Genomic DNA, 113,754 nt, shown 5'->3' with positions numbered 1-113,754 from the left:
TTTCAGTCATGGAAACCGAGGGCGATCAGGACGAATCTCTCCCCTCAGTCCGCCATGCGGCGGACAGCTCGTCCTGCAAGAACGGACGACCTTACGGTCGCGTTATATCCGCTCGCCTGTCGGCTCGCCCGGGCCCTACAAACGCCGCCGGCGTTTGATTTACGGGCCCAGCCTCCCACGGAGGGGAGCCACCGCCATACCTTCGGCTCTCTGCATTTTCCTTCCCCTCAGGCTGAGTCCGTAAAGCAAACGCCGGAGGCGTTTGTAGGACTCAGACGAGCCGACAGGCGAGCAGAAATACGCCGGACGCAGTCCGTCAATTCCTGCCGAAGAAGGTGGCAGCCGAAGGCTGACGGATGAGGCGACCAAAGAAAAGCGCGGCCAAATACCCGCGGCTCCCCTCTCTGAGGGGAGCTGTCGGCGCTAGCCGACTGAGGGGAGCCGCTACATCAGGCAGCGCGTCAAGCTTCGAAGTAGCCGGAGGCGCCCAAGCGGGCGTCGGGGTTGAGGAGCATGGCCTTCTCGACCTCGTGGCCGTTGTAGCGGCCGCCGTTGGCGAGACGCGTGCCGTCCTCGCGGAAGCGGCGGTTGTCGATCGGCTCGTAGAGCGGAGCGCGACCCATCATGCCGTTTTCGAGGCGACGCTGGCCGGCGGCCAGTCGGGCGTTGGCGCGCTTGCGCCATTCCTCGAGCGCCTTCTCGCCGGCGGTGTGGGCCACGGCGGCCTCGAACGCGCCCGGGTTCACGATCGCGGCGAAACCGCTCACGTGACCGAAGCCGAGCGACGTGGCCAGACCGGCCTTGACCGCACCCGCACCCACGGTGAGCGGCGAGCGCAGCCACACCATGTGGTCGTCGCGGCGCAGCTTCGGGTCCACGCAGTCGAGCGACGCGTTGGCCGGGATCACGCCGGAGTTGAACAGCTGCGTCAGTCCGTTGACCTGGAAGATGCAGGCACCGCCCTTGGCGTGGCCGGTGAGCGTCTTCTGCGAGATCACGAACAGCGGGTTGCCGTCGGTGCGGCCGATGGCGTGCGCCAGCGTGTTGTGCAGTTCGGACTCGTTCGGGTCGTTCGCGTTGGTGGACGTGTCGTGCTTGGAGACCACGGCGATGTCGTCGGGCGCGACGCCCAGCTTGGCGAGATCGTGCACGAGCTTCGAATCGCGTCCGCCGAGTCCAGCCGCCAGTGCGCCGAGGCCGGGGGCCGGGATCGACGTGTGCGCGCCGTCCGCGTAGCTGTGGATGAAGCCGATCACGCCAGCGACCGGCAGGCCAAGGCGCAGCGCGATGTCGCCGCGGGTGAGCAGGATCGTGCCGCCGCCCTGGGATTCCAGGAAGCCACCGCGGCGACGGTCGTTCGCGCGGCTGAAGAAGCGCGCGTCGATGCCCTTGCCGTACATCTCCGCGGAGTTGGCGGTGGCGTTCATGTTGCCGAAGCCGATCACCGATTCCACGCCGATGTCGTCGATCGCGCCGGTGACCACGAAGTCGGCCTTGCCGAGCGCGATCTTGTCGGCGCCTTCCTCGAGGGAGACGGCGGCGGTGGCGCAGGCGGACACGGGCTGGATCATGTTGCCGTAGCCGCCGATGTACGACTGCATCACGTGTGCGGCCACCACGTTCGGCAGCGCCTCCTGCAGGATGTCGGTCGGGATCTCGTGGTTGAGGAACCGGTCGAGGTACAGCTTGCGCATGGAGCGCATGCCGCCGAAGCCGGTGCCCTGCGTGCTGGCCACGAGCGATGGATGGATGGACTGCAGGATCTCGGTGGGCGTGAAGCCGGCGGACAGGTAGGCGTCCACGGTGGTCACGATGTTCCACAGCGCGATCTCGTCCACATCGCCGACCATGGAGGCGGGGATGCCCCACTTGACCGGGTCGAAGCCCTTCGGGAACTGGCCGCCGACCGTGCGCGTCATGGTGGCGCGGCGCGGCACGCGGATCATGGAGCCGGCGTGGCGGGTCACGGTCCATTCGCCGGACTCCTCGTCCTTGGCGATGCTCGTGTGGGCCTCGTCGAGCTTCACGTATTCGCGGGCGACGTCCTCGCTGGGCACGGAGAAGGCGACGTCGTGGTCGAGGTAGACCTCGGCCTCCTCCTCGTCGGCGCCGTCCTTGTAGTCGGCGCCCATGCCCTCCTCGAACGGGCGGATGCCGGAACGGGCCACGACCTCGTCGTGGTAGCGTTCGGCGATGTCCTCTTCGGGAACGAGGTTGCCATCGGTGTCGTACCAGCCGGGCTTGGGGCTGTCCTGCCAAGTGAGCAGTCCCATGTTCCACGCGAGTTCGAGGATCGCGCCGGCGGACAGGTCGACGGTGCCGTCGGGGTGGATGCCGAGTTCGGCTTCGAAGCGCGTGCGGCCGGAGCCCCACGGTCCGAGTTCGCCCACGGACACGATCACGATCTCGTCCTCCGGACGGACGGTGACGTTCGTCCAGTCGGCCAGATCGACGGGCGCCTGATGCGGCACGTGCGGGGTGGGCAGCGCCTTGAGCGTGGCGGTCTTCGCCGCGGCGTCGGCCTCGGCGGACTCGTTCGTATTGTCGTCGTCGGCGTGCTTCGCGGCGTCGGCCATGGCCTCGGCGCGCAGTGCCTTGATGTCGATCGGATCGTTGCCGAGTCCGCCGGTCAGGTCCACGTCGAGCGGCGCCGTGACGGCGGCCTCACGCTGCTCCGCGGTGCACAGGCCGAGCAGTTTCTCGGCGATCTGCGCGGTGGAGTACGTGTGGATGCCGTGGCGTTCGACGACGTCGACCAGCGGGTCGTTGCCGCCCATGAGTCCGGTGCCGCGAACCCAGCCGATCTTCGGGTGGGCGAACGTGACCCTGTTGGACCACACCTTTTCGGCGCGGGCGCGGTTGACGATCGCGTCGAACGCGCTCTTGACCTCGCCGTACGCGCCGTCGCCGCCGAAGATGCCGCGGTTCGGCGAGCCGGGCAGCACGACGTGGAGCTTGTGCTGCACGTCGGTGTCGGCGCCGATGGCGGACAGGCCGGCGATCGCGCGTTCCACGCCCCACAGCATGAGGCGGGCCTGCGATTCGAACAGTTCGCCGGAGTCGGCGAGCGTGCCGTGCACGGGCGGGGCCGCGAACGGGAAGAACATGCTCGGCTCGTAGGCGGGCTTGAGGATGGTCGTGGTGGCGCCGTTCACCTTCTTCTGCACGTTGCCGATCCAGTCGACGAGCGCGTCGACGTCACGGTAGCTGGACAGGTTGACGGGCACGAGCCACAGGCTGGCGTCGCCGGCCGCATGCTCGCGGTACACGCGCTTGGCCCAGGCCTTGATGGACGGGCGGAAGCTGTGCGAGGTGGCGATCACGGTGGCGCCGCCGGCGAGCAGGCCGGCCACGACCTCGCCTGCGATGGAGTTGGCGGACACGCCGGTCACCACGGCCACGTCGTCGGCGTAGCGGCTGGCGGCCTCATCGTCGGACGCGGGTTCGAGCGCTTCGCTGGCGATGGCGTCGAACGCGGCGGCGAGGATCTCGTTGCCGTTCGCGCGGGCCTTGCCGGCGAACCATGCGGCCTCGTCGGCCACGGCCTTGCCCAGACCGCGGAACGAGCCCTCGAGCTCCTCCGGATCGTCGTGGTAGAAGGCGCGGGCCAGATCCTCGCGGGCGGACGCCCAGCGGTCGTCGAACAGGATGGCCTTGTTCGCGTCGAAGCGCGGCTCGACCTGCTTGGGCCAGTCGGAGCCGAGCTCGGCGTTCACGGCCTCCACGACGGCGGCGTTCTCGTCCTCGCCGGGCTCGGCCACCGGGGCGGCCACGCCGAGCTCGTTGAGCACGAACCGGGCAGTGGCGGCGAGCACGCCGTCCTTGCCGGTCACCTTCTCGGCGAACGCGTCGAGCGCGGCGGAGTCGACCACGGCACCGCCGGCCGCACCACCGGCGGACGGCTTGGAGACGGCCACGCCCTTGGTCTGGCCGACCAGCATCACCGCGTCGTCGATGAGCTTGTCGGCGGCGGCCGCGTTGGCCACGGCACCGGTGGGCAGCTTGGCTAGGTCGTCGCCGCGGGAGCTGGCGCCCTCGCGGGTGTCGAGCAGCAGGGCGGCGGTCACGGCAGCCACCCAGCCCTCGCCGAGCTGCCAGACGTTGGTCACACGGTCGCGGATGTGCGCGGGCTTGACGCCGGCCGCGCCGAACAGAGAGCGCAGACGGTCGCGGATGGCCTCGGAGAGCACCGGACCGAACGGCTTGTAGTTGGGGGCCACCTTGTTCACGATCTGCGCGAGCTGGGTGAGCGTCGCTTCGGCGGCGCCGTCCACGCTGGCCACGCCCAGTTCGGAGCTGATGTCCATGAGCAGCTGGTTGCGGCGGGAGGACACGCCGTTGGTGAGCGTGTCGGTGGTGTCGTTCGCGCCGATCTGATCGATGCGCACCTTGGTGGAGTAGGCCATGAGCACGCCGATGGCGTCGGACGCCTTGAACGGCAGGTCGTCGACCAGGCCGGCGGGCGCGGAGCCGAGCTGGGCGACCGCGGAGTCGGCGGCGGGCGCAGCGGCAGAGGCGGCGGGCGCAGCGGCAGGAGCCGGAGCGGGGGCGGCAGCGGCTGCCGGAGCGGCAGGCGCGGCGGCCGGGGTCGACGCCGGGGCGGAGGTCTCCTCGACCGGCTCGTCGGGCACCAGCGAGTCCGAATCCGTCATGTACACGCGGCCCTCGTCGCGGCCCACGTTGTACACGGTGACGTGACGGTGCTTGAAGTCGGGCAGACGCAGGGTCTTGGCACCGAGGTTGGCGAGCGTCGGCGCGTTGCCGAGGCCCACCTCCACGTACTCCTCCACACCGAGTCCGTTGTGCGCGGCGTCGCCGAACAGCAGCGCCTGGGTTTCGATCCAGCGCACCGGAGATGCGAACTGCCAGCTGAGCAGTTCGGTGAGTAGCAGTCGCCCGAGCTTCTGATCGTCGGCGGCGTAGGAGTCCCACACGGCCGGATCGTCGAGCGCGGCCTTGATGCGCTCGGACGGCACGACCTCGAGGATCTTCGCGGCGAATTCCTTGGTCATCTCGAACGGCACGGCCACGAGGTTCGGAATGTAGCGGCCGACCAGGCGTCCGCGGTAGTCGATGTGCTTGGGCAGCAGCGCGTCGAGCTTGTCGCGGAATTCGGGCACGCCCTTGCGCAGCAGCGTGGAGTGGAACGGCACGTCGATGCCGGGCACGAGCATGAACGCCGGCTTGCCGCCCGCCTCCTTGGCGCGGCGGTTCGCGTCCTCCTTGAGGTACTTGAGTCCGGCGATCGTGCCGGCCACGGCGTACTGGGCGCCGGCCAGGTTGTAGTTGACGATCTGCAGGAACTCGCCGCACTCCTTCGACACCTGCTCCACGTAGGCCTTCACGCCGGAATCGCCCACGCCGAACTGGTTCGGACGCAGCGCGCCCATGCGGTAGTTGGAGCGGCCCTGCGCGTCACGCTCGATGAGGTGGTGCATGGTGGAGCCGCGGTGGAACACGAGCTCAAGCACGGTCTCCAGCGGAATGATGTCGGCGAAGGAACTCAGCGCGTTGTACTCGCCCAGCGAATGGCCGGCGAAGTAGGCGGGCCAGATGTCGCTGCCGGCCTCGCGCAGACGCGCGGTCTGGGCGAACGCCACGGTAGCGAGCGCCACCTGCGTGAACTGGGTGAGGTTGAGCAGGCCTTCGGGGTGACGGTAGGTCACGCCGTTGGCGGTGAGCTCCTTGGGGTTGTCGCGAACCACGGCGAGGATCGAGAAGCCGAGCTTGCTGCGGGTGAGCCTGTCGGCGCGCTCCCACACCTCGCGGGCGGCCGGGGACTTGGCGCGCTCGTCGAGCACCATGCCCTGCTTCTGGATGCCCTGACCTGGGTACACGAACGCGGACTTGGGTGCACGGACGATCGCTGTTCCACGTGAAACAATCTGACCATCGATGCGGCTGGTCACTTCGAGCACCATGCCGCCGTGGTTCACCTTGCCCACGCGTTCCACGGAGATCTCGACCTCGTCGTTCAGCTGGACCATGCCGTACATGTTGTACGTCCAGCCGGCGATCTCGTAGTGCGCGCCCTTGTCGTCGGTGGCCTGCACGGCGTGCTGGGCGGTGGCGGACAGCCACATGCCGTGCACGAGCGGGGCGGCCAGACCGCTCACGGCGGCGCCGCGATGCGACGTGTGGATCGGGTTGAAGTCGCCGGACGTGCGTGCGAACGCGGTCATCTCGCCGGGGGCGGTGACCTTCACGCGGCGCAGCAGACGACGCGGGGTGTCGAGCACATCGGCGTCGATGCCGCCGTAGTCGGGCGCCTCGGGCGGCAGCGCGTCGGAGTAGGCGCGGCCGCGGATGGCGAAGCGTTCGGTCTCGCGGGCGAGCAGCGTGCCGTCGGCGGCGGCGTGGTTCACATGGATCGTGACCACGCGGCCGGACGCGGACTCGAAGTAGTCCTCGGCCCAGCTGGTGAGCGTGATCGTCTCGCCGGTGTGCTTGAGCAGCTCGTCCTCGGTCACCTCGAGCTCGATCAGGTGGTCCAAGTGCACGGCGTTGAGCAGGCCCTCGATCACCGGGAAGCCGTTGACGTACACCGAGCCGAGCGCCGCGTAGATGGCCGGCCATGCCGGACCCACCAGCGCGTCGGGCGCGATGCGCGACGCCATCAGGCTAGCCGGCAGCGCACCGCCGGTGGCCGCCTCATGGTCGAATCCGAGATTGGCGGACAGCGTGTACGTGGCGTGAGCCAGACCGAACGGGTACGCGGACTTGTCGTCCTGCTCCTCGATCGTCGGCATGGCGGTCAGCTTGTCGCCGGTGATGGCGGTGTTGCCGATGCCGGCCGTGGCGGCGAGCATGGCGTACACGTGCTTCGGCAGCGTCTCGCGGTCCACCACGGGCAGGCGGCCCGGCTCGGAGCCGTCCACGAGCAGCGGAATCACGATGTCACGCACGGCGTGCTTGCTCACACCGCCGTCGGGATCGTTGTCCCAGTAGGTGTCCAGATGAATGTCGAGATCGAACAGTTCTCCGCGGTCGGTGTCGGCCACCTTGCGGATCTCGTAGTACTTGTCGCCGTTCGGCGTGCCGTACGCCGGGTTGGCCATGAGATGACCGACCCAGGAGATGTTCGGGCTCTTGCGGATGAACTCCTCGGCGGACGCGGCCTCGCCCAGCTGGGAGAAGACGTCGACGTCGGCGGCCTCATCATGATCGGCGGCGTTCACGCGCTCGACCATCGCATGCTCGAAGCGGCCGAGGATGTCGGCGATCGGCTCGTCCACCGTCGTCACGCCGGCCACGGAGATCGGACCGGGGATGATACGCACGGAATCGGCGGAGTAACGCGAATCCTCCGACTGCCACAGCTGATCCTGACCCCACCAGCGCAGCAGATCGTTGTCGATCACCGGAACAAACGGCATAGGCTTCGGATACTCGCGCACCAACACCGGGAACCACGCCACGTCGGCGGGCACCACAGTGATCTCGCCGGCCTGCGGATAGGCATCGGCCAAACGCTCGATCGCCGCGTTCGGATCGGACTCCACATCCTCACGGGAGGCGAACAGCGACTCGAACTCGCCGGAATCCTGAGCACGCACACGCGCCTCAATACGCTGCAGCAAATGCAGGAAACGATCGGCGTACGTGTCGTCCACCCACGGGAAGGCGAGCTCGGCGAAACGACGGGCCCAATCCAGGTACGTCATGGTCTCCAGATCGCCGAAGTACGGCTTGGCGGTCTTGTTCAGCGCCGCGATGATCTCCTCGCGACGACTGTCCAGCTCCTCCGGATGCTTCATCACGCGCACCAGCAGACGGCCGCACTGCGCGGACGAGTTCTCCAGTTCGTAGATGTCAGCATGCAGATGGCTCAGACCGGACGTCACGCCGCCCACGGCCTTGCCGGACGGCACCCAGCGCTCGCCGATCGGCGCGAACGGATCGGTCTCGTCCGCGGCGGCGGTGATGCCGGGCGTATCGACCAGCATCTGCTTGACCTGCGGGCTGGTGTGCGCCTCCTTGGCGGTCATGGCGGCGGTGCCCACGAGCACGCCGTCGACCGGCATGAGCGGCAAGTCGTAGGCGCGGGACCATTCGCCGGTGATGTAGTCGGCGCCGCGCTCCGGCGTGCCGATGCCGCCGCCGGCCACGAGCACGATGTTGCTCTGCTCGCGCACCTCGGCGTAGGTGCTGGTCAGCAGGTCGTCGAGCGACTCCCAAGAATGGTGTCCGCCGGCTGCACCGCCCTCGACCTCGATGATCACCTTGACGGGGGCCACGGCCTTGGCGATGCGGATCACGGAACGGATCTGATCGACCGTGCCGGGCTTGAAGCACACGTACGGGAAGCCGTCGGCGTTCAGGGTCTTCACGAGTTCCACGGCCTCGTCGAGCTCGGGGATGCCGGCGGAGACGACCACGCCGTCGATCGGCGTGCCCGAGGCGCGCTTCTTCGGCACGATGCGCTGCGAACCGAACTGCAGGTTCCACAGGTAGCGGTCCATGAACATGGCGTTGAACTCGACCGTGCGGCCCTCCTCAAGCTCGCTTTCGAGTCCGGCGACGTGACGGTCGAACACCTCGGCAGTCACCTGGCCGCCGCCGGCGAGCTCGGCCCAGTAGCCGGCGTTGGCTGCCGCGGCCACGATCTCCGGCTCAACGGTGGTGGGGGTCATGCCGGCGAGCAGCACCGGAGGCTTGCCAGTCAGATCGCTGAACGCGGTGCGCACCTTGTCGCCGGCCGGCGTGTGCAGCACGCGCGGGGCGAAGCGGGTCCAGTTCTGCGTGCGCGCCGGATCGGACTCCAGCGTGGAGAGCTTCGCGCGGGCCTCGGTGGTGGACGCGTCGACCACGCCCACGCCGGTGCCCTGCGCCACGGTGGCGAGCAGCTTGCCCACGACCGTGCCGGGGCCGAAGTCCACGACCCACAGCGTGGCCGGATCGGTGGATTCCATGGTCTCGCGCACGCGGGCGGCCCAGTCCACATGGCTGAGCAGCACCTCATCGGCGAGCGCGCGGGCACGGTCGGCGTCGATGCCGCAGGCGCGCGCCCATGCCACGGCCTGTTCCACGGCGTCGGCCATGAGCGGCGAGTGGAACGGCAGGGTCACGTCGAGGTATTCGAGCGTGGGGTCGAACACGCGGCCGCCGCGCACCTTCTCCTCGCGCAGACGGGCCTGTCGGGCGTGCTCCTTGCCGACCTCGATCTCGAACGCGCCGAGATCCTCCGGATAGCCGGAGAGCACGTAGTGGTTGGCGGAGTTGGTGACGGCGATAACGATCGGGCCGCGAGGGTTGACCACGCGGGCGACGAGCGCATCGATCTGCGCGCGGGTGACGTTCTTCACGCTGAGCATCGGGGTGGCTTCGCCGCTGCGCGAGTTGAGCGCGATCTGGCGGGCCTGGCGGGTGCCGGCGACGCCGATGAGCGTGGCGGTGGCGAGGATCTCGTCGATCTGGCGGGCCGCGGCCTCGAACGAGCCGGCGGCCTGGATGGCCTTGACCATGTGCACGGCGAGGATGCCCTGCGAGTGGCCGAGCACGGCGACGGGCTTGGTGGCGGCCACGTCGTAGCCGAGCGCGCGGGCGTCGAGCAGCGCGCCGAGCTGGGTGAGCGCGATGCCGGGCACGCTGGCGGGGGCCGCGGCGGCCGCACCGAGACGGGCCGGGTTGGGCTCGAAGCCGAACAGGTCGACCGGACGGCCGGTGGTGGCAAGCAGGTCGGCGGCCACGGGGGTGAGCATAGTGTGGGCGGCGGCCACGTGATCGTGCAGCGCCTTGTCGAGATCGGGGTTGGCCGTCTGGTCGGCGAGCGCGACGGGCCACGGGGTGCCCTGCCCGGCGAAGGCCAGCGCGTGCGGTTGGCCGGCGAGACGGTCCAGGAAGAAGTTGCTAGTCATTGATTGTTCCTTCGATCGGTTTGTTGAATGAAGTCTGTTTACAGCGGCTGGTTGCCGTGGTGCTTGGTGGTCGGGCGGTGGCGGCGCTTGGTCGAGAGCAGCTTGAGCGAGCGTTCGATCACGTCGCGCGTCTGCTCGGGGTCGATCATCGCGTCGATCTGTCCCATTTCGAGCGACAGGTTCGCGTTCACGGTGGTCCTTTCGTATTCGGCGGCGAGTTCGGCGCGCAGCGCGTCCACGTCGCGGCCGGCCTCCTTGGCTTTCTGCAGGTCCTTGCGGTGGATGATGTTCACGGCTCCGGTGGCGCCGAGCACGGCGATCTGGGAGCTGGGCCATGCCACGTTCACGTCGGCGCCGATGGCCTTGGATCCCATCACGATGTATGCGCCGCCGAACGCCTTGCGCAGGATCACGGTGATCATGGGCACCTGCGCGTTGGCGTACGCGTAGATCACCTTGGCGCCGCGGCGGATGATGCCCGCGTGCTCCTGGTCGGCGCCCGGCTTGTATCCGGGGGTGTCCACGAGCGTGATGACGGGCAGGTTGAACGCGTCGCACAGGCGCACGAATCGTGCCACCTTCTCGCTGGCGTCCACGTCGAGGATGCCGGCGTTCACGTTCGGCTGGTTCGCCACGATGCCGACCGGTCGGCCGTCCACGCACGCGAATCCGACGACGGCGGAGCGGGCGAACAGTTCGTGCACCTGTACGAATTCGCCGTAGTCGACGATGCAGCGGATCACGTCGAGCACGTCGTACGGCTGGCGATCGTTGTCGGGCATGATCGTGGCGAGGCGCTTGGCGGCCTCCTGTTCGGCGCGGCCGGACGCGAACGCGTAGACGGGCGCCTGCTCGTCGCTGTTCGACGGCAGGTAGGCGAGCACGGTGCGCGCGTAGTCGATCGCGTCGGCCTCGTCCTCGCCGAGGTAGTGGGCCACGCCGGACTTGGCGTTGTGCACGTAGCCGCCGCCGAGCTCGTCCATGCTGATCGTCTCGCCGGTGGCGGCCTTGACCACGTCGGGGCCGGTGACGAACATGTCGGAGTTCTCGCGGGTCATGATGATCAGGTCGGTGAGTGCCGGGCAGTAGACGGCGCCGCCGGCGCACGGGCCGAGGATGATCGAGATCTGCGGGATGAATCCGCTCGCCGCGCACGTCTTGCGGAAGATGTGACCGTACTGGGTGAGCGCGGCCACGCCCTCCTGGATGCGGGCGCCGCCGGAATCGATGAGCGCCACGACGGGGATCTTCAGGTCCATGGCCATGTCCATGAGATGGCAGATCTTGCGGCCTTCGGCGGTGCCGAGCGTGCCGCCGCGCACGGAGAAGTCCTGCGCGTACACGGCCACCTTGCGGCCGTACACGGTGCCGAATCCGGTGATCACCGCGGAGCCGGCCTTGCCGTCGTTGATGTCGCCGCCGTTGAACCGGCCGATCTCCTCGAACGTGTCGGAGTCGAACAGCAGGTCGAGGCGTTCGCGTGCCGTGTACTTGCCCTTGGCGTGCTGACGTTTGACGGCCTTCTCCTCGGCGTCGCGCGCCAACTGGGCGGCCCGCACGATGGTGGCGCGCATCGGCTGCGTCGACTGCGCCTGACGTGCGGGCGCGTCGATGCGCATTCCCATGACGTCGGTCATTTCACGTCCTCCTTCTTCGCGTCGTCGGACTGGGCGTTCGTCGGATTCGTCGTGGTGTCCGTGGTTTCGGAATCGCCGGACGCGTTCTTGCCGTCGGCGGGCTGATCGGCGGTCTTGCTGTTCTTGCCGCCGTTGATGTCGAGCGTGACGAGCGTTTCGCCCGCCTCCACGCCGTCGGCCGGCGAGACGAAGATCTTCGTCACCGTGCCCTTGATCGGCGCGTACACGTAGTTCTCCATCTTCATGGATTCGAGCACGACGAGCAGGTCGCCCTTGGCCACGGTCTGGCCCTCGGCCACGTTGATGCGCGTGACCACGGCCTGCATGGGCGAGGCGATCACGCCGGACGCGGCGCCGTCGTCACGCCTGTCGCCGGTGTCGGCGCTGTGCAGACCCTGACCGCGCAACGGCTGCGTGGGCCTGCGGTCGCCGCGGCGGGCGCCCGCTCCCCCGCCCATGCCGGCCAGCATGGCCTCGGGCATGGTGAGCTTGACGCGCTTGTCATCCACTTCGATCACGAACGTCTCGGCGGACGGCATGCGGCGTTCGGCGGCGTTCGGACCGGTGGTGCCGGACTGCGATGCCGGCTGGCCGACCACGGTGGCGTGTGGCGTCTTGTTGAGGTACGTGCGTTCCAGCCACTTGGTGGTCACGGAGAACGGATGGTCCTCGGCGGTGAAGTCGGGGTTGGTGAAGATCTTCTGGAACAGGGTCTGCGGCGTGGGCACGCCCTCGATCTCCATCTCGCGCAGCGCACGACGCACGCGGGCCACGGCGGCGGCGCGGTTCTGCGCGGTGACGACCACCTTGCCCATCATGGAGTCGAACTTCGGGGAGACGGTGTCGCCCTCCTCCACGCCGGAGTCGATGCGGATGCCGGGACCGGACGGCCACGTGATCTTCTCGAGCGTGCCGGAACTCGGCGTGAGGTTCGTGGCGGGATCCTCGCACGTGATGCGCAGCTCGAAGCTGTGGCCACGCGGGGCCGGCGCCGGGGTGAGCGTGCCGCCATCGGCGATGACGAGCTGTTCGCGCACCAGGTCGAGGCCGCTCACCTCCTCGCTCACCGTGTGCTCCACCTGCAGTCGCGGATTGACCTCGAGGAAGTACACCTTGCCGGACGGCGTGACCATGAACTCGCAGGTGCCCAGGCCCACGTAGTCCACCTGGTCGAACAGACGCTGGGAGAAGCCGACGAGCCGCTGCGTCACCTCGTCGGGCAGGAACGGCGCGGGCGCCTCCTCGACGAGCTTCTGGTTGCGGCGCTGCACCGAGCAGTCGCGCGTGGAGTACACGGTGAAGTTGCCGTGGCTGTCGCGGCCGGACTGGGTCTCCACGTGGCGGGCGCGGTCCACGAACTTCTCGATGAAGTAGTCCTGAAGGTCGCCGCCCTGCAGCGCGTCGTGGTTCATGAAGAAGCGGCGCAGCTCGTCGTCGTTGTGCACCACGGTGATGCCGTGGCCGCCACCGCCGTCGGCGCGCTTGAGCATCACCGGATAGCCGTGCGAGTTGGCGAAGTCGAGCAGTTCGCGCATGTCCTGCACCGGCTCGGACAGGCCGGGCACGGGCGGCACCTTGGCGGATTCGGCCACGCGGCGGGCGCTGATCTTGTCGCCCAGGTCCACGAGGGCCTTGGGGCTCGGCCCCACCCACGTGATGCCGGCGTCGATCACCTTCTGCGCGAATCCGGGCACCTCGGACAGGAATCCGTAGCCGGGGTGCACAGCGTCCGCGCCGGAACGATCCACGATCTCCATGATCTTGTCCTCATTGAGATACGTGTCCTTGTAGGTGTCGCCGGACAGCAGGTACGCCTCGTCGGCCATCTGCGCGGCCATGGATTCGCGATCCTGCTCGGCGTACACCACCACGGTGGCGATGCCCATCTCCTGGGCCGTGCGCACCACGCGCAGCGCGATCTCGCCACGGTTCGCTATCAGCAGCTTCTTCATGATTCCTTTCCACAACGTTGCGTTAGTTCATTCGTCGTACGTATCGTTTCCGACCCGCCGCAGACTCCCCTCAGTCGGTTGCACCGGTGGCTCCCCTCATGGAGGCTGAGTCCGTAAAGAAAACGCCGGCGGCGTTTTTAGGACTCAGGCGAGCCGACAGGCGAGCAGACAATGCGCGGCCGGTACGGCCGTCCACTATTGCAGGACGAGCTGTCTGCCGCATGGCAGACTGAGGGGAGTTGACCAGCGATATTCCCGATTCCGAGTTCAAGTTCAAGTTCGAGCCGGCCGATCCCGTGCATCACTCGACCCCCACATCCCCGGTGGTCACCGTGTGCACAGTGCCGTCCGCGAGCCGAATGCTCAGCGAAGCGTCCGCGTTGATGGATTCGGCAGTGCCCTCCACCGTGCGTCCGCTCGCCGTGCCGTCGTCCGTGGCGAGGTGCGCGACGACGTGCCGGCCGAGCGTCCAGCTGCGTTCGGCGACCTCGTCACGAAGCCGCGCAACGGCGTGCGTCGTATCGTTCGCGAGCGCGGTCAGACGGATGCGCAACGACTCGGCGATACCGTTCGCGATGGCGTTGCGCAGCGTCTCGTACGGCGGCAGATCGTTGATATCGTTGACGCGCAGGTGCAGCGACGTAGATTGTTCGATCGGTAAACGATCCTCGGACACGAACAGGTTCATGCCGATGCCGAACACGATAATCGCCGTGTCACCACGCACCGCGGCCAGCTCGGCGAGAATGCCGCCCAGCTTCTTCCCGCCCAGAAACACATCATTCGGCCACTTCAGCGAGAGCCGGTTCTCGCTCAGGCTCTCCTCATGAGTGAGGGGAGCTGTCGGCGTAGCCGACTGAGGGGAGTTGATCCCCAGTTCCCCCATAACGCTTTCCACCGCATCGATGGCCGCGAGTCCCGCGGCCATCGTCATCCACCCTGAGCTTCCCCCATCGAGCAGTGCCTTGGGCACCGCCGTCACATACGAGCCGATGAACGACCCCCCCGGCTCGTTGTACCAGGCGCGGCCAAGCCGACCACGTCCGGCCGTCTGCGTATCCGCCAGCACCACACTCATCGGCAGCGGGCGGTGCGATGCGGAGCAGCGGCTCCCCTCAGTCATGCTGCGCATGACAGCTCCCCTCAGAGAGGGGAGCCCAAGCTCTTCACCCTCGGCTCCCCTCTCTGAGGGGAGCTGTCGGCACAGCCGACTGAGGGGAGCTGCCACGTTCATCTTCCCCACGCCGAACAGTCCGCACACCACCCGCGCCACATCAGCGCTACCGGCGTTGTCAGTCAAACCATCCAGTGCCTTGCGCACGGCGGCCGTCGCATACGTGTTCGTCGAATCCACGCTCGTCAGCGCACACACGGAATCAAGCTGATCGAACGCCGCGGCATCGGAGACTACGCCATCACGATCATCATGCTCCACCGCGTCACGCTCCACAGCCGTCGGGACGACGGATCCACGATTCGCATGATCGCGATCGCACTCCGCGCCGTTCCGCTGATCGGTCTGCTGCATACGCGACTCCTTGATGGCCGACGTCCGCGACGGGCGTCATTGACGATGAACATTCCCGGCACACACCCCAATGCGCCGGTGTTACCCACAACCTACCCGCGTACCCGTTGCGCACGAAAGACGACAGCCGACAAAATTCCCGACGGGATTTTGTATGGTTCTACAAACCGTTCCGTAGCTTAGCTTTCTAGGATGGAGGCCATACGGTAAATAATCGGCTTGATTTCAACGTTTTCAGGCCGTGTATGACGAATGGGGACGTCAATCGATCTACGTTGGCCGCCGCCATGACGGAAGGGATTTTGTATGAATGCACAACATCGCAACCAGACGTTGGGAACCGTGTCCAGGACCGCGGACGCCACGCGCGCCCGTCGTCTGCTGATTTCCGGCGCCAAGGCGCTGCTGTTCGCCGGTCTGATGTGGGCGTCGGCCGCCGCCGGCGAGATCCCGGTACCTGGCACGCCGGTGCCGATCACGCTGCAGACGTTCGTGGTGATGCTGGCCGCGCTCACGCTCAACTGGCGTGAGGCCGGCTCCTCGGTGGCCATGTACCTGGCCGCCGGCGCCGCGGGCATGCCGGTGTTCGCGGGCGGCGCGTCCACGGCCGCACTGTTCGGTCCGAGCGCCGGATTCCTGGTCGGATTCCTGCCGGGCGTGATCGTGGCGGCGCTGCTGCGTGGCAAGGCGCGCACCGGTTCGACCGGCCAGCGTGCGCTCACCTCGTTGCGTTACTTCGGCGCGAGCCTCGTCGGCTGCGTGGGTGTGGTATACGCGTTCGGCTTCGTGATCCAGTCCGCGCTGACCGGCGCCCCGCTCGGCGCCGTTGCGCTGGCGTCGATGGGCTTCGTGGCCGGCGATCTGGTCAAGGCCGCCGTCGCCTCGCTCGCCTGCGCCGGCTTCTCCGGGCTGATTCACCGCTGAGCCGTGGATTCGCCCCGTCATCGCCCCGGAAAAGCAGACGAACACACATTAGAAAAACGCAGAACTGCAATGTAGCGATTTTTGATCCTTGGAATTTCAGGGTTCAAAATGACCTACATTGCAGTTCTGCGTTTTTCTTCGACCGAAAATCACCAAAGCCGAGCCACAACGCAACATCACTCCCAATTACGAGCCGAAACGTAGAATCGATGGCGATGAAAGGCAATACACACAAGGCTCAAGAAACGGCGGCGACCACAGCCGCTTCCCCCGCCGCCACCGGTGAAGACCGAGGCTTCTGGCATATTGCACGCTGGACCCTGGCCGTGCTGGCCTGTCTGTGGCTGGCGTTCTGCTCGGCGGTCGGACCGATCTACCGCGCGGACGGCACGATCGCGGACTTCTCGATCTGGAACGCGCTGATCGGCGTGGTCATGTTCTGCGTATACCTCACGCTGGTGCACGCGCTCGCCATGATCGGCGATAGACGATCCTATGGCAAACAATCCTCAGGCAAAGCGCGCGGCAGCGGCGACAATCCCCAGACATATCCCGACGATCCACAATCCTTGGTCGAGCTTGCCGCGTCCGCATCCCCAACCGATGCGTCCACAACCGAACGCCCGCGCGCAATCCCCAGCGTTGTGCACACCATCCACGATCTCAGTGGAAAAGTCGGCGGATTCCTGCGCCGCGCGGCACGCCCGGCAACCATCTTCATCACGCGGCACGAGCGCACCATCATACGCCATACCGACCGCACGATTCGTATTTTCGCGATGCTGATCGTCGGATGGGCGTGGTGCTACGTCACGCTGCTCAGCGCGTTCGGCGCGGACGTGTTCTCGCAGATCCGCGAATTCACGTCGTTCTGGGAGCAGACGCACGGCAACCCGCAACCGTATCTCGACGGCACGCTCGTGGTCAACACGATCATGGACGTCTACCCGACCGCGCACTACCTGTGGCCGGCCGACCCCACGTTCCTCACGAACCAGCACAACATTCTGCTCACATTGCTGTACGGCGGCATGGGGTATCTGAGTCAGTCGGTCACCGGCTCGCCCGACGCGGGACTGATCATCCTGTCCGGACTGCAGTTCGTGTTCGCCGCGTTCTGCTGTGCCGCCACGGCGAACCGATTTTTGAATCGACCGTTTGTTGGGATCTCAACACGCGCTCCCCTCAGTCCGGCAGTCGCCGGACAGCTCCCCTCAGAGAGGGGAACCACCATGACAAGGGTTACCACCTCCGCCGCCACGCGCGTGATCGTGCTGGCGCTGCTGCTGGTCAATCCGATCGTGATCTTCAGCACGATCTCGCTGACCAAGTCGCCGCTGTTCGCGTTCGCGTTCGTCTGGTGGTTCGGCGCGCTGTATGAGCTGTACGCGACCTCGGGCAAGACAACCGAGAGCACGGCCACCACCCATCCCCGCCGCACCACCGTCGTCGCGCTCGCGCTGAGCACGCTGGTCATGCTGGCGAGCGCCAAGTACGGCCTCTATATCGTGTTCCTGCAGCTCGTCCTCGCGCTGATCGCCGACCGCAAACGCTGGCGCACGTACGCGGTCGCCCTGCTCATCCCGCTCATCGCGTTCCAGGGCATGATCACCGCGCTCACCGCCACGAACACGATCATCGGCGGCGATCCGATCGAAAGCAAGGGCGTGCAGCTGCAGCAGATCGGCCGCATCGCCCAGCGCGACCCCGACAGCATCCCCGCCAGCGCTCGCGAGAAGATCGAGCCGATCATCGATCTCGACGGCGCCGCCAAGGCCTACTTCCCAAACGACGCCGACCGTATGAAGTCGTCGGGCAGCGCCGAGGACAAGACGGTCGCGTACAAGTGGCGCACGGTCACGGCCAAGGACATGGAGAACTTCAACAGCGCCTGGCTTGAGATGGTCAAGGCGAGTCCGGTGGTCGCCATCGACGCGCTGCTCGCCAAATGCTACGGCTACTTCGACGTGTTCGACGTGCCGTACGTGTCGGCGATCTACTACGTGAACAACGGCAAGGTGCAGAAGGACACCACGATCATCAAGCACTGGTTCCACGGCTGGCGTGACGCGGTGGCGTGGTTCGCGAACGGCTGGTCGCACATTCCGGTGATCGGCTGGCCCGTGCACGGCAATTTCTGGACGATCCTCACGCTCGTGGTCGGCGCAGTTGAGGTGGTGCGCCGTCGCTGGCGTGCGCTCGCCTATCATCTGCCGATGCTGCTGCTCATGGGCGTGATGATCACCGCCCCGGCGAACGACTTCGACCGCCACATGCTTCCGCTGGTCTTCTGCTTCGCCTTCCTGGCCCTCTGGTTCCGCCGCGACGGTCGCAACATCAGCGACTGACCGGCTAGCCGACTGACCGACTAATTGCTGTTGCCCGCTGGCACCTGTCCGGCGGGCAACAGCATATCGATGGGCTCCAATGTTCTCGGCTCCATTGGTTCGCGGGCCGTGCCGACTATGCTGGAACGTATGGCATTTTCAGTTCGTTCCGCGTTTTCGCGAGGGAGTCGCAGCAAGCAGTCGGCACAGGTGCCCGAACCGAAATCCGATGCCGACGCCAACGTGACGGCAGACGGTACGGACACAACGGATGACGGCGAAATTCGGCACGACGAAGGTGCCGAAAACAGCGTCGCAACCGGCAGCGCCAAAGCCAGTAGCGCCACAGCCGGCAATGCCAAGACCGGCAGCGTCAAAGCCAAGCGCACCGCCGAACGACACAGCCGCCGCATTATCGTCACCGAAGTCGTGCCGCCGGCGGTCGAAATCGAAAAAGCCAAGGAGGCGCGGGAGGCCGCCCGCGAAGCCCGAGAGTCCCGAGAGTCCAAGTCCGCCGATTCCTCCACGCAGCCACGACGCCGCCGGAAGACTGCGCCCACGCGAACCACGCACACCGACCCCACACTGAGCACACTGACCGACGCACTGTCCGGCACGGGCGCATTCGCCACCGACGTGCCCAGCCACGGCCGCGCTCACACCCGGCGACGCGTCGACGATGCCGTTCGGTCCGCTGACTCGCAGTCCGCAGCCGACGTGCGTTCCATGGACGAGAACTCCGCTATCGTGCAGTCCAAACAGTTCGGCCAGTCCGGCCAGTCCGCGCGGGCAGCACAATTCGACCGCGAAACGGACTCCGACCGCATGGCTCCGGCCGATCGCACGACACCGTCTGACCGTGCAATGTCGTCCGCTCGTATAACACCGTCCAGCCGCACAACATCAACATCATCCAGTGACTCCGATCGAGCCCGTTCAGGACAGGCCGCGCAGTCCAGACAGCCCATGCGCCGTTCCGCACGAACCAGTCGTGTCGCGCGGAATCCCGCTGCGCAGCCCGATCGTTCCGCGCAGCCCACACAGTCCGCGCAAGAACAGCCCGTCCAATCCATTCGTTCTGCACAGCCTACGCACGCACAGTCCACCCACGCACAGTCCGCTCACTCACAGTCCGTCCACGCCGAGCAGTCCACACATGCACGACCCGCGCGGCCCGCCCTGTCCGTGCATCAGCCGATCGCCACTCCCCCGACCGTGGCCGACGAGGCGGAACGGCTGATCGAACGGTTCCGCCTGCAGAGGCCGCACACGCAGCCGCTTGACATGCCGCCCACGTTGCGCGAGATCGTGCGGGAGGCGGAGATCCATCTCAACACCGATCTGGCATGGTACCGCGCGCTCAACGACGCCGACCGTCTGCAGCTGCGCGCGATCATCGAAACCGCCGTCGCGGATTTCGTCGACTGGTTCGCCAAGATCGATACGTCCGCGTTCTCCGACACGTTGATTCGCGAACGGCAGGCCACGCATGGCGCCGCGGAGGCGACGAACGATACGGGCGCAACCACATCCAACAGCACAGGCGCAACCACATCCGGCACCACAACGTCCGGCAGTACGACATCGTCCACCGGCATCACAACGCACACCGCCACAGCACGCCCCAATCGTAAGTCAAACGATAAAACAAATAAATCCGCCAGCGTAAACGACGCTACTTCGACCACCGCGAATCCCAATCAGTGCAACGCCTCCGACGGTATGAACGGCGCCGCTCCAAAACCGTTCAATCCCGATACCATCGACGACGCGTTACTGCATCCGTCCACTGATCACATCTTCTTCGTCGCACCGCTCGAGTTCACCAAGTCGATCACGCTGAACCAGACGGTAGAGCTCACGCGGTTCATCGTGGATGTGATGGAGCGCAACGTCACGAGCATCGCCAAGCCGGGCCGCGAGCAGGATATCCGCAACGCCATGCTCTACTATTCGCGCGAAGTAGCGTTCTCCGCGGCCACCGTATACGCGTCGTCGGCGCAGGCGCGCGGCGACTGGGATGCCCGACTCGAGGCGCTCACCATCGCTGATCTGCTCGACGGCGTGACCAGCCATCAGGTGTCGTCACGCATGAGTCTGCTCGGATGGTCGAGCGAATTCCGCTGCTTCGCCATGGCCGGGCACATGCACGACCATACCGGCGAGATCAGTTTGAGCATGGCTCATCGTCAGATTCGCGAGGCCGTGCGATCGCTTGGCGGAGAATGTTTAATCGGTGAACATGAGACGCTGATGGTCGCGCTGATCGACCCGCGTGACGGCGGCGAACCGGAGGACTACTACCAGGCGGTGGCGGACTACTTCACCGACGATTCGCCGGTGAGTATCGGACCGGTGCGCGAGGGATTGGATGGCGCCGCGTACACGCTGCGGGCGGCGGTGAACAGTCACCGCGCGTCGCGCTGCCTGACCGATCTGCCGCGGCCGTTGCGCAGCGACGACGTGCTGCCCGAGCGTGCGCTGCTCGGCGACGCCGACGCCCGACGCGAACTGTACGACAACGTGTACAGCGTGCTGCGCGGCGACGACACCACGAATCCGCTGCTGCTGACGCTGTCCACGTTCCTGCGGTCCGGCAATTCGCTCGACGCCACGGCGCGTGAGCTCAACGTGCATCCGAACACCGTGCGATACCGGCTCAAGCGGTCGGTGGAGGTGACGGGCTGGGATCCGATGAATCCGCGCGAGGCGTACGTGCTGCTCACCGCCATTAAGATCGGCCTCATGCTCGACGACTGACGCTGCCGAACACTTCTTCTTGTCGGAGTGCCGATACACTCTGCGCTGCGGGTTCGTCGTGCGTCTTATACGAACCCGCACCGCAGCACGTGCCACACTGCGGGTCCGTTCACGACGCACGACAAACCCGCAGTAAGCATCACGCTCCACTGCGGGTATATATACGCGTTGTGACGAACCCGCAGTAAACGCGCTCCTCCACTGCGGATTCGTCACGCACCACATACAAACCCGCAGCGAACGGTCGACCGTACGGCGCGATGATGTTGGCGATGAACCACCCGTACACACCGCGCACCACAACACACCGCACCCGCCGCGCGCATACGAAAGGGCCCCGGAACGTGACGAATCACAGTTCCGGGGCCCTTCCCGTTGCAATCTTTGCTTGTCAAAAGCTGGAGCGGCACCGCCGAGACGTCAGCAGGCCGGCAATGCCGACCGACCACCCATCCGCGGCGATCCCACCGGAGTCACCGAAATCAGACGGTGGCCACGTCCACCGGCACGCCGGGGTTCATGGTGGAGCTGATGGTGACCTTGGTGATGTAGCGGCCCTTCACCGTGGACGGCTTGAGGCGCTTGATCTCGTCGGCGACGGCCTTGAAGTTCTCGTCGAGGGCCTTCTCGTCGAAGGACAGCTTACCCACGAGGAAGCTCAGGTTGCCGTGCTTGTCCACGCGGAAGTCGACCTTACCACCCTTGATGTCCTTGATGGCCTTGGTCACGTCCATGGTCACGGTGCCGGTCTTGGGGTTCGGCATCAGGCCACGGGGACCGAGGATACGGCCCAGACGGCCGACCTTGCCCATCATGTCCGGAGTGGCAACCACGGCGTCGAAGTCGAGGAAGCCGCCCTGAACCTTGGCGATCAGGTCGTCATCACCGACGATGTCGGCGCCGGCCTCGGTGGCCTCGGTGGCCTTCGGGCCACGGGCGAACACGAGCACCTTGGCGGTCTTACCGGTGCCGTTCGGCAGGTTCACGGAACCGCGAACCAGCTGGTCGGCCTTGCGGGGATCCACATTCAGGCGGTACACGGCCTCGACGGTCTGGTCGAAGTTGTACTCGGGCATGCTCTTGAGCAGGGCGATGGCCTCGTTGGGGGTGTACAGGTTGCTGCTATCGATCTTCTCGGCAGCGGCGCGGTACTTCTTGGAACGCTTTACCATGTGTCCTTCTCCTCTCAGTCCGTAACCGTGATGCCCATGGAACGGGCGGTGCCTTCGATGATCTTCATGCCGGCCTCGATGTCACGGGCGGACAGGTCTTCCATCTTGATCTCGGCGATCTCGCGGACCTGAGCCTTGGTGACGGAACCGACCTTGTGGGTCAGCGGGTTATCGGTGCCCTTGTCGATGCCAGCGGCCTTCTTCAGCAGAGCCGCAGCCGGCGGGGTCTTCAGGATGAAGGTGAAGGAGCGGTCTTCGTAGACGGTGATCTCGACAGGGATGACCTGACCCATCTTGTCCTGCGTCTGGGCGTTGTACGCCTTGCAGAAGTCCATGATGTTCACGCCATGGGAACCCAGAGCCGGGCCCAGCGGCGGGGCCGGGTTGGCCTTGCCGGCCTGGATCTGGAGCTTGATCAGCGCCGTGACCTTCTTTTTAGGAGCCATTGTATGGTTCTTCTTTCTGTGAAGCGGTCAGACGGAACCCCAGTCACGGCATATGACGTCGCCTGACGCCGCGCATAATCGCACCCGTCCGCATTCGCGATCGAATTCGATGACATACGACGTTCGGCATGACATGCCGCGGAGGTTTTCCTCCCGCAACCGATTGTTGCTATGTGCTGTGCTAGCGGGACAAGCCCTCCAGACACAAGCTTTCCTATTATGCACAGTGCCCCGGACAAAACCATTGTCCGGGGCACTGTGAGCGGGGTGTTGCGAAGTCACCTCATCCGTCACGCTACGGCATTACGGTCAGTACCGCAGGCCGAATCCGTACTCGTAGTAGTTGCCGGCGGCGTCGCGGTAGGCGTAGGCCTTGCCGTTCTCGTCCTTCATCGACGCGGGCATGAACTTGTCCTTGTCGTAGCCAGGCACGTCGTTGGGGCTCACGCACACGCCGTCCGCGTTCACGGCGATCACGGAATCGTCCTTGGGCAGCGTGATCGGCAGGCAGCCGACCGCCGGGTGACGTCCGACGATCACGTCCACGCACGCCTTGGTGTACGTGTCGTAGCCGGCCACGAGCGCGTCGACGTGACGTTCGATGTTGCCGGGCATCCACGCGAGCGAGAAGTTGAGCGACGCGATCACCTTGCCGCCATGCGCGCGCACGGCGTCGGCGATCTCGGCGATGCGTCCCACGCCGTACAGCGTGGTCTCCTCGTGCGTGCCGTCCTTGGACGGGCGGCCTTCCGGATCGGTGTCGCACACGGTCTTGTTCTCGCACACGTCGAGCTCGAGGTAGCCCTTGGTGGCGCTGAAGTAGTTGCCGGAACGCGGGTCGGCGTAGATCAGCGCATAGTCGGCGGCGGCCGGATCGTCGGTGAGTGTCAATCCGAAGTCGGATTCCAGCATGGCGCGCAACGACGCGGTGCTCTTCTCGCCGGTCTCCTTGTCCTTGCCGAACGCCTCGGCGTACACCAGACGGCCGTTGGTCTTCTCCGCATCGAGCGGCAGCGTACGATCGGCGTTCTTGAGCAGCGTCACGGAGTCGCAGTGCACCTCGTAAGCCTCGTCCCAGTCGTCCTGAGTCTTGACCACGGCTTCGGCGGCCGACGGATCGCGGTACGGGTTGTCGAACAGTCCGAGCGTGAACTTCTCGGTCAGCGTGCGCATGACCGCACGGTCGAGCGCCTCGTCGCCGAGCGTGACCTGCTCGCGCGTGTAGCCGGCCGGCACGTCATGCGTGTCGTAGTAGTCGTTGTGTGCGCGCTCCCACGCCTCCTTGGCCTCGGTGACGCTGAACGCGCCGGAGATCACGTCCACACCGTTGTTCACGGCGAGCGCCACGCGTTCAGGCACGGACAGTTCCTTCACACCCCACGCCATCATGTGCGTGATGCCGGAGTCGGAGTTGACGTAGCCCTTGAAGCCCATCTGGCCGCGCAGCAGACGCTGGATAAAGAACTCGTTGAACGCGAATCCGACGGGCTGCCAGTCGATCGGCTTGCCGTTGAGATCGTACTGTTCGGCGCTCTTCTCCTTGCACGGCTTGGCGTAGTACGGCATGATCGACGCCGCGTTGCGCGCCACGGCCACCTTGAACGCGGGCAGATGGTACTTTTCGAGGCTGCCTTCGGTCTGGTAGACGTTCCACTGGCCTTCGGCGTAGTGCGGGTCGAAGCCGTTCTCGCGCGCGCCGCCGCCGGGGAAGTGCTTGACGGTCATGGCCACGCCGTCGCGGGTGAGTTCGTCGCCGCCCTGGATGGCGGGGATCAGATGGTCGAAGATCTCGCTGTTGAGCTTCGGGTTCTCGCCGAACGTGCCGTAGGTGCGCTGCCAGCGCGGGTCGGTCATGGTGTCGGCCATGTACATGTAGCCCTTCTTCATGCCGACGGCGTCCCATTCGCGGCGGATGATCCTGCCGAAACGTTCGATCACGCCCATGTCGCCGGTGCCGATCACGGCGGCCGCGATGCCGAGCGTGCCGGGCCAGGTGGCGAACACGCCCTGCGCCTCGTTCATGCCGAACACGGCCTCGCCGTTCTCGTTGCGGGAGTTGCTGAGCACCTGTACGGGCACGCCGTGCTCAGTGTCCTCGGCCACGGCGTTGAGCTGGTTGATCCAGTCGACGAGTTCGCGCGTGGTGGGGTTGGCGCGCAGGATCAGGTTGCGCAGCTTGAGCGTCTGCAGGGAGTACTTGGTGCCCCACGTCTTTTCGGCGCTGAAGATGGAGTCGGCCTCTTCGACGATCTGCTCGCTGAGCAGGCCGGTTTCGTCGCGTTCCTCGCCTTCCTTGAGTTCCTGTCCCATGCGCCAGGAGTTGGTGAAGATCATGCCGATCTTCTCGTCGACGGTGAGTTCCTTGACCAGGGACGCGGCGCGTTCGGCCGGCGACTTGCGCCAGTCCTTGTAGTCGTCGAGTTTGCCGGAGCCGTCGAGATCCTTGAAGTACAGACCGTCCTGTTCGATGACGGGTTTGCTGACGACGCCGATGACAGGGCCGCCATCCGGGTTTTCGTAGTATTTGACGATGTCGCTTGCCTTCGTTGCCGTTGTCATATGATCGTCCATCCTTTCGATGAGCCGACGCCCCCATTGGCGTCGCACCCCTGCCTCCCATTCTGCCCGACGGGCGACGCTGACGGTTTTTGTTCCCACGTTTTTCCATGTGGGGGACGATGTCACCTCAAAACGCAAAAAGCCGCTCCGAAGAGCGGCTTGAAGCTTGGTACGGCGGTAGATCCGTGAATCCGCGGATTCCTACTGGATCTTCTCCACCTGGTTGAAGTCGAGTTCCATCGGCGTATCGCGACCGAAGATGGACACCAGCACGGTGAGCTTCTGCGTGGCGGGCGACACCTCGGAGATCACACCGGACATGCTGGCGAACGGGCCGCTGTTCACGGTGACGGTCTCGCCGACCGAGTAGACCACTTCGACCGTGCGCTTGCGGGCGGCGGCGGGCTTGTCGCCGGCGGCCTTGAGCGCCTCGGAGGTGATCATCGGGGACATCATGGAGACGACTTCCTTGCGAGTGAGCGGCGCCGGATCCTTGGTCGGGCCCACGAAGCCGGTCACGGCCTCAGTCTCACGCACGATGCGACGGGCTTCCTCATCGTCGGTCATACGGATGAGCACGTAGCCGGGGATGCGCACCTGGGTGACGATCTTCTTGCCCTTGGAAGTGTGCTTCTCCACCTCTTCCATCGGCACCTCGCACTGGAAGATCTGGTCTTCCAGACCGAAGGAAGCCACGCGGGACTCGATGTTGGCCTTCACACGCTTCTCATAGCCGGAATAGGTGTGCAGCACATACCACTTGCCGGGCAGGGTGCGCAGCTGGCGCTCGAATTCCTTGACGGCGCGCTCGCCGGGATCGGCGGCCTCGTCCTCGTCGCTGGAATCATCGGTCTCGTCGGCTGCGGCAGGAGCGGCAGCGTCAGCATCCTCAGCCGGAGCGTCGGCGGCCTCATCGGCCTCGTCATTCTCGGCGTCGGCGTCAGTAGCCTCATCCTCGTCGGACTCGGCGGCAGCGTCGGCGTTCTCGACGTCCGCGTTTTCGGCGGCAGGCTCGGCAGCCTCGACGTCAGCGGAGGTCTCGGTCTCGGCGACTTCCTCCGCGGGGGTCTCAACGGCCTCGTCGTTCACATCAAGTTCATCAGTCATAACAGGCATCCTTTAGGAATTCAAGAATTCAGTGTGATATCCAGCGTCGATTCTACAGAAGCCGCAAACGATACGACAGGGAATCAGCCGAAGATGAGCATAACAAGCTTGCCCAGTCCGAAATCAAGACCGGTAACAAAAAGCATGAGGAAGATAACGAAAATGAACACGGCAATGGACCACAGCACCAGCTCCTTGCGGGTGGGGGTGACAACCTTGCGGAGCTCGTCGATGATCTGCTTGATGAACAGGCCAATGCGCATGAAGACGTTGGGCTTCACCACTTTCGCTTCAGCGTTTGATTTCTTAGCCATGACCACCCTCACTGGTTGTTGCAACCGTTGTTCATCTCTAGCAGGGAAGGCGGGACTCGAACCCACAACCTACGGTTTTGGAGACCGTTGCGCTACCAATTGCGCCACTTCCCTAAGTAACCTCGCCTATCATACACACACCCGCGAACAGGAGGTGCTAGGCAGGCGGCGAACCGCCAAGAGGACATAGTAGCGGCTTTTACGAATGAAGTCCAGCCGCCACGGATTTTTCTTGAAAAACCCACGAAAACCGCGGCGAGTCGCGCAACGCATACGCCGCATACACCGTCACATACACTGCCGCATCCGCCGCCACGCACACCCGATCACGGTCACTCGGCTCGAGCAACGATCACCGGGATCGCCCGAACCGAGTGACCTCAGTTCAAAAACGTTGCAATTTCAACGAAAATACAAAGCGATCACGCGGACCGTCCGAACCACGTGACCGTTACCCAAGCCACGTGACCGGGAAACGGTCCGCGTGATCGCATAAATCGCAGAATCGCAAAGTCGACCAGACGGTACGAGCTTCGGATCAGGCAGCGACCCAGTCCTGGAAGCGCTTCATGCCTTCGGCGAGCTGATCGTCGGCGAGCGCGTACGAGAAGCGCAGGTAGCCGGGGGCGCCGAACGCCTCGCCCGGAACGGCGGCGATGTGCGCCTCGTCGAGCAGCAGCGCGGCGAGTTCGGACGACGTGGCGGGCACGGATCCGTTGGGACCGAGCGGCTTGCCGAGCAGTGCCTCCACGTTCGGGAACGCGTAGAACGCGCCGGTGGGCGTGGGGCAGTCCACGCCGGGGATCTCGTTGAGCGCGGCCACGATGGCACGGCGACGCTTGTCGAACGCCTCGCGCATCGTGTGCACTTCGTCGAGCGGACCGGCCACAGCAGCGAGCGCGGCACGCTGCGACACGTTGGCCACGTTGGACGTCATGTGTCCGGAGAGCTTGGCGGCGGCCTTGGCCACGGGTTCGGGGGCGATGAGCCAGCCGACGCGCCAGCCGGTCATGGCGTAGGTCTTGGCCACGCCGTTGAGCACGATGAGCTGGTTGCGCACTTCGGGCACCACGGCGCCCACGAACGTGGTCTTGGCACCGTCGTAGTTGAGGTGCTCGTAGATTTCGTCGGAGATGACCCACAGGTGGTTGGCCACGGCCCATTCGCCGATGGCACGCACGGTCTCTTCGGGCCAGACGGCACCGGTAGGGTTGGACGGGGAGTTGAGCACGATGGCCTTGGTGCGCTCGGTGCGGGCGGCCTCGAGCTGTTCCACGGTAGGCGTGAAGTTCTGGTCGGAGCCGGAGAAGACCTCGACGGGCGTGCCGCCGGCGAGCTTGACGACTTCGGGGTACGACGTCCAGAACGGCGCGGGGATGATCACTTCGTCGCCGTCGTTGAGCAGCACCTGGAACGTTTCGTAGACGGCCTGCTTGCCGCCGTTGGTCACGACCACCTGGCTGGCGTCCACGGCGTAGCCGGAGTCACGCAGCGTCTTGTCGGCGATGGCCTGACGCAGTTCGGGCAGGCCGGCGGTGGGCGTGTAGCGGTGGTTCTTGGGATCGCGGCACGCTTCGGCGGCCACGTTCACGATGTATTCGGGGGTGGGGAAATTCGGCTCGCCGGCGCCGAATCCGATCACGTCCACGCCCGCGGCCTTGAGGGCCTTGGCCTTGCCGTCCACCGCTAGGGTGGCGGAGGGGGAAACGGAGTTGATTCGGTCGCTAAGGGTCTGCCATGCTTCGAGTTCAGCCATGATTTCCAGCCTATAACCAGACGGCGAAAAACAACACCCTGTTCCCTAGTGTGATCACACTAAGGACTCCCCGCCATGCTAAGCCCACTCCCCTAGTGTGATCACACTAAGAACGGCATCCTCCGTGCGATCACACGACGGCAAGCGGGAACAGAGAATCAGCCCATGGACCGATGGCGGAGTCCGTGCCGTCGTTCTACTCTGGAATTCAGGAGAAGAGAACAGGAGGAGCCATGTCCAAACGTCGAAATTCCGGCAATCCCCTCGAAACCCCGCGTCATGCGAGCAGTCTTGGCCGTCATGCGGGCGCGCGTAGCCGCACCATGTCAATCGTGATCCTGGTCGTGGCGGCGTTGGTGATCGTGTTGGGCATTGCGATGGGTGTGAACGCGTTGCGTGCGCGGACGCCGTCGTCGCGCACGACCGAACCGGGCACGGCCGGTGCCCCGTCATCGTCCGTCAGTGCGCCGGCCAGCAAGTCGGCGGTGCCGTCGACCGACCCCGGCGACATCACAATGGGCGTGAACGGCGACGAGAACACGATCGTGCTTAAGGGCGAGCAGTATCTGGAGGCGGGCGCGCACGCGAGCGAGCCGACGGACGGTGTGCTCAACGATCGTATTCGCACGTCGGGCAGGGTTGACACGTCCACGCCCGGCGATTACACGATCACGTACAGCGTTTCGGATTCGTCGGGTCATGTGGCGCACATCGACCGTACGGTGCATGTGGTCGATTCGATGGACACGCAGTCGGGCGGCGTTCCGGTGCTCATGTATCACTACGTGTATTCGGCGAGTGCCGCGCCGGATCATCTTGACGCGAACTATCTGCTGGATTCCAAGCTCGAGGAGCAGCTGAACTATCTGTCTACGAACGACTTCTACTATCCGTCGTGGCAGGAGGTGGCCGCGTACGTGGCGGGCACGCATTCGCTGCCGCGGCATAGCGTGGTGCTCACGTTCGACGACGGCGAGGAGGGGTTCCTGCATTACGGCGTGCCGCTGCTGGCGAAGTATCACGTGCCGGCCACGTCGTTCATCATCGCCAGCGACGCCGACGCCGCGCAGAAGGTGACGGCGAACGCGAACGAGTTCGTGCAGTTCCAGTCGCATTCGTATGACATGCATCGTGCGGGCGGCACGGTCGGTCATGGCGGACGGATCAGTGCGATGACGCATGACGAGATCGTGGATGATCTGACGAAGTCCGCGCAGATCGTGGGCGCGAATCAGGCGTTCGCCTACCCGTTCGGCGATACGACCGACGACGCGAAGGCGGCGGTGCGCGACGCCGGTTTCCTATGCGCGTTCACCACGACGTATGGACGCGCCAAGACCGGCGACGACCCGATGGCGTTGCCCCGCGTGCGCATCAGCGCCGAAGAATCCCTAGCCAGCTTCGAAGCCTCCGTGCAGTAGCGCGATCCCGGCTTATTACCCTCAACAGGAACCCGAAGGCCCTACTGATTCGGCGCAGGACGCGCGTGGATTCCGCACGGTGGACGGCGAAGGCGTATATCAATACGTCGAGTCGGCCACCGTGCGGAAGACGCGCCGCCTCCGCCGAATCAGCCGGATCAGCCGACTAAATCGTTCTTGGAGGTGTGGTAGCCCAGCTCGGCGCTGATGCGGGCGGCGGCGTCCACCACCACCGGACCAAGGGCTTTCATGCGTTTGGGTGGCATGAACGGGAGCGCGGCGGAGACGGAGATGGCGGCGACGGTCTTGCCGCGGCCGTCGCGTACGGGGGCGGAGACACAGCGCACGCCGGGTTCGTTTTCCTCAAGGTCGTAGGCGAAGCCCTGTTTGGCGAATTTGGCCATGGCGGCGGAGAAGGCGGATTCGTCGGCGTAGTCGTGTTCGGGGTCGCGGCCGGTGAGATTGCGGTCCTGCACGTATTGGCTGCGCCAGCGTTCAGGCGAGTCGATGAGCAGCGCCTTGCCGATGCCGGTGTAGGTAAGCGGCATGCGGGCGCCGATCCACGAGCGGATTTCGATGCCGCGCGTGCCGTGGATCTTGTCGAGGTAGAGCGCCATGCCGGAGTCTTCGACGGCGAGGTGCACGGTGTCTTTGGCCTGCTGGGCGAGGTCGACGAGGATGGGGTGGGCGATGGTCTGCAGGGAGACGCTGTCAAGCGCCTGGAAGCCGAGTTCGATGAGCGCGGGGCCGAGCTGCAGGCTACCGTCGGCATTTTCGCGGAGGAATCGTTCGACGCGCAGGGCCTGGATGAGTCGGTGGGCGGTGCTGCGGCTCAGTCCGGTCGCCTCCACCACGGATCGCAGCGACGAGGCGCCGGCGGCCACGGCTCGGACGACCATGATGCCGTGGATGAGCGTGCGGGTGCCGGTGGGGGCTGCGGTCTGCGCTTCGGTGCGCACTGTGTTCTCTGCCATAACGTTCAACCTTAGTCGATGGATTTGTGCCGGCCGCTCGCCTACCGCTCGCCGTCGGCGTCGGCGTCGAGACCCATTGGAAATGCGATAGGCCGCCCACCCCGAGGAGCAGGCGGCCTGTCGGTCAGCAACAGCGGAAAGGAAAGTCGATGGATACGGACCGGCCGGCCGTTCAGCCCTTGTACTGGGCGATGTCGGCGGTCAGCGCACGCACGTAGAGGTCGGTGTCGCCGGCCACGGCCACGAAGGTGGCGCCCCACTCGTAGAACTTCTCCACGGTCGGGCGGTCGAACGCAAGCGAACCGATGGCCTTGCCGTGGGCCTTGATCACGTCGAACGCGTGATGGATCTGGTCCATGATGGCCGCGGCGTCGTCCGGGTGGCCGAGCGATGCGGACAGGTCGGCGGGTCCGATGAAGATGCCGTCGATGCCGTCCACGGAGGCGATCTCCTCGATGTTGTCGAGCGCCTCCTGGGATTCGACCTGCACGAGCAGGCAAATCTCGTTCTTGGCGTCGCGCATGTAGTGGGGGATGCGGCCCCAGCGGCCGGAGCGCGCGATCGGCGAGCCCACGCCGCGAATGCCTTCGGGCGCGTAGTTCACGGCCTTGACCATGAGCTCGGCTTCTTCCTTGGTGTTGACCATGGGCAGCAGCAGCGTCTGGGCGCCGAGGTCAAGCACCTGCTTGATGAGCACCGGGTCGGCGGCGGCGGGGCGCACGATGGGCGTGACGTCGTACGGGGCGACGGCGCGCAGCACGTCAAGGATGGTGTTGAGATCGTACGGGCCATGCTCGCCGTCGACGAGCATCCAATCGTAGCCGGCGTCGGCGGAGATTTCGGCGATGGTCGGCGATGCGGAGGCCATCCACAGACCGTACTGCGGCTTGCCTTCCTTGATGGCCTGCTTGAACGCGTTATGAGGTAGAGATGTCATTGAAAGTCCTTGGTGGTGAGTGCCGTAGCCCATCGGTCTCCTTTGGCGTCGGTCGTGCGGCATATGCGACGACGGCGGGAACGCGCGTCGTCGCGGAGGTGAGAAAAGAAAGGTGCGGGTATGCCTCGAGGGCGGCCGGTCGATGGTCGACCGGTCACCCTCGAACTCGGATCAGTGCTCGAACGGACGCTCGAGCGGGCAGTCGCGGTTGAGTTCGACGCCGAAGCCGGGCTTGTCGAGCTCCTCCGCGGTGATGACGCCGTCGTGCGGGACCGGTTCGTCGATCAGGACCGGGTCGAACTGCGGACGGACATAGTCGGCGTGCGGCGAGGTCATAAGCATCTCGCTGAACGGCGTGTTGGTGAACGTGATGACCGCGTGGTGCGAGTACACGGAGGAGCCGTGGGGCACCACGAGCTGGCCGCGGGACTTGGCCACGGCCGCGATCTCGCACAGCGAGGTCACGCCACCGCACCAGCCGACATCGGGCTGGAGGATGTCCACGCCGGCCTCGGAGAGCTCCTTGAAGCCCTCGAGCGTGCCGGTGTGCTCGCCGGTGGTCATAAGCATGCCCTTCGGCATGTTCTTCTTGAGTTCACGGTAGGACTCGATCTGCTGGGGCGGGAAGCACTCCTCCAGCCACTTCAGCTTGTAGGGGGCCGCCGCGTGCGCCAGCTTGGTGGCGTAGTTGACGTCCTGGCTCATCCAGCAGTCGAACATCAGCCAGAAGTTGTCGCCGACGCGCTCGCGCATCTCCTTGAGGGTGGCGATGTCCTTGGCGATGCCTTCGTCGCCGTCGGCCGGACCCCAGTGGGTCGGCATCTTGCCGCCGATGAAGCCCATCTTCTGGGCCAGATCCGGACGTGCGCCGGTGGCGTAGAAGTGGATTTCGTCGCGCACGGCGCCGCCGAGCAGCTTGTAGACGGGGAGCTTGACGACCTTGCCGTAGAGATCCCAGAGGGCCAGATCAACGCAGGAGATGGTGTTGATGACGACACCGCCGCCACCGGAGTAGTACTGGGTGGCGTTGAGCATCTGGTCGTGGATCAGCTTGATCTGGTCGACGCGCTTGCCTTCGACGAAGCGGGACAGATGGTGTTCGACGATGAAGCAGCCGACCGTTCCGGCGGTGGAGATGGCGAAGCCGGTGGTGCCGTCGGAGGCCTCGACCTCCACGACGAGCGTGCCGAGCACGTTGATGCCGAAGGACTGACGGGACTGCTTGTACTCCTCGTACTTGCTCATCGGCGTCGCGATATGATCGTCGATCCAGTGGTCCTTGCCCTGATCGTGGTAGTCACCGCCGCCCTGGCCGTGCACCTTGGCCGCGGCGCCGCCCATGCTGTACGCGCGGATGTGCGTGATCGTGGGCAGCTTCAGTGATGGAGCTAATGCCATAATGCCTGTCCTTGTTTCGTTCCGAACTGATGTTCCGAGTTATGGAGTCTCTTCGTGACGCTTCGTTGCATCGATACCGCGATGTTGCGGCGTCTTGAATCGACGACACTCGCCACTGTACCAGCTATGGAATGGCGTCCCTATATGTGGGATATCGTGATGACATCGATGACATTCCGCATGGATTTTTGTGAACCGCCGTCCCTATATCTGGGATTGCCGCTTATTTCTGCATATACTATGCGATGAGTACAGGAATCGGACAACGTAGTCGACAACAACTCGGCGAATAATCAACGGAGAATTCCCAACCATGACCGCTAATTCCTACAACTTCACCGGCAAAGTCGTCATCGTCACCGGCGGCGGCACCGGCATCGGCCGCGCCATCACCCGCGGCTTCCTCGACAACGGCGCCACCGTCGTGGCCGTCGGCCAGCGTCCCGCCCCGCTCGAGGAAACCGTCGCCGGCTACGAAAACGGACACACCCACATCACCGACGTCTCCAAGCACGACCAAGTCCACGACCTCGTCCAGGACGTCATCAACGAATTCGGCCACCTCGACGTCGTCGTCTCCAACGCCGGCATCTTCGAAGGCGGCGAGATCGAAAACGTCTCCGACGACGTCTGGCACAAGCTCTTCTCCGTCAACGTAGACGGCCTCTTCTACCTCACCAAGGAAGCCCTCCCCTACCTCAAGGAAACCAAGGGCAACATCGTCGTCGACACCTCCGTCTCCGGCCTCTACGGCGACTGGGGCCAGACCGCCTACAACTCCACCAAGCACGCCATGAACGGCTTCGTCCGCTGCGTCGCCCTCGACTACGGCCAGTACGGCGTCCGCATCAACGCCTTCGCCCCCGCCTTCATCGAAACCGACATCAACAAGGAAGTCTGGACCGACCCCGAACGCCTCAAGCCCTACATCGAACGCGTCGCCCTCGGCCGCACCGGCAAGCCCGAAGACTGCGCCGACCTCGCCCTCTTCCTCGCCTCCGACGGCGCCTCCTACCTCACCGGTCTCGTCGTCCCCGTCGACGGCGGCACCACCGCAGCCACCGGACAGGGACGGAATAACTACGAAAACGACACCCGCTCCGTACTGTGATTTGTGGTGATGGAGCGTCTTCGTCGTTGCCGAAGATTCGACGTACCGTCGTACGCCTTCGCCTTCGGCGCCTAGAAGCCGCACGCATCACCACAAATCACCACGCGGCCGGAGTGGCTCCGCCCATCGTGCTCCCTCCGAGGGAGGGAGCTGTCACGCGTTCGCGTGACTGAGGGAGGGATAGAAGACCGACAGTCCCCAGCCCCCCTCTCCGTCGCGCATGGCACGTACCCAACATCAGCTCCCTCGTCTGAGGGAGCTTTTTTCATCACCACCGACCAACACCAATCCAAGGAGCACAACCAATGACGCTTGGCGAGGATTACCAGCAGCCGGTACCCGGCCGCATGTACACCATCATCCCCGAAACGCCGGAGCACGAAGCCGCGCCCCGCCCGTTCATCGACACCCACGTGCATCTCATGCACACCGCCCTCTACTCCTGGTTCAACCCGTCCAAGGCCCTCACCTTCGAAGGCCCGTGGGATCCGCTGTTCCAGGCCGGCGACTATGTGGCCACCGACCTCACCAGCGAGGTGCACGGCAGCAACATCAACGTGGTCGGCGCCGTGCACGTGCAGGCCAACGCCGACGATCCGGTCGCCGAGATCGCCGACGTGGAACAGCAGAGCGAGGAGACCGGTCTGCCGATCATGATCGTCGGCGGCGGCGATCTGTCCTCCCCTGACTTCGCCGAAACACTCGAACGCGAACTCGACTACCCGCATCTGCGCGGCGTACGGCAGAACCTCAACATGCATCCGCACCCGCTCTACCAGTACGTCAACATGTCATACATGGACGATCCGGAATGGCTGAACGGACTCGGCCTGCTCGCCAACCACGATCTCAGCTTCGACATGCAGCTGTATCCCACGCAGTTCGCGCGCGCCTGCGAGGTGATCGACGCGCATCCGAACACGCTGTTCATCATCAACCACATGGGCATGTGGGCCGACCGCGATCTGGCCGGCTGGCAGCTGTGGAAGAACGGCCTGTACGAGCTCGGCAAGCGCGACAACTGCGTGATCAAGATCTCCGGACAGCCATCGATGGACCACTACTGGACCATCGAAAGCATCAAGCCGGGCATCTACACGGCGCTCGACGCGTTCGGCATCGACAAGACCATGTTCGCGTCGAACTTCCCCGTCGACAAGCTGCACTGCTCGTACCTCGACCTGGTGCACGCCTACGCGCGCTGCGTGGAAACCCTCTCCCCCAGCGAGCAGGACGCCCTATTCGTCGATAACGCGAAAAAGTACTACCGCTTCTGAACGGCGTTTCGTGGGGGCCGGCACACGCTCGCCCCCTACGTTCTCCCTCCTCGGGAGGGAGATGTCATGACAACGTCATGACAGAGGGAGGGAAAACGCCCAACCAGACAACAGTACGCAGTTCACTCCTCACCCCGCGTTCTCCCTCCCCGGGAGGGAGATGTCATGACATCGTCATGACAGAGGGAGGGCTCCCACCTGATCAGCCAACACCCACCTACGCAATAACCATCCTCCGCGCCGGAGCACTCCCCAGCACCACGACCATCCCACCGAACACGCCGGACAGCACCGCCACCGCAACGAACGACCACAGCGCCACGGTGATCATCCCCGGCACGAGCAGCGACGGCAGCACCAGGGACGCGAACGCGCAGGGGATGCGCGCGATGCCGAGAATCAGGCTCTGCGCCTCGGCCGACACGGCCACGGGGAAGGTCTCCTGAGTCCACACCTTCGCATTCATCTCCCCGGCGAAGTTGCAGAAGAACTGGAACAGCATCACGGCCACGGCGGTGAACAGCATCGACCCGCCGACGGCCATGATCACCATGGCCAGCACCTGCGCCAGCGCGCCTGCCCAGAACAGTCGGTCGCGCCACACGCCCTTCGGCACGCGACCGTACGCCACACCGCCCAGCACGCACAGCACCGCGGCGACGATACCGATGATCATCGCCTGCGTCTGCGAGGCGTGCTGCGAGACCAGCAGATACGTCTGGAACTGGTTGATCGTGTTGGCCATGAGATTCCACATCACGTAAAACAGCGCGATCGCCGCGAACATCACCGCATAGGGACGACCGGTTCGCACGTTGACGGAGCGCAGCACGTCGATCATGCCCATGCCGCCGGCGTTCTCCCCCGTCGTCGATTCCGCCCGGTTCGTCGTCATCGTCCGTTCGCGCGCCGCCGCCTCGCGGTGCAGTCGCGCGATACGCGGATCGAGCACACGCCACAGCGCGGTCAGCAGTGCGACCGCCGTCAGCGTTCCGAACACGATGCGCGCGCCGAGGAATCCCAGCGGGCTGACGATGAGCGCCAGCACGTACGGGCAGAGAATGCCCGCCGACCATAGCACCTGGGTGCGGCTGACCAGATGCGTCCTACGCGATTCGTCCGGCACGTCGTGGGTGATCACGCTGATCGACACCGGCAGATCGACGCCCACGGCGATGCCGGCCAGGCCGATGCCGAGCGCCAGCATGGCGAAGTTCGGTGCGACGGTGCAGATGGCGAGCGCCGCGACGCATACGATGACGTCGATGATGAATGTGCGGGTCAGGCCGAGTCGCTGGGCGATGAATCCGCCGCAGAACGATCCGATGGCGAACGCGAACGTGAGGATGGCGGACACGGCGCCCACCTGCGAGGCGCTGAGCCCCAGTCCCGCGCGCCAGAGCGCCAGCGTGGAGCTGAGGGCGAGGATCGTACCGGAGCCGAGGAATGAGCCGAGGCCCGCGGCGGCGCCCAGTACGCCGTACGCGTTGTCGTCGCGCCCGGGATCACCGTTGCCTGCACTTCGCTTGCCGGTACCGACGCCCATACCCGTGAGGGCGTCCTCCGTTCCAGCGCCGCCGTTCGCCGTAGCGCCGTTGCCGTACTGACCGTCATGACGCATCGGTTCGTATGCGTCCCCCACCCTGTTCATGATCCTGCCTTCCGCCGATCAGGTTCTCGTCCGGGCATGTTCTGGCCCGGGTTTCAAAATCGGCATCAGCGTACCACCATCAGGAATACTTTCCCTATATATGGGACACACTATTCGGTAGATCACATACCGTCGGACGACCGTCGGATCATCGATCATTGAAAGAGCAACGATCGACGACGATTCCTCTGGTCCACGGCCGTCGAGCACATGGGACGGGTTCGGACCATGACAACGCGACCTATGACAACGCGACCTATGACAAAGCCCTGCCACAACGGCAGGGCCATGGATCGCGTATCACGGATTGCAGATTGCAGGCTGCGACGGCATCACGGCGGCAACGTCACCGTGGCAACGTCAACGTAACAACGTCCGCGGCAGCGTCACAGCAGCACCAGATCGTCGCGATGCACCAGCGGGTGCGCGTATTCCGCGCCGAGCAGCTTGCGCAGCTGTGCGGTGGTGCGTCCCAACGTGGCCGGCACCTCCTCCGAATCGAATCCGGAGATGCCCTTGGCCAGCTTGTTGCCCTGCTCGTCCACGATGAGCACCGGGTCGCCGGCGGAGAACTCGCCGCGCACGCCCACCACGCCGGCGGACAGCAGCGACGCGCGTCCCCCGAGAATCGCCTTGGCGGCGCCCTCGTCGGCCACAAGCGTGCCACGCGGGTCGGCGGCGAATCCGATCCATAGACGGCGTGACGTGCCGCGATGCTTGATCGGCGCGAACACCGTGCCCACACGGTCGCCCATCAATGCCGGACCGGCGTTCGACGCGCAGGTGAGCACGGTCGGGATGCCGGAGACCGCGGCCACGCGCGCCGCCTCCAGCTTGGTGACCATGCCGCCGGTGCCCACGGACGAACCGGTGCCGCCGATGCGCACATCGTCCAACGCGTCGAGCACGTTCGGCACGTAATGGATCTGCCGGGCGCCGGGCTCGCTCGGCGGAGCCGTGTACAGTCCGTCCACGTCGGTGAGCAGCACCAGCGCGTCGGCGCGCACGATATTCGCCACGAGCGCGGACAGTCGGTCGTTGTCGCCGAATCGGATCTCGTTGCTGGCGAGCGCGTCGTTCTCGTTGACGATCGGCACCACGCCGAGTTCGAGCAGACGGTTGAGTGTGCGCTGTACGTTGCGGTACTGCGTGGCCTGCACGGTGTCGCGCGCGGTGATGAGGATCTGTCCCACGCGCAGTCCGTAACGGCCGAACGCGGATTCGTAGTGGCTCATGAGCAGGCCCTGGCCCACGGAGGCGGCGGCCTGCTGGGTGGCCACGTCGGTGGGTCGCGCGTCGAAGCCGAGCGGTCCGAAGCCGGAGGCGATGGCGCCGGAGGAGACGAGCACCACGCGGGCGTCCATGCGCACGGTCTGCGCTATGGCGGTGACGAGTCCGCGCAGTCGTTCGGGGTCGAGATGGCCGGAGCTGCCGCTGAGCGAGCTCGATCCCACCTTCACCACGATGGTGTGAGCTTCGGCTATGGCCCGTCTGACTTCGGCCTGCGACTGCGTGGACATATGCGCCTTCTGTTCCGTTGATCGTCCGTTGTGGTTGTGTTGCGTTCCGTTGCAGCGTCGTCGTGTTCCGTCTGACGTCATGGCCTGTTGCGGCCATGTGTCCCGTCTGTTCGGATCCCGGATCCGCCGTCCGGAGTTACGCACGACGGCTATTCGCGTCGACTACTTGTCCGAGTCGGCGGTGTCATTCGACTCGCCGCCGGCGATCGTGCCGTCCTCGCGCAGACGGTCGATCAGGCTGGTCTTGTCCTCGGGATCGTCGAGCACGGTCGGATCGGACCAGTGGCCGGCGTCGCGTTCGGCCTGCATGGCGGCGCGCACGGCGGCCTTCGCGTCCATCCACTCGTGGTATTCGCGACGACGTTCGGCGTTGGTACGACGACGTGCACGACCGTCGGTCTCCTGCAGTCGCAGATCCTGACCACGGCTGACCTGCGGGGTGCCGTCGAGCATCTCCGCACCTGCAGCGATGGTCGGATCCCAGTCGAACGACACGGCACGATCGCCACGGCCGATGCGCACCTCGTCGCCCGCGTGGGCGCCCATCTTGCGCAGCGAATCCTCCACGCCAAGCTTGGCGAGACGATCGGCGAGGTAGCCGACGGCCTCCTCGTTGTCGAAGTTGGTCTGACGCACCCAGCGTTCGGGCTTGTCGCCGGTGACGGTGAACCAGAAGTCGCCGTTGGCGTCCTGCTCGCGCTCGATGTTGTAGTCGAAGCCGAGGCCGCGCTCGTTGGCGCGACGGCGACGACGGGTGGTGTCCTCGAGCGGGCGGATGACCACGCGGGCCTCCTCCTCGGCCTTCTCCTGGGCACTCACGCGTTCGCGCATCTCGTCGACGATGTCCATGAGAGCGAAGGAGAGCTCCTTGAGACCCTCGTGCGACGCGGTGGACACGATGAACGTCTTGAGTCCGAGCTTTTCAAACTCGGGGCGCACGAATTCGGCCAGTTCCTTGGCTTCCGGCACATCCACCTTGTTGAGCACGATGATGCGCGGACGGTCGGCGATCGGGATGGCGCCGAGCGGCAGTTCCAGCTGGTCGGCGTAGATGGCGAGCTCCTTCTCAAGCGCCTCGTAGTCGGCCATGGGGTCGCGGTTCGGTTCGAGCGTGGCGCAGTCGATCACGTGCGCGATCACCTCGGTGCGTTCGATGTGACGCAGGAACTCGAGGCCCAGGCCCTTGCCCTGAGAGGCGCCGGGGATCAGTCCGGGCACGTCGGCCACGGTGAAGCGGCGAGATCCGGCCATCACGACGCCGAGGTTCGGCACGAGCGTGGTGAACGGGTAGTCGGCGATCTTCGGCTTGGCGGCGCTCATCGCGGCGATGAGGCTGGACTTGCCGGCGCTGGGGAAGCCCACGAGCGCCACGTCGGCGATGGACTTAAGCTCGAGCACCAGGTCGCGCTCCTCGCCGGGCTCGCCAAGCAGGGCGAATCCGGGGGCGCGGCGGGCGCGGTTGGCCAGCGAACGGTTGCCCAGACCGCCGGCGCCGCCCTCGGCCGCCACAAAGCGGTCGCCGGGGTGACGCAGATCGGCCAGAGGCTCGCCCGGCTTCTTCTGCTCGCCGGAGCCGCCCTTGGCTGTGAACACCACGGTTCCCACGGGCACGGGCAGGATCATATCCTCGCCGTTGCTGCCATCCTTGTCACCGCCCAGACCCTGGGTGCCGGAGGGGGCCGCGCGATGCGGCAGGAATCGGAAGTCCAACAGACTGGTGGCGTTGGAGTCCGCCACGAAGATCACGGAGCCGCCACGGCCTCCGTCGCCGCCGTCGGGGCCGGCCAGCGGCTTGTACTTTTCCCTGCGGATCGACGCCGCGCCGTTTCCGCCGTCACCGCCCTTGACATGTACCGTAACTCGATCGACAAAATCACTCATAATCTCCTACCTTACCGACTGGGCTTGAGCGCCCTGCGCCTGCTCGCCTCAGTCTGTTACTTTCCGTCATTTCTTCATCATTTGGGGCACCGAATGCCCGAATCCTGCTTTTTGGGGCGTCAACTTCCCGTTTTCGAGCCGATTTTCGGGCATTGCGCGCCCCAAAGAGCGAAAAACGGGAAATTCACGCCCCAAATCTGCGTAAAACGGCCATATATCAACGTTCCGGCACGTTGGCGCACATCCGCTTTGAACCATTCCGATCCCGACCGATACGCTCTACGTTGGGCATCATGATTCAACACTATTCATTGCAAGAGCTCTTCACCGACGCGGAACAGCGGAAGCGCTGCGCCCACCCGGTCACGGCGACGGACATCAAGGCGATCGCGCGTCGGCTTCATCCCCAACGTGGCGAAATCACACGCGTCTACCGCGGGTTATACGCCCGGACCTCGTACTGGAATGCGCTCGACCGCCTCGAGCAGGTTCGGCACATCGTCCGATCTCTCGCCGTGCAACACCCCAATTGGATATTCTGCGGACCGACGGCGGCCATCATGCACGATCTGGACTGTTCATACCGTCTTGCACTGCCCATACGCATTGTGGCCAGACCCGAAGATCATCAGCGCTCGTCCAAGCAGCTGGCCCGATATACCATGTCTCATCCGGAAACCGAACTGGTCCATGGCATATCGGTCACCACACTGCCGAGAACACTATTCGACTGCGCGGCACGGCAACCATTACGGTATGCCTTGGGCCCGTTGGATTCGGCGCTACGACAGGAACGAATCGGTCGGGACACGCTCCTCGCATATCCGCAAACCGTCAAGTATTCCAGACGTCGCGAGGCTGTGAATCGCGCATTCGAATTGGCAGACGGACGTAGTGAGAACGGCGGCGAGTCCGAGGCCCGCGGCGTGCTGATCACCGTCGGGCGACCTCCGACCGATATTCAGGCAGAGTATCCGTGCCTGACATATTCCGGACGGAAGCATCGCGTGGATTTCCTTTGGAAACGTCAGGACGAAAGACTGATAGTCGGCGAGTTCGATGGCACACGAAAATACGTGGACCCGAGCATGACGTCACGTCGCACCATTCAGGAGGTGGTGGACGATGAGCGCGAACGCCAGCGCTGCCTGGAGCGGCAAGGGATCTGCATGATTCGCATGTACTACGACGATCTGAATAATCCAAGCCGTCTGATACAGCGTCTTGATGCCGTGGGAGTCCCCAGCCAGCGAGACAACGATACGTCTGCCTCTTAGCATGATGGATCGTGAGGTTTTGGGGCGTTGATTTCCCGTTTTTTGTTCTTTGGGGCACAAAATGGACGAAAATCGGCTCAAAATTGGGAAGTTGACGCCCCAAAGAGCAGATTCCGGGAAGTTGATGCCCCAGATTGCGAAAGACGATAACGCGTGCGCACATACCATACGCATGCAAAAGGGCCGCGGCCATGCGATGAGGCATGGGACGCGGCCCTTGAACGTCTGTGTCAGCCAGGCTGACGATCAGCGCCGGAATCAGGCGGCGATGACGTCGACGACCTTGCGGTCACGACGGACGCCGAACTTCACGGTGCCGTCGGCCAGAGCGAACAGCGTGTGATCCTTGCCGAGACCAACGTTGTGGCCGGCGTGGAAGTTCGTACCGCGCTGGCGAACGATGATGTTACCGGCGATGACGGCTTCGCCGCCGAACTTCTTCACACCGAGGTACTGAGGATTCGAATCGCGACCGTTGCGTGAGCTGGACGCACCCTTCTTATGTGCCATTTGATTTGTCCTTTCGAGTTAATAAACGCTTAAAAGCTTGGGGAAGCTCAGGCGATCGCGGTGATCTTCACCACGCTCAGCGGCTGACGGTGGCCCTTGCGACGGGCAACGCCGGTCTTGTTCTTGAACTTCTGGATGTTGATCTTCGGACCCTTGGCCTCATCGTCGATGACTTCACCCTTGACGGTGACCTGAGCCAGATCCTTGGCGGCGACGGTCACGTTGGCACCGTCGACGAGCAGGGCGACGGGGAACTCCACCGTCTCACCCTTCTTGGCAGCGAGACGGTTGACGATGATCTCGTCGCCGACCTCGACCTTTTCCTGATGGCCGCCGGCCTTAACAATAGCGTACATAGCCCTACCTTGCCTGTATTTGCCTGTAAATAAAGCTGTTTGTCGTCTAGCAAACACGCCCCACAAACAGGCATAGCTAGACACCGACTGTCTAATCTACACAACACGCCCGACTTTCGCAACTCCGCCGTGCGTTTCTTGGGTGTTGGGAGGTGTGGACGGGGAAGTCGGAGAGGGCGGACAGTCGGCGCTCTCTCCGATTTTGCGTGCTCGCGCGTTTTGGGACCTGGTTGGTGTGCAGAGGCTCCCCTCAGTCCGCCTATAGCGGACAGCTCGTCCGGCAAGAACGGACGGCCTGTCGGCCGCGCCTTCCCGGTTCGCCTGTCGGCTCACCTGAGCCCTAAAAACGCCACTAGCGTTTTTTAACGGGCTCAGCCTCCGCGAAGGGAGCCGAAATCCCTATTCCTTGGTCTCTTCGGCAGCAGCCTGCGCAGCCGAGCCGTCAAGCGGACAGTCCAGTGGACTGTCCGTAGGCGAGGGGAGCACCCCGCCAAGGGGTGCGACGGCGGCTGCGCCAACCTCGGGAGCCGAAATCCCTACTCCTTGGTCTCCTCCGCGGCAGCCTGCGCAGCCGCTGCGATCTGGGCGAGCTTGGCCTTCACGTCGGGCGTGGAGCCCTTGGGCATGGCCGGATCCTCCTTGGGCTTGGGGATCGTGGTGCCCTGGTTGTGCTTGTTCGTCTTGATGAACGGATCGCCGCCCTTGAGGGCATACGGATCGTCATACGACGCCGACACGATCGGCTCGTCGTGCAGGATGAATCCGCGGCCCTTGCAGGTGGGGCACTCCTCGGAGAACGCCTCGACCAGGCCCTGGCCCACGCGCTTGCGGGTCATCTGCACCAGACCCAGCGACGTCACCTCGGCCACCTGATGCTTGGTGCGGTCGCGAGCCAGGCATTCGACGAGTCGACGCAGCACGAGGTCGCGGTTGGCGGGCATCACCATGTCCACGTAGTCGATCATGATCATGCCGCCGATGTCGCGCAGACGCAGCTGGCGGGCGATCTCCTCGCTGGCCTCCAGGTTGCATCGCGTGACCGTCTCCTCGAGCGACTTGCCCTTGCCGATGAACCGGCCGGTGTTCACGTCGATCGTGGTCATGGCCTCGGTGCGGTCGATGACGAGCGAGCCGCCGGACGGCAGGTACACCTTGCGTTCCATGCCCTTGCGCAGCTGGCTGTCGATGCGCCACTGGTCGAATACGTCGCGACCGTTGTGCTCCTCCGGATCCCACTTCTCGAGCTTGTCCTGCAGGTCGGGGGCCATGGTCTCCAGGTATTCCTTGATGCGCTCGTAGACCTTGTCGCCCTCAACGACGAGCTTATTGAAGTCGTCGTTGAAGATGTCGCGCACCACGCGGATCGCCACGTCAGGCTCGCCCTGCAGCAGCTTCGGACGCTTGGAGTTGCGGGCCTTCTTCTCCGCCTCCTGCACGTGCTCCCACTGGTGGGTGAGCGTCTCCAGATCCTTCTCGATGGCCTCCTTGGACGCGCCCTCGGCGGCCGTGCGGATGATCACGCCCATCTCGCTCGGCGCGATCTTGGACACGATGGACTTCAGACGGGCGCGCTCGCGCTCGGGCAGCTTGCGGCTCACGCCGGTCATGCCGCCGGACGGCACAAGCACCAGGAAGCGGCCGGCGAGCGTGACCTGCGAGGTCAGTCGGGCGCCCTTGTGGCCGATCGGATCCTTGGTCACCTGCACGAGCACCGGATCGCCGGACTTGAACGCCAGCTCGATGCGGCGCGGCTGGCCGTCGAGACGGGTGGTGTCCCAGTTGACCTCGCCCGCATACAGTACGCCGTTGCGCGGCTGGCCGATGTCGACGAACGCGGCCTCCATGCTCGGCAGCACGTTCTGCACACGGCCGAGGTAGATGTTGCCGACGGTCGACACCTCCTGGATGTCGGACACGTAATGTTCCACGAGGATCGAATCCTCGATCACGGAGATCTGAGTGTGCTTCTCCTTCTCGCGCACCACCATGAGACGGTTCACGTTCTCACGACGGGCGAGGAAGTCCTGCTCAAGCAGCGTGGACTGGCGGGAGCGGTCACGACGGTTGTCGCGACGACGCTGCTTCTTGGCCTCGAGTCGCGTGGAGCCCTCGATGTCGGTGATCTCGTCGATGTACTGCTGCTTGCGGCTGCGACGAATGCGCGGCTCCTCATGCGCCTCGGCGTCGCCCTTGGCACGACGGCGACGACGGCGACGCGTGACGGTACCGTCCTCCTCGTCCTCGTCGCGATCACGGTCACGCTCACGCTCATGCTCGCCCATGCGCTCGGAGACGGCGCTGGCGGCACGCTCGCGGCGTGCATGCGCGGACTCGCCATCGGACGAGTCGGATCCACGGCGACGACGGCGACGGGAACGGGTCTCGCCGGCGTTGTCGTCGGAGTCGTCGGAAGAACCGGCCTCCACGTCGATCGGCGTGTACGAAATGTCGTCGTATTCGAGATCCTGTTCGATCTGCTCCACTTCGGCGGCGGCGCGACGCTCCTGCGCATTGAGTCGACGGGAACGACGGGAACGACGGGTCTCGCCGGACTCGTCATCGACGTCACGACTATCACGGTCACGATCATCACGATCGGCGTCACGACGGGCGTCGCGCTCGTCATGATCAGCGTCGGCACGATCGGCGCGACGGGACTGCGAGGACTGCTCGTCGCGGGTTTCGTCATGATCACGGTCGGCACGACGACGGCGACGACGACGGGTGAGGGGCTGCTCCTCGCCACGTTCGGCGTCAATGTCACGATGCTCGCGATCATCACGATCGGCGTGATCGGCGTCGTCCGCAACCGGCGCCTCCGGGCGCACGGTCGGCAGCACGGGCTCACGGAACAGCAGCGACGTCATCGGGCGCACGGCCGGACTGGCGGCCTTGGGCTCGGACGACTCATGCGACGAGAACTCGGGCAGATCGGCGTTGCGCTTGGCGGATCCACGATGGATCTCATGCAGATCGGCTTCGATGCCCTTGTCGGTGAACAGTTCGTCGGCGAGCGCCTTGATACGGGCCTTGCGCTCGTGATCGACGGCGGGTTCGGCCTGCTTGACGGCACGGCGACGGGTGCGCGTGCGCGTGGCCGGCTGCGATTCCTCACGATCCGCGTGATCCGCGCGCTCGGCGTGACCGTCGCGACCGTCGTGATTGGCACGGGCATTGGCGGCGGCGACCGGTCCCGGGACGTCGGCCGTCACCGTGGCGGTCGGAGCGGCGGTCGGCGCAACGATCGGAGCGTCGGCACGCTTCGGTTCCTCGACCGGCTCCCCCGCCTTGGCCGTGGATTCCACCTTCACCGGCAGCTTGGTTCCGGCGGCACCGGCGGCGCGTACCACCCGTCGGCCACCGCGACGACGACGCGGCGCGGGCGATGCGGCGGTCATATTGGTGTCGGATGCGCTCGCGGCATTCGCGTCACCGGCGTTCGTCGCCGACGAGGACGATGCGGACAGGGCGATATGGGCAGTATTGTCTGCGGCGGCGTCAACGCCGTCGTGATTTTCAGTTGTCACGATTCTCCTTGAAGGCATGCTGCATCACGCCTTGTTCCACCCTGCGTCAGTCTGTCAACACCGCACTCTCACTACGGCCGCGTACGAACACGCCACTGCACAGGCACTACAAAAGTCTTCATTTGCGAGGAACGGACACCGTCGCTTCCGGCGCGTCAAGTGGTTGTCCATGCGCCACGGAAGGGGATCGACGTTCATCACACATCGGTGGCAATGCAGAACCACCGTCTTTAAGTATGGCACAAACTGCCGGACAGCGTGTCCGAATAGTCTCGATGACGTTATCGATGACTTCAGAGCGCATGCCGTCCGGCGGACAGCTCGACTGCATCACTGCGGCCGCTGTCATGCCTCGCGTACGGATCGCCGAACGTCCCGACAGCGGCGTGTTCGACGATCCGCTTGGCGATTAACGACCTCTAACGGCCTCCCTCAACGGCGCAGCCACTCCTCGAGGATGTCGGCGAGCGTGGTGAGCTGCGATTCGGGGATCTGCTCGTCATGCTTGTGCGCGAGCAGCGGATCGCCGGCGCCCAGGTTCACGGCGGGGATGCCGAGCTGCGAGAAGCGCGCCACGTCGGTCCAGCCGAGCTTGGCGAGCGGATCACGACCGGTGCGTTCGCGCACGAGCGCGGCCAGCGACTGCGCGAGCGGCGTGTCCATGCCGGGACGGGCGGACGGCGACTCGTCCTTCATCTCGATGCCGAAGCCCTCGAACACGCCGGCCGTAGCCGTGTGTTCTCCGTTGCCGAGCTCCGCGCCTGCGTCCGCGCCGATCATCAGCGCCTTGGCCTCGGCGAGCGTCTTGTCGGGCGCGAAACGGTAGTTCACGTGGATGCGGCATTCGTCGGGGATCACGTTGGTGCCCTTGCCGCCGTTGATGAGCGTGGCGTTCAGTCCCTCGCGGTAGTCGAGTCCGTCCACGTTCACGGTGGCTGGCTCATACGCGTTGAGCCGGTTGAGCACTTCGGCGGCCTTGTGGATGGCGTTGCTGCCCATCCACGCGCGGGCGGAGTGCGCGGCCACGCCATGGCAGATCACGTCGAAGCGGATCGTGCCGTTGCAGCCGCCCTCGATGCCGCAGCTGGTGGGTTCGCCGATGATCGCGAAGTCACCGCGCACCCAGTCGGGATGGGTTTCCACCACCTTGCGCAGACCATTCTTCGACGCCTCCACCTCCTCGTGATCGTAGAAGATGTAAGTCAGATCGTAGTTGGTCGCGTCTTCGGTGAGCGTGGCGGCCAGATAGAGCATCACTGCGTCGGACGGCTTCATATCGGTGGCGCCGCGACCCCACAGCACGCGCTCGCCGGAATTGTTTTCGGCGATTTCGGCGCGGATGAGCGGGTCGCCGGGCTGCAGCCAGCGCGGCGGGAAGTTGTCGATCACGGGCACGGTGTCGATGTGTCCGGCCAGCAGCACGCGCTGGGGTTTGCCGTATTCGGTGGACGCGACCACGGTGTCGCCGTGACGGTGCACGGTGAGGTGCGGCAGCGCGTTCAGGTAGCGTTCCACGGCGTCGGCGAGCGGACCTTCGCTGTCGCTCACCGAGTATTCGTTCATGATCTGTTCCAGCAGCGCGTTGAGGGCCTCGTTGCGGGAGGCGTTCGCGTCGAATCCAAGCTCAATCGTCATACGCCCCATGGTAACGGCAGTGGCGGGCGGGAAGGTGTGTTCGTCCGCATATGACGTATGACGTTATGGGGATGGGATCCCTCCCTCAGTCGCGCTGGTGCGCGCCAGCTCCCTCCCACGGAGGGAGCACGAGGTCATTAGGGGTGTGCTCCCTCCGAGGGAGGGAGCTGTCCGGCACAGCCGGACTGAGGGAGGGATTCACTTCCTTTGAGGGAGGGATTCACTTCCTTCCACCACACCGAGGGAGGGATATTCTCCGCTGCCGGCCTCCGGTTGCCAGCCGCCAGCCGTCCCACCCTTCAGCACAGGTGCCAGGTGGTGCGGTGGTATTCGGTGGGGCCGTGTTTGGCGATGGCGGCGCGGTGTGGCACCGACCCGTATCCCTTGTTGCTGGCCCAGCCGTACGCCTCGTATTCGGGATGGGCGGCGGCCAGATCCTCGATCAGATGGTCGCGCGTCACTTTGGCGATCACCGCGGCGGCGGCTACGCTGGCGCACTGTCGGTCGCCTTTGACCACGGTGGTCATGGCGATCGGCTTGAGCAGTTCCGGCGCGTCGAACGAGTTGACGACGGGCGTGATGTAGTCGTTCGGACCGTCGAGGATGCCGGCCACGCGCAGTTCGTCGGCCTTGAGCCGCACGTCGGGCTCTTCGCCGCCGATATCGCCGATCGTGCCATGCCATGCGGGCGAGATACCCTGACGGCTTACGGCCTTGGCCACGGCGGTGCCGACGCCCAGATCGGTGTGGTCGCCGGTGATCAGCATGGTTTCGATTTCGTTGAGCGCGCGCACGGCGGCCACGCCCAGCGCGTAGACGATGCCCCATTCGTCGATCTCGCGGGCGCTCACCGAGCCCACGGCCCATGCGGCGGACCATGTCTTGAGTGGTTCGAGCAGCGACTGGCGGCGCACTTCGGTGAGCATTTTGGAGTCGGCCACGCCGGTGGGTACGGTCCAGTCGTCGATGTCGCGTGTGAGCAGTGCGGCGGCGCCCACCATGGCGGGGCCGGCGAGCGATCCGCGGCCGACCTCGTCGAATCCGACGATCAGCGAGTATCGTTTGCGGGCCAAGGCTTTTTCGCGGTCGAGCGTGGGGGCCAGACGCGGGACGACGGTAGCCATTACTTCGCTCCTTCCACTCCCCCGACGTTGGCGAACGCATCGTCGGGTCTGTTCAGAATATTCCAGTGCGAGATCGGCCAGTAGACGGCGAGCGCCACGCTTTGCACGTCGTTGATCGGTACGAGTCCGTGGTCGCCGTCGCCTTGGTGCACGCGGGAGTCGGCAGAATTGGAACGGTTGTCGCCCATAACGAACAGGTGGCCGGCGGTTACAGTGACGTTGAATTCGTAGTCGCTGGGGTTCACGCCGGCGCGGATGAATTCGCTGTCGTCGATCGCGTGGCCGTTGACGGTGACGGGCTGTCCGGCGCCGGCGCAGGCCACGGTGTCACCGGGCAGGCCGATCACGCGTTTGATGAGCAGATCGCTGGAGGTGGTTTCACCTAGCCAGTTGTTCGGGTCTTTGAAGATGACGATGTCGCCGCGTTTGACGGCGAAGAATTTCGGGGTGAGTTTGCTGGCGACGACGCGGTCGCCCACCTGCAGCGTGGTGGCCATCGACGCGGATGGGATGACGTATACGCCGATGACGAACAGACGGAGCAGCAGCACGATGATGAGCGGAATGCCGGCCCAGACGAGCAGATCGCGCAGGGTCATGCGTTCGGATTCCGCTGGTGTCTGATTGGTGTGATCCGTCTGGATGCCGGTCATATGCGGTGTTCCCCTTATGTCAATTCGTACGGCTGTTCAGATTCTACCGCGTCGGTTTTCCGTGTTCCGTAAGCGGCCAACCGGACAACGCGAGTTCTCCCTCCAAGGGAGGGAGATGTCACGGCCCGCCATGACAGAGGGAGGGATCCCAAAGCAAACCGGCCGCACCCTCCCTCAGCCCGACTCTGTCGGACAGCTCCCTCCCTCGGAGGGAGCACAAAGGAAATACACGAAGGCCTAAAACCAAGAGACGCCAACGAGAGTTCTCCCTCCAAGGGAGGGAGATGTCACGGCCCGTCGTGACAGAGGGAGGGATCCCGGAGCGGACCGGTTGTACCCTCCCTCAGTCCGACTTCGTCGGACAGCTCCCTCCCTCGGAGGGAGCACAAAGGAAATACGAGAAGGCCCGGAACCTCGTTGGGGAGGTTCCGGGCCTTCTATCGCTTATTGCTGCAACGCTACGCGCTGCGCGCGATGCGCGGAAGGAGCCTGAACTCAGGCGGCCTTCTGGCTGTTGTCGCGACGCTCGACGATACGAGCGGCCTTGCCGCGCAGGGAGCGCAGGTAGTACAGCTTGGCGCGACGCACCTTGCCCTTGCGGACCAGCTCGATGGAGTCGATGACCGGGGAGTGCAGCGGGAAGCGGCGCTCCACACCGACGCCGAAGCTGATCTTGCGGACCACGAAGGTCTCACGCACGCCGGCGCCCTGACGAGCGATGACCACGCCCTGGAACGCCTGGATACGGGAGTTGTTGCCTTCCTTGATGTTCACGTTCACCTTGACGGTGTCGCCGGGACGGAAAGCCGGGATGGACTCGGCCGGCTTCAGGTGCTTGGCGTCGAACGCTTCGATGGCATTAACCATGATGTTTCCTCCATTGCCGCCGCATATCAGCGCAAGTCGGGGGAAGATGGGCCACGGCTCGTGCCGCCGGCAACATCCTCCAAAATTCGGTATCCCGTCGGGTCTGCCCTCGGGGAGCGTGCCGATCCGATCGCGAAGGTCTGGACCTGTTGAGACGCGAATCTATGCGGCAATCCCCGTCTCGGCACAACTCTTCCATTATACGCGCATGCCGGACGAACCGCAGCTCGTCCGGCATGGTATTTGGGTCCGAGGTCGGTCACCTCATCAGTCGGCTTCGCCGACAGCGTCCCGCAAGGGCGGACGGTCTCCGACCGCGCCTTCATCGCTCGCCTGTCGGCTCGCCCTCGCCTAAAAACGCCTCTGGCGTTTTCTTTACGGCTCGGCCCCTCAAGGGGAAGCCGGCATCTCCGACCGAAGGTGCAAGGCGAATTACGCCCCGTCCGAAGGACCTGTAAAAAGTGAATGACGCGTGTGTCAACGGCCGTCCGAAGGCGCAGACGTACAAAGGTACTTCAAGCCTGAGGAAAGGCCGTTGACACTCCGTCATTCACTTTTTACTTTTCTTCGTGGTAGGACTTTTCGGTGTTTACGTTCCACACATTCCGCTTGGAGGTGCGGCCGGACTTGATGTTGCCGACGGCTTCGATGGCGGTGCCCATGGAGTGGTCCATGTTGTTGTAGTGGTGCTGGCCGTTGCGGCCGACGCAGTAGAGGTTGCCGAAGGAGTCGAGGTATTCGACGAGTTCGTCCATCTGGGAGTAGGTGTCGAAGTAGGCGGGGTAGGCCTTCTTGACCTTTTCGCGGTGGGTGTCGAGGACGTCGTTGGGGCTGGCGATGACCTTCATGCGGACCATTTCGTTGATGGCGAATTTGATGCATTCGTCTTCGCTCATGTTCCAGAAGCGGTCGCCTTCGTCGCAGAAGTATTCGAGGCCGATCCAGACGGTGTCGTCGACGTCCTGGACCAGGTAGGGGCTCCAGTTGTTGAAGACCTGGATGCGGCCGACGGTGAAGCCGGGGTCCTGGACGTAGATCCAGCAGTCGGGGACGATGGGCGGGTTGCCGAGGGTGGGGATGTTGGTGGTGTTGCGCAGGCGGAGTCGCTTGACGAGGAGGCCGACGGTGACGAAGTCGCGGTAGGGCAGGCCGTTGGCGATGTGCTTCATGTCGGCGGGGACGACGGCGGTCTGAGCGGCCGGTTCGGCGGTTTCGTCCTTGGTGGCGGCGTCGAGGGCGTTGACGAGGTCCTTGACGGGCATGGAGGAGATGAACTGGTCGGCGGTGAGTTCGGTGCGGTTGCCTTCGGAGTCGGCGTAGACGACGGAGGAGATGCGTCCGGCGTTCTGGCGGACTTCGACGACGGTGGCGTCGGTGAGGACGTGCACGCCGGCCTGCTCACAGTTGCGTTCGACGGTCTCCCAGAGCTGGCCGGGACCGTACTTGGGGTACCAGAACTCTTCGATGAGGGAGGTTTCGACTTCCTTGTTGCTGCGCTTCTTGGGCAGCAGCTTGGAGAAGGCGTTCTTGAGGACGCCGAGGATGGAGAGTCCCTTGACGCGCTGGGCGCCCCAGTCGGCGGAGATCTGGGAGGGGTGACGTCCCCAGAGCTTTTCGGTGTAGCCTTCGAAGAACATGGAGTAGAGCTTGCGGCCGAAGCGGTTGATGTAGAAGTTCTCGAGGTTGTCTTCGGGAAGCTTGTGGAAGATGGACTTGAGGTAGCTGAAGCCGGCCTGCATGGTGACGACGAAGCCCATGGCCTTGAAGGTGGCGGGCTTGAGCGAGATCGGGTAGTCGAAGAATCGGCCGCCGTAGAAGATGCGGGAGACGCGGTGGCGCTTGAGCATCACTTCGTCGGTGACTTCGGGGTCGGGGCCGCCGGGCTCGAGGTCGTGGTGTCGTCCGAGCTTCTTGTCGTCGTAGCTGGGGGCGCCCTGCAGCGGCAGGACGTTCTTCCACCAGTCCATGATGCGCTCGTCCTTGGAGAAGAAACGGTGGCCGCCGATGTCCATGCGGTTGCCGTTGTGCTTCACGGTGCGGGAGATGCCGCCGAATTCACGGCTGGACTCCAGCACGGTCACGTCGTAGTTTTCGGAGCCGCCATCCTTGATGAGCTCCCAGGCCGCGGTCAGACCGGCCGGGCCACCGCCGATGATCACAACCGACTTCTTTTCTGCCACGTCATACTCCCTTACAGATGCGTTTTCGTGGTGTCTGCTCGTGCAGATCATGCATGTCATGCGTATCCATGCACGCCTGTGCATGCGCATAAACTCAAAGCGGCACCACTCTACTGCAATCCCGGGAGACGAACCGCACATCACGAATGTGCACACATATTCTTTGCGGGAGAGCGATGGGAAAAGCGGCGGAAATACACAACGCGCCGGAACCTGAAAAAGGGTTCCGGCGCGAGGCGATCGATCGGCGCAACAGCGTCAGCTGATGTCGTCGGGGATGTCGATGTCGGTCTTCTGAACCTCCTCGACGTTCACGTCCTTGAACGTGACGATGCGGACGTTGGTCACGAATCGGCTGGGGCGGTACACGTCCCACACCCACGCGTCGGTGAGCTGCACGTCGAAGTACACGTCCTGCCCGGCCGAGCGCACGTTGAAGTCCACCTTGTTGGCCAGGTAGAAGCGTCGTTCGGTCTCCACCACGTAGGTGAACAGTTTGATCACATCGCGGTATTCGCGATACAACGCCAGTTCCGCATCGGTCTCGTAGTTGTCGAGATCTTCAGCGCTCATTTATCACTCCCTCGCGAACGGTTGCCCAGGTTGCGCCACCAGGCGCGCTTCGACCGTTCGGCTCCTTCTTCGTCACGGTTGGAATACGGCCACACGGTCTGCTCGTCGCTCGCGGTCTTGCCGGCCTTGCCGGTGCCGCCCTTGCCGTGCGTCGTCCTGCCTTCGTCGTCGTCACCCAGAATCAGGTTGGCGAGCCCGCTCATCATACCGTTTTCTTCACGACGTTCGCTGTCGGTCTCATTTTCGCCGCCCTGATTGACTTCGATGGCGAGCGAGTGTTCGCGCGCGGCCAACGCCTCGCGCACTCCGGGGTTGTCTTCGATCAGATGCATGCCGAACGCGTCGAGCGAACGGATCGGATCGTATTCGTCGACGAGCGTGCCGAGGACGATCTGGTCCTGGTAACGCTGGTTGGCGTCGTCCCACAGTGCGTGGCGGGACGTGCCTTCGAGCATGAAGCCGAGCGACTGGTAGACGCTCAGCGAGCGTGTGTTCTTTTCGGGCACGGCCACCCAGATGCGGTGCAGGCCGAGTCCGGCGGGTTCGGGGGCGAATCCGTAGGTCATGACGCGGGGCATGGCGTCGCGCGAGTAGCCGCGGCCGCGGTAGTCCTTGCCGAGCATCACCTGGATGCGGGCGGATTTGGCCCAGCTGTCGATGTCGATCAGGAAGATCATGCCGATGACCTTGCTGCGGTCGTCGGGATTGTCATCGTCGGGGTTGGAGTCGGCGAGCACGGACCATGCGATGGTGCGACGGGATTCGGGGTCTCCCACGCCGGATTCGGCGGGCGACTGTCCTTTGCCCCAGGCGACGGAACGACCGACCCACGTGTGGACCAGGGCGTGTTCCGCCTGCTCGTCCTTGCCGGTGATGCCGGATGCGTTGTAGAACGCCTGAAGCTCGTCCATCTGAGTCAGATCCTCGATGGTTGCGGGACGCAGCTGCACCATCTCGCCCTTGATCTCCGGGATATCGAGACGGTCCGGAAGGGTGCGCCCGACCTTCGCCTCGGCGTTGGCCTCGGCGGCGGCGTACTGCTCAGCGGTGTTCACTGTATCTGATGACATTGGTCGCTTTCTCATCGGTTATCGGTCACGTCTGACCGTGTTCAGTTGTCTGCCTCGTTCAGGTGTCTGTTCCGTCCACAATGACAGATTCCCCGCGTATAGGATACACGGGGAATCTGCTCTGTGGTAGCGAGTCGCATGGTTTTCACAGTCACTTTTCAGGTTGCGACTGTGGACCGCGCTCGCCTGCCGGCTTGTCTGAATCCTGAAAACGTCTTTGGCGTTTTCCTAACGGGTTCAGCCCTTGACCTTGCTCATGACGATCTTGGTCACGGCCTTGGCGTCGGCCTGGCCACGGGTCGCCTTCATCACGGCGCCGATGATTACGCCCATCGGCTTCATGTTGCCGCTCTTGAGCTTCTCGGCCACGTCCGGGTTGGCGGCGAGCGCCTCGTCCACGGCGGCTTCGATGGCTCCCGTGTCCTCGACGATCTTGTAGCCGTGCTTCTTGACGACCTCGTCGGGCGTGCCTTCACCGGCGAGCACGCCGGCGACGGTCTGCTTGGCGAGCTTGTCGTTGAGCTTGCCGGAGGCGATGAGCTTCTCCACTTCGGCCACGTCGGCCGGGGTGATCGGCAGCTCTTCGAGGCTGACTTCCTTCTTGTTGGCTTCGCGGCTCAGCTCGCCCAGCCACCACTTGCGGGCGCCGGCGGCCTTGGCTCCGGCCTTCACGGTCTCTTCGATCAGGTCGAGGGCGTCGGCGTTGATGATGTCGCGCATCTGCAGGTCGGAAAGTCCCCATTCCTTCTGCAGGCGGTTGCGGCGCTCGCGCGGCATTTCCGGCATTTCGGCGGCGATCTCGGCGATGTGCTCCTTGGTGATGTGCAGCATCACGAGGTCGGGGTCCGGGAAGTAGCGGTAATCGTCGGCGTCGGTCTTCAGTCGGCCGCCGGCGGTGGTCTGCGTGGACTCGTCCCAGTGGCGGGTCTCCTGCAGGATCTCCTTGCCTTCGTCGAGGCGGGCGGCCTGGCGACGGATCTCGTATGTGATGGTCTTCTCGATGCCGCGGAACGAGTTGACGTTCTTGGTTTCGGAGCGGGTGCCGTACGGGTCGGACGGGCTCGGGCGCAGCGACACGTTCACGTCGGCGCGCATGTTGCCCTGTTCCATGCGGGCGTGGCTGATGTTGAGGGCGCGCACGATGTCGCGCAGCGTACGCATGTAGGCGCCGGCGATCTCGGCGGCGCGGTCGCCCACGCCTTCGATCGGCTTGGTGACGATCTCGATCAGCGGCACGCCGGCGCGGTTGTAGTCGACCAGCGAATGGTCGGCGCCTTCGATGCGGCCGTCGGCTCCACCGATGTGGGTGTTCTTGCCGGCGTCGTCCTCGATGTGCGCGCGCTCGATCGGCACGCGGAAGACGCTGCCGTCGTCGAGCTCGACGTCGAGGTAGCCGTTGCCGTTGGTCGGCTTGTCGTACTGGGAGATCTGGTAGTCGCGCGGCATGTCCGGGTAGAAGTAGTTCTTGCGGGCGAACTGGCTCCACTCGGCGATCTCGCAGTGCAGGGCGAGACCGAGCTTGATGGCGTAGTCCACGGCGGTCTTGTTGATCACCGGGAGGCTGCCGGGCAGGCCCAGGGAGACCGGGGTCAGCTGGGTGTTGGGCTCGCCGCCGAATTCGATGTGGGCGGGGCAGAACAGCTTGGTGTTCGTGCTCAGCTCAACGTGGGTTTCCAGACCGATGACCGGATCGTACTTCTTGACGGCCTCGGAGAATTTCATGAGTTTTTCTGCCATTATCTGCTCCTAATGCGCGCTTTCAGTCGGCCAGCCAGGGGGTGTTGAGCTTGTTCCAGATCGGGCCGCCCCACTGGTTCTCCAGCGCGGCTTCGAGGGCTGCGGCCGGCTTGTACATCTTCTCGTCCTGCATCTGCGGGGCGAAGAACTGGAAGCCGACGGGCATGCCGTCGTCGCCGAGGCCGGCGGGGATGCTCATGGCCGGGACGCCGCCCATGTTGGCGGGGATGGTGGTCACGTCGCCGAGGTACATGGTGATCGGGTCGGCGGTCTTCTCGCCGAACTTGAAGGCGGTAGTCGGGGCGGTCGGGGACACGAGCACGTCGACCTTCTCAAACGCGTTCTTGAAGTCCTCGATCACGAGGGTGCGCACCTTCTGGGCGCTGCCGTACCAGGCGTCGTAGTAGCCGGCGGACAGGGCGTAGGTGCCGAGGATGATGCGGCGCTTGACCTCGTCGCCGAAACCGGCCTCACGGGTGTAGGCCATCATGTTGGCGGCGGTCTGGGGCACGCCGGCCGGCGGCATGACGCGCAGGCCGTAGCGCATGCCGTCGTAGCGGGCCAGGTTGGAGCTCACCTCGGACGGCATGATGATGTAGTAGGCGCCCAGTGCGGCCGGGAAGTGCGGGCAGGAGACCTCGACGACCTCGGCGCCCATGCCTTCGAGCAGCTTGACGGACTCGTTGAAGCGGGCTTCGACGTCGGCCTGGAAGCCGTCGCCGGACAGTTCCTTGACGAGGCCGACCTTCAGGCCGGTCAGGTCCATCTTCAGGCCTTCGCGGGCGGCGGCGACCACCGGCGGGACCTCGCGCGGGATGGAGGTGGAGTCACGCTTGTCGTGACCGCCGATCACCTCGTGCAGCAGGGCGGAATCGAGCACGGTACGGGAGACCGGGCCGATCTGGTCGAGCGAGGAGGCCATGGCGATGGCGCCGAAACGGCTCACGCCGCCGTAGGTGGGCTTCACGCCGACGGTGCCGGTGAAGGCGCCGGGCTGGCGGATGGAGCCGCCGGTGTCGGTGCCGAGGGCGATCGGGGCCTCGAACGCGCCGACCGCGGAGGCGGAGCCACCGCCGGAGCCGCCGGGCACGCGCTCGGCATCCCACGGGTTCTTGGTGGTCTTGTAGGCGGAGTGCTCGGTGGAGGAGCCCTGGGCGAACTCGTCGAGGTTGGTCTTGCCGAGGATCGGCATGCCGGCGGCCTTGATCTTGGAGATCACGGTGGCGTCGTACGGCGGGACCCAACCTTCGAGGATCTTGGAGGCGGCGGTGGTCTCGATACCCTTGGTCACGATCATGTCCTTGATCGCGATCGGCACGCCGGCCAGCTCGGGCAGGCCCTCGGTCTCGCCCTTGGCGTTCTTGGCGTCGAAAGCGTCGGCTTCGGCGAGCGCGGATTCGAAGGCTACCTTGAGGAAGGCGTCCACGGTGGGTTCGGCCTTCTCGATCACGGCCAGATGGGCTTCGGTCAGCTCGCGGCTGGAGACTTCCTTGGCCTTGAGCTTGGCCGCCATCTCGGCGGCGGAAAGCTTCACCAGTTCAGTTGCGTTAGTCATGAGGTTTCGTTTCTCCCCTTGTTATTCCTGGATGCGCGGGGCCACGAACATGCCGGCCTCGGTCTTGGGACCGCCGGCAAGGGCTTCGGCCTGGGTCAGCGGGGTTTCGGCCACGTCGGGACGCAGGTAGGCCTCGAGCGGAACCGGGTTTGCGGTGGGCTGCACGTCGGGGCCGGCCACCTTCTGCACTTCGTTGATGGAGTCGGCGATGACGTTCAGTTCGCCCTGGAGTCGGGTGATTTCCTCGTCAGTGAGCGCAATTCGGGCAAGGTCGCCCAAATGCACGATTTCTTCACGTGAAAAAGTAGGCATGCCCTTCACTATAAGTGCCGTATGTGACACGGATTGGTCATGTTCCGAACGCCCGCCCGGACAGTCATCAGCGAATCGGAGAGGCGGACTGAGTGGCGGGAAAAGGACGTTCTCCCTCCCAGGGAGGGAGATGTCACGGCAATGCCGTGACAGAGGGAGGGCTCCAAAACCATCCGGCTGCATTCCCTCCCTCAGTCGCGCTTCACGCGCCAGCTCCCTCCTCAGGAGGGAGCACAGGACTTGGGGCGTCGAACACCTCAAGCTCCAGACCAGCTCCCTCCCTCGGAGGAAGCACGAAGGTTGCTATTTCACGTCGGCGCGTTTGATGACGAAGGAGCCGAGCGCCACGGATACCACGGTCCAGCCCACGAGCACGAGGAGGCTCTGCCACCAGTTGGGCACGAAGTAGTCGTAGCTGACCGAACTGGTGAGCGCGGACGACACGTTCATCTGCAGGAACCGGCCGATGCTGCCGCTGGGCATGACCGAGGCGATGGTGCCCACCCAACCGAACTCCTTGGCCACGATCGATACGATCGACAGGATGCTCGGCAGGATCGTCAGGATGGCGATGTACGCGAACACCGCGCCGGGCGTACTACGGCAGATCGCGCCGACGCCGAACGCCAGCAATGCCATCAGCGTGAGCGATGCCGCGCCGCCGAACAGTGTGATCCACGGCAGTCGCCATTCGCGGCCGGACAGCTGCGTGATCGACCAGTCATTCGACATGATCGCCACGACCGCCCATGAGATCAGCAGTCCGGCGAGCGAGACGAGGAACACGATCAGCGAGACGGCAATCAACTTGGCCACGATCATGGTCATGCGTTTCGGATTGGCGGTGAGCGTGGCCTGGATGGACTTGGTCGAATATTCCGCGGTGATGGCGAGCACGCCGAAGATGCCGGTCACGATGGCCACGGTGGAGACGAAGCCGCCGACGGATATCCACAGATCGGCCACGTCCACCGGGTTCGGGGTGGCGAGCGTCTTGCCGGTCTGTGGGTCGATGCTCGCGGTCCAGTGGACGGCCCATGCGTTCATAGCCGCGCCGGCCGGCAGCAGCACGAGCGTGATGCCCATCAGCCAGTAGGTGGAGGCGAGCGCGAACAGTTTGACGAATTCGCCGCGAATGCAGCCCCACAGGTTCAGACGCCCGTTGGGCACGCTGCTGGGTTGGGGACGGCGGGCGCGCGGACGGCGACGGGACGTGTTCCGGGGATTGTCGCCTGATTGGGCGGCGTTCTGCTCCTGCCGACGGATTGATGCCGGATGCGGCGGTTCCGGAGGCCGGGCGACTGCCGGGGCGGCGAACTGCGGCTGCGGCTGAGCCGACTGGACCGGTTGCAACTGAACCGACTGAACCGACTGCGATGCTGACCGTGATGCCTGCTGCTGATCCGCCGGCTCGTCCTCCATCATCGGCCGCCATTCATCAGCGGCGTCGGTTGCCGGACGTGCGTGTCGTCCTCGTCGTGGTGCTGCCATCAGTGTCCCCTCCCCTGCTGTTCGTCGGCCTGATCATTGGCGGGCGCCTCACCGGCCGACTGCGCGCTGGACTGCGGGGCACTGGATTCCCGTCCCGGCAACGTCGATCGGTATTCGGCGGACGCATGCGTGAGTTCCAGATACGCGTCCTCGAGCGAACCGCGCTCCTGCACGAACTGATAGGTCACGGTCTGACTGTGGGCCAGCGCCTGCGCGATTGATTCAAGCGGCGCGCCGGTCACGCGCAGCGCATACCCGCGCGGCGGATCGCTTTCCTTGCGTTCCACCGGCTCCACGCGCACGGTGGGGAACGTGGAGACGAGTACGTTGCGTACACGGTCAGGGTCGGGCGCCACCACGCGGATGCCGTCGCCGGAATGCTGCCGTACGAAGTCGGCAACGCTCACCTGCTGCAGGATGCGCCCCTGTCCGATGATCACCAGATCGTCGGCGGTGAGCGCGACTTCGCTCATCAGGTGGGAGCTGAGCAGTACGGCACGGCCCTGCGCCGCGTAGTAGCGGCAGAGTTCGCGCACCCATTTGACGCCTTCGGGGTCGAGTCCGTTGATCGGCTCGTCAAGAATGAGATTGTAAGGATCGCCGAGCAGCGCGGCTGCGATGGACAGTCGTTGGCTCATGCCGAGCGAGTAGCTGCCGGCGTTGCGTTTCTTCACGCTGTCAATGCCGGTGATGGCGATTACTTCGTCCACGCGGGATTTGGGGATGCCGTTGGTCAGGGCGAGCGCTCTGAGATGTGCGTAGGCGCTCATGCCCTTGTGCGCGGACCGGGCGTCGAGCACCGCGCCGACCGCGCGCATGGGCGATGAGAGTTTGCTGTATGGGCGACCGTCGATGAGTGCACGACCGGAATCGGGGCGGATGAGCCCGAGCATGGCCTTCATGGTGGTGGATTTGCCGGCGCCGTTGGGTCCGAGGAATCCGGTGACCCGACCGTTGCGGGCGGTGAAGGAGATCCGGTCCACGGCCTTCTTCCCCCTGAACGCCTTGGAAAGCTCCTCTATCTCTAGCATGATTCCAACTTACCCGTGTACCCCCCTCGTGTGCAATCCGCCACGGGGATGATTCCGACTGTCGGTTACCTGATTATGCCCGTCCGCCGATCCTCGCGTGCTGGGCGATCCACGCGTGCATGGAGACGGCGGCCGCCGCGCCCGCGTTGATGGATCGGACGGATCCGAACTGCGAGATGTATACGACGTCGTCGGCCAGTTCGAGCGCCTTTTCACTCAGACCGGGGCCTTCCGCGCCAAACAGCAGCAGGCAGTGCTTGGGGAATCGGTAGGTTTCCATCGGCACCGCGCCGGGGATGATGTCCATGGCGATTACGCGCGCGGCCTTGAGATCGTCGACTTCGGACTGCCAGTATGCGGTGCCCTGATAGTCGGCGCGGCGGGCGGCCTCGGCGGCGTTGTGCTCGGTGTCTTCGATCGCGGCGGCGATGCGTCGATGCCAGTCGGCGACCAGATCGGCGACGGTGGGATGATGCTGGATGTGCTGGTACAGCTCGGTCATCAGCGCGCCCTTGCGGTTCCACTTGTGCGGTCCCACGATGTGCACGCGGGCCGCGGCGAACGCGTTGGCGGTGCGGACCATCGATCCGATGTTGAAGTCGTGTGTCCAGTTCTCGATGGCCACCTCGAACGTGTGACGGCCCTGTGCGTCAAGATCGGCCTTGATGGCCGGCACGCTCCAGTAACGATACTTGTCGAGCACGTTGCGACGGTCGCCATCGTCGAGCAGGGCGGTGTCGTAACGCGGATCGTAGTTGGCGGGGTCGCCGAGATCGTCGGGACGGGGACGGCCGGGATGCGTCTCGGACCACGGGCCCACGCCCACTTCGCGGAAGGTGGGCTCGCCGGACTCCATGGCGGCCTTGGTGATCGGATTGGGCTCCCTCATGCCTCGGGGGTCTCCTCGTCGTCGGAGTCGTCGGAGTCGTCGGTGCTCTCGTCGACGGGCGAGGACGGCACGTGGTCACGCAGTTCGCTTTCCTTGAACACTTCGATGAACGGCAGTTCGCTTTCCTCGCCGGTCACCGGATTGATCACGTCGATCTTCGGTTCGGTCATGTCGACACCGCCGATCAGCGCCGCGACGGCGAGAATCTCCGCACCCTCATGCTCGACGATGCCGAAGTCGAGACTCAGTTCGTTGCCGTTGCGCAGCGTCACCAGCGACGACGTCTGCACGTAGGACTTCTCACTCAGCCAGGAGTCGAGCAGGATCACACGCTTGCCCTTGATGCTTGGGCCCTTGACGCCCGGGTAGACGAAGTCCATCACGAACGCGTCGAGATCCTGACCGCGGGAGGAGGCGGCGGAGACCATGGCACAGGCGAGCGGCACGGCGGCGGCGGTGAGCGCGCCCACGGCGTCGAAGTCGTCGAGGCCGTAGCCCTGCTCCTCGATCGTGTCGAGCAGCGTGTGGCCGATCAGACCGTTGCCCTGATGGTCGAGCGCCACGGCGGTCAGCTCGCTGAACGGTTTGTCGGACACTTCCTTTTCCAGCATGCGACGCAGCAGATCCTTGGCGTCGAAGAAGTCGTCGGCCAGTCCGAATGCGCCGGAGGCGGCGCCGTTGTTGTCGTCGCGCACGTCGGGCGTGCCGGTCTTGCGGAATCCCGCGGAATTCTGTTCACTCATGCCTTCACCTTATCCCCAGCCTTATCCCACGGCCGTGGACAAGGCTGGGGATAACGGCCGGAACGATCACGGTCGACGATGCCAAACTCCGAACGATGAAAGAGCCCCGCGCTCGGAGGAACGAGACGCGGGGCCATGACGGATCCTGCGAGGAGGAGCAAGGATCCGCCGTCACTTGCAAGTGGGCGGCCGAAACCGCCGCCGACCACTATACCCCCTCTTTTCTCCGGTGCGGTCACGTCAGGAATGCAGTGTGATCACACTAGGAGTACGGACGGAAAACGAAAAGGCCCCGCACCCGAGGGATCGGATGCGGGGCAGGGTCGGGTGACGACGGTCAGCAGGGAGGCAGACTGCACACGGTCGTCACCGACGGTCGTGAATCACTCAGGCGCGCTTGCGCAGAGCGAAACCGGCGGCGGCCAACAGCACCACCACGACGGCCACACCACCGACGGCGGCACCGGTCGTGGCCAGCTTCTTCTTGGTCGCGGCCTTCTTGGTGTCGACCTTCTTGTTGGTGGAGGTCGTGGTCTTGTTGTCGGTCTTGTTCTCAGCCTTGTTCTCGGTCTTCTGGGCCGGGGTCAGGGTGGCGGCCGGGACGACCTTGGTCCACTGGGCGACGAGCTTGTACACGTTGCCTTCCACGACGTCGGTCTTGGTCAGGGCCTTGCCGTCCTTGTCGGTGCCGGTCTCGGCGTAGACCCAACCCTTGAGCTTGTAGCCGTCGCGCACCAGGGTGTTGGCATCGGGCAGCTTGTCGAGGATGGTCTCGCCCTTGCCGAGCTGCACGGAGAAGTCGCCGACCTCGCCGTTGATGTTGCCGCCGTTGGTGTTGTAGATGACGTTGAACTGCTCGACGTTCATGTCGGGGTCGACGTCGGTCGGCTCCCAACGGGCGATCAGCTTGTAAATGTCGCTGGTCGCGGTGTCGGAGGCCTTCACAGACTTGCCGTCCAGCTTGGTGCCGGTCTCGGCGTAGTTCCAGCCCTTGAGCACGTAGCCGTCGCGGACGAGCGTGTCGGCGCCGGGCAGCTTGTCGAGGATGGTGTCTCCCTTGGCAACCTGCACCTGGAAGTCGCCCACCTCACCGTTGATGTTGCCACCGTTGGTGTTGTACACCACGTTGAACTGCTCGACCTGCATGCCGGGGTCAACGTCGTTGGCATCCCAGCGGGCCACGACCTTGTAGACGTTGCCCTTCACCTTGTCGGTCTTCTTCACGGCCTTGCCGTCCAGCTTGGTGCCGGTCTCGGCGTAGGTCCAGCCCTTGAGGGTGAAGCCGTCGCGCTTGAGGGTGTCGGAGGTCGGCAGCTTGTCGAGCAGGGTCTCGCCCTTCTTCACCTGGATCTGGAAGTCGCCCACCTCACCGTTGATGTTGCCGCCGTTGGTGTTGTACACGACGGTGTAGCGCACCGGCTGCTTGGTCCACTGGGCGTAGACGTGGGTGTCGGCGGAGATGAAGTCGTTGGCGATCACCACGGACTTGCCGGCCTTGTCGTAGCTCCAGCCCTTGAAGGTGTAGCCCTCGCGGGTCACCGTCGGCACGACGGACAGCACGGTCTGGTTCTGGCCGACGGTGGTCTGCACGTCACCGGCCTGGCCGGCGAACTCGCCGTCCTGGATCACGCCGCCGTTGGTGGACACGGTCAGGGTGAAGGTGTTCACGCTGGCGCCCGGATCGACGTCAACGGCCTTCCACTGGGCCCAGATCTCGGTGTCGGCGGAGATGAAGTCGGTGTCGATGACCTTGGAGTTGCCGTCCTTGTCGTAGGACCAGCCGGCAAACGCGTAGTCGAGGCGAGCCACGGACGGGGCCACGGAGACGACCTTCTCGTTCTGGCCGACGGTGGTCATGACGTCGCCCATCTGGCCGTCGAACTCGCCGCCCTTGATGGTGCCGCCGTTGGTGTGCACGGTCAGGGTGAAGGTGTTCACGCTGGCGCCCGGATCGACGTCGACGGCCTTCCACTGGGCGTACACCTCGATGTTGGCGGACACGAAGTCGGAGTCGAGCACCTTGCTCTTACCGGCCTGATCGTAGGTCCAGCCGGTGAACACGTAGTCGAGGCGGGAGACCTTCGGCAGCTTGTCGACGAAGGTGTCGCCGTCCACGACCTCGATGGAGTCGTCGCCGACGTTGCCCTGCTCGTTGCCGGACTGGAACGTGCCGCCGTTGGAGTGGACGATCACGCGGGAGGTGGTGATCTTGGTCCACTGGGCGTACACGTGGGTGTCGGCGGAGATGAAGTCGTTGGCGATCACGACGGACTTGCCGGCCTGGTCGTAGGACCAGCCGACGAACTTGTAGCCGTCACGCGCAACGGTGGGAACCGAGGACAGCACCTTCTCGTTCTGGCCGACGGTGTTCTGCACGTCGCCCGACTGTCCGGCGAACTGGCCGTTCTGGATCACGCCGCCGTTGGTGGACACGGTCAGGGTGAAGGTGTTCACGCTGGCGCCCGGATCGACGTCGACGGCCTTCCACTGGGCGTACACCTCAGTGTTGGCGGAGATGAAATCGGTGTCGATGACCTTGCTCTTGCCGGCCTTGTCGTAGGTCCAGCCGGTGAACACGTAGTCGAGGCGGGAGACCTTGGGCAGCTTGCTCACGAACTTGGAGCCGTTGGTCACGGTGAAGGACGTGTCGCCCTGGTGGCCCTTGTCGATGCCGGACTGGAAGGTGCCGCCGTTGGCGTGCACGGTCACGACGAAGGTGGCGGCCGGCTTCGGGGCGTCCTTGAGCACGGCGTCGAGGATGGCGCCGCCGGGCAGGCCTTCGGAGTTGGTGGCGAACTCGGGTTCGCTGAGCTTGGCGCCGGTGTTGATCTTGGCGCCGTTGAGGGTCCAGCCGGAGATGACCTTGCCGGACGGCACGTTGAACGAGGCCTTCACCGCGGCGGCGGCCTGGGCAACGGTGGAATCACAGCCGAGGCTGCCGACGCCGGTGCCAGCCTGAACGACATAGCCATTGACGCGGAAATTCACGCTGCAGCTGGTGACGGACTGACTCTGCGAGTCAGTCGTCTTGGCGGTATTGTCTGCCGCCAGTGCGCTCGTAGCGGGGACAAGGCTCACCAGCATCGCTGCCGCAAGCACGCCTCCGAGCGTCTTCTTCTTCCAATTTCGCATGATGCGAAACCTCCAAACGAACATCATTGTCTTGCAATATCACGGATGGGACGCACACAGCCTCGTGCACCATCTATCACTACCCTTACACCCCCTAACGCGACATTGCAAGGCGACCACGAGGGGACAACCTCAAGGAAAACCCTAGGGAACATCAAGGGAAACCTTGAAATTCCGCCCTACAAGGTCACCGATTATCGCGACACGCCGAAGAGGCCTTATGCGCCAACGATTTCTTGGCACGTTTTGGCAACAAATGAACATATTCGAACATGTGATGCAGGTAACACAACGACGTAGATTACGTAGCGGAAGGACAGAAGCTACGTCAATTCATCACATCGATGGTAGGAGGTGGGCAACAGCCCCTCCATACCCCCTATAGGATGTTATCGCTCTCATAGGTTCCCCTAACCCATTGGCCCGCCGATCAACGGAGAACGGACGTCCCCGATCAATTCAAACCGAACCGAATCCAACCCTGAATCAACCGAATCTGGGTAAAACCGGACCACGTCCAGCGGAATCTGGGTAAAACCGGGCTATTGATTCTGGGTATAACCGAATGGTTTGGGCGGTTCTGGGTATAACCGGACCATGAAGTAACCGATTTCGGGGTCTCCGTGATCCGGTTATACCCAGAACCGGTTGGACGGAGTCCGGTTACACCCAGAACCGGGCCGCTCAGATTCGGTGTATGGGTTTCAGCGGGCTGGTTTCACCGGTGAGACCGAGGCTCCCCTCAGCCAGCTTCGCTGACAGCTCCCCTCAGAGAGGGGAGCCGGAAGGAATATCGGCAAGCTCCAAACACCAGTGCCCCCTCTCTGAGGGGAGCCGGCCGTCGTAGACGGTCTGAGGGGAGCCGCCCCGGCTTAGGATCACCAACCAACCCGACCGCCCATCCCCAAAGAGTCCCGGCGCCCCCCCCCAGAGGGGAATCGGCCGAGCAGACGGCCGGGGTCCCAGGATGGGTAAACGGCCGGGGCCCAAGCGGAAATCAGCCTCGGCTGAAGAACCCGACCGGCGACACACAGACACAAATCGGGCCCCGCGCAACGAATCGCGCGGGGCCCGATCGAAATTCAGAGCCTAGTTGTCAGCCGTCACATCGGCACATCAGTCGGCTTCGATGTGGTCGACGCTCACGTCGGGATCGTCACCGGCATGACCGGCCAGCGGATCCTCCGGCATGGCCGTGAGTTCAAGGTGCTCGCCACCGGTCTGGTCCACCAGCACGGTGTCGCCGTCGTGCACCTTGCCGCCGAGCAGCATGCGGGCCAGCTGGTCACCGACCTCGGTCTGCACCAGACGACGCAGCGGACGGGCGCCGTACGCCGGATCGTAGCCGGTGTCGGCCAGCCACTCGCGAGCAGCGTCGGTCACGTCGAGCGTGATCCTGCGGTCGGTCAGGCGAGACGCCACCTGCTTGACCTGGATGTCCACGATGCCGCCGAGCTCGTCGCGGGTGAGCGGGTGGAAGATCACCAGCTCGTCCAGACGGTTCACGAACTCCGGCTTGAAGTTCGCGTGCACGGCGTCCATCACGGCCTTGCGCTTGGCATCCTCGTCGAGGTCCTGCGACACCAGGAACTGCGAGCCGAGGTTCGACGTCATGATCAGGATCGTGTTCTTGAAGTCCACGGTCCGGCCCTGACCGTCGGTCAGACGACCGTCGTCGAGCACCTGCAGCAGCACGTCGAACACTTCGGGGTTGGCCTTCTCGACCTCGTCGAACAGCACCACCGAGTACGGACGACGACGCACGGCCTCGGTCAGCTGGCCGCCCTCCTCGTAGCCCACGTAACCGGGGGCCGCGCCGATCAGACGGCTCACGGACGCCTTCTCCATGTACTCGGACATGTCGATGCGCACCATGGCCTTCTCATCGTCGAACAGGAAGTCGGCGAGCGCCTTGGCGAGCTCGGTCTTGCCCACGCCGGTGGGGCCGAGGAACAAGAACGAGCCGGTCGGGCGGTTCGGGTCGCTAATGCCGGCACGCGAGCGGCGCACGGCGTCGGACACGGCCTGAATGGCTTCCTTCTGGCCGATGACGCGCTTGCCGAGGTAGTCCTCCATGTGGAGGAGCTTCTCGTTCTCGCCCTGCATCAGGCGGCCGACGGGAATGCCGGTCCAGTCGGCGACGATCTCGGCCACGGAGTCGGCGTCCACATGGTCGGGCACCATCGGCTCGGGCTTGTTGCCGCCGTCCTCGGTGTCTTCGGCGTCGGCCTTTTCGGCGGCGGCGAGCTGCTTCTGGATCGCCGGGATCTCGCCGTACAGGATGCGGCTGGCCTCGGCGAGGTTGCCCTCGCGGGTGAACTTGTCGGCCTCAACACGCTTGGCGTCGAGCTGGGCGCGCAGGTCGCCGACCTTGTTGTGGCCAGCCTTCTCGGCGTCCCAGCGGGCCTTGAGTCCGGCCAGCTTCTCGCGGGTGTCGGCCAGATCGGCCTGCAGCTTGCCCAGACGCTCCTTGGACGCGGGGTCCTCGGCCTTCTTCAGCTGCATCTCCTCCATTTCGAGACGCGTGACCTTGCGCTGCAGCTCATCGATCTCCTCGGGCTGCGAGTCGAGCTCCATACGCAGGTGCGCGGCCGCCTCGTCCACCAGATCGATGGCCTTGTCAGGCAGCTGGCGTCCGGAGATGTAGCGGTTCGACAGCGTGGCGGCGGCCACCAGGGCGTCGTCGCCGATCGTCACCTTGTGGTGCGCCTCGTAGCGCTGCTTGAGGCCACGCAGGATCGCCACCGTGTCCTCCACGCTGGGCTCGCCCACGTACACCTGCTGGAATCTGCGCTCGAGGGCGGGGTCCTTCTCGATGTTCTCGCGGTATTCGTCGAGCGTGGTGGCGCCGATCAGGCGGAGCTCGCCACGGGCCAGCATGGGCTTGAGCATGTTGCCCGCGTCCATGGAGCCTTCGGCGGCGCCGGCGCCCACGATCGTGTGGATCTCGTCGATGAACGTGATGATCTGGCCGTCGGCGTTCTTGATCTCGTCGAGCACGGCCTTCAGACGTTCCTCGAATTCGCCACGGTACTTGCTGCCGGCCACCATCGAGCCCATGTCGAGGCTGATGAGCTTCTTGTTCTGCAGCGTGGTGGGCACGTCGCCGGCCACGATGCGCTGGGCCAGACCCTCGACGACGGCGGTCTTGCCGACACCGGGCTCACCGATCAGCACCGGGTTGTTCTTGGTACGACGGCTCAGGATCTGGATCACGCGACGGATCTCCTGGTCACGGCCGATCACCGGGTCGAGCTTGCCTTCCTTGGCGCGGGCGGTCAGGTCGGTGGAGTACTTCTCCAGCGCCTTGTAGCTGCCTTCGGCGTCCGGGCTGTCGACCTTGCGGCCGCCGCGGATCGACGGCACGGCCTTGCGCAGCGCCTCGGGCGTCACGCCGGCCTTCCTCAGAATCTCGGCGGATTCGTTCGGAGCGGATGCGGCAATGCCGATGAGCAGGTGCTCGGTCGACACGTATTCGTCGCCCATCTCCTTCATTTCCTTTTCGGCCTGCGCGATCGCGGTGGTCAGCTGGCGGCTGGCCTGCGGCTGCGAGGTGCTCGAACCGCTGGCGCTCGGCAGCTTGACCAGGGCGTTGCGCACTGCGGCGCCGATCGTCTGCACGTCGCCGCCAGCGGCCTGCACGAGGCCGGGCACCACGCCGTTCTGCTGGCGCAGCAGCGCATCGAGCACATGCAGGGTCTCCACCTGCGCGTTGCCCGCGGCGGAAGCGCTCTGGATGGCGTCGCCGATGGCCTCCTGGGCCATCCTTGTGAAGTTCTGTTCCATGATGTTCCCTCCCATATCATGTCGGCGGCGTTCCGTGTTGCCGGGCGTCGCCTTCGGTTGAAGTCGTTGTCTGATACGAACAACCGGACCTGCATCCATATTATTCCCAAAACTTGAGCGTGTTTGACTCAAGTTTTGAAATTGGCGATACGTGCTCCACCGATCCCCCGCCATCCGTTCCACCATCCGACCCCGAAAGGCGGCGGCAACGTGCGATTCCTATACTCAACCTCGTCATATCATCGGCGAAGCAATCAGAACATCGGGAAACACAAAGTCAGAAGTCATCATGATCTTCAAATCGGGAGCGCTGCTGCTGGTCATCGTCGGCGCCTACGCGCTCAAGCATCTGCACATCTTCGGGCCGCGCGACTACAAGGTGGCGCAGGGACTCGTCTTCAACATGACGCTGCCATGCGCCATCATCCTCTCCTTCGCCACCAACAAGCACGACATGCACATGCTGTGGATCGTGCTGTTCGGATTCATCTGCTGCCTCGTGCCGTTCTTCATCGTGTACTTCGGCTCGCGCGGCGACGAGAAGCCCTACCGCGCGTTCCAGATGCTCAACGCCAGCGGACTCAACCTCGGCGCGTTCTGCCTGCCCGTCATCCAGACGTTCATGGGCGCGTCCGCCGGACTGCCCGTGATCATGATGGATATCGGCAACGCCATGGTGGCCACGGCCGGCGCGCTCACCATCACGCGCACGCTGCTGCACATGGACGAGAACTTCAAGACACTGCCGCTTGTGCTGCGACTGCGCGGCATCGCGCATGATTTTCTGGGATCGGTGTCGTTCGACATCTACATGCTCATGCTGGTGTTCATGTTCGCGCACATCACGATCCCCGACCCGATCGTCACGCTGATCACGCCGTTCGCCAACGCCAACGCGTTCATGACCATGGCCATGATCGGGCTGATGATGGAGATTCCGACCGAGCACAAGGACCGGATCGAACTGCTCAAAGTGATCGCATGGCGCGCCGCGTTCAGCGTGGTGATCGCGCTGGCGGCCTGGTACATCATGCCGTTCGACATGCGCATCCGCGAGATTCTGGTGCTGGCCGCGTTCTCGCCGATCACGATCTTCTCCACCAAGTTCACCGACTCGCTCACCGGCAACGCCAAGCTCGCCGGGTTCTCGCTCACCGTGACCGCCGTGATTGGCCTCGTAGCCATGACCGTGGCCCATGCGCTCCTGCCCGGCGCGTGACGCACGAGTCCGTGGCGGCTATCTTCGAGTCGTGTAGTTGAGCGGGCCTTCCGCACGGTGCTAACCCTCGATTCGGAGGTCCTTTGCTCGGGGATTCCGGTCCCCATTGTCGAGAAAATCCGGCCGAGGACGACCAAGAATGGCGGAATTCCAGGGAGCCGCCATTCCGGGCTACTTTCGCAAGAACCTCCAAATCGAGGGTTGGGACCATGCACGGGGCCTTATCAACTACACAGCCTCGAGATAGGCCCCTCCGATGGCACCCGACAGTGCTTTCTCGAACATTCAGCGGCAGATCGAGGCCACACGGTCGCGGAATTGCGGCACGAAACGCTCCGCATCCACGCCGAGCGCCACGTGCGCGATTTTGCGCGGCTTGCGCAGGCGGGTCGGATCGCCGATCGTGCGGCCTCGGAAGCCATGACCGTCTCCCGTGCGGGTCTCCACCATCATGTTGATATCGAAGCACTGCACCAGCGTGGGGTCGAGCGCCACGGCCGCGGCCAGCGGGTCATGCAGCGGGCTTCCGGCGAGGAACATGGGATCGGCGTCCTCATTCGCGTTGATGTAGAACTCCACCATGTCGGCGAGGAACCGACCTCGGGCCGCGCCGGCGTCGCGCCAGACCTGCGCGTCGGCGCGGGTGAGCAGACACTGATGGGTCACATCGAGGCCGACCATCGTCACGTCGGCGCCGGAGCGGAACACGCGGTTCGCGGCCTCCGGGTCCTGGATGATGTTGGTCTCGCACACCAGGTCGTAGCAGTTGCCCTCCTGCGTGAGCGCGCCACCCATCATCACCACGCGCAGCGAGTCCACGATGTCGGGAGCGGCCTCGATCGCGGCGGCCACATCGGTGAGCGGACCGGTGGCGAGGATCGTCACCTCGCGACCATAGCGACGCACGGCATCGACGATGAACTTCACGCCCTCGGCTTCGGCCCGGCGCACGGCACGCTCCGCGGCAACCACCTCCTCAAGCTCGGCCTCCCCCTCGGCACGGTATCCGCCGACCGACTTCACCCGGCCTCGCGCGGCGAAGGTATGCGACTCCCCGCCGGCCCTGCCGGCCCCATCGGCATCCGCGCCGGCATCCGCACCAGCACCAGAACCAGAACCAGAACCGCCCGCATCCCCCATGTACCCCTTCGGATCCACGTTCCCCAGACCATTGGCGCCATGGAACCGGGCGCACCCCTCGTCCACCTCGAAGCAGTCGGCCCACGACGGACGCGGCATGCCATGTAGCACGGGCACATCCGGCCGCCCGAACAGCCGCAGCACATCGCGATTGTTGCGCACCGCGGTCTCGGCGGTCACGTTGCCGTACACGCCGATCACGCCGAGCAGATCCGCCTCCGGCGACGCGAGCAGATACGCCAGCGCCAAAGTGTCGTCGATGCCCGTGTCCACGTCCAGCACGATCCTCGTCTGACTCCGGCCGTCGTTTCGTCTCGTTTCGTCCGTCATGTCATGTCCTCCTTGCCTACGCGCCGCGTGCATGCGCGCCCGTATATCCCGATATCTATCCCGATATCCCGGCCGATACCCCGGCATCCCGATCACCGGGATCGGCCTAATATCACGCGGGCCGGGCGAGCCGCGTGACACGCGCTCCAAACCGTTGCAATTCCAACGTTTTGAAAACCGTATCACGTGGATCGCCCGGCCCAAGCGACCGCAACCCGGCCCAAGCGACCGGATCCGCCGACCCTACTTGCCGAGGAACTCGTTCGTGGCCACGTCCTTGGCCTGCGGCGTGGTGTCGACCGTGTTTCCCTTGCTGTCGGTGTAGGTGTGCGCTTCGGAGAGGAAGTCGAAGTACTTCTGCGTCTCCACGAAGTCGTTGGTGCCGAGCACGAACTCGCCGGACTTGATCTTGGCCGGGTCGCCCCAGTACTGGCCGTCGACGATCACGTGCATGCTCTTCTTGACGAAGTCCTCCTTGAGGTTGGCGTCGGGCGCCTCCTTGACGAGGATCTTCGCGGCGTCGTCCGGGTTGGAGTATGCGTACTCGTAGCCCTTCTGCGAGGCCTGCACGAACTTCTTCACGAGTTCGGGATCGTTCTTGATGGTCTTGTCGCTGGTGATGATGCCGATGGAGTCGGCGTTGCCGGGCACGCCGTAGTCGGGCTCGGTGAAGCAGTTGAGCTTCGGGCCGTACATGTCGGCCTGCACGCCTTCCCAGGTGGCGTAGAAGCCGCCGAAGTCGGCCTTGCCGGAGCTGAGCGTCTGGAACGTGTTGGTGCCGGCGGTCACCTTGTCGAACTCGCCCTTGCCGCCGTCGAACTGGATCATGCGGCGCACCACGGCGTCGGACTCGTTGGATCCGAACGTGGCGAAGGTCTTACCGTCGAGGTCCTTGGGGCTCTTGATCTCGGTGTTGCTGGCGAGCGCACACCAGATGGCGCTGGGCTTCTGCTGCACCTGCATGACCTGCTTGATCTTGGCGCCCTTGACGCTGTAGTCGGCGGTGTTGGTCATGTTGGACAGCGCGAAGTCGGCGGCGCCGTTGTTCACGGCCTGTTCGGCGCCGGCCTGGGCCACGGCCACGATGTCGACGTCGAGTCCGGCGTCCTTGAAGTAGCCCTTGTTCTTGGCCACGTACACGCCGATGTGGTTGGTGTCGGGCGCCCAGGAGAGCATGAATGTCACTTTTTTCAGTCCGTTGGCGCTGCTGTCGGCGTCGTTGGACGATCCGCATGCGGCGAGCGTGCCGGCGAGGCCGAGCGCGGCGGCCACGGCCACGGCCTTGCGCAGCATGCCGGAGAGACGACCGAAACGATTGGTACGACGATTCGTCATGATGATTCCCTAGTTCTTCCTCGGATATCGTTCTCTGGGAGTGCCAGACGGGAACAGGGCAGAGAACGATATGGAGGGCCCGGTCCCCGCTCGCCCAATGTCCCCGAACGGTTTGACGACGTCGGTTTGCCACACATTGGCGGTGAAGCGTGACGATTATAGGGCGAAGACGGCGACATGGGTGGGTCCGGTCCCGGGGCCTCCGCATGGGTCCGCAAACCGGGATTCACAGCGCCAAATACCCGTTTCCCGCAATTCACAGCGCCAAACACCCGCGAATGCGCTATGACAACGGGTGTTTGGCGCTGTGAATCGCGGATATTCTCGCATGATGGAACGGTTTCGACGGTTGGTTTCACTGTATGGAAGGCCGAAAGCCCGTCTGCAAAAGGAAAACCCCGGCGGGAGGAAGAGGACCGCCGGGGTGAAGAGGAAGAGAGGAAGAAGAGATTCAATTATGAGGTTGAAGTTATGCGTTTTCAGTTATGTCCGCTGACCGGGAGGCTGTGTGAGGTTGATCACCCCGATCGGTGGTTGTCATCGGTGTTGTTCCGTTGACAGTTCTTATATAACCGCCGTTTTCTTGGAGAACCACCCCACCAGCCTCCGCATTACTGAACAAAATGCTTGTAATGCTTTTCACAGAAGCTGAAAGAACGCTGAGATGGCGGGGCGGCGATGCAGGATATGGGCAATGAGGACGTCCAAGGAGGATTCAGGAGATCCCCTAGTGCCGAAACGACGTTCGTGCCGCGTGGGGAGATCCAGGGGACGAGGATTCGGGGACTCCCCTCAGTCCGCCGTACGGCGGACAGCTCCCCTCATCAACGAGGGGAGCCAGAGCCTAAAACCCAACACCGGCATATGAGTCCCGACACCAGAAGCTCCCCTCCCCGCCGGAGGGGAGCTGTCGGCGCAGCCGACTGAGGGGAGGTCGCCCAACCCCGTCGGCGCCCCGTCTTCCGCGTGATGCCGTCAGCCGCGGACGACCACGTTGCGCAGGTCGCCGATGCCTTCCACGTGCACGATCGCCTCGTCGCCGGGGCGCAGAGTGCCGGACGCGTTGGGCGTGCCGGTGAGGATCACGTCGCCGGGCAGCAGCGTGGAGAACTGGGAGATGGCCGCGATCTGCGCGGGGATGGAGTGGATCAGTCCGGCGGTGGTTCCGGCGGCTTCGGGCACCACTTCGCCGTTGAGGCTGAAGCCGATGTGCGTGTTGGCCCAGTCGAGGTCGGTCTGGATCCACGGGCCGAGCGGGCAGGAGGTGTCGAATCCCTTGGCGCGCGTCCACATGGGGTCGAAGCCCTGCACGTCGCGCAGCGTCACGTCGTTCACGCAGGTGTAGCCGAGCACGTAGTCCATGGCCTTTTCGACGGGCACGTTCTTGGCGATGCGTCCGATGATCACGGCCACTTCGGGCTCGTAGTTCATGTCGTTGGAGAAGCTGGGGATCACGATCGGATCGTCGGGTCCGATCACGGAGGTGGACGGCTTGGTGAAGATCACCATCTCCTCGGGTGCGACCTTGATGTCGGACAGGCCCTTGTTGGCCATGAATTCGGTGTGCGCCTGATAGTTCTTGGCCAGGCCGAACACCTTGGACGGGATGATGGGGGCGAGCAGACGGATGCCGTCGGAGTCCACGGCGTAGCGTTCGCCGGTGGGCTTGACCTCCTGGGCGCCGAGCGGGAATCCGTCAAGGGCCACCAGATAGTCCTTGCCGTCGTTCTCGTCGGTCTGCACGAATGCGTAGCGGACTTTGTCGTTGAGGGAAAAACGTGCGATTCTCATACGACCAGTGTATGCCGTGGTCCGTCGTTTACGCCGTCAGCCGTCAGCCGTCAGCCGCCGGCCGCCAGTACGACGCCGGCCGCCAGATCACATTTCAGCCGAGTCGGCCGGGTCAGTCAGGTCGGCGCCTGCGTTGTGATCGCCGATCTGCTGCGCGTTCGCCTGACGGGCGACCCTCTCACGCATCTCCTTGTCGCGTTCGGCGAGCGCCTGCTTCTGCTGACGGACGAGCTGGCGGCGCAGGGAGCTGAGTTCGTGTTCGAGTTCGTCGATGCGGTTGATCTGTCGTTCCAGCAGCTTTTCGTAGGACATGCGGAACGGTTCGGATTCCGCGCTGACCACGCCGGCCGCCTCTTCGGCGATGGTTTCGGGCGTGAGTTCGCCGGATTCCTCCATGGACGGCATGATGGTCTTGCGCCAGCGGGCGATGCACCGTTCGATGCGCTTGTAGCCGATCACGCTGGAGTCGAGTCCGGCCTCGCGGAAGATCACGGCCGGGGAGTCTCCGGCCGCGTAACGCCGCATGCAGTGTCGCTTGAACGACTCGGAATAGGTGACGCGTCCGTCGACCACCCGCTCCACGGCAGGCAGCGAGCGCAGATATGCCGCCTGCTTGCGCGTAAACTTCTTACGCTCCATCATGTCCATCCTCCTTTGCCACGCAGGAAAACCACACGCTCGGGGGACCGTTCCCCGCACGGCAACTATCACCCCCCCCCGTCAGGAATGACGGGAGCCGGTGCCTGTTCGATTCACCTCTGTCTTCGTTGTGCAGCACTCCTGTGGTTATTCAAAAGTGTGCGTTGGGAATCCACCTGATAATACACCACGTATCGATGACCCCTTATCAGTTAGTTATACCCCCGTTTTTGACATCTCAAGCATGAAGTGATGTAAAAAATGTAATCTTCGTCATATTTTTGGTGAAATTTGAACTCTGAACCACCCCGGTCGAAGATTTCAACGAGGGTATTTGACAAGGGGGCAATGTGGTCGACACCCACCCTGTCACACCCTTTTCACGGCGTGTTCCGATCGTATGCGGACGATTGAAAACGAAAACGATCGACTTCGATCGCCTCGCAGCAAAAAGTATCACCACGAACCACGGTTGCGGATCGCACCGCTCGGCCTGCCCACAAGCTCCGTATATATATGGACATACGTCCGCGATTCGATCACCGAATGGTCGCCGGACGATCACCGGATCGGCATAAAACGATCGAATCACAAATACGATGATGACGTCATGAAAGCGGTGGCGACCGCCACAATTTCAGCGCAACCGCCGCAGTTCAACGCGACCGGCTGCGATCAGCCGCTGCAATTGCAATCCGGCTGAACGCGGCTCGAATGAAGGTCTTGATAAACACGGCTGGCGGCCGTCCGACAGCACCCCATCAGCCGCCCGGCGGACGCCCGTCAGATGAATGCGCGCTCGCCGAAGATGGCGGTGCCCACGCGCACGATGGTGGACCCCTCGCTGATGGCGATCGCCATGTCCTGCGTCATGCCCATCGACAGCTCGCGGCAGTCGGCGAGCGCGGAATCGCCGGATGCGAGCAGTGCGTCGCGGGTCTCGCGCAGGTGGGCGAATCCGCGGCGGATCACGGCCTCGTCGTGCACGTGCGCGCCGATGGTCATGAGGCCTTCGAGGTGGAGGCCGTCGAGTTCGGCGATCTGCGCGGCCAGGTCGGCGGCTTCGGTGGGTTCGCAGCCGGACTTGCTTTCCTCGCCGGATTCGTTGACTTCGAGCAGTACGCCAACGGTGATGCCGCGGGTCACTGCACGCTTGGCGATCTTCTGCGCGAGGGCGAGGTTGTCCACGGATTCGATGGTGGTGACGTGCGGCAGCACCTTGTTGATCTTGTTGGACTGCAGCTGGCCGATCAGGTGGAACGGCAGCGGGGTGAGATCGGCGGCGGACGTGTTGCCGAGAGCCTCGATGGCGGCCTGCGCGTCGTCGGTGCCGGCGTTCATGGCCTCGCCGAGCGCGAATCCGCGGCTTGCGCACTGGCGGACGAGGCCGGGGGCCTTGACTTCGATCTCCTGCGGACGGTTCTCGCCGATCATGCGCACGCCGGCGTCGATGGCGGCCATGATCTCGCCGACGTCACGCGTTTTGGTGGCGGCGAGCAGTCGCACGGATCCGGCAGCACGGCCGGCGCCGGACTCAGCGGCGGCGATGCCGTCGAGCACCTTGTGTACGCCGTCGGCGATCTGCTGTTTGCGCTCGTCGTCGATCGTCTCGTTGGCCAGATTCTTGTGCTCCATGTATGCAACCATCGCGGTCCGCTTCCCCTTGTCGTATGCCGTTGTCATATGCCTCGCCGGACGTCGCTCGCGTGGAAGGTGCAGGCGTCGGCAAGGCTACTGCACGCTATGCTAGTACGCTTTGCGACGTTGCCGCACCACCCGATCAGCTCGTGCATGATCCATCCGATCGATGCGACCGATACGATCGGCGTGAGGTGTTCCGTTATGCCATGCAGGAGAGCACGGCGGCGCCGTGATGGAAGAACGTCGGCAGCGGAAGGCTCGCCAGAGTGGAGACGACGCCTTCGAAACTGTCATAGAGACGCCCCCCCCCCGGGATGTTTCGGAGTCGGCGGTTGTCGTGGCAGCCGGATTGGCAATTGGCGTGGGAGTAAGGTCCGTCAGGCCGTTCACCTCGGCTGCGCGACCGGCGCTGCCGTCACTGTGGTCGATGGCCGCGAGCACTTCGGTGCGCAGTTCGGCCACTTCGTGTTCGAGTTCGGCGATGCGGCGCACCTGCTGGGCGATCAGCAGGTCGCGAAGGTCACGGCGGCCGGAACGGACGACCAGATTCGGCGAGAACGCCTCGTCGGAATAGTCGTCGCCGGTCTGGGCGTGATTGTCGGCAGTGCTGGCGGAAGACGAGGATGCGGACGATGAGGACTCCTTGGGAGCACTTTCCATGCCGCGCCAGCGTGAAATGCAGCGTTCGATGCGCTTGTAACCGATCAGCGCCGAGTCGAGTCCCGCGTCACGGAAGATGCGTGCCGGGGATTCGCCCGCCGCGTATCGGCGCATGCATTCGCGTTTGAACTCCTCGGTGTACCGGATGCGGCCGTTCGATACGCGCGCCACGGCCCGCAACGACCTCAGGTAGGTGATCTCCTCTTGGGTGAATTCACCGGTTCTCATGAGTTTCCCCCTCATATGGATTTTTGCCAGGTTTGCGCGTGAAAACCGATGCGCGCGCATTGCAACGCCCGTCATGACTCGCGGGCCTTGCGTTATGGGATTGATGCGGACGCGGCGGCGATGTTGCGATGGGGCGCTGCCGACGGCGGGGCGCATCATGATGATGTCTGGGGACGCAACGTTGCGAAACCGGCTGCAGCGCTTTATCTCATACGGCATCAGATCTGTTTTGCATTATACCCCTCAAACCCCTCTCGCCATACCCCTTTGAAGCGGGGTGATGATTGACTTTTCAGGACTTTCAGGGATGATGTGGAATGCATTGTCCACTGGATGCACGAATGGCCGGGATCGAATGATTAGTTCGACCCCGGCCTTTCGGCGGTTTTTGCACTTCCCCTCCATCGGAGGCCACCTCATAGGGGGCTGCCAGACCGAGGGAGGCTGTCCTCCCCCACGCGCTCCCTCCAAGGGAGGGAGCTGCTGTCGTGCCAAGCGTGACCACAGAGGGATTCCTCCGTATCGTGCTCCCTCCATGGGAGGGAGCTGTCACGCAACGCGTGACCGAGGGAGGGCTACGCGCCTCTCAGCGCCCGATCACTCAGGCGTGCAGCGCAGCGTTGGTGCGACGGGACTTGGCGTACACCGTGGCGGCGGCGCCAGCCAGCATCACACCCAGAGCCACGAACATAGCAATGCCCGCGGCACCGGTCTTCGGCAGCTCGGAAAGGTTCTTCACGTTCTTGACCGAGTAGCCGGCATCGGTCGTCGCATTACCGGCAAGACCGAAGATATCGGTGCCCTTGATGTTGGTCACCTTGCCGCCGGCAATGGTCACTTCAAAGGCGGCAGCAGTGTGCTGGTAGCCGTTCGGGAAGGCGGTCTCGGTAACGGTGTAGGTACCGTCGGCCAGACCCTTGAAGCTCACAGCACCGTTGGCCGCAGAGGTAGCGGTGGCGGAACCCGGCTCGGCCGGAGTCGCACCGCTGTCCTTAGCAGCGATGGTGAAGGTGGCACCCTGCAGGGCATCGCCCTGAGCGTCGGTCTTGGTGAAGCTGAATCCGGCGTTGGTGATGGAAGTGGTGTCCTCAGCCTGAGCGCCCTTGTCGGAAAGCACGACCTTGTTGGTCACGGCCTTGTCTCCAGCGGCTTCAGCTTCAGTGACCTTGGCGGTGTACGTAAGGGTAATGGCCTTGCCGTTGTTGACGTCGAGCACGGCCTTCTTGATCGTCACGGTGAAGGAACCAGCCTTGTTGGCGGTGACGGTGTAGTCGGTATCCTTGGTCAGCGCGTCCTTAACGCCGTCCACGGTGACCTTAAGGCTGTCAACGTTCACGGTCTGGCCGGCAGACGGGGTATCGGTGTAGGTGTAGTCGTAGTCGGTGTAGTACTGCGTGTTCTGCGGCAGCTTGCTGGAGATCGTGTAGGTCACGGTCTGACCGACGGACGCGGTGGTGGACTCCTTGCCGTTGACGAGCTTGGTCACAGCGGTGATCTGGTTCTTCAGCTGGATGGTAGCGCCAGCGGTCGGATCAGTCAGGACACCGCCCTTGATGGAACCGGAAGCAACGAGGATGGCAATGGTCGGAGTCGCATTGACGTTGGTGCCGGTGGAATCCTTATCGAGGAACAGGTACACGCCAGCAGGCAGCTCCACTGTGGCGGACTTGCCGGACTGATCGGCCTTCAGCGTCTTCTCAGTGGCATTACCGAGCTTGTCGGTGGCGGTCTTCAGGGATTCCACAAACTTACGGGAAGTGGAGGTGTTCGCCCACGCTCCATTAGCATCAGGCTGATCCACATCCAGCTTGCCGTTGGACAGCGCCCACTGCATGTAGTCGGTCACATTGTTCGGAACCTCAGCGCCAGCGGCGGTCAGCGCTGCCTTGATGGCAGAAACATCAGTAACGGTGGTGGCGGTCTTTACACCGTAGGTGGCAGAATCACCACCGTAGTTCACGTAATCGGCCAGCTTGTAGGCTTCAAGCGTACGACCGGTCAGCTGCTTGGTATCGGTGGCGGTGAAGGTGAACTTGGCATTATCCGAAACAACAGTTTCAGCCGCGTTGGCGGTGGCGGCGCCGAAGGCCATGCCACCGAGCAGGGTCGCCGCAGCAGCGACGCCCGCGAAAAGCTTCCTCAACTTCATGAGAAAACCCTCTCTTTCCTTACTTGATATTTCTTATGGGTCGCGGAGGCGGAAGACTCACGCCTTCCACGACCGCAAATCTTGTTCTGTTCGGAACCGAACCTCACGCCATCTGACGCTTGCGCCACACCGCGTAGCTTGCTCCGGCCATCGCCAGCAGCACACCGCTGGCAACCAGCCAGGCCCGTCCCGTGGTGCCACCGGTTAGCGGCAGCTGGGACACAGCCACGTAGGCATTGGTGAAGGCTGCGGCATCCACGGACTTGCCGTCGGTGATCGCAGTACCGTCATCGGAAGCCGTCGGCGTGATCGTCACAGTCGGCGTTTTCAGCGAACCGTCATCGTTGGCTTCCACCTTCACCGTCACGGTGTAGGAGGCCTGTGAGTAGTGCAGTCCCTTGATGTCGCCCTTGGTTTCGGTAACCACGTACTTGTAGTCACCGGTCGCGTTGTAGGTGATCTTGCCGAAGTTGGCGGTCTTGGTCTTGTCCTGTCCGGTCACGGCCGTGGACTTGTTGTCAATCGTCACCGTGGTCGGATCGGGCAGCGGCGTGTTCTTTGCGGAATCGTCGGCGGCCTTGATCGTGAAGCTGAAGGAATCGTTGTTCTTCCAGTCACGACCGGCAAGCGTCTTATTCACCGGAATCTTGCCCTCGGCCAGATCCACCGTGTTACGGGTGTTGGTGACCGTGGCCCCGTAGGTCTTCACCGTGTCGTTGTCGGTCCACAGATCCGCAGCCTTAATCGTCACGGTCTGGTCCTTGTACGATGCGGTGTATCCGTTTACCGGAGCTTCCTGCAGGTAGTAGGTGCCGGGGGCAAGCTTCTCGAACGTGCCAGCCCACTGCCCGTCCTCACCCTTCTTGATGGTGAGGCTCTTGAACGGATTGCCGGTTGCGGACTCGCCCTTGTACAGGTCGACCGTCACCGAGGCGTTGCCGTCGGCCGGAGCGGATTCGGCGGGCTTCCAGTTCTTGGTCACCTTGATGTTGCCGCTCTTGGCCTGAACCACCGGGTGCGGGTACAGCTCGGTGTCAGTACGACCATTGGCGGTATAAGTGACCGTCGCCGAATCGTTGCTGTGGAAGCCGGACTGATCGGAAGAGGTCGTATTGCCGGCAATATCGGTGTCCTTATCACCGGTGGCGTTATACCCCTTGGACTCATCGACGTATTCGTCATATGCGGTCTGGGTGAGTTCCACATCGTAGGCAAGCGTGTACGTGTAGCCCTTTTCCAGCTTGTAGCCGGAAGCAAACTGCACCTTGACAGTGCCATGGCCTGCCTCGTTGAAAAGGATCGTGTACTTGCTCGAGTCGAGGGTCACGGTCTTGCCGCTGGAGTCCTTGACATTCAGCTTCACTCCGGACTTCACATGCTTGAAGCCATTGGCATCGGCTTTGCCTTCCGTCACGATGTTGTGCTGCTTCACGTACTTCGACAGCGTATCGGTGATGGCCACGTTGGTGTACGAGGATCCGGTCACGATCTCTTGCTGAATGTCGGAGAAGATCTTGTTCAGGTCACTGGCGTTCGAGGCCGCCTTGTAATAGTCGGCGTTCTCGGCGCGAGCGCCCAGAGTCTCGTAGGTCGTCGCATACGGGTAGTTGCTGGAGACCGCGTTCATGTACGCGTTCGTATTCGTACTCGTATCGGACGGATCTGCGCCGCTGAAGACGCCGATGCTGTACACAGTCGTATCGTCGTTCTTCAATGCGCCAGCCTTGAGAATGGCATTGTTGGCCACGTCGTCCTCAAACTCGCTGTTCGCAGTAGGCTTGCCATCAGTGAAGAAGATGACCACCTTTTTGGCGTCCGCACGAGCTCCGTTGGCTTCGGTCAGGCTTTCCTGGGCCTTGGCAAGGCCATAGTCAGCTCGCGTTGCGCCGCCCGGATTAAGAGCATTTACGCTCGTCTTCAAACCACTGAGGTTATCGGTAAGCTTGCTGACGATCTGCGAATAGTTGTATGTATACCGACCATCTCGGTATGTATCATCGCCGACGTTGTCGTTCTCATCACCAGCAAACTTCACCAGAGCAATCTGGTTCTTCTCCGCACCGGCAGGCAGCGATTCGTTGGCCTTTGCCGTGGCATCGATGAATGCGTTAGCCGCGTTCTTCAGAGCGCTGATTTTGTGGGTCGAATCACTGTTGGAGAATTGATCATCCATCGATCCCGAAACGTCGAGCACGAGGCTGATGTCCAGCGGGGTGGTGACAGTCTGGGTCGACTCGGTGGAGTTGCCCACCACGTCGAGGTTCAGCGTGTACGTACCGTCATTGTTGCTCTTGATGCGCTTGTGATGCTCCGGAGCGCCGAGCTTCGGGGACACGACCCACTTGCCGTGTGCGGAACCGAGTGCGTTGACCTTGGCGGTTGCGGTCCAGGTCTTGGTCGACTCGTTGTACTGGGCGGCGGAGGCGCTGGTGCACTGCTGTGAACCGTTCGTGCACGCGAACGTCACCGTGTACTTGCTCGGATCTGCGCCGGTGAGGGTGAAGGTCACGCCCTTGGCGGAGTCCTGTTCGGAAAGCATCTGGATGACCTGGCTGTTGGAGCTGCCGGCACCGGTCTGCGTAACGGACTCGGAAGCCTTGTCTTCAGTGGTCACCGTGGCGGTGAAGGATCCAGCATCGCCGTTGGCGACGCCATTGGACCTGATCTCAGTGTCCGCGGAGGCGGTCAGCACGCCGAACACGACACCTTCCTGATTGCCCTGCAACTTGACGGAGACGCTACTGGGGTTATCGGTCTTGAACAGGCGAATGCCCTGAACCTGTCCGTTATCACCGCTGTCCTGGTTCTTGCCGACGCATGTGACCTCTCTTGTGCCCTCGCCGGACACATCACACATGCCATAACCTGCGGACTGTGCGAAACCGTTGATCGCCACATCGGACGTATAAGTCATGGACTCGTGCTCGGCCGTGCTCTCGCCATCGGCCATGACCAGCGAATACTTGACGTTGGACGCATCCGCGCCATTCTTCGTCAGTCGAATGTTGCTCAATGCAACCGTGCCGGAACCCTGTTTCATCTGGCTGGTGTACAGCACCGGTTTGCCCTTACCGGCGATGCCGGCATACAGTTCCTGGCCGAATGCGGCGTGGCCGCCGTCACCGGTCGACCAGCTAATGGGAGCGGCGGTCGCGCTCAAAGTCTGACTGCCGCCACCGCTGGTGTACTTGGCAGTGAACGACAGCGTATATCCGCCGCCAAGATCGATGGTCATATCTCGCGTAGTGCCGCTCGACTGGTTTTGACCGAACGATTCCATATCGATCCAGCAGACGGGCTGGAGCAGGCTCTCGCTGGCATACGTGCAACCGGCCTGCGATGCGGCGGCGCGCGCCTGTGGGGCGGCGGCCACGGAGGCGGGGGCCGGGGTGGCGGCGGCCTGCTTGTCCTTGGAGACGACCTTGCTGTCGGAGATGGCGGCATCAGTCGTGGACTTGCCGGACTTGGAGGTTTCGGTCTGCGCCGGAGTGGACGACTTGGTCGCATCCGACGCGGAGGTGGAATTCGCGTCCGAGGTCTTCTGATCGGACTGCGTCGTCTGCGTCTGCGACGTGGACGACGACGGAGACTCGGTCGTAGCGGCGATGGCCGTGCCGCTTACGGCAACGGCTAGGAACATCGCCGCGGCAGAAGCGACTGCCACAAGGCGGGCCCCAATACCCCCTACCCTTCCTGGCTTCTCGTTCTTCTTCATTCTCGTCATGTCTTCTTCCTGCGCCTTGCCGGGCGCTAGATTGCAGCAGTGCCATGCACCCCTACGCATGCTCATGCCGCATAACAGTGCCAACAGAACGGCACTGTAGACTGAAGCCCCCTACCCCACGCCACCCCTTATATACCCACTAACTTTCGTGTCGCACCCCCATTGGCGGACACTTGGGCTACGGATGGCAGCGATTCAGACATGCACCCCCGAGTTAGGGAAAAGTCGTTTTGAGGCTCGAAAATTCACCTCATTGCAATAATCGGGGGCGCGATTGTGCGCGACGGTGCGCGCTTTTGAGGCAAAGTTTGGGGAGGTGAATGGAGGGAATCCCTCCCTCAGACCGCCTGCGGCGGCCAGCTCCCTCCCTCGGAGGGAGCACAGAATTATAGGAAGACTACCAGCGGTGGGGCCAGAGGCTGGCGTGGTGCATGGCGCGCCAGGGCATGCGGCGCAGACGACGCAACAGCGTCACGAGGAACCAGCCGGCGGCCAGCATGATCGACGCGGTCATGATTCCCGCGGTGCGACCGTCATGCAGATCGTTCGGGTCGGGCGCGGGCACAGGAATCGCCACGCGATGTCCGGACACAAGCAGACGATGCGTGTTCACACCGTACGGCGTGCACGTCATCAATGTCACGCGATCCTCCCCCGGCACGATCTTCAACTGCGACGTGTCATTCGGCTCGATCACCGTGATGCGATCCACCTCATAGCCCAGCTTCTCACCCATCACCTCAACGTAGAAAAAATCACCGTTCTTCAACTCATCCAGACGCGTGAACATCATCGCCTCCACCAGACCACGATGTCCGGTGATCACCGAATGCGTCGACTTGCCGCCCACCGGCAGGCTCGACCCATACAGATGTCCGGCGCCCGACGCGAGCGCCGTCTCGGACGTGCCGTGATAGATCGGCAGATCAATCGACACCTTGGGAATGCGGATCGTGCCCATCACGCCGTTACCAGAGTCAAGCAGCGACTGGTATTCCTTATCCTTCGACGAAGCGGAATCCTCGTCGCTCGCCTTGGAGCCGCCGGCGGCCGCCGTGAACGGATCCACCGCCTCGCCGAGCACCGGCTGGCCGGACGCCGCAAGCCGCTTGTTGTACGCCTTCGCCGCCTTGAACGCCTCCTCGGCCTTCGGATACGGCCAGCCGGCCACATGCTTCTGCGCGTCGCTCGACGTCTGCGCCAAGCGCTGCGCCGACTGATATTGCAGCGCCAGCGGGAAGCCCGCCACGCACACGGCGGCGATAAGCAGCAGCGCGGTGATCACGCGCATGACAATGAGATTGCGGCGCAGACGACGCTGATTCTGAACGACGTCGGTGATGTCGATCGCCTCGTCGAACGGAGTGGGTACCCACGCAGGAGTAGGGGAGACGGCGGAAGCTGCCGACGCGGAAGCCGACGCCGACTCGCCGCCCGCATGACGGCCACCGGACCTTGCGCGCCGAGAGGAACGACCACCGAACATTACCGACTCCCATCCATAAGCATTTGTGTCGGCTACGTCAGACATCTCCCGACGGTCATACCGGCCGTATCCTTCGTGTCGTTCATACCGGACACGGCGGCAACCGGGAGGTCACGCAGCACAACGCCACAATCCTAACGCCGGCGCCTCCTTTGCCATACCCCCGTTCGCAAATAACGGCAATTCGCGGAGGCGATTCGCGGAATTAACCAAACAACACGGTCGGGTCGCAGACGCGATCTTCATGGTCGGCGCGCAATGGATTCCAAGAGAAATCGGCCAGCAAATCGTGCGCGCTCACCGGCTGCGGGGTTTCACGCAGACGCAGCAGCCAAGCACAGTAGCCGATCACCGACTCCGGGGTCACACCCTCCTCGCGCAGCACGCCAAGGTCGAGCGCGCGGTTGCGTTTCGCCAGGCGCTTGCCGCTTGGATCATCCACCAACGGCAGGTGCGCGAATCGGATGGGAGCGGGGACGCTGGCGGCTGCGGGGACGTGCGCGCTATCGCGAACGTTTTCGGCGTGGGGATCCCCAGAATTGTCAACGCCGTCAACAGGCTGCCATCCGTTCTCCGCCAAGCGGTCGCGGATCCACAGCTGCAGAGCGGTGGAACGCAGCAGATCGCGGCCACGCACCACATCGTTCACGCCCATCAGCAGGTCATCCACCACTACGGCCAGCTGATACGCGTACAGGCCGTCGGAACGGCGCAGCACCGTGTCACCGATCTGGCGGGCCAAGTCGAACCGCTGCTCGCCGAACACCACGTCATCGAATCGCTGTTCCACGGCGGGCAGATGAACGCGCCAGGAATGGCGGCGTCCCTCCGCAAGCCGCCGGGCACGTTCGGCCGGATCGAGTCGGGCACAGGTGCCGGGGTAAATCACGTAGCCGTCGCCCTCCTGCGGGGCCGACGCGGCGCGGATCTCGGCGCGCGAGCAGAAGCAGGGGTAGAGCAGGCCGGCTTCGCGCAGGTCGTGCAGCGCATGATCGTAGAGGTCGTTGCGCTCGGACTGGTACACCGGGTCGCCGTCCCAATCCAAGCCGAGCCAATGCAGGTCATCCATGATCCAGCGGTCGGCGTCCTTGCGTACTCGGGGGGTGTCGACGTCCTCGATGCGCAGGCGCAGGAGGCCGGGGCGATGACCGTCGTTCGGATCGCTCGGGCGCGGGGCGCGCACGCTCAACCACGCGGCGAGCGCTGCGTACACGTTGCCGATGTGCATGCGGCCAGTGGGAGACGGGGCCAGGCGGCCCACTCGGGGCTGAGATCCGGACGGTTCGGAGGGAACGGAGAAGTCCAGGAGATCAGGGACGGAAGGGGAGGTCGGAAGTGCGACGCGCGCACCCCGATCATTCTGATCGTTCCGATGCTCGCCATCAACGATTCGACATTCAGCCATTCCACGCAGTCCTTCACCCATGACGATGTTTCCGCCCTGAGTGTACCCGAATCGCGGGAGGGCAGTGGGAACAGGGAATGTGGATAACTCCTTGGTTATTCCACTTATCCACTTTTTCACTGGGCGCTCGAGCGAGAATTGGCGCACGCGCCTACGCTCGCAGCCATGTACGAACTCACCGGAATCCCCAGCACCGACCTCCTCGCCTCCCGACTCGCGGCAACCCAGCAGACCACGATCTCCCGCCTCCAACCCCTGCTCCCCAAGCTTCCCGGGACCGCAGTCTTCAGCCATACCACGGCGTGCGCGTTGTTGGGCATTACACCCCCGAAGCATCATAAACTTGCCGATGGCGTCCATGTCACCGTTGCCGACCCGACCGACAGACGCCCCTATCTTGCCGGCGTCATTTGGCACACATGGCCTTTGATCACCATGCTTCCGATTGTCACCGAAGTATCCGGTATTCCTTGCCTGCGTCCTGAAGCCCTGCTCGCGCAAATGGCCGCGCATCTGGACTTTGAGGGGCTCGCCATATTCGGGGATTCACTGCTATGCAGAAACGACGATCTCAAACGCTCCAGCATCAAAGAGCTCCGGAATTTCGCTGCGGCCGGAGGAGCATTCCGAGGTAAACGCCGGTTCAAACGCGTTTTGCCGGTTCTGCGAGAGGATACGGATTCACCCATGGAATCAGCACTGCGCATCAGCACCATTCAGTATGGACTCCCGGGGCCAGACGTCAACTTTCCCATAGAAACAAATGATCGGATGAACCATGCGGATATGGGATACCCGGACTACAAGATCATTCTGGAATACGATGGCCGGCACCATCTCGCTAACGAGCGACAGTGGGAAGCAGATTGGGAGAAACGCAACCGATGGACCGCAGCTGGATGGCACACATTTGTAGCGACTGCAGCTACGTTGCGCAGCGAAGATGCGATGCTCGCGTTCATGAAGAACATCGGGATCACGTTTCAGAGGCAAGGCGTCGATATTCAGGTTCGAGAAAAGCCTCTTTCCTTGTGGGATGCGTGCGATATGAGACGCACGAACCAGAGTTTTCGACTGTAGGAACGAGGCAACAATGCCCATCCGGTGGGGAGCTTCACAAAATCTCACAATTTACCAGTTTCGCGCACAGAAAGCGAATACTTTTCGAACAAATGGTATCGAGCTTCGATGCGGCTCAAAATAAAAATCGCAGAACTGCAAAGTAGACCAAACTCACCCTTGGAATTCCAAGCGTCAAAGAACCATACTTTGCAGTTCTGCGATTTTTCAAGAGAAAACAACAGACGAAAATGAGCGTTCTAACCCTTTCGAGGGGAATTGTGACGGCCCTGGTCTCGAACCGGAAAAGAAAAAGCCCGGTGCCGTAAGGCATCGGGCTTTTCAAAAGACGTCGAGATCCTTAGGATCAGGCGGCGAAGAGCACCTTGTAGAGGAAGGCACCCACGATGGCGCCGGCGATCGGGGCCACGACCGGGATCCAGGCCTCGTTCCAGCGGGAGCCACCCTTGTGGGCAATCGGCAGAAGCTGGTGCAGGAGGCGCGGCATGAGATCACGGGCCGGGTTCAGACCAGGACCGGTCGGGCCGCCGAGCGAGGTGACCAGACCCCACACGATGAAGCCGACCACGATCGAGGCGGCGGCGAGATCCTTGGCACCCCACGGCAGCAGCAGGCAGCAGAGGGCGCCGAGCACGAGCACGAGCGTGCCGAAGAACTCGTTGAGGAAGTAGTTGAAGCGGGAACCCTCAGCATCGGTGGTGGAGAAGGTGGCGAAGATGGCCTCCGGGTCCTCGGTGTCGCGGTAGTGCGGGTAGTAGGTGGCGAACACCACGAGCTGGCCGGCGGCGGCGCCCAGCAGCTGGGCGATGATGTAGGGGGCGACCTCGTTCCACGGGAACATGCCGTTGACCGCCTGAGCGATCGTCATGGCCGGGTTGATGTGTGCGCCGGAGACACCACCGAACATGAGCACGGGGAACATCACGCCGAAGCCGTAGCCCATGGCGATGTTCAGCCATCCGGCGTGGTAGCCCTTGGTGTTCTTGAGCTCGGTGTTGGCCACGGAGCCGTTGCCGAAGATCATGAGGATTGCCGTGCCGACGAACTCGGCGGCAAGCTTGGTCATAAGCGAGTATTCCACAATCGTCCTTCAGGTATTGAAACGTGCGATCCGCCGTAATGCGCTTCGAGGCCTGTGGCGTCCGTGAAAAAACGGACATGGGTCCCCGAGGATCCTTGGATTCGCGATGCTCTCTCTGATACTGATGCCATATATGGCAAACAGTCGCAATTCTACCCGCGCTCAGGACAAACGAGGATGGCGTCGGAACGTCGCGGGGACGTGAGGACGGCGGAGGGTGACGCGAAGGAAGCGGTGTGAGGAAAGTGATGGTGGTATAGGGAAAGCGGAAGCGTTCACCTATTCGGGACTCCCCTCAGTCCGGCACGGCCGGACAGCTCCCCTCCGCGGGAGGGGAGCCAGAGTAACAGGAGACGGCTCCCCTCCTTGAGGGGAGCTGGCTGCCGAAGGCAGACTGAGGGGAGTTGCGCTAAAAACACCAACCAGTTTTGATCGGCCAGCGGCCCCAGTCCGGCAAGAAAGGACGTCCTACGGCCGCGCCTTACCGGCTCCGCCGCTCGAGCATCGCGGCTGAAACAGCAGCGCGCTCCCCTCAGTCGGCTGCGCAGACAGCTCCCCTCGAAGAGGGGAGCCACGGCCTATTTGTCGGCTAGTTGCGGGGGACGCGCTTCATGGTGCGGTAGTCCCAGTAGCCTTCGGCCGGGGGCTCCTCGCCGCGGATCTCGGCCTCGATCTCCTCGAGACGCACGCGCACGCGTCGGGTCAGCTCGGTCACAGCCTCCTTGGGCGGTGCGCTCCCCCACGAATCCATGTCGGCCAGCAGGTCTGAGTACTCGATGGCGGAACCGTAGCCCATGACCACGTTCTTGCGCGGCCACGGCCACCAGTGGTTGATGCTCGCCGCACCCCACGTTGCGGCCGGGAAGATCGGAATCTCGCGGCCGAGCTTGCGGCACGCCTCGAGCGCGATGTATGCCATGCCGGGCTTGAGGCTCATCGGCCACTTCTGCGGATCGCGCGTGAGCGTGCCTTCCGGCCAGATGGTAAGCGGACGCCCCGAGGTAAGGATGCGGATCGACTCGTTCTCAATGGCCAGCGCCTCGCCCTTGCGCCGCGGCACGGGCTGCATGCCCACCAGCTGGAACCATTTGCCGATGATCGGCCAACTGGCCATCTCCGCCTTGGCCATATAGCGCGGCCTGCGCCCCTGATAGAACATGGCCGCCATGGGGATGAACACGTCGAACAGGGTGACGTGCGTGCATGCGGTGATGAACACGCCTTCCTCCGGCACGTTCTCCAAACCCCACGCCTTGGGCTTGCACCGAGAGCGCACCACCCACGCGCAGGCGTCGAGCAGCCGCTGCGTGGCCTTGGGGTTCTGCGCATTGATCTCATCGACGTTGTCGCGACGCGGACCGGTGGGGTGATTGTGCATCGGATTGACGAGCTTGTGCTTGCGGGCCAGCCTGGCCACCTGTTCGTCGCTCAACGGCTTGACTGCGGAGCGAGGTGAGGGTTTTCCGGGAGATACCATGCTCCCCATTGTGCCGCAAGGTGTGGGCGGGGTTGTGCGAGACAAGGTGCGATCGGAACCGTCCAAGGAATGGATCCCTCCCTCAGACCGCCTCCGGCGGCCAGCTCCCTCCCTTGGAGGGAGCACATGCAGAAGACGCACAACCCCGTGGTGCTCCCTCCGAGGGAGGGAGCTGTCACGCGCAGCGTGACTGAGGGAGGGCTCATACCGCAAACAGACCAGAACACACCATAAACAGACACAACCTCAACCAAACGCAATCACACCAGTCACAATCACACCAGTCACAGCCACAACCCCAGTCACAACGCACAGGGTTATAGGAACTAAACGTGGTGTTTATGCTCTAAGTTTGGACCTGCAGCAGTAAGCGCATCGAGGCGCCATTAGTTCCTGCTAGGAAAATAACACCTTGATGCATCTACTGCCGCAAGCTCAAACCCCAGTTATAAACACCACAAAAGCCCCTATAACCCCAGAACACGCGCAACCGCATCACCGCCACACGCAAAAACGGGAGACATACGCTCCAATGCTGTTCAAAGCACTGGGAACGCATATCTCCCGTTCTTCAAAACGTCAGTCAACGCCAACCAACGATCAGCCGCCACCATAGCTCAAGCCTCACAAACCCAAGCCCCGGATCCAACGGCCGACCAGCGCCCCGCCTCTACTCGAAGTCGGCGCCGAGGGCGGCGAGCTTGCCGCGGAAGTCGGCGTAGCCGCGATCGATCAGCGAGATGCCGCGCACGGTGGACGGGCCTTCGGCCGCGAGCGCCGCGATCAGGTGGCTGAATCCGCCGCGCAGATCCGGCACGTCAATGTCGCGACCGGTGAGCGGGGTGGGTCCGAAGATCACCGCGGAATGCTTGTAGTTGCGCTGCTGGAAGCGGCACGGCAGGGAGCCGAGGCACTCGCGGTACAGCTGCACGGTGGCGCCCATCTGCACGAGCGGCTTGGTGAAGCCGAAGCGGTTCTCGTACACGGTTTCGTGCACAATCGACAGGCCCTTGGCCTGGGTGAGGGCCACGACGAGCGGCTGCTGCCAGTCGGTCATGAAGCCGGGGTGCACGTCGGTTTCGATGGCCACGGGCTTGAGGTCGCCGCCCGGATGCCAGAATCGGATGCCCTCGTCCTGGATGTCGAACTCGCCGCCGATCTTGCGGAACACGTTAAGGAAGGTCATCATCTCGGGCTGGGTGGCGCCCTTGACGAAGATGTCGCCGTGCGTGGCGAGCGCCGCGGACGCCCACGATGCAGCCTCGATGCGGTCGGTGAGGGACGTGTGGGTAAAGCCCTTGAGCTCCTTGACGCCTTCGATGCGGAACGTACGGTCCACGTCCACGGAGATCACGGCACCCATCTTCTGCAGCACGGACACGAGGTCCATGATTTCAGGCTCGATGGCGGCGCCGGACAGCTCGGTCTTGCCTTCGGCGAGCACGGCGGCGAGCAGGGTCTGCTCGGTGGCGCCGACGGACGGGTAGGGCAGGTGGATCTTGGCGCCGTGCAGACCGTTCGGCGCGGTGATGTGGATGCCGTCCTTGTGCTCCTTGTCCACGGTGGCGCCGAGCTTGCGCAGCGTCTCGAGGTGGAAGTCGATGGGTCGGCCGCCGATGGCACATCCGCCGAGCGCGGGGATGAACGCTTCACCGAGGCGGTGCAGCAGCGGGCCGGAGAAGAGGATCGGGATGCGGGAGGAGCCGGACAGCGTGTCCACATCGGCCACGTTGGCGAGCTCCACGTGGGAGGCGTCGATGGTCACGACGCCCTTGTCGCCGTCCACGTTCACGCTCACGCCGTGCAGGCGCAGCAGGTCGGACACCACGTGCACATCACGGATTTCGGGAACGTTCTTCAGTACGGAAACGCCCGGAGCGAGCAGCGCGGCGACCATCGCCTTGCTGACGAAGTTCTTGGCTCCGCGCACCTTGATCTTGCCGTTCAGCGGCTTGCCGCCGACTACGCGCAACACGTCATTCTCAGAATTCACGAACCGCTCCTTCGATTTCGTCTGAAATTCTTGGTTTTCGCCGGCTTCTTCCAGTTGACCGGGAAAGACTACCTCTTAGTTTGCCATATCAGGTGTGGCGACTCAGTGAAATCGCCACTGGCATATCAGCCGCCGGATGAGCGCCGTATGCCAGTGGGATACACGAGTTGCGTGATCACGATCGCCGGGGCGTACGATGCGCAGCCGACCGTTGCACGTCACCCGCTCATCCCCTGTGCCCCGCCGACGCCCGTCACGCCCGCCTACCGCGCCTGCTTGATGCGCTGCGCGAGATCTGGGTTCCACATCGCTCCGGTGGCGCTCATCACGGCGTCCGCACCGGCGGCACGATACTCGAAGTAGTCGGCCGGCTCGGTCACGCCGCCCACGCCCACGATGCCGAAGTCGAGGCCGAGGCGTTCGCGCAGTCCGGCCAGTCGGCGCACCATGTCGAGTCCGCTGGGCTTGATCGCCGCGCCGCACACGCCGCTGCGGTCGCGTCCGGCACCGGGCAGCGCCTGCGCGCCCTTGGCGTCCACGAGCTTCGCGGAGATCGTGTTGATCGTGGCGAATCCCTGCACGAGACCGCGGCCGGCGGTCACGCACACCATGTATTCAAGATCGTCGTCGCTGGGCAGGTACGCGAGCTTGACGATGAGCGGCACGTCACCGATCGTGTTCTTCACGGCCTCGCAGATCGTGCTGACCTGGTCGGGCGCGTGGCACAGCAGTCGGTTGTGGCCCTCGTTCGGGCAGCTGGTGTTCATCTCCATCACCTTGGCGCCGGTTTCGAGCACGAGCCGCGCGGTGGTGGCGTGATCGGCCACGTACTGTTCGGGGGTCATGCCGTCCACGCGCGAACCCTGGAAGCTGGGGACGAGCAGCTGTCCGCGGCCGGCGCGTTCCATGGCGCGCTGCATATCGGGCTGCCACACGTCGGGGTCCTGCGAGGGCACGCCGAACGAGTTGGAGATGGAGATCGGGGTTTCGAATTCATGATCGGCGAGCACGCCCTCGTCGCATTCGGCGCTGCCGGGCGTAAGGATGCCGTCGGCGGACGCGGGATGCACGGCGAGCACGTTCGGGAACGGGTTGCAGCCCCATGCGCGCGAGCGCACGGTCTTGTACACGGCCAGATCAAAGCCCATGCGGAACGCGCCGGTGGTGTAACGTTCGTTGAGCAGCGGGCCGGCGGGAATGCCGAACGGCAGGTCGACGGGCACACCGAAGAACGATTCGGCAGGCGTGGCGGCATTATCGCCATCGGAGGGCGCGGCCGCCAGCGCACGCTTCACCTGATCGTCGCTCACGCCGGTCTTCGCATCCCCGCCGAGCGTTTCCGCAAACGCGCCGAACGGGCCGAAGCGGTAGTTGTCCTCGTACGTGCGATCGACGTCGTAGAACGGCATGATTCCCGTGGTTTCCTCGCTCATGGTCTCTCCTGTGAATCGTTCGATGTGCTCGAAGAATTGCTCGAATGCGTCCAGTCCGATTGTACGACCGGGGGTTGGATTGACCACGGACGGGCCTCAACGCGGCGGAACAACACGAACCGTCAGCGACGCCGACGCACCACGATCATCGTCACCACGCCGATCACGGCCAGCACGATCACCACCACCGCGATCGCGGCGACCTCCGTACCGGTCTTGGACAGCTGGCTCTGACTCACCTGACGCGTATCCGTGGTGACGGTCTTGTCGTCGGACGGAACGTTGACGCCGGTGCCGTTCGACTCCGACTTCGTGGTCGTGCCGTCGCCATCGCCCAACTGTACTTCGTACGCGACCGTGCCCACGCTGACCTTGGCGGAAACGGTCTGGCTTTCGGCGGTCGTGCCGTCGGCCTTGCTATTCGTGCCGTCAGTGGCATCGGCACTGCCGGGCGTGACCGTGCCGGACACGGTGAACGTGCCGGGACGCTGATACGAATCCGCGGAGATCGTGTCCCACGTGGCGGACTCCTCGGTCACATCGCCGTTCGACCAGGTCACCTTCACGGTGCTGGGCATGGTCGGCGCCTTGCCGACGAGGGTGGTCACGGTCACGGTGTCGTCCACGGATTTCACGGTGGCCGGGCTGACGGTCACCCGCACGTTCACGGTTTTGCCAGCCACAAGACCGCCCAGCGTGAACGTACCGCCGTTGCGTTCGCGATAGCCGTCGAACTGCGGCCAGTCGATGGTTTCAAGACTGTCGTCGCCGCCATCGTTCCACGACACTTTCGCGTTCGAAGGCAGCTGCGGCTTGGTGCCGGACGCCACGGTGATCGACGTCGATCCGTCCACGACGGCCTTGGTCACCACGGCACTGTGCACCACAACCGACGTCTGCACGCTCACGGTGTCGTCGGAGGAAGTCGCGGAGGCGTTCGTAGCGTTCCCGGATGACGCCGCACCGGTGCCGGACGTGTTGGAATCGCCGTTCGAGGACGATCCGCTGGCCTTGGCGCACACGCCGATGGCATTGCCTGACGTTGACGATGCCGACGATTGCGACGATTGCGACGATTGCGACGAGGAGGCACCGTTAGCGTTGCTGCTGTCGGCAGCGCTCGCGGTGGCGCCATCACCCGGGCACACCGTGCCGGACACGGTCACCGTACGGTCCTTGCCGGTGCGGTTGGAGAAGTCCACGCCCGACGTGTTCCACGCGACGGGCGTCTGCGATTCGCTGCCGTCGGACCAGTGTGCGGTCACTTTGGCGGGCAGTTTCGGCTTCTTTCCGGAGTTCGTTTCCGTGGTCTTGGACGGCGGATCCACGCTGGTGATACGGGTCGTCGATTCAGCCGACGTCGTCGTCTGCGTCAGGTTCGAGTCGGTGGAAGACGAAGATGAAGTAATGGGGGAAGCCGACGCGGACGTCGATCCCGCGGCAGCAGAGATGATGGAGGACGATGCGGACGAGCCGTTGGACGGCGCCGTAATCGACGTCGATGTGGACTCGGAAGTGGATCCAGCGGATGATTCGGCCGCGCTTGCTGCGGTTGCGGAAAGCCCGAGCGACGCGACGGCGGCCACTGCGGCCACCACGCCCACGACTCGTGTCTTCCAGCGTTTTCCGCGCAAGCTTTCTAGATCCATGGCTTCCTTTCCGATCCCTACCCAAGGATATGTGTATCCGCCATGATACCCATTGCAACGGATTGGACCGATCAAAACTGATCGATTCTCCGCAAAAGCTTCGGGATCCCTCCCCCAGCCCGACTCTGCCAGACAGCTCCCGGAAGGGCCTCCCCCTTTGTGCTCCCTTCGAGGGAGGGAGCTGTCGCGCAAAGCGCGACTGAGGGAGGGGTCACAACCCAACTAGTCTCGATCGACCAACGGCCCCGGTCCGGCAAGAATGGACGGCCTTTCGGCCGCGTTTTGTTGGCTCCGCCGCTCGAGGGTCGCGGCTGAAAACAAACAGCGCACACTCCCCTCAGTCGGCTGCGCCGACAGCTCCCCTCGGAGAGGGGAGCCACTCTTCATCACTCTGGCTCCCCTCTCCGAGGGGAGCTGGCTGCCGAAGGCAGACTGAGGGGAGGTGCGCTTAAGAATGCCTACTTGTCTCGATCGGCCAACGGCCCCAGCCAATTATCCTCTTCCGGTTCTCGGGCGGAGGAAATGGGCTCTTCGGGCAGGTGGCGGGCCGGCAGGGTGGTCGGCTTGAACGGGAACTTCTCGGCGCGCATCTTCTCATACGCCACGATGTCGTCCTCGTGACGCAGCGTCAGATCGATGTCGTCGTAGCCGTTCATCAGACGCCAACGCACGTAGTCGCCCACTTCGAACGGCAGGGTCACGTCGCCGCAGGTCACGGTGCGCTCACCCAGGTCTACGGTCATCTCGCGGCCGGGCTCCTCCTCAAGGAGCTTCCACAGCAGCTCGATGGACTCCATCGGCATAATGGCGGCCAGCACGCCGTTCTTGGCGGTGTTGCCGTAGAAGATGTCGGCGAAGCGCGGCGCGATCACCACGCGGAAGCCGTAGTCGTGCAGCGCCCACACGGCGTGCTCGCGGGAGGAGCCGATGCCGAAGTCAGGGCCGGCCACCAGAATCTTGCCGTTGCGGTACGGCTCCTGGTTGAGCACGAAATCGGGGTTACGACGCCACGCGTAGAACAACGCGTCGTCAAAGCCGGACTTGGTCACGCGCTTGAGGAACACGGCGGGGATGATCTGGTCGGTATCCACGTTGGAACGGCGCAGCGGCACGCCCACACCGGTGACGACAGTAAGTTTTTCCATGATTGCGATCCTTTGAAAGTCTGTGAAAATCTGCGATTGGTAATACGAAACGACTCGAACAGACCGAAGGTCTGCCTTCCCCTCGAGGGGAAGGTGTCCGACGCAGTCAGACGGATGAGGTGCTCGACATACAAGCCGACGCGCAAATGCAGTCAACGCACGTCGCGCCTTCGTCGTGTCACCTCATCAGTCGGACTGGCGTCCGACAGCCTCCCCTCAAGGAGAAGCTTGCCCTCAGTCATACGAGCCGTGCGACGGTTTACAGGTCCGCGGGGCTGGAGATGGTGCCGCGGATGGCGGTGGCGGCAGCCACGGCCGGCGATGCCAGATGCGTGCGGCTGCCCTTGCCCTGACGGCCCTCGAAGTTACGGTTCGACGTGGAGATGGAACGCTCGTCGGCCACCATCTTGTCCGGGTTCATGCCCAGGCACATGGAGCAGCCGGCGTTGCGCCATTCCGCACCGAAGTCCTTGAAGATCTTGTCGAGTCCTTCCTTCTCCGCCTGCAGGCGCACGCGGGAGGAGGCCGGCACCACGAGCACGCGGTGCAGGCTCTTCGCCTTGTGGTGGCCCTTCATGATCGCGGCGGCGGCACGCAGATCCTCGATGCGGCCGTTGGTGCAGGAGCCGATGAACACGGTGTCCACGGCGATCGACTTGATCGGCTGGCCGGGCTTGAGACCCATGTACTTGATGGCGCTTTCCGCGGCCACGCGCTTGGTCTCGTCGGTGATGGTCTCCGGGTCGGGCACATTGGCGGTGATCGGCAGGCCCTGACCTGGGTTGGTGCCCCACGTCACGTACGGCTGCAGGTCCTCGGCGCGCAGCGTCACTTCCTTGTCGAACACGGCGTCGTCGTCGGTCTTCAGCGTCTTCCAGTATTCAACGGCCTTGTCCCACATCTCGCCCTGCGGTGCGTGCGGACGACCCTTGAGGTATTCGAAGGTGATCTCGTCGGGGCTGACCATGCCGGCGCGGGCACCCGCCTCGATCGACATGTTGCAGATCGTCATGCGGGCTTCCATGCTGAGCTTGTGGATGGCCTCGCCACGGTATTCGATCACGTGGCCCTGGCCGCCGCCGGTGCCGATCTTCGCGATGATGGCAAGGATGATGTCCTTGGCGGTCACGCCTTCGGGCAGCTCGCCCTCCACGTTCACGGCCATGGTCTTGAACGGCTTGAGGCTCAGGCACTGGGTGGCCATCACGTGCTCCACCTCGCTGGTGCCGATGCCGAACGCGAGCGCGCCGAACGCGCCGTGCGTGGAGGTGTGGGAGTCGCCGCACACTACGGTCATGCCGGGCTGGGTAAGGCCGAGCTGCGGGCCCACCTGATGCACGATGCCCTGTTCGGCGTCGCCGAGCGGGTGCAGACGCACGCCGAACTCCTTGCAGTTCTTTTCGAGCGTGCTCAGCTGGGTGGCGGAGGTCTTGTCGGGGTTCGGCTGATCGATGTTGACGGTCGGGGTGTTGTGGTCCTCGGTGGCGATGAGCAGGTCGGTGTGACGCGGCTTGCGGCCGGCCAGACGCAGGCCCTCGAACGCCTGCGGGCTGGTCACCTCGTGCATGAGCATGAGGTCGATGTAGATCAGGTCCGGCTCGGCGTTCTCGCCCTTGCGAACGAGATGGTCGGCCCAGACTTTCTCGGCCAATGTGGTTCCCATAACAACCTCCTGGAGTCAGGGTTTTGCAACGTTTCCAACGTTTGTGCAACGTCCGTCGACGTCTGTTCCTCATCGATTTCTTCAGTCGACCGTTCCTGCGAACAGCCTAGTCACATTGAGTATGGTGCGTCGGCCAAATTCGAGACTTTTGCATTTCACATTCTGAGATGGCATAATCCCAATCATGGCAATCGAAAACGGCGCGACTTCAACGGTGGGACCGGTGCAGACGAAAAAAGATTCAGCAAAAGTATTGACAAATCAGCGAAATGCCTCAAACCCGAGCGCACAGGGCGATGAGACGGGTGCCGAACGCACCATCAACGGCCGCAAGGAAGTGCATTCCGGCGTGGGCGTGCTCGACAAGACCGCGAAGATCCTCGACACCCTTGAGGGCGGTCCGGCCACGCTGGCGCAGCTGGTGAACGAGACGGGCCTGGCCCGACCGACGGCGCACCGTCTGGCGATCGCATTGGAGAAGCATCGCTTCATCGTACGTGATCAGCACGGCCGGTTCGTGCTCGGGTCTCGCTTTGCGGAACTGGCCGCGGCGGCGGGCGAGGATCGTCTGCTCACGGCGTGCGGCCCGATCCTGCAGACGCTGCTCGACCGCACGGGCGAGTCGGCGCAGATCTACCGTCGTCAGGGCGATCAGCGCGTGTGCATCGCCGCGGTGGAGCGTTCGAGCGGTCTGCGTGATTCCATTCCGGTGGGCGCGATCCTGTCGATGGAGGCGGGTTCGGCGGCGCAGATTCTGCTCGCCTGGGAGGATCCGGAGCGTATGCATCAGGGTCTTCGCCGCGCCAAGTTCACGGTGGCGAAGCTGACGACGGTGCGCAAGCGCGGCTGGGCTGAGTCGGTGAACGAGCGCGAGCCGGGCGTGGCTTCGGTGAGCGCGCCGATTCGCAACGCCTCCGGTCAGGTGATCGCCGCTATCTCGATCTCGGGTCCGACGAACCGCATGGGCACCACGCCGGGTCAGCATTTCGCCCCGCTGGTCATGGCCGCCGGCAAGTACCTGTCCGATGCCCTGATCCGCGCCCACGCCGGCGCGGGCATGTAAACCCCGAACCCTTTTGTTCTCCCTCCCGGGGAGGGAGATGTCATGACGAAAGTCATGACAGAGGGAGGGATCAGGCACCCTCACAGGACACAATCCCTCCCTCAGACCGCCTACGGCGGCCAGCTCCCTCCCACGGAGGGAGCACCAACTATTTGACCGGCCCCGCCCCTTTGTTCCCCCTCCACGGGAGGGAGATGTCATGACGAAAGTCATGACAGAGGGAGGGATCCAAACCCCTTCAGGACGCAATCCCTCCCTCAGACCGCCTACGGCGGCCAGCTCCCTCCCACGGAGGGAGCACGCAGATGGGTCCTATTTTCTCTTTCCCGTGAATCCCAGCGACGCCACCGCGGCAGCGAAGCCGGCGGCGATCGTGGCCAGGGTTCCGGGCTTGCGCAGCAGATTCCACGCATCCCCCGGATTGGTCGGCACGTGGCTCATCGCGAACGTGTACACCTTGCGCGACGACGGCTTGCCCACGATGTCACCAAACTCGAGCAGCTGCGTGCGCGGCTCGTACGGGTGACGGATGTCGAACTCGAACAGTCTGGCCGCGCGCTTGGCCGGTACGGGGCCATACGAGCCGAATCCACAGGTGGGCGTGGCACCGAGCATGATGCCCTCGTTCGTGCCCACGAACCCGTTGCGGTGATCATGGCCCGCGAACAGGCCGAAGTATCCGTCGGTCTCCTTCATGATGTGGAACTCCCCGCAATCCACGTCGGGGCAGCTCACACCCTCGCACAGGTAACCTCCGGGCAGGGTCTTGTCCTCGTCGAGCACGTAGCAGGCGCCGTCGAAGCTGCGGTAGCCCTGGATCGCGTATGCGGTAGTGGACGGCACGGCCTTGAGCACGTCGTAGAACTGCGGAATGGGGATGTGCTGGAAGATCAGCGATTTCGCCCCGATAGCGGCGGGCACGGCGTCAAGGAAGTCGAGCGCGCGCTGGCTGGGAGCGCCGTAGCCGCCGGACTTCGCGTAATCGCCGGAGTCGACGACCACCAGCCCCATCACGTTGCGTTTGTGGTCCACGTCGGCCACGGGCAGTGCAAAGGTGCCAGGCTCGCACGCGTACGCCGTCTGGTCCTTGAGCAGACCGTTGGCGTCGGCGGGCTGAGCAGCGAGCGCGCCGGTCTGCTCGGGCGCGGCCATGGCCGGGTTCACGCATCCGGGGAATTCACGGTAGATGGCGTCGAGCTCGGCGTTGTCGAGGCCGCATTGGAAGTCGTGGTTGCCGTAGGTCACGACGAACGGGATCTCCCGGTCGACAAGCGGCTGAACGAACTGACGGATGCACCCCCGCACGAGTTCTCGCGTATGGTCGAGTTCCGCAGGGTTCGTCGCGCCGGCCTTCGGGTAATCCCATGCGCGCTTGCGGAAGGTCTTAGTGTAGGCGGAATCGTATCCGGCGATCTGGTCGCCGGTGAAGACGACGAGGTCCGGCCGTGCGGCGTCGCAGGCGGCCTCGATCAGGCGGATCGTGTCGGATGCCACCTTGGGACCGTCCTGGATGTCGGTGAGCTGCAGCACACGGAATTTGCCGGAACGGTGGAATTGGAGGCGTCCGAGTTTAGCGGAGACGGAGATGGGTCGTTCCTCGTCGGCGGCCGATCCACGCTGAATTCGTTCACTCATACCTTCAACCCTACTTCACCTAACCTGAGAATCAACCGAAAGCACGTCACCGTATGCCGAATGCGTAAGATTCGCCAAGACGCCGACCGGCTTAACGAACTTGAGCCTATCCGACAAGCAAGGTCGTCAAGATTCCCGCCCCCGACCGTCGCGCAGAGGCCCGCGCAGGAGCAATCCTCGAGTTCTGAAGTAATCTGCGGTTTCTGCGGACACCAATCTCAAAGTTCTGAAGTTCCCACGGGGAATAACGCGAGTACGATCCATGCAATCGCAACGGTCATACTCTGGATTTGCGCCTTTCGTACTTCAGAACTTCGAGATTGATGTCTGCAATGGACTCAAATCACTTCAGAACTTGAAGATAGGTGCCACAGGAGCCCCAATGCCCAGTGGCAGGGTCATAGGGGCTATAGGAACTAAACGCGGTGCTTATGCTCTGGGTTGGGGGGGGGGTACAGCAGTAATCGCATCGAGGCGTCATTAATTCCCTTCAAGAAAATAGCACCTCGATACACCTACTGCCGCAAGGCCAAACCCGGAACATAAGCAACACTTTTGTTCCTATAGCTCCAATCACATTTCACAGCGACAACCATCGGTGCCTTAATTCCGGTCTTTACTGCCGGTGTCACCGACGCCGCCGGTAGGACTCCAACCAGATCGCCTTCGACAGGTCTAATGAATAACAAAAAACCTCGCCAGATCAATGATCTGGCGAGGTTATTCGCTGGGGTACCTGGACTCGAACCAAGAATGGATGAACCAGAATCACCTGTGTTGCCAATTACACCATACCCCAATTGGCAAGCAAAACGGCCCTTGGCGAGCCGTTTCGTCGTCGTACCCCCAACCGGATTTGAACCGGTGTTGGCGCCGTGAGAGGGCGTAGTCCTAGACCGCTAGACGATGGGGGCATCTTCACTTTTCAGCGGCTGCGGCGTGAACCGCAACGAGTGATTAATATACGCGAACGTCAGCGCTTGTGCAACTTACGGCGTGTCGCAAGCATTTGCAACGGTTTCGATCATCACACCATGGCCCCCGGCATGCCAGCCTCACCGCCAACGCCACCTCGCCAACACCACCTCACCCTCGCCGCAGCCGCCATCCATCCCGCAATTCACAGCGCCAAACACCCGTCTCAACCACTCCGAAACGGGTATTTGATGCTGTGAAGAGCAAATGTTCTCGCATACCGAATATTCGAGTCTCATACATTCCGATATACGGATGGCATAGACGACGCAACCTATATGACGCGATCGGTGCAGCAGGCAGCTGCCGGCATGTGACGAAGTCAGCGGATACAGGCAAATGCCCGCAGATACGAAAAAGGCTCCGGTGTTTGCCGGAGCCTTTGCTTGTACCCCCAACCGGATTTGAACCGGTGTTGGCGCCGTGAGAGGGCGTAGTCCTAGACCGCTAGACGATGGGGGCATCTTCACTTTTCAGCGGCTGCGGCGTGAACCGCAACGAGTGAATAATTTACGGGAGCATTCCATTTTCGTCAACTACGGCGTGTCACATTGTGACCCTTTGGTTGACAAAACCGGTTTCATCGCTCTTTGAGAGGCCATTCCGCCGATCACGGCAGCCCGGCCAGAACGTCGATCATCCACGTCGACGCCCGCGCATACGCGGCCCACACATGCATAGCATGCATAGTCCCCGCACATACACGCAAATGGGACGCCCGCCGGATGCGACGGACGCCCCACAAGCCTCACAATATGCGCAGATGCGAGCGGCTTCCGGCCATGCAATCACAGCGATCACACGACCGGATCAACGATCACAGGTGCTCGCGCAGGCCCTTCAGACGAGCCACGGTCACGTCCTTGCCGACGATCTCCATGGACTCGAACAGCGGCGGGGACACGCGGCGGCCGGACATGGCCACGCGCACCGGGCCGAACGCCAGACGCGGCTTGTAGCCGCCCTCCTCCACGAGCACCTTGCTGAGCAGCTCGTGCAGCGGATCAGTCTTCCACTCGGACTCGTCAACGGCCTCGAGCGCGGCAATGGCCTTGTCGAGCACGTCGGCGGCGGAATCCTTGAGCTGCTTGCGGGCGTCGGCGTCGGGCTCGATGTAGCCCTCGGTCGACAGCAGCGAACCGACCATGCCGGCCACTTCGCCGAGCAGGCGCACGCGCGGCTGCACGAGCGGCGCGGCGGCCGTCAGCACGGCCTTCTCACGGTCGGTGAGCGCATCCCAGTTGTCGGCGGAGACCACGCCGTCGCGGTGCAGGTACGGCACGGAACGACGCAGGAAGTCCTCGGGCTCGAGCGCGCGGATGTGCTCGGCGTTGATGGAAATGGCCTTGTCGATGTCGAAGCGGGCCGGGTTGGCCTTCACGTCGCGCACGTCGAACTTGGCGATCATCTCGTCCATGGAGAACACGTCGCGGTCGGGGGCGATGGACCAGCCGAGCAGCGCGAGGTAGTTGAGCAGACCCTCGCGGATGAAACCGGCGTCACGATGGTTGAACAGGTTGGACTCCGGGTCACGCTTGGAAAGCTTCTTGTTGCCCTGGCCCATCACGTACGGCATGTGGCCGAACAGCGGGGTCTGCTTGGCGATGCCGAGCTCGATCAGGTAGCGGTAGAGCACGATCTGACGCGGGGTGGAGCTGAGGAGGTCCTCGCCGCGCAGCACCACGTTGATGTCCATCATGGCGTCGTCCACCGGGTTGGTGAGCGTGTACAGCGGGTCGCCGTTCGGACGCACGATCACGTAGTCCGGCACGGAGCCGGCCTTGAACTCGATGGTGCCGCGGATCAGATCGTCGAACGCGATGTCCTCGTCGGGCATGCGGATGCGCAGCGCGGGCTTGCGGCCCTCGGCGCGGAAGGCGGCCTTCTGCTCCTCGGTGAGGTTGCGGTCGTAGCCGTCGTAGCCGAACGCCTTCGGACGACCGGCGGCCACGTTGCGGGCCTCGATCTCCTCGGGAGTGGAGAAGGATTCGTAGGCGTAGCCGGCCTCGAACAGCTTGGCGGCAACGTCCTTGTAGATGTCGGTGCGCTCGGACTGACGGTACGGGCCGTGGGGGCCACCGACGTCGATGCCCTCATCCCAGTCGATGCCGAGCCAACGCAGGGATTCGAGGATCTGGTTGTAGCTTTCCTCGGAGTCGCGCTGAGCGTCGGTGTCCTCGATGCGGAACACCAGCTTGCCGCCGGTGGCGCGGGCCTCGGCCCAGTTGAACAGAGCGGTACGAATCATGCCCACGTGCGGGGTGCCGGTGGGCGACGGGCAGAAGCGCACACGAACGTCCTTGGGAAGTTCGGGCTTTGCTGCGGACTTTGCGTTTTCAGAATGCTCTTCAGTCATACGCCCTATTGTGCCGCGCCGACGCGACGGATACCAGACCATTCGCGGGACTCCATGCGGGAGGATTCCAGATGCGCGGGATGAACGGTTTCATTGCGGACATCATGCAGGGGGGTTAGTGTGGAACATGTTGTGCGATAAGTGAAGACGTCAGTAAGAGAAAACCGTTGCGACCCGTAGGGTCCGACAAGGAGAAGACCATGTTCTGCACGAGCTGTGGTGCCAAAAACGACGAATCGAATATGTTCTGCACCGTGTGCGGCGCACCGTTGGAGCACGATCCCGCGCAGGAGCCGCCTGCGACGAACGCCGACGATGGCAAGAGTCATGTGCACGTCAACAATCAGGGTTACGGCTACGGGCAGCGGCCGATGGACTTCCGGAATGCCGGTGCGGGCCAGACGCCGATGTCGGCGCCGCAGTCTCCGACGCCCCAGCCGTCGATGCCGCAGAATCCGTCGATGGTACAGCCGATGGCCGCGCCCGGCGGAACAGCCGCGCCCGGAACGCCCGGGAGCATCGACGTCGGCAACACCATCAACGTTCCCGGCGGCGCCAATGCCAATGGCGGCGGATTCCCCGGAGGCGCGTCCGTCGGAGCGGGAATGCCCGGCGCCGCGGCCGTTCCCGCTCCGACGCAGAACAGGAACAAGATGATCGCCATCATCGCGGCGTTCGTGGCCGTTGCGTTCGTGGGAGGCATTGCGGTCGCCACACTGATGCGGCAGAACGATTCCACGTCCACCGCTCAGTCCGCACAGTCCAGCCAGTCCCCCGTCTACGGCGGATCGGATGAGGCGAGCGCGGGCACGCCGGAGCAGACCATGGGCAAGGTCGTGTCGGTGAGCGCGGGCGGTTCCTTCGATCTGGCGGTGGATGCCAACGGCAAGGCATGGGCGTGGGGCTACAACGGCCATGGTCAGCTCGGCAGCGCGACCGGCAGCGACTCCCAGTCCACCAAGCCGGTGCAGGTGGCGATCAAGGGCACGGTCACCAAGGTGGCGGCCGGCACCGATCATGGTCTGGCGCTCACCTCCGACGGCAGCGTCTGGGCGTGGGGCGCGAACGATCACGGTCAGGTGGGCGATGGCAGTGCTGCGGTGTCGGTGGGCAAGCCCACCAAGGTGACCGGCCTGTCCGGCGTCACCGACATCGATGCGGGTGACCGCTATTCCCTCGCGCTGAAGTCCGACGGCACGGTGTGGTCGTGGGGCTATGGCGACGGTGGTCGTACCGGTCATGGCATCGGCAACAGCGAGGATACGCTGGAACCGCAGCAGATCGCCGGCCTGTCGGGTGTGATCGACATCGGAGCGGGCACGAAGCATGGCATTGCGCTCACGAATTCCGGCGAATACACGACGTGGACGTGGGGCGGCGGCTCGAACACCGATGGCCCGGTGCCGATTCCGAACGCCGGCGATGTGGCGGCCGTGGATGCGGGCAACCAGTATTCGATCGTGCTGCATCGCGACGGCACGGTGCACGGCTGGGGGCAGAACGACAAGGGCCAGCTCGGCGACGGCAACCCGAAGGCGTGGCAGGCGCAGCTGGTGGACGCGGATGGCATGCCGAGCATCACGGCGATCTCGGCCGGCGACTCGCACGTGCTGGCACTGGGATCCGACGGCAGCGTCTGGGCATGGGGTCTGAACGACAAGGGCCAGCTGGGATCCGGCAGCGGTTCGAGCACGGTTCCGGTGCAGGTCGGCGTCTCGAACGCCACCGCGATCGGGGCGGGTGGCAGCCGCAGCGTGGCAGCCACCTCCGACGGTCAGGCGCTGAGCTGGGGCGACGGCACGAGCTCGCCCACGGAGATGAAGTAGGGCTCCCCGCCTATCGGTACACAAACCGAAGATACGACTAGTCCTCGTTGGAATTCCAACGCGGTTCGGGGCATATCTTCGATTTGTGTACCGTCATAGGGGCATACTGTGGGTTTTGGATCAATCGATTTCCCGGCCGATCGGCGCGCAGGCTCCTCACCTTACTGTTCTCCGTCATCGACCGTGGCGCACACGCGCAGGAGGCAAGGTGAAGTGAACAAGGTCAGGCAGTATCTTCCCACCGTGATCGCGGTGATCGTTCTCGTGGCGGTGTGGGAGGCGTGGTGCCGTCTCGGCAACGTCTCCCCCATGATGATCTCGTCGCCGAGCGAGATCGTTCAGGCGACCATCGAGACGTGGCCCACGCTCTGGCCGGCCACCACGGTCACGCTGTACGAGGGCGTGGTCGGTTTCCTGCTGGCGGTGCTGTTCGGCGTGATGATCGGCATCGGATTCCACTGCTCGCGCACGCTCAACGCCGCGCTGTTCCCGCTGCTGGCGGCCGCGCAGACGATGCCGCTGATCACCATCGCCCCGCTGTTCATCATCTGGTTCGGCTTCGAGACGTCGGGCAAGATTGTGATCGTGGCCGTGTTCGGCCTGTTCCCGATCGCCGTGCAGACCGTGCGCGGCCTCGACGCGGTGCCGCAGTTCTACTCCGATGTGGCACTCACCTGCGGCGCCACGCGCACGTGGACGCTGTGGCATGTGAAGCTGCGCGTCGCGGCCCGGCAGATCTACGGCGGCGTGCGCATCTCCGCCGCGTACATCTTCGCCACGGCGGCCACGGCCGAATATCTGGGCGCACGTAAGGGGCTCGGCATCTGGCTGCAGGCTGCGTACAACTCGTTCCGCACGCCGCTGATCTTCTCCGCCACGTTCGTGATCGTGGCATTGACGGCCGTGCTCATGCTCGTCGTGAATCTGTCGGAACGCGTGCTGCTCGGACCTGCCGGCGACGACGAGGATCCCGACGCCGAGGAGTAGTCCGACCGTCGTTGTTCGTTCGATCGGAGCAATCGATCAGGGGTTCTCATAATCGCACAATAGTCACCACTACATTTTCACCACACAATGTGGGAGAATGGTGATGGATCAACGAATGTGCACGGCACGACACCGCCCGACGATCACCTTCGCACGACGGCGCCGACGCGCACTCAAAGAAGGGATATCTATGACCGATCCGAACAGCAACGGGTACACCGGCGGCAACACGAACCCCTACGGGCAGAACGGCCAGTCGGGCTACGGCCAGAATTACGGACAGTCGGGCAACGGAGCCAATCCGTACGGCCAGCCGAGCCAGCCGTCGTATGGACAGCAGACGGGAGCCAGCCCCTACGGCCAGTCTCCCTACGGCCAGACCAGTGGCCAGACGAGCGGCAGCCCGTACACGCAGAACACGAACCCGTACGGCGGCAATCCGTACGGTCAGGGCTCCAACCCTTACGGACAGCCGAGTACGAACCCGTACGGCCAGCCGGGTCAGGCGGGCGCGGGCTACGGTCAGCAGCCGCCGATGGCGCCGGCACCGCAGTACGGCGGTCAGAACGCGTACAGCGCGACCGGCGAGCCGCCGCTGTGGGCCCCGTGGTACGGCATTTCGTTCCCGAATGCGATCGTGCGCTTCTTCAAGAAGTACGCGGTGTTCCACGGCCGCGCCTCCCGCAGTGAGTACTGGTGGTGGTTCCTGTTCAGCGCGATTATTGGCGCGGTGTTCAGCCTGCTGAGTTCGGCCACTGACGGCAGCACGATCATCGAAGGGCTGGAGGGCATCTGGAACCTTGCGGTTCTCGTGCCTGGCGTGGCGCTGGCCATTCGCCGCATGCACGACGCGAACCGCAGCGGCTGGTGGGTGCTGCTGCCGTACGGTCTGATCGTGCTCGCGATCATCGTGATGCTCATCGGCGGCGGCGCCGGAATCCTGGCTGCGACCGGCAACGGCGGTGTTGGCGGCGGTGTGAGCAGCATCGGTCTGATCATCGTCGGATTCCTGCTGCTGATCGCGGGCGGCATCACCAGCATCGTGCTGTACATCGCGCCGAGCGATCCGCAGGGCGCACGCTTCGATCGTCCGAACGCGTGATCTGCTGAAACAGCTATACAGCATTGGCTCCCCTCAGTCCGCCATACGGCGGACAGCTCCCCTCAGAGAGGGGAGCCAGGGGGGGATTAATTCGATGGCTCCCCTCGTTGAGGGGAGCTGTCAACGCAGTTGACTGAGGGGAGCATTGGCCAGACACTAACTTGGCCGTGCTCCCCTCAGTCTGTCTACGACAGACAGCTCCCTTCAATCCACCAACGGTGGACCGAGGGGAGCCAGTTGCATATTGGGCGAAAGGCGATGAGGCCTTACAGCTCCACGGTCTCCTTGCCGGGATCGTCCTTGACGTGGGCGAACTTGGCGGCGAGCGCGGCCTTGCTCTTGGCCTCGTCCTCCTCGCGCGCCTTCTTCTTGGCCTCGGCCGGATCCCACAGCACGTCCTCGCGATGCTTGCGCCATTCGGTTGCGGCGGGCTCGGCGAGCACGTCGATGAACTTCGCGGCGCCACCATCATCCGGGCCGGCGACGGCGATCTCACGCAGCTGCTTCACGGTGTCCAGCTCGAGGAACACGCGCGGCACGCCCAGCCATTCGTCGAACTCGTTGAAGTACAGCACGGCGGGCAGTGCGGCCTTGAGCGCGGTCTCCTCGTCGTCGCCGGCGGTGAGCGCCAGCATCTGCGCGAACGCGGCGGCGCCCAGCGCGTAGCGACCGGGCAGGTCGTCTGCAGTCAGAGCGGAGCCTTCGGCGGCAGCGGCGGCGATCAGTTCACGCGCGGCTGCAACGGTGTCGTCGTCCCACACGTCACCGAGCTGAGAGGCAGACTCCACGATGCGCTCGGCGTCGCCGTCCTCGGAGAAGTCGACGGAGGTGTCGTACGCGTCGTTGGCGTTCAGCAGCGCGTCGACCAGCGTCTGCGGACGGCCGGGGATCTCGTCGGCGCCCTCGTACACGTATTCGGCGTCGGGCATGGTCACGTCCTCGCCGGTGAGCGCGATGGCAAACTGCCTCGTCACGCGCACCTGGAAGGATTCGGCGTACTTCACGTCGTTGTCGATCTGCACGTGATCGTGCAGGGGCCACAGATCGGTCAGTTCCTTGCCGACTTCGATGGCAGCAGTGGTGGCCGGCAGCTGCTTCAGCGCGGCCACGGAAGAAATCCATGTGGTATTGCTCATACCTTTCAGTATGGTCGCGCTGACGGAGAAATCCGGCGGTTTTCGCCAAGTTGACCCGCGTTCGGGCGGTTTTCGTGACCAAGATCACGTTGACGACCAACAATGACGATTACCAATGACGGTCCGCTCGGGAAACGTGCGAGACCGCGCACGTCACTGCACGCCGGCGGCCGGGTCGGCGTACGCGACGGCGAGCAGTTCGCGCGTCTCCGAGTCGAACGTGAACGACGTGACCGAGGCGAGCGCGGTGTGACGTTTCCACATCCAGTGCTCGGCGCTGCCGGTCTCCATGAGGTGACGGAACGAGTAGATCGGCGATTCGTGGCTCACGACGATCACCTGCTCGCCGGGGTATTCGCCCACCTTTTCGTACACGAAGTCGCTCATGCGCTGGCCGATGTGATCGTAGCTTTCGCCCCACGACGGCTTGTGCAGGTTGCGGATGAGCCGCAGGTTCTCCGGCCGCCACAGCGCGCCGTCGCCGTGGCCGATGCGCTTGCCGCGGAACTCGTTGCCCGCCTCGATCACGCGCTCGTCGGTGGTGAGTTCGAGCGGCTGCTCTCCGCGCTCCTCACGCACCGAGTTGAGCGCCTTGAGGATCTCGCCGGCGGTCTCGCGCGTGCGGTCGAGCGGCGACGAATAGACCGCGGCCGCATGGTTGAGCCCGGAATGCGCGGCGATGTAGCGGGCCGTAGCCTGGGCCATGCGTACGCCGCGCGAGGAGAGATGGAAGTCGGGCAGACGTTCGTAGAGCACGTGGTTCGGGTTGAACACTTCGCCGTGACGGACCAGATGAATGGTGGTTGCGGGCATCGTCGATGAGGCTCCTTTACTGGGATCGTCGGACGGGTTCGTCGGGATGGACTCACCGAGGCAAATCGCTGAACCGGAACCGTCAGGGCAAACCGCTAAGGCAAACCGCTGGAGCGGAACCGCTGAGACAGCCGATACAGTCACTCGGACAGCCGCCGACGACGAACGTTGTTATCGCTGCCATCCAGTCTACCCGTATGGTGTCGGCTTCCCCACTGTCGGGCGTACGGCGACATGAGCATTAGCGGTAATCGATGGCGAATGACGACAGACAGACCGCGATAGATGGTCCGCGACGACCGCCGACGACTGTCCGCGAGGTCACAGAAAATTCATATGAATACTGGACGAATGCTGCGTGTCGGGGTCGGGAAAAGGTATAGGCTAGCTCAAGTTTGCATGCAGTAACCGAATGGTCGGTATGCGAACATAACCGAAAGAATCGACGAACGTAATCGATCACCAACCCTGTCACGGGCGGAACGGCAGCGCGGCCAAAGCGGACCGCGGCCGGCAACGCCACGAGCACCACCAAAGGAGGAGAGGCAAGGCATGTCAACATTCATCCAAGCGATCAAAGACGTCAACCATCGTGTATTCGGCGGCTATGCGGAGCTTCTCCGCATGCCGCACTCCGCACGCTACGCCATCGGCTCGGTCATCGCCTGCATGCCGTTCCCCATGGTCGGCATGACCATCACCATCTCCGTGCAAACCTACTACGGCAGCTACGGACTCGCCGGCGCGCTCACCGCCGTGCAGGCCATCGCACTCGCCATCCTCACGCCGCTGCTCGGCAAGCTCACCGACAAGTTCGGCCAGCGGCAGGTCTCCATCCCCACGATCATCCTGTGGATGGTGTCGGCCATCGCGCTCGTCACATGCATCACGCACCGCGCGCCCGAATGGATCCTGTACTGCATCACGCCGTTCCTCGCATGCATCCCGCCGTGGGGCGCCATGAGCCGCGCCCGCTGGACGCACCAGCTCAAGGGCGACAGCGAGAAGATCAACCGCGCGCTGTCGCTGTCCGGCGTGTTCGACGAATGCATGTGGGTGGTCGGCAACCCACTCGCCTCGATCCTCGCCGTGATCTCCGGCGTGCTCGCGTTTTCGTTCACCGGCGTGTGCGTGCTCGTGGGCGCGCTCATGTTCCTCACCGAGCTGACCACCGAACCGCCGTCGCAGACGCAGCTGGCGCGCGCGGCCGGACTCACGCGCAAGGAGTACCGCGAGCGCGAGGCGGCCCGTGCGGCGGCCATTCAGGGCGGCGACGCGGACAACGCCAAGGATTCGATCTGGGGACCGGGTCTGATCGCCGTGTGCGTCACCTGGTTCGGACTCGGCGCGTTCCAGAGCGCCACCGCCATCTCGATCATCGCGTTCGCCAAGGAGCAGGACATGGCCCAGTTCACGGGCTTCGTGTTCGCCTGCTTCTCGTTCAGCTCACTGTGCGGCGCACTGGTGTACGGCGCGAAGAACTGGACGATCCCGCTGTGGAAGCGCTTCTACTTCTGCCTCGCCGTGGTGAACATCGGCATCAGCTGCTTCGTGCTCGCCAAACATCTGTGGGTCATCATGATCATCTACCTGCTGTGCGGCGTGTGCCAGGCGCCCACGTGGATCAACGGCAACCAGATCATGCTGCATCTGGTGCCGCCGTCGCGCTTCACCGAGGGTGTGGCGTGGATGGGCGCGATGAACTCGATTGGCGCCTCGGTCGGATCCGCGATCGCCGGCCAGTTCATCGACCGGTACGGTTCGCATGGCGGATTCATGACCGTGACCGTGCTCGCGCTCGCTTCGCTGGTGATCGCGTTCGTGGGCTTCAAGCAGATCAAGTCCAGCACCGAGACGCCGATCCTCGCCGAAGTGCACGTGTGACGGGGCTGGGCCGCTCCTACGCTGCGGGCTGCCGCCTTCTACGCTGCGGGTATGGCGTGGATTTGTAACGAACCCGCAGCGTGGCGCGGCTCCCGGTGCGGGTCTGTCATGGAACCGATACATACCCGCACCGAACCGATTCGTTCGCTGCGGGTATGTTCGTCGAGCGCATCAAACCCGCAGCGTGGGCTCGTATCCGCTGCGGGTATGTATCTTTGCACGAACGAACCCGCAGCGTGCGGCACCAGGTGGTATCAGGCAGCGGTCGCGGTGCCGTTGCGTATATCCCGTACGCCGCCACATACCAATTGAGGGTTCGTTGGAGACTCCCGACGAACCCTCAATCCAACTCGATGTGCGCAAGCGCCAAACGGCAAAGCTGTTCCGCTACTTCCAACCGAACGGCGCGTGCTCGATCGACCACATGCCCAGGCGATGCGAGAAGCTCTTCTCGCGCTTGGCCTCTAGCTCCTCCTCCGTGAGCTTGTGATCGCCGGAACGCAGGCGGTTCATGGCGTTGGTGTGTGTGTCGTCGAGCAGCCACTTACGGATGACGAAGTTCCAGACCATCACCACGGCCGTGGCCACGAGCTTGCCGATGTTCGTCCAGATCACGTACTGCGTGTGCATCGTGTACATCGAATCGTGCGGCATCCACGACGTGCTGATCCACACGATCACCTCGTTGATGATCCAACCGATGAACGAGGAGGTGAAGAAGATGGTGATTTCCATCCAGCGGGCCATGTCCGCGCGGTGCTTGAACACGAACTTCATGCTCGCCAGATAGTTGAAGATCAGCGATACGAAGAAAGAGATCGACGTGGCCAGAATGTTGTGCATGTGCATCATCAGAAGCAGGTTCATCAGGCCGTAATCGATGACAAAGGCGATGACACCCACGATGCCGAATTTCATAAGCTGTGCAATCAGTTTTCTCACCCGCCCCATTTAACTCAGGCACCCTGACCGGCGGGTTCGGGGGTGGGAAACCCCTCCCCGATCTTTACGATTTGAAGGATTTACGGGTTGGGACCGTTCGATTGTTCGATTCTGTGGGGTTTTGGGAGAGATCTGTTACGGGCCCAAGGTACGGCGGTTCACAAATCGAAGATAGCTCAGATTTTTGGGAGAATACCGCCGTCTTTTTTCGGTATCTTCGATTTGTGAACCGGCGCAGCTCGAGCCTCTTCGAATCGGAACATTCCCCGAACAGAACCGCACATTTAAGGATCGATTCCGGGCGATTTGCCGCATTGTTTGGACACATCACCAGTATGTGCCGAGACCGGCATCGCAGAACTGCAAAGTAGCCAAATTACAGCGCTGCAATTTCAAGGCCGCTGAACCCGTACTTTGCAGTTCTGCGATGTTTGCTTCGGAGCATCGCCTCCGCGACACCCGAAAACCGCACAATTCGGTTCACGTGGAACGCCCGAGGGGCGGGTTACGCTGGAATCGGGACAGTAACCGATCAATCAAAGGAGCGATCATGCCCGTCATTCACACCCATGCCAGCACCAACATCAGCAAGGAGCAGCGCGAGGCCCTGAAGACCGCGTACGGCAAGGCCATCACCGCGGTTCCCGGCAAGTCCGAAGGCTGGCTCATGTGCCCCTTCGAGGACAACATGCCGATCTACTTCGGCGGCGACGACGGCAAGCCCGCCGCCTACGTGGAGGTGAACGTATTCGGCAGCGACGTCCCGCGCGCCAGCTGGGAGGAGCTCACCCGCCAGATCGACGCCGCGCT

72 protein-coding genes, 4 tRNA genes and 4 pseudogenes (1 of these 80 running past the window's edge) are annotated in these 113,754 nt (G+C 63.9%); 17 read left to right on the top strand and 63 right to left on the bottom strand.

Annotated features, from left to right (window positions below; genetic code table 11):
• Positions 1 to 461: 461 nt before the first annotated feature.
• The 5 genes and pseudogenes from D2E23_RS12025 to D2E23_RS06430 form a co-directional block, all read right to left on the bottom strand.
• Positions 462 to 2,495 (bottom strand): annotated as a pseudogene (locus tag D2E23_RS12025) (beta-ketoacyl synthase N-terminal-like domain-containing protein); the annotation flags it as partial.
• Positions 2,496 to 2,557: 62 nt separating this feature from the next.
• Positions 2,558 to 9,857 (bottom strand): annotated as a pseudogene (locus D2E23_RS06445) (fatty acid synthase subunit beta domain-containing protein); the annotation flags it as partial.
• 38 nt (positions 9,858 to 9,895) lie between these two features.
• A complete protein-coding gene (locus D2E23_RS06440; RefSeq protein WP_093960601.1) occupies positions 9,896 to 11,494 on the bottom strand; it encodes an acyl-CoA carboxylase subunit beta in 1,599 nt (532 codons plus the stop codon).
• Entirely contained in the window at positions 11,491 to 13,446 is a 1,956-nt protein-coding gene (locus D2E23_RS06435) for an ATP-binding protein (protein ID WP_126030137.1), read from the bottom strand. Before D2E23_RS06435 ends, D2E23_RS06440 begins: the two co-directional genes overlap by 4 nt.
• A gap of 301 nt (positions 13,447 to 13,747) precedes the next feature.
• Positions 13,748 to 14,974, bottom strand: coding sequence for a biotin--[acetyl-CoA-carboxylase] ligase (locus tag D2E23_RS06430; RefSeq protein WP_126030136.1), 1,227 nt, complete (start codon positions 14,972 to 14,974; stop codon positions 13,748 to 13,750).
• A 306-nt stretch (positions 14,975 to 15,280) separates the two neighbouring features.
• Between D2E23_RS06430 and D2E23_RS06425 the strand changes: the two genes are divergently transcribed.
• The 3 genes from D2E23_RS06425 to D2E23_RS11815 all read left to right on the top strand — a co-directional run bounded on the left by D2E23_RS06425 (position 15,281) and on the right by D2E23_RS11815 (position 20,985).
• On the top strand, positions 15,281 to 15,898 hold the full coding sequence (locus D2E23_RS06425) for a biotin transporter BioY (protein WP_126030135.1): 618 nt from the start codon (positions 15,281 to 15,283) through the stop codon (positions 15,896 to 15,898).
• Positions 15,899 to 16,107: 209 nt separating this feature from the next.
• Entirely contained in the window at positions 16,108 to 18,246 is a 2,139-nt protein-coding gene (locus tag D2E23_RS06420) for a DUF6020 family protein (RefSeq protein WP_126030134.1), read from the top strand.
• 129 nt (positions 18,247 to 18,375) lie between these two features.
• Positions 18,376 to 20,985, top strand: a complete 2,610-nt coding sequence (locus tag D2E23_RS11815; RefSeq protein WP_164520716.1) for a PucR family transcriptional regulator — start codon at positions 18,376 to 18,378, stop codon at positions 20,983 to 20,985.
• 482 nt (positions 20,986 to 21,467) lie between these two features.
• Here the strand turns inward: D2E23_RS11815 and rplA are convergent, their stop codons facing one another.
• The 7 genes from rplA to D2E23_RS06380 form a co-directional block, all read right to left on the bottom strand.
• On the bottom strand, positions 21,468 to 22,157 hold the full coding sequence (gene rplA, locus D2E23_RS06410) for a 50S ribosomal protein L1 (protein WP_093960596.1): 690 nt from the start codon (positions 22,155 to 22,157) through the stop codon (positions 21,468 to 21,470).
• A 14-nt stretch (positions 22,158 to 22,171) separates the two neighbouring features.
• Entirely contained in the window at positions 22,172 to 22,603 is a 432-nt protein-coding gene (gene rplK / locus D2E23_RS06405; protein ID WP_126030132.1) for a 50S ribosomal protein L11, read from the bottom strand.
• Positions 22,604 to 22,912: 309 nt separating this feature from the next.
• Complete coding sequence (locus tag D2E23_RS06400; protein WP_126030131.1) at positions 22,913 to 25,162, bottom strand: glycoside hydrolase family 3 protein; 2,250 nt, start codon at positions 25,160 to 25,162, stop codon at positions 22,913 to 22,915.
• 201 nt (positions 25,163 to 25,363) lie between these two features.
• Positions 25,364 to 26,269, bottom strand: coding sequence for a transcription termination/antitermination protein NusG (nusG, locus tag D2E23_RS06395; protein WP_126030130.1), 906 nt, complete (start codon positions 26,267 to 26,269; stop codon positions 25,364 to 25,366).
• A gap of 83 nt (positions 26,270 to 26,352) precedes the next feature.
• Positions 26,353 to 26,583 carry a preprotein translocase subunit SecE gene (gene secE, locus D2E23_RS06390; RefSeq protein WP_126030129.1) on the bottom strand — a complete coding sequence of 77 codons (231 nt, stop codon included), beginning with the start codon at positions 26,581 to 26,583 and terminating at the stop codon, positions 26,353 to 26,355.
• Positions 26,584 to 26,624: 41 nt separating this feature from the next.
• Positions 26,625 to 26,697, bottom strand: a tRNA-Trp gene (locus D2E23_RS06385).
• A 424-nt stretch (positions 26,698 to 27,121) separates the two neighbouring features.
• Entirely contained in the window at positions 27,122 to 28,339 is a 1,218-nt protein-coding gene (locus D2E23_RS06380; protein WP_126030128.1) for a pyridoxal phosphate-dependent aminotransferase, read from the bottom strand.
• Positions 28,340 to 28,572: 233 nt separating this feature from the next.
• Between D2E23_RS06380 and D2E23_RS06375 the strand changes: the two genes are divergently transcribed.
• Positions 28,573 to 29,760, top strand: coding sequence for a polysaccharide deacetylase family protein (locus D2E23_RS06375; RefSeq protein WP_206432005.1), 1,188 nt, complete (start codon positions 28,573 to 28,575; stop codon positions 29,758 to 29,760).
• A gap of 158 nt (positions 29,761 to 29,918) precedes the next feature.
• Here the strand turns inward: D2E23_RS06375 and D2E23_RS06370 are convergent, their stop codons facing one another.
• The 3 genes from D2E23_RS06370 to rhmD form a co-directional block, all read right to left on the bottom strand.
• Entirely contained in the window at positions 29,919 to 30,734 is an 816-nt protein-coding gene (locus D2E23_RS06370) for an IclR family transcriptional regulator (RefSeq protein WP_126030127.1), read from the bottom strand.
• 172 nt (positions 30,735 to 30,906) lie between these two features.
• Positions 30,907 to 31,671 (bottom strand): HpcH/HpaI aldolase family protein, encoded by a 765-nt coding sequence (locus tag D2E23_RS06365; RefSeq protein WP_093960589.1) that lies wholly within the window; start codon positions 31,669 to 31,671, stop codon positions 30,907 to 30,909.
• Positions 31,672 to 31,842: 171 nt separating this feature from the next.
• Positions 31,843 to 33,069: an L-rhamnonate dehydratase gene (gene rhmD / locus D2E23_RS06360; RefSeq protein WP_198947554.1), complete on the bottom strand. Its 1,227-nt coding sequence runs from the start codon at positions 33,067 to 33,069 to the stop codon at positions 31,843 to 31,845.
• A 313-nt stretch (positions 33,070 to 33,382) separates the two neighbouring features.
• Here rhmD and budC point away from each other — a divergent pair, with 313 nt between their 5' ends.
• A complete protein-coding gene (budC, locus tag D2E23_RS06355) occupies positions 33,383 to 34,180 on the top strand; it encodes a meso-2,3-butanediol dehydrogenase (protein WP_126030126.1) in 798 nt (265 codons plus the stop codon).
• Positions 34,181 to 34,485: 305 nt separating this feature from the next.
• Positions 34,486 to 35,457: an amidohydrolase family protein gene (locus tag D2E23_RS06350; RefSeq protein WP_126030125.1), complete on the top strand. Its 972-nt coding sequence runs from the start codon at positions 34,486 to 34,488 to the stop codon at positions 35,455 to 35,457.
• A 217-nt stretch (positions 35,458 to 35,674) separates the two neighbouring features.
• On the opposite strand, the gene D2E23_RS06345 is transcribed toward D2E23_RS06350, so the two are convergent.
• From D2E23_RS06345 to obgE, 3 genes are all read right to left on the bottom strand, one after another.
• A complete protein-coding gene (locus D2E23_RS06345; protein WP_126030124.1) occupies positions 35,675 to 37,108 on the bottom strand; it encodes an MFS transporter in 1,434 nt (477 codons plus the stop codon).
• Between the two features lie 386 nt (positions 37,109 to 37,494).
• Positions 37,495 to 38,628: a glutamate 5-kinase gene (proB, locus tag D2E23_RS06340; RefSeq protein WP_126030123.1), complete on the bottom strand. Its 1,134-nt coding sequence runs from the start codon at positions 38,626 to 38,628 to the stop codon at positions 37,495 to 37,497.
• Between the two features lie 162 nt (positions 38,629 to 38,790).
• Positions 38,791 to 40,509, bottom strand: coding sequence for a GTPase ObgE (obgE, locus tag D2E23_RS06335; RefSeq protein WP_126030122.1), 1,719 nt, complete (start codon positions 40,507 to 40,509; stop codon positions 38,791 to 38,793).
• 293 nt (positions 40,510 to 40,802) lie between these two features.
• Here obgE and D2E23_RS06330 point away from each other — a divergent pair, with 293 nt between their 5' ends.
• On the top strand, positions 40,803 to 41,786 hold the full coding sequence (locus D2E23_RS06330) for a CTP synthase (protein WP_126030149.1): 984 nt from the start codon (positions 40,803 to 40,805) through the stop codon (positions 41,784 to 41,786).
• A gap of 258 nt (positions 41,787 to 42,044) precedes the next feature.
• On the opposite strand, the gene rpmA is transcribed toward D2E23_RS06330, so the two are convergent.
• The 3 genes from rpmA to D2E23_RS06315 form a co-directional block, all read right to left on the bottom strand.
• Positions 42,045 to 42,296: a 50S ribosomal protein L27 gene (gene rpmA, locus D2E23_RS06325; protein WP_126030121.1), complete on the bottom strand. Its 252-nt coding sequence runs from the start codon at positions 42,294 to 42,296 to the stop codon at positions 42,045 to 42,047.
• Positions 42,297 to 42,343: 47 nt separating this feature from the next.
• On the bottom strand, positions 42,344 to 42,652 hold the full coding sequence (gene rplU / locus D2E23_RS06320; protein ID WP_093960581.1) for a 50S ribosomal protein L21: 309 nt from the start codon (positions 42,650 to 42,652) through the stop codon (positions 42,344 to 42,346).
• Between the two features lie 536 nt (positions 42,653 to 43,188).
• Entirely contained in the window at positions 43,189 to 46,179 is a 2,991-nt protein-coding gene (locus tag D2E23_RS06315; RefSeq protein ID WP_420829300.1) for an Rne/Rng family ribonuclease, read from the bottom strand.
• Positions 46,180 to 46,466: 287 nt separating this feature from the next.
• Here D2E23_RS06315 and D2E23_RS11930 point away from each other — a divergent pair, with 287 nt between their 5' ends.
• On the top strand, positions 46,467 to 46,592 hold the full coding sequence (locus tag D2E23_RS11930; RefSeq protein WP_276313602.1) for a hypothetical protein: 126 nt from the start codon (positions 46,467 to 46,469) through the stop codon (positions 46,590 to 46,592).
• Between the two features lie 19 nt (positions 46,593 to 46,611).
• On the opposite strand, the gene dapE is transcribed toward D2E23_RS11930, so the two are convergent.
• From dapE to clpB, 17 genes and pseudogenes are all read right to left on the bottom strand, one after another.
• The gene (dapE, locus tag D2E23_RS06310) at positions 46,612 to 47,814 is read right to left on the bottom strand and encodes a succinyl-diaminopimelate desuccinylase (protein ID WP_126030119.1); all 1,203 of its coding nucleotides are present in this window, start codon (positions 47,812 to 47,814) and stop codon (positions 46,612 to 46,614) included.
• Between the two features lie 299 nt (positions 47,815 to 48,113).
• The gene (locus tag D2E23_RS06305; RefSeq protein WP_126030118.1) at positions 48,114 to 48,938 is read right to left on the bottom strand and encodes a ribonuclease HII; all 825 of its coding nucleotides are present in this window, start codon (positions 48,936 to 48,938) and stop codon (positions 48,114 to 48,116) included.
• The gene (lepB, locus tag D2E23_RS06300; RefSeq protein ID WP_126030117.1) at positions 48,938 to 49,591 is read right to left on the bottom strand and encodes a signal peptidase I; all 654 of its coding nucleotides are present in this window, start codon (positions 49,589 to 49,591) and stop codon (positions 48,938 to 48,940) included. The genes D2E23_RS06305 and lepB overlap by 1 nt, the downstream gene beginning before the upstream one ends.
• A gap of 495 nt (positions 49,592 to 50,086) precedes the next feature.
• Positions 50,087 to 50,458, bottom strand: coding sequence for a 50S ribosomal protein L19 (gene rplS, locus D2E23_RS06295; RefSeq protein WP_093960577.1), 372 nt, complete (start codon positions 50,456 to 50,458; stop codon positions 50,087 to 50,089).
• A gap of 557 nt (positions 50,459 to 51,015) precedes the next feature.
• A complete protein-coding gene (locus D2E23_RS06290; RefSeq protein WP_126030116.1) occupies positions 51,016 to 52,638 on the bottom strand; it encodes an NAD(P)/FAD-dependent oxidoreductase in 1,623 nt (540 codons plus the stop codon).
• Positions 52,639 to 52,896: 258 nt separating this feature from the next.
• A complete protein-coding gene (locus D2E23_RS06285; RefSeq protein ID WP_094662160.1) occupies positions 52,897 to 53,211 on the bottom strand; it encodes a DUF2469 domain-containing protein in 315 nt (104 codons plus the stop codon).
• Positions 53,208 to 54,164, bottom strand: coding sequence for a GNAT family N-acetyltransferase (locus D2E23_RS06280; RefSeq protein WP_240541703.1), 957 nt, complete (start codon positions 54,162 to 54,164; stop codon positions 53,208 to 53,210). The genes D2E23_RS06285 and D2E23_RS06280 overlap by 4 nt, the downstream gene beginning before the upstream one ends.
• Before the next feature lie 354 nt (positions 54,165 to 54,518).
• A complete protein-coding gene (gene gatB, locus D2E23_RS06275) occupies positions 54,519 to 56,018 on the bottom strand; it encodes an Asp-tRNA(Asn)/Glu-tRNA(Gln) amidotransferase subunit GatB (protein WP_126030114.1) in 1,500 nt (499 codons plus the stop codon).
• Between the two features lie 22 nt (positions 56,019 to 56,040).
• Entirely contained in the window at positions 56,041 to 57,573 is a 1,533-nt protein-coding gene (gatA, locus tag D2E23_RS06270) for an Asp-tRNA(Asn)/Glu-tRNA(Gln) amidotransferase subunit GatA (protein ID WP_126030113.1), read from the bottom strand.
• Positions 57,574 to 57,594: 21 nt separating this feature from the next.
• Positions 57,595 to 57,885, bottom strand: a complete 291-nt coding sequence (gene gatC, locus D2E23_RS06265; protein WP_093960607.1) for an Asp-tRNA(Asn)/Glu-tRNA(Gln) amidotransferase subunit GatC — start codon at positions 57,883 to 57,885, stop codon at positions 57,595 to 57,597.
• A 303-nt stretch (positions 57,886 to 58,188) separates the two neighbouring features.
• Positions 58,189 to 59,376, bottom strand: coding sequence for an ABC transporter permease subunit (locus tag D2E23_RS06260; RefSeq protein WP_126030112.1), 1,188 nt, complete (start codon positions 59,374 to 59,376; stop codon positions 58,189 to 58,191).
• The gene (locus D2E23_RS06255; RefSeq protein ID WP_126030111.1) at positions 59,376 to 60,407 is read right to left on the bottom strand and encodes an ATP-binding cassette domain-containing protein; all 1,032 of its coding nucleotides are present in this window, start codon (positions 60,405 to 60,407) and stop codon (positions 59,376 to 59,378) included. The genes D2E23_RS06260 and D2E23_RS06255 overlap by 1 nt, the downstream gene beginning before the upstream one ends.
• 73 nt (positions 60,408 to 60,480) lie before the next feature.
• Positions 60,481 to 60,825 carry a TrmH family RNA methyltransferase gene (locus tag D2E23_RS12065; protein ID WP_478213001.1) on the bottom strand — a complete coding sequence of 115 codons (345 nt, stop codon included), beginning with the start codon at positions 60,823 to 60,825 and terminating at the stop codon, positions 60,481 to 60,483.
• 6 nt (positions 60,826 to 60,831) lie between these two features.
• A pseudogene (locus tag D2E23_RS12060) lies at positions 60,832 to 61,296 on the bottom strand (RNA methyltransferase); the annotation flags it as partial.
• A 77-nt stretch (positions 61,297 to 61,373) separates the two neighbouring features.
• Positions 61,374 to 62,039, bottom strand: a pseudogene (locus D2E23_RS06245) (orotate phosphoribosyltransferase); the annotation flags it as partial.
• A 387-nt stretch (positions 62,040 to 62,426) separates the two neighbouring features.
• Positions 62,427 to 65,171 (bottom strand): InlB B-repeat-containing protein, encoded by a 2,745-nt coding sequence (locus D2E23_RS06240; protein WP_164520715.1) that lies wholly within the window; start codon positions 65,169 to 65,171, stop codon positions 62,427 to 62,429.
• Between the two features lie 1,116 nt (positions 65,172 to 66,287).
• Positions 66,288 to 68,957 carry an ATP-dependent chaperone ClpB gene (clpB, locus tag D2E23_RS06235; RefSeq protein ID WP_126030108.1) on the bottom strand — a complete coding sequence of 890 codons (2,670 nt, stop codon included), beginning with the start codon at positions 68,955 to 68,957 and terminating at the stop codon, positions 66,288 to 66,290.
• Between the two features lie 289 nt (positions 68,958 to 69,246).
• Here clpB and D2E23_RS06230 point away from each other — a divergent pair, with 289 nt between their 5' ends.
• Complete coding sequence (locus tag D2E23_RS06230) at positions 69,247 to 70,176, top strand: AEC family transporter (RefSeq protein WP_126030107.1); 930 nt, start codon at positions 69,247 to 69,249, stop codon at positions 70,174 to 70,176.
• A 285-nt stretch (positions 70,177 to 70,461) separates the two neighbouring features.
• On the opposite strand, the gene D2E23_RS06225 is transcribed toward D2E23_RS06230, so the two are convergent.
• The 4 genes from D2E23_RS06225 to D2E23_RS11705 form a co-directional block, all read right to left on the bottom strand.
• Complete coding sequence (locus D2E23_RS06225; protein WP_126030106.1) at positions 70,462 to 71,646, bottom strand: nucleoside hydrolase; 1,185 nt, start codon at positions 71,644 to 71,646, stop codon at positions 70,462 to 70,464.
• A gap of 243 nt (positions 71,647 to 71,889) precedes the next feature.
• A complete protein-coding gene (locus D2E23_RS06220) occupies positions 71,890 to 72,939 on the bottom strand; it encodes an ABC transporter substrate-binding protein (RefSeq protein ID WP_126030148.1) in 1,050 nt (349 codons plus the stop codon).
• A gap of 1,017 nt (positions 72,940 to 73,956) precedes the next feature.
• Positions 73,957 to 74,772 carry a fumarylacetoacetate hydrolase family protein gene (locus D2E23_RS06215; protein WP_126030105.1) on the bottom strand — a complete coding sequence of 272 codons (816 nt, stop codon included), beginning with the start codon at positions 74,770 to 74,772 and terminating at the stop codon, positions 73,957 to 73,959.
• Between the two features lie 87 nt (positions 74,773 to 74,859).
• Positions 74,860 to 75,414, bottom strand: a complete 555-nt coding sequence (locus tag D2E23_RS11705; RefSeq protein WP_206432004.1) for a hypothetical protein — start codon at positions 75,412 to 75,414, stop codon at positions 74,860 to 74,862.
• Positions 75,415 to 75,811: 397 nt separating this feature from the next.
• Here D2E23_RS11705 and D2E23_RS06205 point away from each other — a divergent pair, with 397 nt between their 5' ends.
• Positions 75,812 to 76,114 (top strand): hypothetical protein, encoded by a 303-nt coding sequence (locus D2E23_RS06205; protein ID WP_126030104.1) that lies wholly within the window; start codon positions 75,812 to 75,814, stop codon positions 76,112 to 76,114.
• 80 nt (positions 76,115 to 76,194) lie between these two features.
• Here D2E23_RS06205 and D2E23_RS06200 read toward each other — a convergent pair whose 3' ends face one another.
• The 6 genes from D2E23_RS06200 to D2E23_RS06170 all read right to left on the bottom strand — a co-directional run bounded on the left by D2E23_RS06200 (position 76,195) and on the right by D2E23_RS06170 (position 86,560).
• On the bottom strand, positions 76,195 to 77,058 hold the full coding sequence (locus D2E23_RS06200; protein WP_126030103.1) for a YggS family pyridoxal phosphate-dependent enzyme: 864 nt from the start codon (positions 77,056 to 77,058) through the stop codon (positions 76,195 to 76,197).
• Positions 77,059 to 77,157: 99 nt separating this feature from the next.
• On the bottom strand, positions 77,158 to 77,940 hold the full coding sequence (locus D2E23_RS11700) for an HTH domain-containing protein (RefSeq protein ID WP_206432003.1): 783 nt from the start codon (positions 77,938 to 77,940) through the stop codon (positions 77,158 to 77,160).
• Between the two features lie 601 nt (positions 77,941 to 78,541).
• On the bottom strand, positions 78,542 to 80,089 hold the full coding sequence (locus D2E23_RS06190) for a SpaH/EbpB family LPXTG-anchored major pilin (protein WP_126030102.1): 1,548 nt from the start codon (positions 80,087 to 80,089) through the stop codon (positions 78,542 to 78,544).
• A 103-nt stretch (positions 80,090 to 80,192) separates the two neighbouring features.
• Complete coding sequence (locus D2E23_RS06180) at positions 80,193 to 83,753, bottom strand: DUF7604 domain-containing protein (protein WP_164520714.1); 3,561 nt, start codon at positions 83,751 to 83,753, stop codon at positions 80,193 to 80,195.
• Positions 83,754 to 84,210: 457 nt separating this feature from the next.
• Complete coding sequence (locus tag D2E23_RS06175; protein ID WP_126030099.1) at positions 84,211 to 85,299, bottom strand: class C sortase; 1,089 nt, start codon at positions 85,297 to 85,299, stop codon at positions 84,211 to 84,213.
• A 205-nt stretch (positions 85,300 to 85,504) separates the two neighbouring features.
• On the bottom strand, positions 85,505 to 86,560 hold the full coding sequence (locus D2E23_RS06170; protein ID WP_277596404.1) for a glutamyl-Q tRNA(Asp) synthetase: 1,056 nt from the start codon (positions 86,558 to 86,560) through the stop codon (positions 85,505 to 85,507).
• A gap of 309 nt (positions 86,561 to 86,869) precedes the next feature.
• On the opposite strand from D2E23_RS06170, the gene D2E23_RS06165 reads away from it, so the two are divergent.
• Positions 86,870 to 87,784, top strand: a complete 915-nt coding sequence (locus D2E23_RS06165; RefSeq protein ID WP_126030097.1) for a hypothetical protein — start codon at positions 86,870 to 86,872, stop codon at positions 87,782 to 87,784.
• Positions 87,785 to 88,130: 346 nt separating this feature from the next.
• Here the strand turns inward: D2E23_RS06165 and D2E23_RS06160 are convergent, their stop codons facing one another.
• The 7 genes from D2E23_RS06160 to leuC form a co-directional block, all read right to left on the bottom strand.
• A complete protein-coding gene (locus D2E23_RS06160) occupies positions 88,131 to 88,865 on the bottom strand; it encodes an MIP/aquaporin family protein (protein WP_126030096.1) in 735 nt (244 codons plus the stop codon).
• Between the two features lie 589 nt (positions 88,866 to 89,454).
• Positions 89,455 to 90,342, bottom strand: coding sequence for a lysophospholipid acyltransferase family protein (locus tag D2E23_RS06155; protein ID WP_126030095.1), 888 nt, complete (start codon positions 90,340 to 90,342; stop codon positions 89,455 to 89,457).
• A 670-nt stretch (positions 90,343 to 91,012) separates the two neighbouring features.
• Positions 91,013 to 92,335 (bottom strand): UDP-N-acetylglucosamine 1-carboxyvinyltransferase, encoded by a 1,323-nt coding sequence (gene murA / locus D2E23_RS06150; RefSeq protein WP_093960555.1) that lies wholly within the window; start codon positions 92,333 to 92,335, stop codon positions 91,013 to 91,015.
• 263 nt (positions 92,336 to 92,598) lie between these two features.
• Positions 92,599 to 93,768, bottom strand: a complete 1,170-nt coding sequence (locus D2E23_RS06145) for a beta/alpha barrel domain-containing protein (protein ID WP_241227241.1) — start codon at positions 93,766 to 93,768, stop codon at positions 92,599 to 92,601.
• Positions 93,769 to 93,890: 122 nt separating this feature from the next.
• Positions 93,891 to 95,417, bottom strand: a complete 1,527-nt coding sequence (locus tag D2E23_RS06140; RefSeq protein ID WP_126030094.1) for an Ig-like domain-containing protein — start codon at positions 95,415 to 95,417, stop codon at positions 93,891 to 93,893.
• Between the two features lie 458 nt (positions 95,418 to 95,875).
• Positions 95,876 to 96,562 carry a 3-isopropylmalate dehydratase small subunit gene (gene leuD, locus D2E23_RS06135; protein ID WP_093961523.1) on the bottom strand — a complete coding sequence of 229 codons (687 nt, stop codon included), beginning with the start codon at positions 96,560 to 96,562 and terminating at the stop codon, positions 95,876 to 95,878.
• Positions 96,563 to 96,821: 259 nt separating this feature from the next.
• Positions 96,822 to 98,225, bottom strand: coding sequence for a 3-isopropylmalate dehydratase large subunit (gene leuC / locus D2E23_RS06130; RefSeq protein ID WP_126030093.1), 1,404 nt, complete (start codon positions 98,223 to 98,225; stop codon positions 96,822 to 96,824).
• Positions 98,226 to 98,409: 184 nt separating this feature from the next.
• On the opposite strand from leuC, the gene D2E23_RS06125 reads away from it, so the two are divergent.
• The gene (locus tag D2E23_RS06125) at positions 98,410 to 99,288 is read left to right on the top strand and encodes an IclR family transcriptional regulator (protein ID WP_093961521.1); all 879 of its coding nucleotides are present in this window, start codon (positions 98,410 to 98,412) and stop codon (positions 99,286 to 99,288) included.
• Positions 99,289 to 99,600: 312 nt separating this feature from the next.
• On the opposite strand, the gene D2E23_RS06120 is transcribed toward D2E23_RS06125, so the two are convergent.
• From D2E23_RS06120 to gltX, 5 genes are all read right to left on the bottom strand, one after another.
• The gene (locus D2E23_RS06120) at positions 99,601 to 100,923 is read right to left on the bottom strand and encodes a metallophosphoesterase family protein (RefSeq protein ID WP_126030092.1); all 1,323 of its coding nucleotides are present in this window, start codon (positions 100,921 to 100,923) and stop codon (positions 99,601 to 99,603) included.
• A gap of 727 nt (positions 100,924 to 101,650) precedes the next feature.
• Positions 101,651 to 101,722, bottom strand: a tRNA-Gln gene (locus D2E23_RS06115).
• Positions 101,723 to 101,764: 42 nt separating this feature from the next.
• Positions 101,765 to 101,837 (bottom strand) — tRNA-Glu (locus D2E23_RS06110).
• Between the two features lie 450 nt (positions 101,838 to 102,287).
• Positions 102,288 to 102,360, bottom strand: a tRNA-Glu gene (locus tag D2E23_RS06105).
• A gap of 355 nt (positions 102,361 to 102,715) precedes the next feature.
• Positions 102,716 to 104,254 carry a glutamate--tRNA ligase gene (gene gltX, locus D2E23_RS06100; protein ID WP_126030091.1) on the bottom strand — a complete coding sequence of 513 codons (1,539 nt, stop codon included), beginning with the start codon at positions 104,252 to 104,254 and terminating at the stop codon, positions 102,716 to 102,718.
• 200 nt (positions 104,255 to 104,454) lie between these two features.
• Here gltX and D2E23_RS06095 point away from each other — a divergent pair, with 200 nt between their 5' ends.
• From D2E23_RS06095 to D2E23_RS06085, 3 genes are all read left to right on the top strand, one after another.
• A complete protein-coding gene (locus D2E23_RS06095) occupies positions 104,455 to 106,080 on the top strand; it encodes a zinc-ribbon domain-containing protein (protein WP_126030090.1) in 1,626 nt (541 codons plus the stop codon).
• A 213-nt stretch (positions 106,081 to 106,293) separates the two neighbouring features.
• Complete coding sequence (locus D2E23_RS06090) at positions 106,294 to 107,067, top strand: ABC transporter permease (protein ID WP_126030089.1); 774 nt, start codon at positions 106,294 to 106,296, stop codon at positions 107,065 to 107,067.
• 190 nt (positions 107,068 to 107,257) lie between these two features.
• Positions 107,258 to 108,169: a DUF805 domain-containing protein gene (locus D2E23_RS06085; RefSeq protein WP_164520713.1), complete on the top strand. Its 912-nt coding sequence runs from the start codon at positions 107,258 to 107,260 to the stop codon at positions 108,167 to 108,169.
• Positions 108,170 to 108,435: 266 nt separating this feature from the next.
• Here the strand turns inward: D2E23_RS06085 and D2E23_RS06080 are convergent, their stop codons facing one another.
• Positions 108,436 to 109,305, bottom strand: coding sequence for a hypothetical protein (locus D2E23_RS06080; RefSeq protein WP_126030087.1), 870 nt, complete (start codon positions 109,303 to 109,305; stop codon positions 108,436 to 108,438).
• Positions 109,306 to 109,458: 153 nt separating this feature from the next.
• On the bottom strand, positions 109,459 to 110,118 hold the full coding sequence (locus D2E23_RS06075) for a histidine phosphatase family protein (RefSeq protein WP_126030086.1): 660 nt from the start codon (positions 110,116 to 110,118) through the stop codon (positions 109,459 to 109,461).
• A 552-nt stretch (positions 110,119 to 110,670) separates the two neighbouring features.
• Between D2E23_RS06075 and D2E23_RS06070 the strand changes: the two genes are divergently transcribed.
• Entirely contained in the window at positions 110,671 to 112,002 is a 1,332-nt protein-coding gene (locus D2E23_RS06070; protein WP_126030085.1) for an MFS transporter, read from the top strand.
• Positions 112,003 to 112,389: 387 nt separating this feature from the next.
• Here the strand turns inward: D2E23_RS06070 and D2E23_RS06065 are convergent, their stop codons facing one another.
• Positions 112,390 to 112,944: a GtrA family protein gene (locus D2E23_RS06065; RefSeq protein WP_241227240.1), complete on the bottom strand. Its 555-nt coding sequence runs from the start codon at positions 112,942 to 112,944 to the stop codon at positions 112,390 to 112,392.
• A gap of 550 nt (positions 112,945 to 113,494) precedes the next feature.
• Between D2E23_RS06065 and D2E23_RS06060 the strand changes: the two genes are divergently transcribed.
• On the top strand, positions 113,495 to 113,754 hold the 5' portion of the coding sequence (locus D2E23_RS06060) for a tautomerase family protein (RefSeq protein ID WP_126030084.1). 88 nt of this gene lie beyond the right edge of the window; 260 of the gene's 348 nt are visible here — the first part of the coding sequence; its start codon is at positions 113,495 to 113,497; its stop codon lies off the right edge, out of view.

It is taken from the genome of Bifidobacterium callimiconis (assembly GCF_003952005.1).
In the GTDB taxonomy this organism is placed as follows: domain Bacteria; phylum Actinomycetota; class Actinomycetes; order Actinomycetales; family Bifidobacteriaceae; genus Galliscardovia; species Galliscardovia callimiconis.
The sequence above is the reverse complement of the archived record's forward strand: the minus strand, read 5'-3'. Positions and strand labels throughout refer to the sequence as shown.

Coding starts and splice junctions, on each gene's coding strand:
- D2E23_RS11930 (WP_276313602.1), top strand. CDS start 46,467: ATGACTTCAGAGCGCATGCCGTCCGGCGGACAGCTCGACTGCATCACT.
- D2E23_RS06085 (WP_164520713.1), top strand. CDS start 107,258: ATGACCGATCCGAACAGCAACGGGTACACCGGCGGCAACACGAACCCC.
- D2E23_RS06080 (WP_126030087.1), bottom strand. CDS start 109,305: ATGAGCAATACCACATGGATTTCTTCCGTGGCCGCGCTGAAGCAGCTG.
- rplK (WP_126030132.1), bottom strand. CDS start 22,603: ATGGCTCCTAAAAAGAAGGTCACGGCGCTGATCAAGCTCCAGATCCAG.
- D2E23_RS06305 (WP_126030118.1), bottom strand. CDS start 48,938: ATGGCTACCGTCGTCCCGCGTCTGGCCCCCACGCTCGACCGCGAAAAA.
- leuC (WP_126030093.1), bottom strand. CDS start 98,225: ATGGGAACCACATTGGCCGAGAAAGTCTGGGCCGACCATCTCGTTCGC.
- D2E23_RS06215 (WP_126030105.1), bottom strand. CDS start 74,772: ATGAGAATCGCACGTTTTTCCCTCAACGACAAAGTCCGCTACGCATTC.
- rplS (WP_093960577.1), bottom strand. CDS start 50,458: ATGGTTAATGCCATCGAAGCGTTCGACGCCAAGCACCTGAAGCCGGCC.
- rplU (WP_093960581.1), bottom strand. CDS start 42,652: ATGTACGCTATTGTTAAGGCCGGCGGCCATCAGGAAAAGGTCGAGGTC.
- D2E23_RS06430 (WP_126030136.1), bottom strand. CDS start 14,974: ATGCAGCAGACCGATCAGCGGAACGGCGCGGAGTGCGATCGCGATCAT.
- D2E23_RS06190 (WP_126030102.1), bottom strand. CDS start 80,089: ATGAAGTTGAGGAAGCTTTTCGCGGGCGTCGCTGCTGCGGCGACCCTG.
- clpB (WP_126030108.1), bottom strand. CDS start 68,957: ATGGAACAGAACTTCACAAGGATGGCCCAGGAGGCCATCGGCGACGCC.
- gatC (WP_093960607.1), bottom strand. CDS start 57,885: ATGCCTACTTTTTCACGTGAAGAAATCGTGCATTTGGGCGACCTTGCC.
- D2E23_RS06280 (WP_240541703.1), bottom strand. CDS start 54,164: ATGGTGCAGCTGCGTCCCGCAACCATCGAGGATCTGACTCAGATGGAC.
- D2E23_RS06330 (WP_126030149.1), top strand. CDS start 40,803: ATGATTCAACACTATTCATTGCAAGAGCTCTTCACCGACGCGGAACAG.
- D2E23_RS06370 (WP_126030127.1), bottom strand. CDS start 30,734: ATGGCAGAGAACACAGTGCGCACCGAAGCGCAGACCGCAGCCCCCACC.
- gatB (WP_126030114.1), bottom strand. CDS start 56,018: ATGGCAGAAAAACTCATGAAATTCTCCGAGGCCGTCAAGAAGTACGAT.
- D2E23_RS06435 (WP_126030137.1), bottom strand. CDS start 13,446: ATGAAGAAGCTGCTGATAGCGAACCGTGGCGAGATCGCGCTGCGCGTG.
- D2E23_RS06255 (WP_126030111.1), bottom strand. CDS start 60,407: ATGCTAGAGATAGAGGAGCTTTCCAAGGCGTTCAGGGGGAAGAAGGCC.
- D2E23_RS06345 (WP_126030124.1), bottom strand. CDS start 37,108: ATGAACAGGGTGGGGGACGCATACGAACCGATGCGTCATGACGGTCAG.
- secE (WP_126030129.1), bottom strand. CDS start 26,583: ATGGCTAAGAAATCAAACGCTGAAGCGAAAGTGGTGAAGCCCAACGTC.
- D2E23_RS06425 (WP_126030135.1), top strand. CDS start 15,281: ATGAATGCACAACATCGCAACCAGACGTTGGGAACCGTGTCCAGGACC.
- D2E23_RS06240 (WP_164520715.1), bottom strand. CDS start 65,171: ATGCGAAATTGGAAGAAGAAGACGCTCGGAGGCGTGCTTGCGGCAGCG.
- lepB (WP_126030117.1), bottom strand. CDS start 49,591: ATGACCGGCATCCAGACGGATCACACCAATCAGACACCAGCGGAATCC.
- D2E23_RS06125 (WP_093961521.1), top strand. CDS start 98,410: ATGGCAATCGAAAACGGCGCGACTTCAACGGTGGGACCGGTGCAGACG.
- D2E23_RS11705 (WP_206432004.1), bottom strand. CDS start 75,414: ATGATGGAGCGTAAGAAGTTTACGCGCAAGCAGGCGGCATATCTGCGC.
- D2E23_RS06365 (WP_093960589.1), bottom strand. CDS start 31,671: ATGACATCTCTACCTCATAACGCGTTCAAGCAGGCCATCAAGGAAGGC.
- D2E23_RS06200 (WP_126030103.1), bottom strand. CDS start 77,058: ATGGTTGCATACATGGAGCACAAGAATCTGGCCAACGAGACGATCGAC.
- D2E23_RS06260 (WP_126030112.1), bottom strand. CDS start 59,376: ATGGCAGCACCACGACGAGGACGACACGCACGTCCGGCAACCGACGCC.
- dapE (WP_126030119.1), bottom strand. CDS start 47,814: ATGACGATTGAGCTTGGATTCGACGCGAACGCCTCCCGCAACGAGGCC.
- D2E23_RS06075 (WP_126030086.1), bottom strand. CDS start 110,118: ATGCCCGCAACCACCATTCATCTGGTCCGTCACGGCGAAGTGTTCAAC.
- D2E23_RS06140 (WP_126030094.1), bottom strand. CDS start 95,417: ATGGATCTAGAAAGCTTGCGCGGAAAACGCTGGAAGACACGAGTCGTG.
- D2E23_RS06420 (WP_126030134.1), top strand. CDS start 16,108: ATGGCGATGAAAGGCAATACACACAAGGCTCAAGAAACGGCGGCGACC.
- D2E23_RS06285 (WP_094662160.1), bottom strand. CDS start 53,211: ATGAGCGCTGAAGATCTCGACAACTACGAGACCGATGCGGAACTGGCG.
- D2E23_RS06145 (WP_241227241.1), bottom strand. CDS start 93,768: ATGAGCGAGGAAACCACGGGAATCATGCCGTTCTACGACGTCGATCGC.
- D2E23_RS11815 (WP_164520716.1), top strand. CDS start 18,376: ATGGCATTTTCAGTTCGTTCCGCGTTTTCGCGAGGGAGTCGCAGCAAG.
- D2E23_RS06175 (WP_126030099.1), bottom strand. CDS start 85,299: ATGTTCGGTGGTCGTTCCTCTCGGCGCGCAAGGTCCGGTGGCCGTCAT.
- D2E23_RS06225 (WP_126030106.1), bottom strand. CDS start 71,646: ATGACGGACGAAACGAGACGAAACGACGGCCGGAGTCAGACGAGGATC.
- D2E23_RS06440 (WP_093960601.1), bottom strand. CDS start 11,494: ATGACCGACGTCATGGGAATGCGCATCGACGCGCCCGCACGTCAGGCG.
- D2E23_RS06375 (WP_206432005.1), top strand. CDS start 28,573: ATGTCCAAACGTCGAAATTCCGGCAATCCCCTCGAAACCCCGCGTCAT.
- budC (WP_126030126.1), top strand. CDS start 33,383: ATGACCGCTAATTCCTACAACTTCACCGGCAAAGTCGTCATCGTCACC.
- D2E23_RS06220 (WP_126030148.1), bottom strand. CDS start 72,939: ATGCTGCGCAAGGCCGTGGCCGTGGCCGCCGCGCTCGGCCTCGCCGGC.
- D2E23_RS06120 (WP_126030092.1), bottom strand. CDS start 100,923: ATGAGTGAACGAATTCAGCGTGGATCGGCCGCCGACGAGGAACGACCC.
- gatA (WP_126030113.1), bottom strand. CDS start 57,573: ATGACTAACGCAACTGAACTGGTGAAGCTTTCCGCCGCCGAGATGGCG.
- nusG (WP_126030130.1), bottom strand. CDS start 26,269: ATGACTGATGAACTTGATGTGAACGACGAGGCCGTTGAGACCCCCGCG.
- D2E23_RS06380 (WP_126030128.1), bottom strand. CDS start 28,339: ATGGCTGAACTCGAAGCATGGCAGACCCTTAGCGACCGAATCAACTCC.
- gltX (WP_126030091.1), bottom strand. CDS start 104,254: ATGACTGAAGAGCATTCTGAAAACGCAAAGTCCGCAGCAAAGCCCGAA.
- rplA (WP_093960596.1), bottom strand. CDS start 22,157: ATGGTAAAGCGTTCCAAGAAGTACCGCGCCGCTGCCGAGAAGATCGAT.
- leuD (WP_093961523.1), bottom strand. CDS start 96,562: ATGGAAAAACTTACTGTCGTCACCGGTGTGGGCGTGCCGCTGCGCCGT.
- D2E23_RS11700 (WP_206432003.1), bottom strand. CDS start 77,940: ATGAGAACCGGTGAATTCACCCAAGAGGAGATCACCTACCTGAGGTCG.
- D2E23_RS06400 (WP_126030131.1), bottom strand. CDS start 25,162: ATGACAACGGCAACGAAGGCAAGCGACATCGTCAAATACTACGAAAAC.
- rhmD (WP_198947554.1), bottom strand. CDS start 33,069: ATGGCATTAGCTCCATCACTGAAGCTGCCCACGATCACGCACATCCGC.
- rpmA (WP_126030121.1), bottom strand. CDS start 42,296: ATGGCACATAAGAAGGGTGCGTCCAGCTCACGCAACGGTCGCGATTCG.
- D2E23_RS06205 (WP_126030104.1), top strand. CDS start 75,812: ATGCGGACGATTGAAAACGAAAACGATCGACTTCGATCGCCTCGCAGC.
- D2E23_RS06070 (WP_126030085.1), top strand. CDS start 110,671: ATGTCAACATTCATCCAAGCGATCAAAGACGTCAACCATCGTGTATTC.
- obgE (WP_126030122.1), bottom strand. CDS start 40,509: ATGAGTGATTTTGTCGATCGAGTTACGGTACATGTCAAGGGCGGTGAC.
- D2E23_RS06095 (WP_126030090.1), top strand. CDS start 104,455: ATGTTCTGCACGAGCTGTGGTGCCAAAAACGACGAATCGAATATGTTC.
- D2E23_RS06165 (WP_126030097.1), top strand. CDS start 86,870: ATGTACGAACTCACCGGAATCCCCAGCACCGACCTCCTCGCCTCCCGA.
- D2E23_RS06155 (WP_126030095.1), bottom strand. CDS start 90,342: ATGGTATCTCCCGGAAAACCCTCACCTCGCTCCGCAGTCAAGCCGTTG.
- D2E23_RS06230 (WP_126030107.1), top strand. CDS start 69,247: ATGATCTTCAAATCGGGAGCGCTGCTGCTGGTCATCGTCGGCGCCTAC.
- D2E23_RS06350 (WP_126030125.1), top strand. CDS start 34,486: ATGACGCTTGGCGAGGATTACCAGCAGCCGGTACCCGGCCGCATGTAC.
- proB (WP_126030123.1), bottom strand. CDS start 38,628: ATGTCCACGCAGTCGCAGGCCGAAGTCAGACGGGCCATAGCCGAAGCT.